The 115,343-nt window shown below is 65.7% G+C and carries 95 protein-coding genes (2 of these 95 cut by a window edge); 41 read left to right on the top strand and 54 right to left on the bottom strand.

Annotated features, from left to right (window positions below):
• On the bottom strand, positions 1-535 hold the 5' portion of the coding sequence (gene recO / locus AC3EDY_RS10660) for a DNA repair protein RecO (RefSeq protein WP_488572476.1). The gene continues 83 nt to the left of window position 1, outside the view; the window shows 535 of its 618 coding nt (coding positions 1-535); its start codon is at positions 533-535; the stop codon falls past the left edge of the window.
• A 101-nt stretch (positions 536-636) separates the two neighbouring features.
• On the opposite strand from recO, the gene apaG reads away from it, so the two are divergent.
• From apaG to AC3EDY_RS10645, 3 genes are all read left to right on the top strand, one after another.
• Positions 637-1,035: a Co2+/Mg2+ efflux protein ApaG gene (gene apaG, locus AC3EDY_RS10655; protein WP_488572475.1), complete on the top strand. Its 399-nt coding sequence runs from the start codon at positions 637-639 to the stop codon at positions 1,033-1,035.
• A 25-nt stretch (positions 1,036-1,060) separates the two neighbouring features.
• Entirely contained in the window at positions 1,061-1,885 is an 825-nt protein-coding gene (locus tag AC3EDY_RS10650) for a LysR family transcriptional regulator (RefSeq protein ID WP_488572474.1), read from the top strand.
• Positions 1,886-2,096: 211 nt separating this feature from the next.
• Positions 2,097-4,022: a putative bifunctional diguanylate cyclase/phosphodiesterase gene (locus AC3EDY_RS10645; RefSeq protein ID WP_488572473.1), complete on the top strand. Its 1,926-nt coding sequence runs from the start codon at positions 2,097-2,099 to the stop codon at positions 4,020-4,022.
• 34 nt (positions 4,023-4,056) lie between these two features.
• On the opposite strand, the gene AC3EDY_RS10640 is transcribed toward AC3EDY_RS10645, so the two are convergent.
• Positions 4,057-5,301, bottom strand: coding sequence for a multidrug effflux MFS transporter (locus AC3EDY_RS10640; RefSeq protein ID WP_488572472.1), 1,245 nt, complete (start codon positions 5,299-5,301; stop codon positions 4,057-4,059).
• Between the two features lie 127 nt (positions 5,302-5,428).
• Between AC3EDY_RS10640 and dinB the strand changes: the two genes are divergently transcribed.
• Positions 5,429-6,559 carry a DNA polymerase IV gene (gene dinB / locus AC3EDY_RS10635; RefSeq protein ID WP_488572471.1) on the top strand — a complete coding sequence of 377 codons (1,131 nt, stop codon included), beginning with the start codon at positions 5,429-5,431 and terminating at the stop codon, positions 6,557-6,559.
• Here dinB and AC3EDY_RS10630 read toward each other — a convergent pair.
• From AC3EDY_RS10630 to nhaA, 3 genes are all read right to left on the bottom strand, one after another.
• A complete protein-coding gene (locus AC3EDY_RS10630; protein ID WP_488572470.1) occupies positions 6,548-7,087 on the bottom strand; it encodes an NUDIX domain-containing protein in 540 nt (179 codons plus the stop codon). The genes dinB and AC3EDY_RS10630 overlap by 12 nt on opposite strands.
• A complete protein-coding gene (locus tag AC3EDY_RS10625) occupies positions 7,033-7,488 on the bottom strand; it encodes a Dps family protein (RefSeq protein WP_488572469.1) in 456 nt (151 codons plus the stop codon). The genes AC3EDY_RS10630 and AC3EDY_RS10625 overlap by 55 nt, the downstream gene beginning before the upstream one ends.
• Positions 7,489-7,616: 128 nt before the next feature.
• A complete protein-coding gene (gene nhaA / locus AC3EDY_RS10620; RefSeq protein ID WP_488572468.1) occupies positions 7,617-8,807 on the bottom strand; it encodes a Na+/H+ antiporter NhaA in 1,191 nt (396 codons plus the stop codon).
• Positions 8,808-8,912: 105 nt separating this feature from the next.
• Here nhaA and AC3EDY_RS10615 point away from each other — a divergent pair, with 105 nt between their 5' ends.
• Both AC3EDY_RS10615 and AC3EDY_RS10610 read left to right on the top strand, forming a co-directional pair.
• Complete coding sequence (locus tag AC3EDY_RS10615) at positions 8,913-10,364, top strand: glycosyl transferase family protein (protein ID WP_488572467.1); 1,452 nt, start codon at positions 8,913-8,915, stop codon at positions 10,362-10,364.
• Positions 10,361-10,564 carry a hypothetical protein gene (locus AC3EDY_RS10610; protein WP_488572466.1) on the top strand — a complete coding sequence of 68 codons (204 nt, stop codon included), beginning with the start codon at positions 10,361-10,363 and terminating at the stop codon, positions 10,562-10,564. Before AC3EDY_RS10615 ends, AC3EDY_RS10610 begins: the two co-directional genes overlap by 4 nt.
• A 66-nt stretch (positions 10,565-10,630) precedes the next feature.
• Here AC3EDY_RS10610 and AC3EDY_RS10605 read toward each other — a convergent pair whose 3' ends face one another.
• Positions 10,631-12,949, bottom strand: a complete 2,319-nt coding sequence (locus AC3EDY_RS10605) for a bifunctional diguanylate cyclase/phosphodiesterase (protein WP_488572465.1) — start codon at positions 12,947-12,949, stop codon at positions 10,631-10,633.
• 570 nt (positions 12,950-13,519) lie between these two features.
• Between AC3EDY_RS10605 and AC3EDY_RS10600 the strand changes: the two genes are divergently transcribed.
• The 3 genes from AC3EDY_RS10600 (at position 13,520) to AC3EDY_RS10590 (ending at position 17,032) form a co-directional block, all read left to right on the top strand.
• Positions 13,520-14,434, top strand: a complete 915-nt coding sequence (locus tag AC3EDY_RS10600; RefSeq protein WP_488572464.1) for a sulfite exporter TauE/SafE family protein — start codon at positions 13,520-13,522, stop codon at positions 14,432-14,434.
• Between the two features lie 14 nt (positions 14,435-14,448).
• The gene (locus AC3EDY_RS10595) at positions 14,449-15,204 is read left to right on the top strand and encodes a TIGR02186 family protein (protein WP_488572463.1); all 756 of its coding nucleotides are present in this window, start codon (positions 14,449-14,451) and stop codon (positions 15,202-15,204) included.
• 91 nt (positions 15,205-15,295) lie between these two features.
• Positions 15,296-17,032 carry an ATP-binding protein gene (locus AC3EDY_RS10590; RefSeq protein WP_488572462.1) on the top strand — a complete coding sequence of 579 codons (1,737 nt, stop codon included), beginning with the start codon at positions 15,296-15,298 and terminating at the stop codon, positions 17,030-17,032.
• Between the two features lie 2 nt (positions 17,033-17,034).
• Here the strand turns inward: AC3EDY_RS10590 and ygfZ are convergent, their stop codons facing one another.
• On the bottom strand, positions 17,035-17,796 hold the full coding sequence (ygfZ, locus tag AC3EDY_RS10585) for a CAF17-like 4Fe-4S cluster assembly/insertion protein YgfZ (RefSeq protein ID WP_488572461.1): 762 nt from the start codon (positions 17,794-17,796) through the stop codon (positions 17,035-17,037).
• A gap of 38 nt (positions 17,797-17,834) precedes the next feature.
• Here ygfZ and pyrC point away from each other — a divergent pair, with 38 nt between their 5' ends.
• The gene (gene pyrC / locus AC3EDY_RS10580) at positions 17,835-18,875 is read left to right on the top strand and encodes a dihydroorotase (RefSeq protein ID WP_488572460.1); all 1,041 of its coding nucleotides are present in this window, start codon (positions 17,835-17,837) and stop codon (positions 18,873-18,875) included.
• Positions 18,876-18,894: 19 nt separating this feature from the next.
• Here the strand turns inward: pyrC and rarD are convergent, their stop codons facing one another.
• Positions 18,895-19,812 (bottom strand): EamA family transporter RarD, encoded by a 918-nt coding sequence (rarD, locus tag AC3EDY_RS10575; protein ID WP_488572459.1) that lies wholly within the window; start codon positions 19,810-19,812, stop codon positions 18,895-18,897.
• 133 nt (positions 19,813-19,945) lie between these two features.
• On the opposite strand from rarD, the gene AC3EDY_RS10570 reads away from it, so the two are divergent.
• A complete protein-coding gene (locus AC3EDY_RS10570; RefSeq protein WP_488572458.1) occupies positions 19,946-20,179 on the top strand; it encodes a hypothetical protein in 234 nt (77 codons plus the stop codon).
• A gap of 3 nt (positions 20,180-20,182) precedes the next feature.
• On the opposite strand, the gene AC3EDY_RS10565 is transcribed toward AC3EDY_RS10570, so the two are convergent.
• Together AC3EDY_RS10565 and AC3EDY_RS10560 are read right to left on the bottom strand one after the other, a co-directional pair.
• Positions 20,183-21,595, bottom strand: a complete 1,413-nt coding sequence (locus AC3EDY_RS10565) for a succinylglutamate-semialdehyde dehydrogenase (RefSeq protein WP_488572457.1) — start codon at positions 21,593-21,595, stop codon at positions 20,183-20,185.
• Between the two features lie 118 nt (positions 21,596-21,713).
• Positions 21,714-23,147 carry a protein adenylyltransferase SelO family protein gene (locus tag AC3EDY_RS10560; protein WP_488572456.1) on the bottom strand — a complete coding sequence of 478 codons (1,434 nt, stop codon included), beginning with the start codon at positions 23,145-23,147 and terminating at the stop codon, positions 21,714-21,716.
• 80 nt (positions 23,148-23,227) lie between these two features.
• On the opposite strand from AC3EDY_RS10560, the gene AC3EDY_RS10555 reads away from it, so the two are divergent.
• From AC3EDY_RS10555 to AC3EDY_RS10535, 5 genes are all read left to right on the top strand, one after another.
• Positions 23,228-24,154, top strand: coding sequence for an alpha/beta fold hydrolase (locus tag AC3EDY_RS10555; protein WP_488572455.1), 927 nt, complete (start codon positions 23,228-23,230; stop codon positions 24,152-24,154).
• A gap of 22 nt (positions 24,155-24,176) precedes the next feature.
• Positions 24,177-25,334 carry a glycosyltransferase gene (locus AC3EDY_RS10550; protein ID WP_488572454.1) on the top strand — a complete coding sequence of 386 codons (1,158 nt, stop codon included), beginning with the start codon at positions 24,177-24,179 and terminating at the stop codon, positions 25,332-25,334.
• A 194-nt stretch (positions 25,335-25,528) separates the two neighbouring features.
• Positions 25,529-26,287 (top strand): tetratricopeptide repeat protein, encoded by a 759-nt coding sequence (locus tag AC3EDY_RS10545; RefSeq protein WP_488572453.1) that lies wholly within the window; start codon positions 25,529-25,531, stop codon positions 26,285-26,287.
• 87 nt (positions 26,288-26,374) lie between these two features.
• Positions 26,375-27,796, top strand: coding sequence for an outer membrane protein assembly factor BamB family protein (locus AC3EDY_RS10540; protein WP_488572452.1), 1,422 nt, complete (start codon positions 26,375-26,377; stop codon positions 27,794-27,796).
• A gap of 41 nt (positions 27,797-27,837) precedes the next feature.
• Entirely contained in the window at positions 27,838-29,238 is a 1,401-nt protein-coding gene (locus AC3EDY_RS10535) for a methyltransferase family protein (RefSeq protein WP_488572451.1), read from the top strand.
• A gap of 12 nt (positions 29,239-29,250) precedes the next feature.
• Here AC3EDY_RS10535 and rlmN read toward each other — a convergent pair whose 3' ends face one another.
• Together rlmN and AC3EDY_RS10525 are read right to left on the bottom strand one after the other, a co-directional pair.
• Positions 29,251-30,510, bottom strand: a complete 1,260-nt coding sequence (gene rlmN / locus AC3EDY_RS10530) for a dual-specificity RNA methyltransferase RlmN (RefSeq protein WP_488572450.1) — start codon at positions 30,508-30,510, stop codon at positions 29,251-29,253.
• 36 nt (positions 30,511-30,546) lie between these two features.
• Complete coding sequence (locus AC3EDY_RS10525) at positions 30,547-31,266, bottom strand: 2OG-Fe(II) oxygenase (RefSeq protein ID WP_488572449.1); 720 nt, start codon at positions 31,264-31,266, stop codon at positions 30,547-30,549.
• A gap of 185 nt (positions 31,267-31,451) precedes the next feature.
• On the opposite strand from AC3EDY_RS10525, the gene AC3EDY_RS10520 reads away from it, so the two are divergent.
• A complete protein-coding gene (locus AC3EDY_RS10520) occupies positions 31,452-32,132 on the top strand; it encodes an outer membrane protein (protein WP_488572448.1) in 681 nt (226 codons plus the stop codon).
• Positions 32,133-32,195: 63 nt separating this feature from the next.
• Here the strand turns inward: AC3EDY_RS10520 and AC3EDY_RS10515 are convergent, their stop codons facing one another.
• The 6 genes from AC3EDY_RS10515 to AC3EDY_RS10490 form a co-directional block, all read right to left on the bottom strand.
• Positions 32,196-32,696, bottom strand: coding sequence for a hypothetical protein (locus AC3EDY_RS10515; protein ID WP_488572447.1), 501 nt, complete (start codon positions 32,694-32,696; stop codon positions 32,196-32,198).
• Complete coding sequence (locus AC3EDY_RS10510) at positions 32,693-32,896, bottom strand: hypothetical protein (RefSeq protein ID WP_488572446.1); 204 nt, start codon at positions 32,894-32,896, stop codon at positions 32,693-32,695. The genes AC3EDY_RS10515 and AC3EDY_RS10510 overlap by 4 nt, the downstream gene beginning before the upstream one ends.
• The gene (locus AC3EDY_RS10505; RefSeq protein WP_488572445.1) at positions 32,896-33,081 is read right to left on the bottom strand and encodes a DUF4169 family protein; all 186 of its coding nucleotides are present in this window, start codon (positions 33,079-33,081) and stop codon (positions 32,896-32,898) included. The genes AC3EDY_RS10510 and AC3EDY_RS10505 overlap by 1 nt, the downstream gene beginning before the upstream one ends.
• Positions 33,081-33,275: a hypothetical protein gene (locus AC3EDY_RS10500; RefSeq protein WP_488572444.1), complete on the bottom strand. Its 195-nt coding sequence runs from the start codon at positions 33,273-33,275 to the stop codon at positions 33,081-33,083. The genes AC3EDY_RS10505 and AC3EDY_RS10500 overlap by 1 nt, the downstream gene beginning before the upstream one ends.
• Entirely contained in the window at positions 33,272-33,760 is a 489-nt protein-coding gene (locus AC3EDY_RS10495) for a GreA/GreB family elongation factor (RefSeq protein ID WP_488572443.1), read from the bottom strand. Before AC3EDY_RS10495 ends, AC3EDY_RS10500 begins: the two co-directional genes overlap by 4 nt.
• A gap of 93 nt (positions 33,761-33,853) precedes the next feature.
• Positions 33,854-35,890, bottom strand: coding sequence for a lytic transglycosylase domain-containing protein (locus tag AC3EDY_RS10490; RefSeq protein WP_488572442.1), 2,037 nt, complete (start codon positions 35,888-35,890; stop codon positions 33,854-33,856).
• Between the two features lie 143 nt (positions 35,891-36,033).
• Between AC3EDY_RS10490 and dapA the strand changes: the two genes are divergently transcribed.
• Complete coding sequence (gene dapA, locus AC3EDY_RS10485) at positions 36,034-36,915, top strand: 4-hydroxy-tetrahydrodipicolinate synthase (protein WP_488572441.1); 882 nt, start codon at positions 36,034-36,036, stop codon at positions 36,913-36,915.
• Positions 36,916-37,120: 205 nt separating this feature from the next.
• On the opposite strand, the gene radC is transcribed toward dapA, so the two are convergent.
• Positions 37,121-37,864 carry a RadC family protein gene (gene radC / locus AC3EDY_RS10480; protein ID WP_488572440.1) on the bottom strand — a complete coding sequence of 248 codons (744 nt, stop codon included), beginning with the start codon at positions 37,862-37,864 and terminating at the stop codon, positions 37,121-37,123.
• A gap of 138 nt (positions 37,865-38,002) precedes the next feature.
• On the opposite strand from radC, the gene AC3EDY_RS10475 reads away from it, so the two are divergent.
• The 8 genes from AC3EDY_RS10475 to AC3EDY_RS10440 all read left to right on the top strand — a co-directional run bounded on the left by AC3EDY_RS10475 (position 38,003) and on the right by AC3EDY_RS10440 (position 44,652).
• Positions 38,003-41,146, top strand: a complete 3,144-nt coding sequence (locus tag AC3EDY_RS10475; RefSeq protein ID WP_488572439.1) for an intermembrane phospholipid transport protein YdbH family protein — start codon at positions 38,003-38,005, stop codon at positions 41,144-41,146.
• 86 nt (positions 41,147-41,232) lie between these two features.
• Positions 41,233-41,421: a YnbE family lipoprotein gene (locus tag AC3EDY_RS10470; RefSeq protein ID WP_488572438.1), complete on the top strand. Its 189-nt coding sequence runs from the start codon at positions 41,233-41,235 to the stop codon at positions 41,419-41,421.
• 1 nt (position 41,422) lies between these two features.
• On the top strand, positions 41,423-41,815 hold the full coding sequence (locus tag AC3EDY_RS10465; RefSeq protein ID WP_488572437.1) for a YdbL family probable chaperone protein: 393 nt from the start codon (positions 41,423-41,425) through the stop codon (positions 41,813-41,815).
• A gap of 206 nt (positions 41,816-42,021) precedes the next feature.
• Entirely contained in the window at positions 42,022-42,339 is a 318-nt protein-coding gene (locus AC3EDY_RS10460) for an AtpZ/AtpI family protein (RefSeq protein WP_488572436.1), read from the top strand.
• Between the two features lie 88 nt (positions 42,340-42,427).
• Positions 42,428-43,210: a F0F1 ATP synthase subunit A gene (locus tag AC3EDY_RS10455; protein ID WP_488572435.1), complete on the top strand. Its 783-nt coding sequence runs from the start codon at positions 42,428-42,430 to the stop codon at positions 43,208-43,210.
• 60 nt (positions 43,211-43,270) lie between these two features.
• Positions 43,271-43,498: a F0F1 ATP synthase subunit C gene (locus tag AC3EDY_RS10450; RefSeq protein ID WP_022677864.1), complete on the top strand. Its 228-nt coding sequence runs from the start codon at positions 43,271-43,273 to the stop codon at positions 43,496-43,498.
• A gap of 115 nt (positions 43,499-43,613) precedes the next feature.
• Positions 43,614-44,108 (top strand): F0F1 ATP synthase subunit B family protein, encoded by a 495-nt coding sequence (locus AC3EDY_RS10445; protein ID WP_488572434.1) that lies wholly within the window; start codon positions 43,614-43,616, stop codon positions 44,106-44,108.
• Entirely contained in the window at positions 44,101-44,652 is a 552-nt protein-coding gene (locus tag AC3EDY_RS10440) for a F0F1 ATP synthase subunit B family protein (RefSeq protein WP_488572433.1), read from the top strand. The genes AC3EDY_RS10445 and AC3EDY_RS10440 overlap by 8 nt, the downstream gene beginning before the upstream one ends.
• Positions 44,653-44,770: 118 nt before the next feature.
• On the opposite strand, the gene AC3EDY_RS10435 is transcribed toward AC3EDY_RS10440, so the two are convergent.
• Positions 44,771-46,075 (bottom strand): outer membrane beta-barrel protein, encoded by a 1,305-nt coding sequence (locus tag AC3EDY_RS10435; RefSeq protein WP_488572432.1) that lies wholly within the window; start codon positions 46,073-46,075, stop codon positions 44,771-44,773.
• A gap of 308 nt (positions 46,076-46,383) precedes the next feature.
• Between AC3EDY_RS10435 and AC3EDY_RS10430 the strand changes: the two genes are divergently transcribed.
• A complete protein-coding gene (locus tag AC3EDY_RS10430) occupies positions 46,384-46,890 on the top strand; it encodes a hypothetical protein (RefSeq protein ID WP_488572431.1) in 507 nt (168 codons plus the stop codon).
• Here AC3EDY_RS10430 and AC3EDY_RS10425 read toward each other — a convergent pair.
• The 7 genes from AC3EDY_RS10425 to AC3EDY_RS10395 form a co-directional block, all read right to left on the bottom strand.
• On the bottom strand, positions 46,830-48,143 hold the full coding sequence (locus tag AC3EDY_RS10425; protein ID WP_488572430.1) for a glycosyltransferase family 4 protein: 1,314 nt from the start codon (positions 48,141-48,143) through the stop codon (positions 46,830-46,832). The two genes, AC3EDY_RS10430 and AC3EDY_RS10425, sit on opposite strands and share 61 nt — an antisense overlap.
• Complete coding sequence (locus tag AC3EDY_RS10420) at positions 48,143-49,516, bottom strand: polysaccharide pyruvyl transferase family protein (protein ID WP_488572429.1); 1,374 nt, start codon at positions 49,514-49,516, stop codon at positions 48,143-48,145. The genes AC3EDY_RS10425 and AC3EDY_RS10420 overlap by 1 nt, the downstream gene beginning before the upstream one ends.
• 139 nt (positions 49,517-49,655) lie before the next feature.
• A complete protein-coding gene (locus tag AC3EDY_RS10415; RefSeq protein ID WP_488572428.1) occupies positions 49,656-51,059 on the bottom strand; it encodes an efflux transporter outer membrane subunit in 1,404 nt (467 codons plus the stop codon).
• Positions 51,056-54,181 carry an efflux RND transporter permease subunit gene (locus AC3EDY_RS10410; RefSeq protein ID WP_488572427.1) on the bottom strand — a complete coding sequence of 1,042 codons (3,126 nt, stop codon included), beginning with the start codon at positions 54,179-54,181 and terminating at the stop codon, positions 51,056-51,058. The genes AC3EDY_RS10415 and AC3EDY_RS10410 overlap by 4 nt, the downstream gene beginning before the upstream one ends.
• A 6-nt stretch (positions 54,182-54,187) precedes the next feature.
• The gene (locus AC3EDY_RS10405; RefSeq protein WP_488572426.1) at positions 54,188-55,393 is read right to left on the bottom strand and encodes an efflux RND transporter periplasmic adaptor subunit; all 1,206 of its coding nucleotides are present in this window, start codon (positions 55,391-55,393) and stop codon (positions 54,188-54,190) included.
• 226 nt (positions 55,394-55,619) lie between these two features.
• Complete coding sequence (locus tag AC3EDY_RS10400) at positions 55,620-56,297, bottom strand: murein L,D-transpeptidase catalytic domain family protein (RefSeq protein ID WP_488572425.1); 678 nt, start codon at positions 56,295-56,297, stop codon at positions 55,620-55,622.
• A gap of 160 nt (positions 56,298-56,457) precedes the next feature.
• Positions 56,458-57,051, bottom strand: a complete 594-nt coding sequence (locus AC3EDY_RS10395; protein ID WP_488572424.1) for a nitroreductase family protein — start codon at positions 57,049-57,051, stop codon at positions 56,458-56,460.
• Positions 57,052-57,193: 142 nt separating this feature from the next.
• Between AC3EDY_RS10395 and AC3EDY_RS10390 the strand changes: the two genes are divergently transcribed.
• From AC3EDY_RS10390 to AC3EDY_RS10380, 3 genes are all read left to right on the top strand, one after another.
• Positions 57,194-58,108 carry a LysR family transcriptional regulator gene (locus AC3EDY_RS10390; RefSeq protein ID WP_488572423.1) on the top strand — a complete coding sequence of 305 codons (915 nt, stop codon included), beginning with the start codon at positions 57,194-57,196 and terminating at the stop codon, positions 58,106-58,108.
• Positions 58,109-58,240: 132 nt separating this feature from the next.
• Positions 58,241-60,601 (top strand): TonB-dependent receptor, encoded by a 2,361-nt coding sequence (locus tag AC3EDY_RS10385; RefSeq protein WP_488572422.1) that lies wholly within the window; start codon positions 58,241-58,243, stop codon positions 60,599-60,601.
• Positions 60,602-60,871: 270 nt separating this feature from the next.
• Positions 60,872-63,292, top strand: a complete 2,421-nt coding sequence (locus AC3EDY_RS10380; RefSeq protein WP_488572421.1) for a TonB-dependent receptor — start codon at positions 60,872-60,874, stop codon at positions 63,290-63,292.
• 72 nt (positions 63,293-63,364) lie between these two features.
• Here AC3EDY_RS10380 and AC3EDY_RS10375 read toward each other — a convergent pair whose 3' ends face one another.
• The 5 genes from AC3EDY_RS10375 to AC3EDY_RS10355 all read right to left on the bottom strand — a co-directional run bounded on the left by AC3EDY_RS10375 (position 63,365) and on the right by AC3EDY_RS10355 (position 68,005).
• On the bottom strand, positions 63,365-64,537 hold the full coding sequence (locus AC3EDY_RS10375; protein ID WP_488572420.1) for a glycosyltransferase: 1,173 nt from the start codon (positions 64,535-64,537) through the stop codon (positions 63,365-63,367).
• Positions 64,534-65,085 (bottom strand): DUF2141 domain-containing protein, encoded by a 552-nt coding sequence (locus AC3EDY_RS10370; protein WP_488572419.1) that lies wholly within the window; start codon positions 65,083-65,085, stop codon positions 64,534-64,536. Before AC3EDY_RS10370 ends, AC3EDY_RS10375 begins: the two co-directional genes overlap by 4 nt.
• Entirely contained in the window at positions 65,082-65,981 is a 900-nt protein-coding gene (locus AC3EDY_RS10365; RefSeq protein ID WP_488572418.1) for a hypothetical protein, read from the bottom strand. Before AC3EDY_RS10365 ends, AC3EDY_RS10370 begins: the two co-directional genes overlap by 4 nt.
• 108 nt (positions 65,982-66,089) lie before the next feature.
• Positions 66,090-67,229, bottom strand: a complete 1,140-nt coding sequence (locus tag AC3EDY_RS10360) for a glycosyltransferase (RefSeq protein WP_488572417.1) — start codon at positions 67,227-67,229, stop codon at positions 66,090-66,092.
• Positions 67,226-68,005 (bottom strand): DUF2334 domain-containing protein, encoded by a 780-nt coding sequence (locus AC3EDY_RS10355; protein WP_488572416.1) that lies wholly within the window; start codon positions 68,003-68,005, stop codon positions 67,226-67,228. Before AC3EDY_RS10355 ends, AC3EDY_RS10360 begins: the two co-directional genes overlap by 4 nt.
• Positions 68,006-68,237: 232 nt before the next feature.
• Between AC3EDY_RS10355 and AC3EDY_RS10350 the strand changes: the two genes are divergently transcribed.
• Complete coding sequence (locus AC3EDY_RS10350; protein ID WP_488572415.1) at positions 68,238-68,918, top strand: RBBP9/YdeN family alpha/beta hydrolase; 681 nt, start codon at positions 68,238-68,240, stop codon at positions 68,916-68,918.
• Between the two features lie 10 nt (positions 68,919-68,928).
• On the opposite strand, the gene glgX is transcribed toward AC3EDY_RS10350, so the two are convergent.
• From glgX to AC3EDY_RS10315, 7 genes are all read right to left on the bottom strand, one after another.
• A complete protein-coding gene (glgX, locus tag AC3EDY_RS10345) occupies positions 68,929-70,725 on the bottom strand; it encodes a glycogen debranching protein GlgX (protein ID WP_488572414.1) in 1,797 nt (598 codons plus the stop codon).
• On the bottom strand, positions 70,725-72,356 hold the full coding sequence (locus tag AC3EDY_RS10340) for an alpha-D-glucose phosphate-specific phosphoglucomutase (RefSeq protein WP_488572413.1): 1,632 nt from the start codon (positions 72,354-72,356) through the stop codon (positions 70,725-70,727). The genes glgX and AC3EDY_RS10340 overlap by 1 nt, the downstream gene beginning before the upstream one ends.
• Positions 72,353-73,801 carry a glycogen synthase GlgA gene (gene glgA / locus AC3EDY_RS10335; RefSeq protein WP_488572412.1) on the bottom strand — a complete coding sequence of 483 codons (1,449 nt, stop codon included), beginning with the start codon at positions 73,799-73,801 and terminating at the stop codon, positions 72,353-72,355. Before glgA ends, AC3EDY_RS10340 begins: the two co-directional genes overlap by 4 nt.
• Before the next feature lie 173 nt (positions 73,802-73,974).
• Complete coding sequence (glgC, locus tag AC3EDY_RS10330) at positions 73,975-75,234, bottom strand: glucose-1-phosphate adenylyltransferase (protein WP_488572411.1); 1,260 nt, start codon at positions 75,232-75,234, stop codon at positions 73,975-73,977.
• Between the two features lie 17 nt (positions 75,235-75,251).
• Positions 75,252-77,432, bottom strand: a complete 2,181-nt coding sequence (gene glgB, locus AC3EDY_RS10325) for a 1,4-alpha-glucan branching protein GlgB (protein ID WP_488572410.1) — start codon at positions 77,430-77,432, stop codon at positions 75,252-75,254.
• A gap of 10 nt (positions 77,433-77,442) precedes the next feature.
• Entirely contained in the window at positions 77,443-79,857 is a 2,415-nt protein-coding gene (locus AC3EDY_RS10320; RefSeq protein WP_488572409.1) for a glycogen/starch/alpha-glucan phosphorylase, read from the bottom strand.
• Between the two features lie 405 nt (positions 79,858-80,262).
• Complete coding sequence (locus tag AC3EDY_RS10315; protein ID WP_488572408.1) at positions 80,263-82,311, bottom strand: TonB-dependent receptor plug domain-containing protein; 2,049 nt, start codon at positions 82,309-82,311, stop codon at positions 80,263-80,265.
• 515 nt (positions 82,312-82,826) lie between these two features.
• Here AC3EDY_RS10315 and AC3EDY_RS10310 point away from each other — a divergent pair.
• On the top strand, positions 82,827-84,221 hold the full coding sequence (locus AC3EDY_RS10310; protein WP_488572407.1) for a M20/M25/M40 family metallo-hydrolase: 1,395 nt from the start codon (positions 82,827-82,829) through the stop codon (positions 84,219-84,221).
• On the opposite strand, the gene betI is transcribed toward AC3EDY_RS10310, so the two are convergent.
• Complete coding sequence (gene betI, locus AC3EDY_RS10305) at positions 84,202-84,876, bottom strand: transcriptional regulator BetI (protein ID WP_488572406.1); 675 nt, start codon at positions 84,874-84,876, stop codon at positions 84,202-84,204. The genes AC3EDY_RS10310 and betI overlap by 20 nt on opposite strands.
• 56 nt (positions 84,877-84,932) lie before the next feature.
• Between betI and AC3EDY_RS10300 the strand changes: the two genes are divergently transcribed.
• Together AC3EDY_RS10300 and AC3EDY_RS10295 are read left to right on the top strand one after the other, a co-directional pair.
• On the top strand, positions 84,933-86,195 hold the full coding sequence (locus AC3EDY_RS10300; RefSeq protein ID WP_488572405.1) for an aromatic ring-hydroxylating oxygenase subunit alpha: 1,263 nt from the start codon (positions 84,933-84,935) through the stop codon (positions 86,193-86,195).
• Positions 86,196-86,227: 32 nt separating this feature from the next.
• Positions 86,228-87,841: a phytoene desaturase family protein gene (locus tag AC3EDY_RS10295; RefSeq protein ID WP_488572404.1), complete on the top strand. Its 1,614-nt coding sequence runs from the start codon at positions 86,228-86,230 to the stop codon at positions 87,839-87,841.
• 60 nt (positions 87,842-87,901) lie between these two features.
• On the opposite strand, the gene AC3EDY_RS10290 is transcribed toward AC3EDY_RS10295, so the two are convergent.
• The gene (locus AC3EDY_RS10290; protein WP_488572403.1) at positions 87,902-89,194 is read right to left on the bottom strand and encodes an amino acid permease; all 1,293 of its coding nucleotides are present in this window, start codon (positions 89,192-89,194) and stop codon (positions 87,902-87,904) included.
• A gap of 91 nt (positions 89,195-89,285) precedes the next feature.
• Between AC3EDY_RS10290 and AC3EDY_RS10285 the strand changes: the two genes are divergently transcribed.
• Positions 89,286-90,887, top strand: coding sequence for a tetratricopeptide repeat-containing sulfotransferase family protein (locus AC3EDY_RS10285; protein ID WP_488572402.1), 1,602 nt, complete (start codon positions 89,286-89,288; stop codon positions 90,885-90,887).
• Positions 90,888-91,051: 164 nt separating this feature from the next.
• Complete coding sequence (locus AC3EDY_RS10280; RefSeq protein WP_488572401.1) at positions 91,052-93,553, top strand: TonB-dependent receptor; 2,502 nt, start codon at positions 91,052-91,054, stop codon at positions 93,551-93,553.
• Between the two features lie 72 nt (positions 93,554-93,625).
• Here AC3EDY_RS10280 and AC3EDY_RS10275 read toward each other — a convergent pair whose 3' ends face one another.
• Together AC3EDY_RS10275 and pobA are read right to left on the bottom strand one after the other, a co-directional pair.
• On the bottom strand, positions 93,626-94,297 hold the full coding sequence (locus AC3EDY_RS10275) for a response regulator transcription factor (protein ID WP_488572400.1): 672 nt from the start codon (positions 94,295-94,297) through the stop codon (positions 93,626-93,628).
• Between the two features lie 166 nt (positions 94,298-94,463).
• Positions 94,464-95,633 (bottom strand): 4-hydroxybenzoate 3-monooxygenase, encoded by a 1,170-nt coding sequence (gene pobA, locus AC3EDY_RS10270; RefSeq protein WP_488572399.1) that lies wholly within the window; start codon positions 95,631-95,633, stop codon positions 94,464-94,466.
• Positions 95,634-95,756: 123 nt separating this feature from the next.
• Between pobA and AC3EDY_RS10265 the strand changes: the two genes are divergently transcribed.
• Positions 95,757-96,599: a helix-turn-helix domain-containing protein gene (locus AC3EDY_RS10265; protein ID WP_488572398.1), complete on the top strand. Its 843-nt coding sequence runs from the start codon at positions 95,757-95,759 to the stop codon at positions 96,597-96,599.
• A gap of 13 nt (positions 96,600-96,612) precedes the next feature.
• Here AC3EDY_RS10265 and AC3EDY_RS10260 read toward each other — a convergent pair whose 3' ends face one another.
• The 9 genes from AC3EDY_RS10260 to fsa form a co-directional block, all read right to left on the bottom strand.
• On the bottom strand, positions 96,613-98,163 hold the full coding sequence (locus AC3EDY_RS10260) for an amidase (RefSeq protein ID WP_488572397.1): 1,551 nt from the start codon (positions 98,161-98,163) through the stop codon (positions 96,613-96,615).
• A gap of 80 nt (positions 98,164-98,243) precedes the next feature.
• Positions 98,244-98,498 (bottom strand): ATP synthase F1 subunit epsilon, encoded by a 255-nt coding sequence (locus AC3EDY_RS10255; protein ID WP_488572396.1) that lies wholly within the window; start codon positions 98,496-98,498, stop codon positions 98,244-98,246.
• A 160-nt stretch (positions 98,499-98,658) separates the two neighbouring features.
• Positions 98,659-100,110: a F0F1 ATP synthase subunit beta gene (atpD, locus tag AC3EDY_RS10250; RefSeq protein WP_488572395.1), complete on the bottom strand. Its 1,452-nt coding sequence runs from the start codon at positions 100,108-100,110 to the stop codon at positions 98,659-98,661.
• A gap of 30 nt (positions 100,111-100,140) precedes the next feature.
• Complete coding sequence (locus AC3EDY_RS10245) at positions 100,141-101,019, bottom strand: F0F1 ATP synthase subunit gamma (protein ID WP_488572394.1); 879 nt, start codon at positions 101,017-101,019, stop codon at positions 100,141-100,143.
• An 80-nt stretch (positions 101,020-101,099) separates the two neighbouring features.
• Positions 101,100-102,629, bottom strand: coding sequence for a F0F1 ATP synthase subunit alpha (gene atpA / locus AC3EDY_RS10240; RefSeq protein ID WP_488572393.1), 1,530 nt, complete (start codon positions 102,627-102,629; stop codon positions 101,100-101,102).
• Positions 102,630-102,660: 31 nt separating this feature from the next.
• On the bottom strand, positions 102,661-103,215 hold the full coding sequence (locus tag AC3EDY_RS10235; RefSeq protein WP_488572392.1) for a F0F1 ATP synthase subunit delta: 555 nt from the start codon (positions 103,213-103,215) through the stop codon (positions 102,661-102,663).
• 209 nt (positions 103,216-103,424) lie between these two features.
• Positions 103,425-104,993: a S1C family serine protease gene (locus AC3EDY_RS10230; protein WP_488572391.1), complete on the bottom strand. Its 1,569-nt coding sequence runs from the start codon at positions 104,991-104,993 to the stop codon at positions 103,425-103,427.
• 158 nt (positions 104,994-105,151) lie between these two features.
• Positions 105,152-106,972 (bottom strand): cobaltochelatase subunit CobT, encoded by a 1,821-nt coding sequence (cobT, locus tag AC3EDY_RS10225; protein WP_488572390.1) that lies wholly within the window; start codon positions 106,970-106,972, stop codon positions 105,152-105,154.
• A gap of 69 nt (positions 106,973-107,041) precedes the next feature.
• Positions 107,042-107,695: a fructose-6-phosphate aldolase gene (fsa, locus tag AC3EDY_RS10220; RefSeq protein WP_488572389.1), complete on the bottom strand. Its 654-nt coding sequence runs from the start codon at positions 107,693-107,695 to the stop codon at positions 107,042-107,044.
• A gap of 240 nt (positions 107,696-107,935) precedes the next feature.
• Here fsa and AC3EDY_RS10215 point away from each other — a divergent pair, with 240 nt between their 5' ends.
• The 3 genes from AC3EDY_RS10215 to cysS are packed head-to-tail and all read left to right on the top strand — an operon-like array spanning position 107,936 to position 113,217.
• Positions 107,936-110,128 carry a primosomal protein N' gene (locus AC3EDY_RS10215; RefSeq protein ID WP_488572388.1) on the top strand — a complete coding sequence of 731 codons (2,193 nt, stop codon included), beginning with the start codon at positions 107,936-107,938 and terminating at the stop codon, positions 110,126-110,128.
• Positions 110,129-110,133: 5 nt separating this feature from the next.
• Positions 110,134-111,711 (top strand): cryptochrome/photolyase family protein, encoded by a 1,578-nt coding sequence (locus AC3EDY_RS10210; protein ID WP_488572387.1) that lies wholly within the window; start codon positions 110,134-110,136, stop codon positions 111,709-111,711.
• Positions 111,712-111,744: 33 nt separating this feature from the next.
• Positions 111,745-113,217 (top strand): cysteine--tRNA ligase, encoded by a 1,473-nt coding sequence (cysS, locus tag AC3EDY_RS10205; protein WP_488572386.1) that lies wholly within the window; start codon positions 111,745-111,747, stop codon positions 113,215-113,217.
• A 35-nt stretch (positions 113,218-113,252) separates the two neighbouring features.
• Here the strand turns inward: cysS and AC3EDY_RS10200 are convergent, their stop codons facing one another.
• Together AC3EDY_RS10200 and AC3EDY_RS10195 are read right to left on the bottom strand one after the other, a co-directional pair.
• A complete protein-coding gene (locus AC3EDY_RS10200) occupies positions 113,253-113,984 on the bottom strand; it encodes a TonB-dependent receptor (protein WP_488572385.1) in 732 nt (243 codons plus the stop codon).
• A 57-nt stretch (positions 113,985-114,041) separates the two neighbouring features.
• On the bottom strand, positions 114,042-114,413 hold the full coding sequence (locus tag AC3EDY_RS10195; protein ID WP_488572384.1) for a hypothetical protein: 372 nt from the start codon (positions 114,411-114,413) through the stop codon (positions 114,042-114,044).
• Between the two features lie 254 nt (positions 114,414-114,667).
• Between AC3EDY_RS10195 and AC3EDY_RS10190 the strand changes: the two genes are divergently transcribed.
• Positions 114,668-115,343, top strand: the 5' portion of a protein-coding gene (locus AC3EDY_RS10190; RefSeq protein ID WP_488572383.1) for a S24 family peptidase. The gene runs 62 nt beyond the window's last position; only the first 676 of its 738 coding nucleotides appear in the window; it begins with the start codon at positions 114,668-114,670; the stop codon falls past the right edge of the window.

Here is a 115,343-nt window from a genome sequence, read left to right as displayed (position 1 = left end):
GGCTGGCAATGGCCGGGCCCTGCCGGTCCAGCTGGCGCAGAACGGCGGCCCAATCCTGTGCGGCGGGCGGGGCCGGCCCCAGGCCCTGGCCCGCCTCGCGCAGCAGCAAGGTTTCATAGGCGGCCAGTGCCCGTGCCCAGCCGCGCGCCGAGGGAGCCATGCAGATGGCATCGAGCAAGGCCGATAGCGCCGCGTGAATGGCGGGCAGGGGTAGCCCCTGGGGCAGGGCGGCCGCGCTCAGCGCGCAGGCCCAGGCGATGCCGGCGCTGGCCAGCGGCTCGCCCAGCCAGGGCCCACGGCTGGCCACCAGCTCCACGCGCACGGCGGGCAGGCGCGTTTCGCCCCGCCGCGTCAGATCGGCCGCCACCAGGTTTCCGGGTATCAGCACAGGGCGCAAGGCGCGCCCTCTTGCGCCGGCGACATAAGCCGCCATCAGACCCGTTTCCGCGCCTAACAGGCGCACGACGGCGCCCGTTTCGCCGTGGGGCAGCACGGCGCAGACGATGAAAGGGGGAAGGGGCTGTTCGGTAACCACCTGCCGGCTGTGCCGCGTGCCTGGCTCCGGGGCAAGCGCTGTGCGGGCAAAGTCCATTTCGGGCATTGGAACCACGGCGCAACTGCGTTATCCTAGCGCGGATGAAGCAGCTTTTTCAGCACGCCGCGATCACGCATGGGGTAACCGTCCGGGTGGCGGTCAACTTCCTGCCGGAACAATCGCGCGTGGCGGCCGGCAAGTGGTTCTGGGTCTATCACATCCGCATCGAGAACGATTCGAGCGAGGCGATCCAGCTGATCATGCGGCACTGGCGGATCACCGACGGGCAAGGCCAGGTCAGCTTCATCGATGGCGAAGGCGTGGTGGGCGAACAACCCCGGCTCGAATCCGGCCAGACGCATGATTACGTGTCCGGCTGCCCGCTGGGCACGCCCACCGGCAGCATGGAGGGGCATTATACCATGCGCCGCGACGACGGCAGCGTGTTCCAGGTGGCCATTCCGTTCTTTCCGCTGGCCGCCCCGGCCACGGCCAACTGATTATCAGGCAGGGGCAGAAACATCCATGAAGCGGACCCATCTCCCGCTCAACGGGCTGCGCGTGCTCGATGCCGCCGCCCGCCATCTCTCGTTCACCCGGGCGGCCGACGAACTGGCCGTGACCCCGGCGGCCGTGGGGCAGCAGATCCGCGCGCTGGAAGACTTGCTTGGCGTCGTGCTGTTCCGCCGCACGTCAAAGGGGCTGGAACTGACGGACGAGGCGGCTGCCGGGCTCGATGCCATCCGCGAGGGGTTCCTGCGTTTCGAAGAAGGCGTGCAGGCCATGCAGGCCGGCCAGTCCAGCCACGTCTATACCATCGCCTGCCCGCGCGATTTCTTCGCCGCCTGGTTCAGCCAGCGCCTGGCCGCGTTTCGCGCCGAGAACCCGGCCCTGCGCTTTTCGCTGGTCGGCGGGGACGGCGACATCGATTTTACCGAGGCCAATCTCGATCTGGCGGTGCGCTGGGCCGAAGGACCGGGTGATCTGGAAGGTATTCCGCTGGGGGCACCCGAGACGGTGATCGTGGCCGCGCCAGGCTTTACCGACATTACCCAGGACAACGGCGACGGTGCCTGGATCGGCTGGCCCGGCGATCCGTCACCGGCGGGCGAAGGGCGCGAAGTGGCTTTTTCGGTGGGCGATGCGGGCACCGCGATCAGCGCCGCCGCGGCGGGCCTCGGCAAAGCCCGCGTGCCGTATCTGCTGGCCGAATTCGCGCTGTCCACCGGCCGCGTCGTGGCGCTGGGCGAGGTCGAAAACGGGCGGCGTGGCTACTGGCTGGTAGCGCCGTTGCCCCAGTGGCGGCAAAAGAAAGTCAAAGCCCTGGTGGCGGCGCTGGCTGCATCCTGAAGCGCAGCGCGCGCTGCGGCGTGCATTCCTGTTGAAATTCCCTGCATGGCTGGCCGCATGCATACCACCTGTTAACTTGATTGGCCTTATCGCCATCGTCATGGATGGCCTCAGCATATTACCTCAGGCGCCAGAAAATGCTGGGAAAATCCCGGCAGATGGGCCGGACCGGTCTTCACGCCAGTGCACGCGTTCGGCCAGGCTGAAAGCGTTGGTCGGCTCGGTCGTCGGCGGCACGCGCTGGCGTGGCAATCGCGGCGAAACGATGGTAGCGTCCTATGCGCACAACCTGTCGCGCCGCCTGCCTTTCCTTTCCTTGCTGTCGGCGCTTGGCACGGCCCTGGTCATCCTGCGCTTCATGGGCACGGTGCCCTGGCCCAATCTGATGCCGGGCGTGGTAGTGGTGATCTTGTCATTCAAGCGGGCCTGGCATTGGTTGCCGGGCCAGGTCGCGCGCCGGCCACTGGCCATGCGCCGCGAGGATATCGTCAACCTGCCGACAAGCATCGCCATCGTTTCGCTTTTTGCGGTTTCATGGGCGCTCAACCTCTATTGCGTGGGCACCGAGGCGCAGCGCGCGCTGGTGCGCATGCTGCTGTCGGTCATCTCGATCGCAGGCGTGCTGGGGCTGGCCCATGCGCCGGCGGCGGCAGCCCGCCTGATGGTGATTTTCACCGCACCGGCCTGCGTCGTCTATCTGCTCGCGGATGGGCCGACCGTGTGGCCGGTCTTGGTTGTCCTGATCACCGCCAATATCATGGTTTTGCTGATGACCTTCGGCTTTCACGCCGATTTCGTGCGACTGGAACTTTCGCAGCAGCTGCTGGCCCGGCGCGAACGGATGGCGGCGCGGCTGGCGGAAAACAATTTCCAGCAGGCCACGCGCGATTCGCTGACCGGCGGCCTCAACCGCCGGGCGATTCTGGCGCGCCTTGGCCAGGAAGTGGCGCGGCAGGACGGGCCGCAGCCCTGGCTGGCGCTGCTCGATCTCGACGGGTTCAAGCATATCAACGATACCTATGGCCATGCCGCCGGCGACGATGTGCTGCGCGCCGTATCGACCCGGATCGGGGCTGTTGCCGGTGTCATCGCACACGGGCGCCTGGGCGGCGATGAATTCGCCATACTGTTCGATGGCGCTCTCGACCAGGCGGGCGTCGCCATGGCGGCCGGCGATCTGGCCCAGGCCGTGCGCGAACCGGTGGTGCACAACGGCGTCACGCTCAAGCTTCACGCTTCGACCGGCATTCATCGCCTGGTCGGCCAGGGCGTCACCGCGTGCCTGGAACGCGCCGACGCGGCGCTCTACAAGGCGAAGCGACGCGGCGAAGGCGCGATCGTGCTGTTCAGCGCCGACGACGAAGTCGCGCTGCAAAACCGCGCGGCCATGACCCGCCAATTCCACGGATGCCGGTTGGACGATCGGTTGCGGCTGCTGTATCAACCTTTCTACGACGTGGATACCAAGGCCATTGTCGGCTTCGAAGCCTTTGCCCGCTGGTCGCCCGACGGCCAGACCTGGCTGGCGCCGGGCGAATTCATGGCATTGGCCGCCGCCACCGGCCGTACCGGCGAACTGACCCGCGCGGTGCTGGCCCGTACGCTGGTCGAATGCGATGCGTGGCGCCATGGCCTGACCATCGCCATCAATCTCAGCCCGCGCGACGTGATCCGCGAAGGTGCGGTCGAATCGCTCGATCGGCTGGTGCGCGATGCTGGTGCCGATCCTGCCCGTTTCCTGCTGGAAATGAACGAGGCGGCGCTGCTGGCCGATCCACGCCGCGCCAGGGCCCAGCTCGATGCGTTCCGCGCGGCCGGGTTCCGCCTGGCGCTCGACGATTTCGGCGCCGGCTGGTCCAGCCTTTCCCAGTTGCGCGATCTGCCGCTCGACATGGTCAAGATCGACCGCGCGCTGACCGCCGCCCTGTCCAGCGATCCCGGCGCGCGCGCAACCGTGGGCACGATCGTGTCCTTTGCCTGGCAACTGGGCATCGAATGCATGATCGAGGGCGTGGAGGAGGAAATCCAGATGGAAACCGCCCGCGGGCTGGGCATTCGCCTGATGCAGGGATACCATTTCGCCCGCCCGGAACAGGCTGTCGTCGCCCTGGCCGGCATGCACCGCGCCGTCGCGTGATCGGGGCGGGGCGTTTCCTGGCCAAAGCTTGGTATCAGTGTGGGATATCCGCGAGGATGCGTTCGCCGCCCGGGGGGATAAGCCGGCGAAACAGGCGCCCGCGCTCGCTATAGAGCACCAGGCCCAGCGAAAGCAGACCCGAGATCAGGAAGGCCAGCGCCAGGGGCCGGGCGCTGCCGTCATAGGCTTGCCCGATGGCAATGCCGATCAGCGAGCCTATCAGCGTGCGCATGAACATCTGCATCGAGCTGGCGGCCCCGGCGGTACGGGCAAAAGGCTGCAGCGCGATCGAGCTGAAATTGGCGCCGATGAAGCCCAAGGCACAGATATTGGCCGCGATCACCGGCATGAACGTCAGCAGCGTCTGGTGCGGGCTGAACGCCAGATAGACTTGCAGCCCGCTCAGGCCGATACAGATAAGCAGGGCCGTCTGCGACACGCGCCTGGCACCAAAGCGCTCGACGATGCGCGCGTTGAAGAAGTTGGAAAACGATAGCGATAGCGCCGTCGCGCCGAACAGCAGCGGAAAATAGCGGCCGGCGCCAAAGTGTTCGGCAACGAGCTGCTGGGAAGAGCTGATATAGCCGAACATGGCCCCCATAACGAGTGCCGCGCCCACGACATAGCCGGCCGAGGAACGCTCGATCGCCGAGTGGATCATGTTGCGCGCGATCGTCGTCGGCTCGATCGCCTGGCGGTTTGCCGGATCGAGCGTCTCGGGCAGGCGCAGGAAGACCCAGACGCCCATGGCGGCCGAAAGCAAGGCCAGCACGCCGAAAATCCACCGCCATCCGGCAAACAGCAGCACGACCTGGCCGATACTGGGCGCGAGCATCGGCACGACCATGAACACGGTGGAAACCGTGGACAACGTGCGGGCCATCTGATCGCCGGCAAACCGATCGCGCACGATAGCGGCCGGCAGCACGGCCACGCCCGCGGTGGCTATCGCATGCAGCGCGCGCAGAACCAGCAGCGCATCGAAATCGGGCACCAGGGCGCAACCCAGCGCCAGCACGACATAGAACGTGATCGAAACCAGCAGTACCGGGCGGCGGCCATAACGATCAGCCAGCGCGCCGGGGATCAGCGAGCCGATCCCCACCGAAACCAGGAACACGCCCACCACCAGTTGCCGGCGATTGGGATCGCTGACCCCCAGATCATGGGCAATCTGCCCAAGGCCGGGGAGCATGGCGTCGATCGCCAGCGCCTGAAGCGCCATGAGCATGGCCATCATGGCGATGAATTCGCGGCCGCCCAACGTTCTGGTCGCCACAACGCTGATAGGGGGCCGCGCGGCTGGATGATCGGGTTGCATGGCGGGCCTATGGCAGGCGGGAAGCGGCAATCCAAGGTTTTGTTGCGGTTTTTCGGCGAGAAATATGGCATGAGGGCTGCGCGCCATGCCCGTGCCCCGATCCCCGTCCCCCGCCCTCGACGACAGTGCCGACAGCGCACCAGGCCTGCGCAAGATCATCCATGTCGATATGGATGCCTTCTATGCCAGCGTCGAACAGCGCGATGCGCCCGAATTGCGGGGCAGGCCGGTGGCGGTCGGCGGCAGCGCGGCGCGCGGCGTGGTGGCCGCGGCCAGTTACGAAGCGCGGGCCTTCGGCGTCCGTTCGGCCATGCCCTCGACCCGTGCCGTCCAGTTGTGCCCCGATCTGGTTTTCCGCCGGCCGCGGTTCGACGTCTATCGCCAGGTTTCACAGCAGATCCGCGCGATTTTCCTGGATTATACGCCCGATGTCGAACCGCTTTCGCTCGATGAGGCCTATCTTGACGTGACGCGTGATCGGCGCGGGATCGGTTCGGCCACGCGCATTGCCGAACTGATCCGCCAGCGCATCCGCGCCGAGACCGGGCTGACCGCCAGCGCCGGGGTTTCCTACAACAAGTTCCTGGCCAAGCTGGCAAGCGATCAGAACAAGCCCGATGGCCTGTGCGTGATCCGCCCGGGCGAAGGTGCGGCGTTCGTTGCGGGGCTGCCTGTGGCGCGGTTTCACGGCATCGGGCCGCGCGGCGCGGCGAAGATGGCGGCGCTGGGCATCGCCACGGGCGCCGATCTGCGCGCCATGGGCTTGGCGGCCCTGCGCCAGCACTTCGGCGTGCAGGCGGAATATCTCTATCGCGCGGCGCGGGGCATAGACCTGCGCGTCGTGAAAGCCGATCGCCCGCGCAAGTCGGTGGGCGCGGAACGCACGTTCGATCGCGATCTGTCCTCCGGCCCGGTTCTGCGCGAAACTCTCGAGACGATTGTCGATCTGGCCTGGGATCGGGTCGCGCGAGCCAAAGCGACAGGGCGCACGGTCACTCTGAAGCTGAAATTCAGCGATTTTTCGGTAATGAGCCGGGCACGTTCCATTTCCACCCCGATTGCCAGCCGCGAGGCCCTGGCCGATATCGCGCGCGGTCTGCTCGCCCAGGTGCTGCCGCTGCCGCAACCTGTGCGGCTGATGGGCGTGACGCTTTCGGCGCTTGACGAAAGCGGCCAGGCCGAACCGGCCCCGGGCCAGGCAGAGCTACCGTTCTGAAGGCGGTTGCGCCATTTGTCGCCACAGGTCGATCATCTCGCGCGTGGCGGGGTTGGTGGTGGCGGGCAGGGCTGCGACCGGAAAGAACGCTGCGGCAAGCAGTTCGCGTCCATCGGCGCGGGGCTGGCCATGCGCTGTCCCGGCCACCAGGGCGATCTGGTTGAGCCAGCCGCCGCGATCGCGAAGATGATCGGTGACGTGTATCGCGTCCGCCAGCCTGCAGCCGGTCTCTTCGGCCAATTCCCGGGCTGCGGCGGCAACCGCACTTTCCCCGCGTGCCAGCCCGCCGCCGGGCAGCATCCAGGCCGCGCTGTCGTAGTAGCTGTGCCGCACCAGCAGCACGTGCCCTGCCGCATTGCGTGCCACGATCATGCAGCCGGGCACCGGCACAGCGCGCCAGCGCCACCACGCCACGCGCAGGCGGTGGGCCAGGCGCAGCGCGGCGTGGAGCAGCGGGCGTGGAAAAGCGCGGCTCAGGCGAGGATCTGGCTGAGGAACCAGACGCGCTGCTGGGCCTGGTCGGTCCAATCGTCAGACGCGCCTTCGGTGGCATTGTCGCCCGCGGCGGTGGCGGCCGCCTTTACCTTGCGGATCGTTTCCACCAGGGCGGCGTTGTCGTCGCGCAGCGACCGGACCATGTCCAGCGCGCCGACGTTGTCGCGATCGTCATCCTCGACGGAGGTTTTGGCGGCGATGGAGCCGATCGAAGTGAGCGTGGTGCCGCCGTTCTTGCGCACGCGTTCGCCAACGATGTCGGTCAGCGCGAAGATTTCGGCGGCCTGCTCGTCAAACAGCAGGTGCAGATCGCGGAATTGCGGGCCGGCGACATGCCAGTGGTAATTCTTGGTCTTGAGGTAAAGCGCGAAGAAATCGGCGAGCAGCCCGTTGAGGCTGTCGATGAGTGCCTTGTTTGCATTGTCGCCCGGCATGGTGAAACCCCTTTTCCGTTGCTTGGCTGGGAACCTTCATACGCCATAGATACATGAAAGTTTCATGCAATTGCGGGTTTACAAAGATCGGCGGCGTCGATCACGCGGGCGCTGGCCGGGCGCGCCGATCATGCCGCCGCGCGGGGTGCGAGCCGCAGCACTGCCGCCCCGGCCAGGGCCGACAGCAGCGATCCACCAAGAATGCCCAGCTTGGCTTCCTCCGCAAGAGCGGGATGGGCTGGAAAAGCCAGGGCGGCAATGAACAGGCTCATCGTGAAGCCCACGCCACACAGCAGCGCCATGCCCCACAGGTGCAGGATGCCTGCACCGGCGGGGCGCGGTGCCAGACCCAGGCGTTCTGCCGCCAGAACTGCGCCCAGTATCCCCGCCTGCTTGCCCAGGAACAGCCCCCCGGCAATCGCCAGCGGCAAAGGCGCAAACAGGCCCGCGAGGCCCGTCTCACCCAGCTCCACCCCGGCGTTGGCAAGACCGAACAAAGGCACGACGAAAAAGCCGTTGACCGGCACCAACCGGTGTTCCAGCCGCAGCAGGGGACTATCGCCCCGCGCGTCGAGCCCGATCGGCACGGTCAGGGCAGCCAGCACCCCGGCCACCGTGGCGTGGACGCCCGATTGCAGGACGCACAGCCACAGCACCACGGCAAGGACGGCATAGGGCCGGATGCGGGTCACCCCCGCGCGGTTGACAAGGACCAGAATGGCAAAGACACCCGCGGCCGCGGCCAGCCAGGCCCAAAGCACCGTGCCGGTATAGAAAACCGCGATCACCATGACCGCGCCCAGATCGTCCACCACCGCCACCGTAAGCAGGAACAGACGGATCGATGGCGGCGCGCGGCGGCCGACCAGCGCAAGCACACCCATGGCAAAGGCGATATCGGTGGCCGCGGGAATTGCCCAGCCGCGATAGAGTTCCGGGTCGCCCCGGCTAAGCGCCAGGAAGACCACGGCCGGCAAGACCATCCCTGCAAGCGCGGCAAGCACCGGCAGGCGCCGCCGCCGCGCATCGGACAGCGCGCCGTTGATGACCTCGCGCTTGATTTCGAGCCCGACCACGAAAAAGAACAGAGCCATCAGCCCGTCGTCTATCCAGGCATGCACGCTGTCGAGCCTAGGCAGGAGCGCATGCGGCAGTGGCGCATGCAGCACCATATGAAACGCGTGATGCAGCGGCGAGTTGGCCAGAACGATCGCCAGGCCCGCACAGATCATCAGCAGGACGCCGGGCGCGGCTTCGTTGCGCATCATCCGGCGCAGTGCCGATTTGGGCCGCATGTCGGCATGCTGCGATCGTGCCATATTCGAATCATTCCTGAGAGTTGCCCACGTTGCCATGGGTCGCGCCGCGCCGTAGGTTGGCATTGGGGGTGCTTGCCGTCAAACGGGGGTAAGGGCAAATTGGGTATGCTATCGCTGTCCACGGCCTGGCTGTGGCTGGATGTGCTACAGCGCGAGCTTTTGCTTTTTGCTGCAGTCTGGCTGGCCATCGGCGCGTGCGAGGAGTGGGGGATCGACGCGCTGTGGGCCTGGCTGAAAATCACCGGCCGCGCTGGCACCAGGCATCTGCCGAGTGACCCTGTCGCGCCTGCGGGGCGGCAGGCGATGAATAGCGATGCGGCTGGGGATAGCGATGCGGCTGGGGATAGCGATGCGGCTGGCCTGCGCGGAACTGCTGCGGTCTTCGTGCCCGCCTGGGCCGAAGCGGCCGTGGTGGCCGCGATGATCGAACATTGCCTGGCGGTCTGGCCCCATGCCGGCCTGCGGCTTTATGTCGGCTGCTACCGCAACGATCCCGCAACGCTGGCGGCGATCATGCACAGTGCCCACGATCCGCGGTTGCGCATCGTGGTACACGATCGCCACGGGCCGACGACCAAAGCCGATTGCCTCAACCGTCTCTATGCGGCGCTGATGGCTGACGAAGCACGCAGCGGCGTCCGCGTGCGCAGCGTGATCGTGCAGGACGCAGCCGATATGGTGCACCCCCTGGCCCTGGACCTGCTCGACGCTGCGCTCGACGATGCGGATTGCGTGGTTCTGCCCGTGCGCCCGGAACCGCAGGCCGGATCGCGCTGGATCGCCGGGCACTATTGCGATGAGTTTGCCACCAGGCAGGCCCGCGTCATGGCCGTGCGCAACTGGCTGGGCGGGGGTGCGCCCATGATCGGCGCAAGCTGCGCGATCGCGCGGCCGGTGCTTGCCACCATGGCCAGGCTTGGCCAGGGGCACGGCCCGTTCGCAGCCGACAGCCTGACCGAACATTACGAATTCGGCCTGGCCCTTGCGGACATCGGCGGTGTCACGCGGGTTCTTCGGGTGCGTGACGCGCGCGGCCAGCTGATCGCCACCCGCAGGCTGTTCCCGACCTGCTTCGACACCGTGTTGCGCCAGAAAGCGCGCTGGATGCACGGCATCGCGTTGCAAGGATGGGATCGGATGGGCTGGCGCGCCAGCCTGCCCGACCTGTGGATGCGGCTGCGCGATCGGCGCGGGCCGATGGTGGCCATGGTGCTGCTGACCGTTTACGGCTGGTTCGCATTGTTGCCGATCGTGGCCCTGGGGCGGGCGAGAGGCCTGTTGCCGGCACCCGATCCGGACCCGGGAATGACCGGCCTGCTGGCGTTCGATGCCGTGGCGATCGTATGGCGCCTGATCCTGTGCGGGCTGCTCACCGGGCGCGAATACGGCTGGGGCGAGGGGCTGCGCGCGATCGTCCGCACGCCGTTGCGCCACGCCATCGTCATCCTGGCGGCGCGGCGGGCCGTGATCGCCTATCTTTCGACGCTCAGGACCGGCAGTGTGGCCTGGGAACATGAAGCCCATGTTCAACGGCGTTTGCGGATCGCAACCGCATGATCGACACCGGTGCCAAGCGGCGTGCCCGCCCGGCGCGGCGCGGACGGCCCCTGCGCACGCTGGGGCTGGTGCTTGGCGGCTGGGCCATGCTGCGGTTGACCCTGCTGCACTTTGTTCTGCCGGTGGTCGGCATTGCTCTGGTACCGCACAAGCCGGCCAGCGCCCCGATCCCGCTTTCGGCAGAGACGGCCGGAAACTGACGATCCTGCCACTGCAAATCCGGAGCCGGCGACCGCACTGTTCCTTGCCGCGCCCATTTCTTCGCCCTATTTCTTGCGCATCGCCGCATAACGCCGGATGTTGACCGGTTTTCCCGGGCTTGCGACGGGCAGCGCATCGACCGGGACCGGTCTGCCGAAGAAATATCCTTGCGCTTGCGAGCAGCCTTCTTCGGTGACCATCCGTCGCTGCGCTTCCGTTTCGACGCCTTCGGCCACCACGGGCAAGTCCAGACTGCGGCCAAGGCCGACGATCGCACGAATGATCGACCGCGCCGCGGCGTCATCGGACATCGCCGAAACGAAGCTGCGGTCGATCTTGATCTTGTCGAACGGGAAACTGCGCAGGTTGCTGAGCGACGAATAGCCAGTGCCGAAATCGTCCATCGCGATCCTGACACCAAGCGCCTTGATTTCATGCAGCATTTTGACAGTGGATCCCTTGTTTCGCAACAGCGCGCTTTCGGTGATCTCCAGCTCCAGGCGCGTAGGGTCGAGGCCCGTTTCGGCAAGCGCCGCCTGGACCACGCTGCCCAGGTTGGCGAGCTGGACCTGGATCGGCGAGACGTTCACCGCCAGCGTCACTTCGCTGGGCCAGCCTAGCGCGTCGCGGCAGGCTTTGCGCAGCACCCATTCGCCGATCTGCAGGATCAGGCCGATCTCTTCGGCAATGGGAATGAAGATTTCGGACGGCACGTCGCCGCGGACGGGATGCGTCCACCGCAGCAGCGCTTCATAGCCGACAATCGCGCCGTCGACGGTGTCGATCAGCGGCTGGTATGCCAGCGAGAACTGGTCGCGCACGAGCGCGTGGCGCAGGTCCTGTTCGAGTTCCCGTCGCTCGCGGATTTCAGCATCCATGCCCGCGTCGAAGAAACACGCCGTGCCGCGCTCTCTGCCCTTGGCCCGGTACAGCGCGACGTCGGCATTGCGGCGCAAAACCTCGGCACTGCTCGCGTCGTTGGGATAAAACGAAATGCCGATCGAAACGCCAACGGCTGTCGGATCGAGCGCGACGTTCATTTCCGCGGCAAAGGTGGCGAGAATGCGGTTGGCAAGGGCTTGGGCCGCTTGTGGTTGCGGCCCGTCGACCTGAAGGATCAGGAACTCGTCGCCGCCGATGCGCGCCACCACATCCCGGGGCCGGATGACGCTTTGCAGAATTTTGGCGACGCGCTGCAGAACTTCGTCGCCCACCGCGTGGCCGAAGATGTCATTGACCGCCTTGAACCGATCGAGATCGAGTGCCAGCAAAGCGCATTGACCAGGATGCGTGGCATCGGAGATCAATCGGAATATGCGGTTTTCGATCAGGGCACGATTGGGCAGCAGCGTCAAAGGATCATGCTGCGCCAGGAACTCGATCTCACGCAGCGCCTGCTTCTTTTCCGTCAGATCACGGACAGCCAGGACCTCGCAATCCCGTCCACGATACTCGATCGGGTGCGCTTCGACTTCGAACACCTGATCCGGCTGCGCAGCGATCGGTATCGATTCGACCGCCTTGCCGACCGGATATGCAAGCGGCTTTCCGTCCGGCCCCAGCAACCAGTCGCCGGGGGGAGAACCGGACAGAGCGGCTTCCGGCACGCCAAGCATCCGCTGCAACCGGGCGTTGCTGTAGACCACGACGCCGTCTTGCACGATCGCCAGGCCTTCCATCGTCGCATCGGCAAGGCCGCGCAGATCGGTCAGCAACCTGTCCAGCACGGCACCGATGGCAATCAGCAGCACGACCAGAACGGTCGCGGCAAGCGTCGCCGTGACCAGCCACTGCGAATTGGGCACGCCGCCCATCGTCAGGATCCGGGCGTCGGGAAGGAATCGCGTCGCCGTCATGGCCACGAAATGCAGGGCAAGGACGGCAGCCTGCGCGCATAGCGCCGGCACGACGAGCTGTCGCCAGCCCGACAAGCGGTTGAACGCCAGAAAGCCGAGCGCGAAACCGAGGCAACTGACCAGGAACCCGCCAGCCACCATGTTCCAGTCATAGACGATCCGTGCCGGCACGATGACCGCCGCCATGCCGGTGAAGTGCATGATGCCCACGCCCAGCGACGCGATGATGCCGGCGGCGATGGCCCGGCCCACACTGCTATTCCGGCCCAGTACCGTCAACGCGCTGACGAAAAAGGCGATGCACAGCAGGGTCGAAATTCCCGTGAGCGCAATGTCGAAGCTCATCGGCAAGACGCCGTCATAGGCCAGCATCGCCACGAAATGCGTTGTCCAGACGCTGATGCCGCCCGCCATGGCCGCAAGGGCCGACCATTGGCCGGCGCGATGACAGGAACATTCGCGCGAACGCTGCAGCAGAAAGAACAGGGCGAAACTGCCGATCACCCAGCATAGGGCGGCATGAATCACGGTCGTCAAATCGTGCTGACGCACAACACATTCATAAACCGCGAACATGCGCTGCTCCAATTTCTACGAAGCAGCGATACGGTGTTTTGATTAACATTAATTCGCGGCCGGTCTGTTGCGATTACAGCTACACCGACGGTGTGCGGGCACGCGCCGGTATTACCGTTTGGTCGGGACGAACGAACTGCAATATGACGGGATGGTGCAAATTACTGAAAAAAATTACCTTATATTGAAAAGATTGCGCCGACGAAAATGCCGCGCGTGAATGCATCGTGATTAATTTTGTGTGCAAAGGTTCCTCCGGCATTCTTTCATGGGTTTGAGTGGACAAACGCCTGCCATATTGGATGCAACGGCTGTCTGGATGGCAGGCGACTCATGGACGAACCAGCTGCGGCTTGCACGCAACGCCGGCGCGCCAAAGCAGGGCCGACCGGTGGCGCCCGGCCTGCCGGCGGCGCGCCCCCACAGTGCCATCCGGCCATCGTTAAGCAAACACGGTGAATTTCGTGGGATGAAGCCGGTGGCGGTTCCTTTGCGCGGTCGGCCGCGCTAGGAGGGCAGGCGATGGATGTCTACCTTCCCATCGCCAATCTGGCGGTCAACGGCCTGGTGATCGTCGGCCTTGGCGCGATCACCGGGCTGCTGTCTGGCATGTTCGGCGTGGGCGGCGGGTTTCTGACCACGCCGCTGCTGATCTTTTACGGCGTGCCGCCCACCGTGGCGGCGGCTTCGGCGGCCAGCCAGGTGACCGGGGCAAGCGTTTCGGGCGCCTTTGCCCATGCCCGGCGCGGCGGGATCGATTATCACATGGGCGCGGTGCTGGTGGCGGGCGGCGTGCTGGGCACGGGCATCGGCGCCGTGCTGTTCCGCCTGCTGCAGGCGCTGGGCCAGATCGATACGGTCATCAACATCCTTTACGTTCTGCTGCTGGGCGGTATCGGCGGATTGATGGCGCATGAAAGCGTCGCAGCCTTGCGCGCACAGCGGCGCGGGATGGCCCAGCCGGCGCGCCGGCGAAGGCACCATCCCCTGGTGGCCAGCCTGCCGCTGCGCTGGCGGTTCTATCGTTCGGGGCTGTACATCTCGCCCCTGGCGCCGCTCGTTCTGGGCATGGCCACGGGCATTCTCACCATGTTGATGGGCATCGGTGGCGGGTTCATCCTGGTTCCCGCGATGCTCTATATCCTGGGCATGAGCACAAACGTGGTCGTCGGTACGTCGCTGTTCCAGATCCTGTTCGTGACCATGGCCACCACGATGATGCACGCGCTGACTACGCGCGCCGTTGATATCGTCCTGGCCGGGCTTCTTCTCGTCGGTTCGGTTTCCGGGGCGCAGTTCGGCGCGCAGTTCGCGCAGAAGGCCAGGCCCGAGCAACTGCGCCTGATCCTGGCCCTGATCGTTCTGGCCGTGGCGCTGCGCATGGCGCTGGGCCTGGGCTATCGTCCGGACGAAATCTTTACCGTGGTGCCGTTGTGAGCGGAGCGCGGGCCATGGCGGCCATCCTGCTGGCGCTGCCGGCCTGGCTCGTGCTCGGCGGGGCACGCGCGCCGATCCTCGTGCCGGAGATTTCGCAACACCAGGTCGAAGTGCGCCAGGGCTTCACCGGGGCCGACCTTCTGCTCTTCGGCGCGATCCTCGATCCGGGAGGCACGCGCGCGGCGCAGGATTACGATATCGTCGTAGTGCTGAAAGGACCGGTCCAATCCATCGTGCTGCGCGAAAAGCGCAAGGTGGCGGGAATCTGGGTCAACGCGGCAAGCAGCGAGCTGCGCTCCGCCCCCAGTTTCTTTGCCCTGGCATCGTCGCGGCCGGTGCGCGAGATCGTCGATGACAAGACCGCAGCGATCTATGAACTGGGCCTCGACCGGTTGCAGCTTTCCCCGATCGGGGCGATCGATCCGGCGCGACAGCGGCATTTTGCCGATGGTCTGGTCGATCTGATGCGCCGGCAGGGCCTTTATCGCGAGGATGGCCACGGCGTGACGATCAGCGGCCAGGTGCTCTATCAGGCGCGCATCGCGCTGCCCTCGCAAGTGCGGACCGGGACCTACACTGCCGAAACGTTCGCTATCCGGCAGGGCCGCGTGATCACTTCGGCGGTCACGCGCGTCGAGGTGTCGAAGCAGGGTTTCGAGCGCTTCGTCGCCGATCAGGCGGAAGGAAACGGCCTGCTCTACGGCTTGTTTGCCGTGCTGGTTTCGGTGGGCATGGGCTGGATCGCCGGGCGCCTGTTCGCGCTGGTATGAGGCGCGGGGCGCGGGCTGCAATCGTGGCTTAGTCCAACGTTAACCTTCCGGACCCTAGGTTTCGCGCAGCAAAGGCTGGGCGAGTTTTCTTATGACCGATATGAGCAGGCAGGTTTTCGTTTCGGCAGACCCTGCCCCCCGGCCCGCAGAGCTGACCCTGGCCGGGGTCCTGGCCGATCCGGCATTCCCCGCCGCAGAGCCGCAGGATCCGCCGCCTTCGGAATGCGCGCTCAGCCCGATCGGGGTGGTGGTCGACGTGGCGGGATCGGGCAGCGCCATCGCTCTCGATCTGCATCGGCTGGAAGACTGCATGGACGACAGCGACCCGACGGTGGCGCTGGCCGGCCAGGTGGGCAGCCAGATCAAAGTGCGGGCGGGCAAGGGCTGGCTGCTCGGCTCCGTGCGCAACCAGCGGCGCGATGGAAAGGTTGAGGGCGGCGCTCTGGCGGCGCTCGATTTCCTGGGCGAAGGCGACGAAGATCCGGCGACCGGTCGGATGCGCGGTTTTCGCCGCGGGGTCACCCGGTTCCCCATCCCGGGCGCGCTGGTCTATCCGGCCACCAGCGCCGATCTGCGGCAGATCTATGCCAGCGACGGCCGCGCCAACGTGACTGTCGGCACGGTGTTCCCCACGCGCGACATTCGCGCCGGCCTCTATATCGACCCGCTGCTCGGAAAGCATTTCGCGCTGCTCGGTTCTACCGGCACCGGCAAATCGACCGCGGCCGCGCTGATCCTGCACCGCATCTGCGACATGGCGCCCGAAGGCCATATCGTGATGATCGATCCTCACGGCGAATATATGTCGGCCTTCCGCGAAACCGGCCAGTTGTTCGACGTGTCGAACCTGCAGATGCCCTACTGGCTGATGAACTTCGAGGAACATTGCGAAGTGTTCCTGACTGCCACCGGCGTCGACCGGCAGATCGACGCCGATATCCTGGGCAAGTGCCTGCTGATGGCCAGGCAGAAAAATCGGCTCGCCGAGCAGGCCGGGCGCATCACGCAGGATTCGCCCATTCCCTATCTGCTGTCGGACCTGTGCAACATCCTGCAGAACGAAATGGGCAAACTCGACAAGGGGCACAGCTCGGTCCCCTATATGCGGGTGAAAGGCAAGGTCGAGGAAATCCGCAACGATCCGCGTTATCAGTTCATGTTTTCGGGCATGCTGGTCAGCGATACCATGGCCGAATTCGTCGGGCGGCTGTTCCGCCTGCCGGCCAACGGCAAGCCGATTTCGATCATCGACGTTTCCGGTGTCCCGTCGGAAATCACCTCGACAGTGGTAGCCGTGCTCAGCCGCCTGGTGTTCGATTACGCGATCTGGTCACGCCGGGAAACCACGCGCCCGATCCTGCTGGTATGCGAGGAAGCGCACCGCTATGTGCCCAACGAGCGCAATTCCGACGGTTCATCGGTCGGCCGCATCCTTTCGCGCATCGCCAAGGAGGGGCGCAAATACGGCGTTTCGCTGGGCCTGATCACCCAGCGCCCCTCGGATCTTGCCGAAGGCGTGCTGTCGCAATGCGGCACGATCATCGCCATGCGTCTCAACAACGATCGCGACCAGCAGTTCGTGCGCGCGGCCATGCCCGAAGGCGCGCGCGGGTTCCTCGATGCCATTCCCGCGCTGCGCAACCGCGAATGCATCATCTGCGGCGAAGGCGTGGCGATCCCCATCCGGGTAGCGTTCGACGATCTTGATGCAACGCGTCGCCCCGCCTCGGCCGACCCCTCGTTCAGCGAGCTCTGGAGCCAGAGCGGCGGCGAAGCCGAAAGCGTGGCGCGCACCGTGAACCGCTGGCGGGCGCAGAGCCGGGCGTGACGTCAGCCCGGGTCGCCGGACAATGCCGCTTCCAGCCAGCGGGGCGGATGAGCGATGGCATCGACGCGCAGATGATCCACCGCCAGGCCGAGGTCAGGATAGGCAACGCGCTGGCGCACCGGGTCTGACTGGGCAAGGGGCACCACGGCGAGGCGCCGGTTGACCTTTTGCCGCCAGTTCATCCGGGCGGTGTTTTCCTGGCCGACATAGCAGCCCTTGGTAAAGCTGACGCCATGCAGTTCGGCCGCGTTGGCTTCCAGCCACAGCGTCTGGTCGCTGCCCAGTTCGGCCTGGCCCTCGGTGACGCCCAGTTTCAGGCGGTGTTCGCGCCATTGCCCGTCGACGGCGATATCGTCTTCGCTCACCGGTGCGATCCAGCGCTGGCCCAGGGCGGCCAGACGCGGATCGGCAGCGCCGCCATCGCCCGGGTGCCCTTGCCAGTAGACGCCGAGACCGTCCGCCACGGCGATGGTTATCTTGCGGCGCAGGCGATAAAGCGACAGGCGCCTTGCCAGGGCATCGGCAACCGCGGCCTCGCAATCGAGCAGCAGCGCATCCGTGCCATCGGGCCAGACCAGAAAATCGAACAGGGCCTTGCCCTGGGGCGTCAGCAGCCCGGCCCAGACGGGCAGCGGGCCTTGAATGTCGTTGGTGACGAGCCCTTGCAGGAAGGCGGCAACGTCTTCGCCGGGCGCGGCGGGGGCCACGCGCACAAGCGCGCGGTCGAACAGGCGGGGCTGGGCGGAGGGGCGCGGGTTGCTCATGCGTGACAGATAGGAACGCTTGCGATTAAGGGGAAGGCATGAGCACGCAAACGACTCTCACCATCCGCCGCCCCGACGATTGGCACGTTCACCTGCGCGACGGCGCGATGCTGCAGGGCGTGGCACCCTATACCGCGCGCCAGTTCGCCCGCGCCATCGTGATGCCCAACCTTTCGCCGCCGATGACCGACGTGGCCGGGGTTGCCGCCTATCGCGCGCGCATTCTTGCCGCTCTGCCCGCAGGCAGCGACTTCACCCCGCTGATGACCCTCTATCTGACGGACCATACCGATCCCGACGAAGTGGAACGCGGCCATGCCGGGGAGGTATTCACCGCGGCCAAGCTCTATCCCGCCCATGCCACCACCGGGTCTGCCCACGGCGTGACGAGCGTGGACAACATCTATCCGGTACTCGAACGCATGCAGAAGATCGGCATGCCGCTGCTGATCCATGGCGAAGTGACCGACAGCCACGTCGATATCTTTGACCGCGAGGCGGTGTTCATAGAACGGACGCTGGGCCGCCTGGTGAAAGATTTTCCCGCGCTCAGGATCGTGTTCGAGCACATCACAACCGAAGAAGCCGCGCAGTTCGTGGAAAGCGCGGGGGAAAACGTGGGCGCCACGATCACGCCGCAGCACCTGCACATCAACCGCAACGCCATGCTGGTTGGCGGCATGCGCCCGCACGCCTATTGCCTGCCCGTGGCCAAGCGCGAAAAGCACCGGCTGGCGCTGCGCAAGCTGGCGACGTCAGGCCATTCCCGCGTGTTCCTGGGCACCGATACGGCGCCGCATGCGCGGCACCTCAAGGAAAGCGCCTGCGGCTGCGCCGGCCTGTTCAACGCACCTTTTGCGCTGGAAAGCTATCTTGCGGTGTTCGACGAGGAAGGCGCGCTTGACAGGTTCGAAGCTTTTGCCAGCGAGAACGGGCCCCGGTTCTATCGCCTGCCGCTGAACGAAGGCACGGTGACGCTGGAAAAGAGCGGCGCGACCGTACCCGACGAGATCGAGGCGGGGGGCACTGTGCTGGTGCCGTTCCACGCGGGAGAGACACTCGCCTGGCGCCTGGTATAAGGTCCGCCGGGCGGAACGTTCATGCCCTGTGGCGGCGCACCAGATCCCACAGGAACAGCACGATCGCGCACCAGATCAGCACGAAGCAGGCCACGCGCGCGGGATCGAGCGGTTCGCCGAACAGCGTGACGCCGAGCACGAATATGATCGTAGGCGACAGGAACTGCACGAAACCGAAGGTCGAAAGATCGAGCTTGCGCGCGGCCACGGCAAACAGCATCAGCGGCGCGGCCGTGACCACGCCTGTTCCCGCGAGCAGCCAGGGCACCAGGCCCCCCTGCGCCAGAACGTAAACGCCCGATGTGGCGGCCGCATGGTGGACGATGGCGAGGGCCGGCAGGAACAGCGCCGTGGTTTCGACCGTCAAACCGACGACCGCAGGCACAGGCACGAACTTGCGGATCAGGCCGTAAAGGGAAAAGCTGACAGACATGGCCAGCGCCACGCCCAGCATCGAAAGCGCGCCCGCGGCCAGGACGACGATTCCCGCCACCGCGAACCCGACGGCCAGCCATTGCCGCGGGCTCAACCGCTCGTCGAGCAGGACGACGCCCATCATGACACTGAGCAGTGGCGTGATGTAGTAACCCAGGCTGGCCCCCAGCACCTGGTGGGTTTCGATCGCCAGCAGGTACATGAACCAGTTGAAGCCGATGGCGGCCGCGCTCAGCAGAAGGCGGACCAGCACCCTGGGCCTTGCCACCGCGTCGCGAAGCGCCGCACCCTGGCCCGTGGCGAAGACGATCGCCAGACATACCGGCAATGTGAAGATGATCCGCCAGCTCATCAGTTCGAGCGCGGGTATGCCGAGCAGCGGGTGGAAATAGATCGGGAAAAAGCCCCAAAGTACATAAGCCAGCAGCCCCGCCGCCAGGCCGCTCATGCCCTTCTGTCCGGTCCTGGTCGTTTGTCCGGTCTTGGTCGTTCGCTCGGTCATGGGCGGGGCTCTGGCAGGCGCCGTTGCCCAAGCCAAGCGCATTCTTGCGTGTCAGGCGCTTGGCGGCATGCCTGTCCCTTCGCCGGGCGGAGCCGTTAACATGGCGCTAACCACGGCTGACGCAGGGTAAGTCATGGTCGGACTTCCCGCATCCTGTGTCCTCACTCTTCTGGCCGGTCTCGCGCTGGCGGGCTGTTCCGGCGAGGATGCGCCGGCGGCTCGCGCCGATCGTGATCCGGCGATGAGCGCGGCGCTCGAAGGGCAATTGATGGTCGATCCCGATCTTTCGCAACAGAACATGCGCAATGCCGCCGTGGTGCCCGGCGGCCCACGCGATCCGGCAACGCCTTTGCCCGACGGCCCCTGATCGCTATTCGGCAAGGCCGATCCCGATCGAGGCGCGCGGCTGTTCCATTTCAACCGACGCCACGGGATAAGCGCAATAATCGGCGGCATAGAACGCGCCGGGCCGATAATTCCCCGAAAGACCTGCGCCGCCGAGCGGGGCGGCATGGGAAACGCCGTTGGTCGGCCGGTTCCAGTTGACCGCGCCGGCACGCACATTGGCCCAGAAGCGGTTGTAATCTTCGGGTGTCCCACCTATCAGCGCGGCACAAAGGCCGAACCGGGTGGCGTTCGCTTCGGCCAGGGCGGCATCGAAATCGTCGACGCGGATAACCTGCAGGATCGGCCCGAACAGTTCGACGTCGGGCCGCTGGGCCATGGCCGTCACGTCGATGATCGCCGGGGCCAGGAACGGCAGATCGCCGCGCGGCCGGGTCAGGTGGCGGATCGGGCGCCCGCCGCCCGAAAGCAGATAGACGAAACTTTCGGTCAGTCCGTCGGCGGCGGCATTGTCGATCACCGGCCCCAGGAACGGGGCGGGATCATCGAACGGGGCGCCCACGATCAGCCGGTCGGCAAGCGCTTTCACTTCGCCCACCACTGCATCGTAGAGACTGCTTTTGACGATCAACCGGCGCGCGGCGGTGGCGCGCTGGCCGGCGGTGGTGAACGCCGATTGCACGATCAGCGCGGCGGCATCGGTGATCTTGGGCGTGTCCCACACCACGATCGGGTTGTTGCCACCCAGATCCAGCGCCACGATCTTGCCCGGCTGGGCGGCCAGGCGGCGATTGAGCGCAAGGCCCACGTGGCTCGATCCGGTAAACAGCACGCCATCCACCCCTTCGTGGGCGGCCAGCGCCTTGCCCTCGTCGGCCGCCCCGACCAGCATCTGCACCAGCGCGGCCGGCACACCGGCGCGGTGCAGGCAGCGCACGATCGCTTCACCGGTGGCGAGCGCTTTTTCCGATGGCTTGAACACCACGGCGTTGCCGGCGATCAACGCCGGAACGATATGCCCGGCCGGGGCCTGTGCCGGCAGATTGAACGGGCCGATCACGGCCATTACGCCATGTGGCTTGTGGCGCAGCGCGGCGGTGCCTTGCAGCGCGCTGTCCAGCCGGCGCTGGGCCGTGCGTTCGGCATAGCTGCGCACGGCGATTTCCACTTTCGCCAGCACGGCGTCCACTTCGCCGCGCGCTTCCCACAGCGGCTTGCCGATTTCGCGGGCGATCAGGGCGGCAAGGTTATCGGCATCCTTGCGCACTTCGTTGGCAAAGCGGCGCAGCAGTTCGATGCGGGTCGAAAGCGGCTGTGCGGCCCACGCCGGCCAGACGCGCCGGGCACGCGCCACCGCGGCATCGACATCGCCCAGAGTGCCACGCCAGATTTCCGCGCCGGTGGCCGGCTCGATGGAAATGATTTCTCCTGCGGCCACGGGGCGGGCATCGATCCTTTTGACTGGGGCTTGATGTCACGGAGATGGATAGACCAAAAGCGTTACGATTGGGTCAGCGGCGGATGCGGGACCCTGTCCGATCACCGGCGCCGTGTCATCATGTTTGATGGGCATCGGGCACCGGCGGCGGGCCGAGCGCTTCGCCCAGGCGGCGGATAGCGGCGATCTTGGCGTGGAGCGCGCTCCAATCGTCATGCTCGGCAATCGGTGCCCAGATGCTCTCCACCTCTTCGATCAGCAGGCTGGGCGGCGCGTCTTCATGCCACAGCGGGTGGTCGGCGCCGGCCATCTCGTATCCGGCCATCTCGTATCCAGCCAGGGCGGGCAGGGCGCCGGCGCCGCGCCCGCCGCGATGGGCGTGGAAAAAGGCATCGGGGCCGATCCCCTGCGCGCGCATCGCCGCCTCGCACGCCTCGATCAGCGCGTGGTCGCACTCTGGCCCCTGCGGCACGATGCCCAGGCGCCAGCACCACCGCCGCGCCATCGCGGCCTGATAAAGGGAGCCGAAGCGTTCCAGCGCCGCAATCAGGGGCGGCGCGTCTTCCACCAGGCGCAGTGCCACGGCAAGCTGGCCGCAGTTCCACCCGATCACTTCGGGCTGGCGGCCAAAGGCATAGCGGCCTGCCTCGTCGAAATAGGCCGCGACGAAGCGCGCGTCCCACCGCGGCAGCCAGCGCCAGGGGCCATAGTCGAAACTTTCGCCAGTCACGTTCATGTTGTCGGTGTTGAGCACGCCATGCACGAAGCCCGCGACCATATAGCTGGCCGCCATATCGGCCATGCGCGCCACCACCTGATGCAGCAACCTGGCCGCCGGGCTGGCATCCGGCGGCGCGACGTCGTCGGGGCCGGGGAACTGCGCCAGACAATAGGCGATCAACGCGTGCATCTCTTCGGGCCTGTCGAGCGCGAGCAAGCGCTGGAACGTGCCGATGCGGATGTGCCCATGGCTGAGGCGCACCAGCACGGCCGACCGCGTGGGCGAGGGTTCGTCGCCCCGCCACAGGCTTTCGCCGGTTTCGATTACCGAGAACGTGCGGCTGGTGTTGACGCCCAGCGCTTCGAGCATTTCGGTGGCAAGGATTTCCCGCACGGCGCCTTTCAGCGTCAGCCGGCCATCGCCCCGGCGGCTCCACGGTGTCTGTCCCGAACCTTTGGTGCCCAGGTCCATCAACCGGCCAGCGCCATCGCGCATCTGGGCAAAGGTGAAGCCGCGCCCGTCTCCCAGCTCCGGATTGTAGACCCCGAACTGATGCCCGTGATAGCGCAGCGCCAACGGGCCGGGCAGATTGCCGGGCAAGGGCACGAAGCGGCCGAAATGGGCAATCCATTCGTCATCGGTCAACCCGGAAAGCCCGACCCGGGCAGCGGCGCGATCGTTGCGCCAGCGCAGCACGGTTTGCGGAAAATCGGCAGCGGCAACAGGATCGCCCAGCCAGGGCGCCAGGGCCGCGAGTTGCGGATCGGGGTGATAGGGGGCGGCACCGCCGGCAAGCGGGCGATCCGACACGGCTTGCGGGACAGGCTCCATTCTTTCATTAGTGGGGTGATTGCCAGCCGCAGGCAAGGCGCCTTGTCGTGCCACTTTACACAGGATACGGGAAAACGCCCATGACCAGCGCCGCATTCGACATTCGCAGCTGGACCAGCGCCGATGGCCTGCGCCTGGCCTATCGCGCCTATGCCGGAGCCGATGCCGGGGGCGGGGCGCGCCTGCCGGTGATCTGCCTGCCGGGGTTGACCCGCAACGGCCGCGATTTCGAGGATCTGGCCGCCCATATCGCCGCAGGCGGCCGCCGCGTGCTGTGCCCCGATCTGCGCGGGCGGGGGGAAAGCGATTATGCCCGCGATCCGATGACTTATCAGCCGCAGGTCTATGTCCAGGATCTGAGTGGCTTGCTGGCAGCCGAAAGCATCAGCCGGTTCATCGCCGTGGGCACGTCGCTGGGCGGCATCCTGACCATGATGATGGGCGCCGGTTTTCCGCGCCTGATCGCCGGGGCCGTGCTCAACGACATCGGCCCGGTGATCGAGCCTGCGGGGCTTGCCCGGATCGCCACCTATGTGGGCCAGGGACGCAGTTATCTGACTTGGATGCATGCAGCCCGGGGGTTGCGCGAGACCATGGGCGAAATCTATCCCGATTTCTCCGTCGAGGATTGGCTGCGCCTGGCCAAGCGCCTGATGGCCCTGGGCACCGGCGGGCGCATCGCGTTCGACTATGACATGAATATCGCCGTGCCGATCGAGGCGGCCGAAGAAGCGCGCGAACAGGCCGAGGCCGCCGCGCGGGAGGAAGGCCGCGATCCAGCGCCGGCGGCCGACATGTGGCCGCTGTTCCTGATGCTGACCGGCGTGCCGATCGTGGTGGTGCATGGCGGCACGTCGGATATTCTTTCGGCGCAGACCGCTGCCGCCATGGCGGCGCGCCATCCCGATTGCCGGCTGGTAACGCTGCCGCGCGTGGGCCATGCCCCCACGCTGGACGAGCCCGAGGCCCGCGCGGCTATCGATGCTCTCCTGGCGCGGCTCGATTGACCGGGATCGGCAAGCGTCTGCCATGAACTCCTATGCCGGCCCGGCCCGCCCGCTTCACGTGCTGCACCTGCATTCGACATTCGACGCAGGCGGCAAGGAGCGGCGCAGCGTGGCGCTGATGAACCGTTTCGGCAAGGCGCTGAGTCATTCGGTGGTTTCGGCGCAGCCCGGCGCAATGGGCGCGCGCAGCCTGCTGGCGCACGGGCTGTCGGTCCATTTCCCGCTCGGCTTCCCGCCGCTTGCCGGCAAGCTGGGCGTGCGCCGCTTGCAGACTCTGGCGCGCGGCATGCACGGGTTCGATCTCATCTGCACGTACAACTGGGGCGCGATGGATGCGGTCATGGCCCATGCCCTGTTCGCGCCGCTCTATGGCCTGGGGCCGCTGGTTCATCATGAAGACGGGTTCAACCATGACGAGGCCGAGCGACTCAACCCGCGGCGCAACTGGTTTCGCCGCATTGCGCTTGCCCGCGCGAGCGCGCTGATCGTGCCGTCGCGCCGGCTGGAGCGCGTGGCGCTCGACGTATGGCACCAGCCGGCGGCCAAAGTGCATCGCATTCCCAACGGCATCGATACCGCCCGCTATGCCCGCCGGCCCCGCCCCGATGCCTTGCCGCGGGTGATCAAGCGTCCGGGCGAAAACTGGGTGGGAACGCTGGCGGGCCTGCGCGCGGTCAAGAATCTGCCCCGCCTGGTGCGCGCTTTCCGCGTTCTTCCCGAAACCTGGCATCTGGTGATTTTGGGCGAAGGGCCGGAACGCGAAGCGATCCTCGATCAGGCCATGGCGCTGGACATCGGCCATCGCGTGCATCTGCCGGGGGCGGTACCCGATCCGGCGCTGGCCGTTGGCCTGTTCGATTTCTTTGCCCTGTCGAGCGACAGCGAGCAGTTCCCGCTATCGGTGGTGGAAGCGATGGCCGCGGGCCTTGCCGTGGCCAGCCCGGCCGTGGGCGATGTGGCCGACATCGTTTCGGCCGAGAACGCGCGCTTCATCACTTCGCCCGGCGATGAAGCGGCCCTGGGCGCCGCCATGCTCGAGCTGGCGCGGGACGAACTCGCCCGCCGCCGCGCGGGGGCCGCCAACCGCGTCATCGCCACGCGCGAGTACGAGGAAAGCGTGATGGCCGGCCGCTATGCCCGGATCTATGCCGATGCCCTGCGGCGGGAGCAGTTCCCTTAGGCGTTGCGGCGTATGTTGCGCTGCCCGGCAACGGTTTGTTCCGCAACATCGCCCGCGATTGCGTGCTTCACCGCTGGTTCAGCGGGGGACTGGCACTATCATAGGCGTTGAAAAGGTAGCCCCATCCGCTAAACACCGCGCCAATCCGTGCAGCATCTGCCCGTTACTTGCCCTTAACCGCCGAAAGCGCAGCCTTGGCCTTGAGACCGAACCGCCCGCAAAACCCGTCTAACCCGCTTGCCGCCGCGCGTGCCGCGCAAAGCGACGTTTTCGCGCGCGAGGTTGACGATGCCCTGCGCCAGGACGAGGCGCTCGATGCGCTGCGTCGGTGGGGCAAGCTGGTCGGCGCGGCGCTGGTGATCGGCCTTGCCGCGCTTGGCGGGTGGCTGTGGTACGACAATCACCGGCAGACCCTGCGAGGGGAGCAGGGCGAGCAGATGACCCAGGCGCTCGACTACCTCGAAGCGAACAACGCCAAGGCCGCGCAGCCCCTGCTCGACAAGCTGGCCAGGGACGGCACGCCGGGGAACCGCACGGCCGCGCAACTGTTGCTTGCCGGCAAGGCGCAGGATCAGGGCAAGGTCGATGAAGCGGCCAGGACCTTTTCCGCAATCGCCGCGGACAGCGCCGCGCCGCAGGCCTATCGTGACGCCGCCACGCTGCGCGCGGTGGCACTCGGGTTCGACAAGATGCCGCCCCAGCAGGTGATCGACCGGCTGAAGCCCTTGGCCGTGCCGGGCAATCCCTGGTTCGGCAGCGCGGGCGAACTGGTGGGCATGGCTTACCTCAAGCAGGGACGTGGCGATCTGGCAGGGCCGCTGTTTGCCGCGATGGCCAAGGACAAGGACGTACCCGATTCGATCAAGCGTCGGGCACGGCAGGTGGCGGGCGGTCTCGGCGTGGATGCAGTGGACGATGTGTCCGCCGTGCTGGGCCAGGCCCAGGGCCAGTAAGGTCGGCCCGGCATCACCCCCGGACGGCCAGAGCAATTGCGCCCCGCCCCGTTGGCGGCCGGGCATGACAGAACAAGGAAAGAAGGCATGATCCGCATCCCCCGCGAGGGCCACATGGCCAGCCGACCGGTTTCCGGCTCCGCCAGCCGATCGCCTTCCGGCCCCGCGATCGGGCCTGTCGGCCGCCGCCGGAACGTGGCGCTGGCGCCGCTCGCCGTGATCGGCCTGGCCCTCGCGCTTGGCGGTTGCGGCAACAAGTCCAAGCTCAAGGCAACGCCCACGTTTGGCGAGCGCGTTCCCGTGCTTTCGCGAATCGAGGCCGGGACCAAGATAGACCCCACGCTGGCCAGCATGGATGTCGTCATACCCGCACCCGTGGTCAACACCGAATGGGCGCAGGGCGGCGGCACGGCAAGCAAGGCCGCCGGGCACATGGCGTTGGCCGATGCGCCGCAAAAGCTGTGGCACGTGCGCATTCCGGGTTCGTCGCCTCAGCACCGGCTTGCCGCTTCGCCGGTGGTCGGCGCGGGCATGCTGTTCGTGATGGATACCGAAGGGCTGGTACGCGCGCTGGACGACAACAACGGCCGCGAGAAGTGGAAGCAGGGCTTCCGCGTGCCGGACAAGAACAGCTCGATCTTCGGTGGCGGGGTAAGCTTCGACGAGGGCAGCCTCTACGTGACGACCGGCCTTGGCGAAGTGGCCGCGCTCGATGCCGCGACGGGTAATATCAAGTGGCGGGTAAAGCCCGCCGGGCCGCTGCGCGGCGCTCCTACCGTGGCCTATGGCGCGGTCTATGTGATGACGCAGGACAACCAGATCTTCGCGCTCAGCACCGCCGATGGCACCAACCTGTGGAACCAGTCCGCCTCGGTCACGCAAAGCGGCGTGTTCGGGGTGGCCGCGCCGGCGGCCGGGCAGGGCACGGTCATCGCCGGCTACAGCTCGGGCGAACTGGTGGCTTACCGGTACGAAAACGGGCGCCAGCTTTGGTCCGACGCGCTGGCGCGCACGTCGATCGCCACCAGTGTTTCGACACTGACCGATATCGATGCCGATCCGATCATCGATCGCGGCCGGGTCTATGCACTGGGGCAGGGTGGGCGCATGGCCGCCTATGAACTGGTCAGCGGCCAGCGTATCTGGGAACTGAGCCTCGCAGGCATTTCAACCCCGGCGGTGGCGGGCGAATGGATTTTCACTCTTACCGACGAAGACAAGCTGCTGTGCATTGCCAAGAGCACCGGCAAAGTGCGCTGGATCACCCAGCTGCAGCGTTACCGTAAGCCGAAGAAGAAAGAGGCGCCGATTTTCTGGACAGGGCCGGTGCTGGCCGGCAACAAACTGTGGGTGGCCAATTCGCGCGGCGAGATTTCCACCGTGACGGTGGGCGACGGCACCGTGGCCCTCGTGACGAAAGTGTCCGCGCCGGTGACGCTGCCCCCGGTGGTTGCCGACAAGACGCTGTTCGTGCTGGATGACAGTGGCGACATTACCGCCTGGCGTTAACCTTCATCGAATTTCCACTTCTCCGGGTATAAGCGGGCAGCATGATCCAGACGCCTGCCCGCCAGATTCCGCCCCGGCCGCCCAGCGATGTTTCCGTCTGGGTCGGGCTGGTGGGTCTTGCCGGCCTGCTGGCGTGGGTGGCGGTGTGCCGGGCCTGGCCGCAGATTGCGCAGGCCCTGGCCCTGCCCGGCCCGCGCGAGCGGCTTTCGGGATCGAGCGCGGCGATCGTGGCGCTGGTCTTTTCCGGTTTGCCGATGGTGGCCTGGTCGCTGCTGGTGGACAAGGTGCATCGCCGGCCGTCGACCGGGATAGACTGGTCTTCCCCCCGGCCATTGCGCGCGGTGATCGATGTTTCGATTACCAAGCTGGCAGGTCTTTGGGCCACCTGGGCGCTGATCGCGTTCGTCTATTGCCTGGGCCGCTGGTATTGGCGCGGCCCCTATCTCTTCGCCATGGACCTGCTGGAGCAGGCCGCGCCGTTCCTGTTCCTGGGCGCCATTCCTTATGTCCTGTGGCTCGATCGCGTGCAGGTGAACCCGCGCGACGGCGCGTGGCATTTCGGTGCCATGCTGATCGGGCGAGAGGCTTATGACCGCGTGCAGGTCTGGCATCATCTGCGTGCGTGGGCGGTGAAGGGCTTTTTCTGCGCGTTCATGATTTCCATCCTGCCCGGCGGCTTTGCCGCCGTGGTCGAGGCGGACTGGACCGGCCTCTGGGCCGATCCTGTGCGCTGGTCGAATACCGCCATCACCGCGATGTTCCTGATCGACGTGCAGATCGCCATGGTCGGCTATCTCCTGACGATGAAGCCGCTCGACGCGCAGATCCGCACGGCCAACCCCTATCTGGCGGGTTGGGTGGCCGCGCTGATGTGCTATCCCCCGTTCGTGCTGATGGGCGGTGGCGGCGTGCTCGACTATCATCAGAACGCCGGCGAATGGGCGATGTGGTTCGACGGCATGCCCGTGATGCTGTGGATCTGGGGCGTGGCGCAGGTCTTGCTGACGGCAGCCTATGCCTGGGCGACGATCGCGTTCGGCCTGCGCTTTTCCAACCTGACCTATCGCGGGGTGCTGACCAACGGGCCCTATGCCTTTACCCGGCATCCGGCCTATCTGGCCAAGAACCTGTTCTGGTGGCTGGAGACGCTGCCGTTTCTGGCGACGACCCATTCGACGGTCGATGCGGTGCGCAATACGGCGACGCTGGCCCTGGTCAGCGCCGTCTATTACTGGCGCGCCAGGACGGAGGAGCGGCATCTGCTGGCCGAAGATGCCAAATACCGCGCCTATCACACCTGGATGAGCGACCACGGGCCGATCACGGCGCCGCTGGCCCGGCTGGGCCGGCTGCTTGCGGGTCGCCGTCGGGCGGGGCCGGTCGACAACCAAGCAGCGCCCACGGTGCCTGCCCTCCCGGACGAGCAGCAGCAGCGCGCCTGAGCCGGCGGCGCTTCAGCCCAGCGCGGCCTGCTTCTCGCTCGCTAGGCGGTCCATCTCCGCCCGGCTGCGGCGTTCGGCGGCGGTCTTGAGCTGGCCGCAGGCGGCATCGATATCGCGCCCGCGCGGCGTGCGTACCGGGGCGGAAATCCCGGCTTCGAACACGATTTCGGCAAAGCGCTTGACCCGTTCCGGGCTGGAGCATTCATAGGGCGCGCCGGGCCAGGGATTGAACGGGATGAGGTTGACCTTGGCCGGCAGCTTGTAGTGCCGCAGCAGGCGAACGAGCTCGCGGGCGTCCTCGTCGCTGTCGTTGCGGTCCTTGAGCATCACATATTCGAACGTGATGCGCCGCGCGTTGCTGGCGCCGGGATAATCGGCGCAGGCCTGCAACAACTGTTCCAGGCCGAACTTGCGGTTGATCGGCACGATCTCGTCGCGCAGGTCCTTGGTCACGGCGTGGAGCGATACGGCCAGGTTCACGCCGATCTCTTCGCCCGCGCGGGCCATCATCGGCACGACGCCTGCCGTGGACAAGGTGATACGCCGCTTTGAAAGCGCCAGGCCATCGCCGTCCATCACCAGCTTGAGCGCATCGCGCACGTTGTCGAAATTGTAGAGCGGCTCGCCCATGCCCATCATCACGATGTTGGTGAGCACGCGCCCGTCCGCGGTATAGCTGCCTTCCTCTTCATCGGCATCGAGGCCAGCCATCGATCCCTTGGGCCATTCGCCCAGCGCATCGCGCGCCAGCATGACCTGGCCGACGATTTCGCCCGGCGTCAGATTGCGCACCAGCTTCATCGTGCCGGTATGGCAGAACCGGCAATTGAGCGTGCAGCCAACCTGGCTCGAAACGCACAGCGTCCCGCGATCGGCATCGGGAATGAACACCATCTCGAAATCGTGCCCGTCGGCTGTGCGCAGCAGCCACTTGCGCGTGCCGTCGGTCGACACTTGCGCTTCCATCACGTCGGGACGGCCGATGACGAAGCGTTCGGCCAGCCAGGGACGCATCGTCCTGGCAATGTCGGTCATCGCGTCGAATTCGGTCACGCCGCGGTGATAAAGCCAGTGGAACACCTGCTTGGCGCGCAGCTTGGCGGCCTTGGCATCGAGCCCGGCTTCCTGAAACAGCGCGACGATCTGCGGCCGGGCCAGGCCGATGAGATCGATCCGCCCATCGTCACGCGGTGTCACGCCGCGAGGAACAGGCACGGGATCGACATGGCCGGGAATCGGCATGGAAACGGGAAGCGAGGCTGGGGCGTTCATGCCCGCCATATACGCATCTCTGCGAAAATCGCCACCCTAGCGGCGCAACCAGCCGGTGATCGCCAGGCGAGGTGCGCCGGCAAACGGCGCGACCAGCGAAACGGAGTGGGGCTGCGGCACGCGGAAGAGGTGCAGCGCATTGTGCCGGGGTGCCAGGGCGCGGCGTACATCGCCGGCATCGTCGTGAAACATCAGCAGTCCGCCCCATTCGATGCGCCATTGCGGGGTGAGATTGAGAACATAGGCTGCCACCCGGTTCTTCCCCGCCACGTGATCGTCATGCCCGGTCAGGAAATGTCCGGGCAGATAGCGCGTGGCCTGTCCATCGACCATCCGGATCGACGCGTCGCCGGTGATCGTACGAAACAGCGCGAGCCAGGGCGGCGTATTGAACGCAGACACCAGCCGATCGACCAGCCACCCGCGGGCATCACGTTCGGTCTGTTCGTCGGACACGCGCAGCGAATCGTAGAGGAACTGGAACCCATGGCGCGCCTGCCCATGGACCGCTTCGACAAGCGCGGCCTGACGCGCCTCGTCCAGCGCGGCGCGTGCTTCGCGGTCAAGATCCCAGACCTTGTCACCCTGGTTCAGCACGCGTGAAAACGGTGCCTCGTTTTCCAGCCAGCGGTGCAGGGCATCGGCGGTGTCGGCGGGCAGCAAGGGGGCCAGGCGCACGTGGCCATCCGCAGCAAAGGAAGCGGCGGCAGCCGTGCACGCAGCAGGGGTAAGGGCGGAACGGAACGGCTCGATCATTACCCTTATCTAGCGGTCGGATGATTGTGGCGCAAATACCACAGTCATTTCGTTGTGCTGTGTTCATGAAACCCGCAGGCCCCTCGCACCGTTCGTTGCAGGTCTGTCAGGTCGCAGCAAGAATGCCAATTTGGAACAAGGCAGCTTGTCGACAGAAAAGAACAATTCGCATGGAGTTGAACGACATGAAAGCTATCTTTGCCAGCGTTATCGCCGTTTCGGCACTTGCCGCAGCGGCGCCCGCCATCGCTCAGGACATGGCCGGAACGCCCGAGGCGCCGAACCGCACCTTTTCCGGCCCCCGCGTTGCCGGGATTCTCGGTTATGACCGCAGCCGCTCGGGCAGCTCGGTGGACGACGATACGGCGTCAGATCAGAGCCAGTCGATCGATGGCCTGCTCTATGGCGGCGAAGTCGGTTTCGATCTGCCGGTGGGCAGCAACCTGGTGGTCGGCGTCGATGGTGAGGCGACCGGCAGCACGGCGCGGTGGAACGACACTTTCAGTGCAAACACGTTCAGCCTGGGCCGGGTCAGCGCAGGGCGCGATCTCTACATCGGTGCGCGGGTAGGCTATGCCGTGTCGCCCAAGGCGCTGATCTATGCGAAGGGCGGCTATACCAACGCCCATTACAATATCCAGGCCAGCGATGGCACCACGTCAGACGACTATCGCATCACGGCCGATGGCTATCGTGTCGGTGCGGGCCTGGAATATGCATTCAGCCCCAAGACCTTTGGCCGGATCGAGTATCGCTATTCGAACTATAGCCGCGCCAATTTCAACTTCGACGGCGACACCAGCAACCGGTTCGATATCGATACCGATCGCCACCAGGTCGTTGCCGCCTATGGGCTGCGCTTCTGATCGGGCCTGCAGCCTGGTATGATTGCAAAGAGCGGGCCGGGCTGATCCCCGGCCCGCTTTGCGTCAAAGCCCGGCACAGCCGATCGTGGCGGCATCCATCGCCGATGCCGCGCCGCCCAGGCGGTAGCTGTCGCGGAAAGTGCGCCCGTCGCGCGACCGGCCGGTGACCGATAGGCTCCCGGCCGAGCGCAGCCGCGCCACGATGGCCGCATCCATGCGCCGATCCTGTGCCCAGGCGGCTGCCTCGCCCGCAACCAGCGCAAAGGTTTCGCCCCCGATCGCCAAAGTCACTTTGCTGCCTGGTGCGATCCTGCGCGAAAGGCGCCAGTGCACTTCGCCGCGCGCCTGGCGATGCGGCCAGGTGCCGATCGTCATATAGGGCACGAAGGCGCGTTCGCCGCCACTGGTGGTGGCCATGGCAATGGCATAGCACCGGGGCACGGCGGGATCGCGAAACGCGGCCCAGCCATCCCAGACACCCAATGCGTCGCGCGCCACGGCGGGGGGCGCCGCGGCGATGAGGGCGGCCGCGAGCGGGGCCGCCACTATCAGGGGGCGGGTCAACCCTCTGCCAGATCGAGCCATGCGATCACATCGTTGTCGGTGGCGATGAACAGATCGGCCTGAATGGCCTCGCTCTGCTGGGCGGCAAGGACCATGGCCTGATCCAGCGGGCCATAGAACAGGGTTTGCGCCGCGCCGCCTTCCGGCCCGTCAGCCAGGTGGTAAAGTCGCACGGTGGCGCTTTCGTAGGTCGTTCGCATCAGGTTTCGCTTTCATCCAGCCGGTGGGCATCGAGGTGGTGGCGGGCCTGTTCCCGTTGCGCCCGGTCGGCCGCCTTCTCCGCCTTGGTGCGGCCGAAGCGCGTGCGATTTGCCGCGGCCTGCGCCTCGGCCTCTTTGCGGGCGCGGGCCTTGCGCGCCTGGCGCAGGTTGATCACATCGGCCATCAGGCGCACGCCGTGTCGCGGAGCGCGGCCAAGAATATCCGCTCCCGCCCGTGTTCGGACCCCTGGCGCGTCAACGGCGTATGCATGGCATTGGATAGCAGCCGCTGTGCGGCATTGAACACGGTTTGGCCATGACGCAGCACAAAGGAGCGGCCGGGCAAGGGGGTGCCTTGCGGCAGGGCAGGGCCGCTCATGCTGGCACCGGATAGCTGATGGTCACGATTTCCCATTCCTTTTCGCCGCCGGGCAGGCGCACCACGCGCAGATCGCCCACGCGAGCGCCGCGCAGGGCGCGCGCGATCGGCGCGCTCCAACCGACAAGACCCTCGCTCGCGTCCTGCTCGTCGTCGCCCACCAAGGTCAGTGTCCGGCGGTTGTCGTCCGCGTCCGCCAGTTCCACCGCGGCGCCGAACAGCACGCGGCTCTGGTCCTCCTGCCGTGCCGGATCGACAACCCGCGCCGCTTTCATCCGCCGGGCCAGATGCGCCAGTTCACGGTCGATCTCGCGCATGCGCTTACGGCCATAGAGATAGTCGCCGTTCTCGGACCGATCCCCGTTGCCGGCGGCCCAGCTGACGATCTCGACGATCGCCGGGCGTTCCGTGCCGAGAAGATGATCGTAACGTGCGCGCAAAGCGGCAAGGCCGGCGGGCGTGATCGGGTTGCCATCGGGTTTCATCGCACCCCTGCCTTTAGCGTTCGCGGTGGCCTTCGACCACCCCCGGCGCCGTGTGGCAGGACCTGGCCGCGCACCGGGCATGGAACCGCCTGTTCAGCCCGGGGTCGGCTTGCCCAGGATGTGGCTCATCGGATTGGGTCCGCGCCATTCCGCTTTGTCGGGGTTCATGGCATCATAGACGACGGCGTTTTCCAGAACGCGCTGCACGTAGTTGCGCGTTTCGGAAAAGGGGATGCGTTCGATCCAGTCGATCCAGTCCACCGCCCCGGTACGCGGATCGCCGTTGGCGCGCAGCCACTTGTTCACATTGCCCGGCCCGGCGTTGTAGGCCGCGACCGCCAGCGGTGTGGAGCCACCATAGATATCCATCAGGCGGCCGAAGAAAGCGCTGCCCAGCCGCATGTTGAACCCGGCATCATCGGTCAGCGCCTGAATGGAAAAACCCAGGCCCAGCTTACCCGCCTGTTCGTTGGCGGTGGACGGCATCAGCTGCATCAGGCCGCGGGCGCCGGCATGGCTCATGGCGTTCTGGGCGAACTGGCTTTCCTGGCGGGTGATCGCATGGATCATCGTCCAGGATTGTTCGGCGCCCGGCGGCACCGGCATCACCGGAAAGGCGATATGCTGGAAATCGAGATAACCGCGCGCGGCGGCGGCCTGCCCCGCGATGACGCCCAGATCCCGCCGCCCCACCTCGCGCGCCAGTTCGGCCACCAACATGTGCTGGCTTTCGGTCTGTTGCTGATCGGCGATTTCCTTGAAGAACCGCACGGTGGTGCGCCACTGGCCGGTGCGGGCCACTTCGCGCACGGCCTGCGTCAGCGGGCTCGCATTGAAGCGGGCGCGTTCTTCGGGCGTGGGTACGGCGCGGGAATCGTAAGCGAAGTCGGGCACCGGCCGGCCCAGCCGTTCCAGCGCGAGCAGGCCGTAGAACTGATCGGCATAGCGCGCGGCCATGGCGAAATAGCGTTGCGCGTCGCCCGAGAGGCCAGCCCGCGCGGCAGCGCGCCCCGCCCAGTAAAACCCCTTGGCCCGCGTGCCGGGCGTCCGCGCGGCATTGCCATAGCGCCAGAACAACGGCGCCGCGCCGGCCGCGTCGCCCATCGACCAGAGCGCCTGGGTACCGCCCAGCCAGACGAGCGAGGTGTAGTCGTCGCGCAGGTCATAGGCCATCTGGCTGATGTCTTCGCCGGGATCGAACGCGTCGTCCACGCCCCGTGCGATCGCCACCGCGCCGCGCGCATTGCCGGCGGCAGCCGCGCCTTGCGCATTGATGAGCAGTTCATCGATCCATCTGCCGCGCAGCAGCGGCCGGGCGCGCAGGGGCGGTCGGCTGGCGAGCAACTGCTGGGCCATGACACCCAGGCCCTGCTTGCGCAGCTGGCGCGCGCGGGCATAGAGGAAACCGGGATCGGCGTTGAGCACGTCTGGCGGCGTACCGGCCGCGGCGGCATAGGGATCGAGCCCCTGCAGAGCCATCAGGCGCGCGCCATCCACACCCCGGCGCAGCGGGGAAACCATAACGAAAGCCCGGTTGGCCTGATCGGTCGCCCCGGCCCACAGCAGGGCATCCATCCGTGCATCGGCGTCGTCTGGCGTGAAAGTGCCGCCCCAGATGCCCTGGATCGCGGCTTCGTCGGCATCGCTCATCGGCCCGCCGCGCCAGGCCGCGCGCGCCATGGCATCGGCATCGGGGCGGCCCAGCGCCCGCAGCGCGAGAGCATAGCGCGCTCGTCCGGGGTTGGTCAGCGGCGGCTGCCGATCGAAATAGGCGACAGTGGCGCGCACGTCGGCTCCGCCGCCGGTCCCGGCTTCCCGATCGAGCGCGGCCTCGGCATAGCGGCGCAGACGTTCCTCTTCCGGAAAACCGGGATAGGACAAGAGGAAGCCGGCATAATCGGCAAAGCCGAAGCGGCCCGAAGAGGAAAGCAGTTCCCAGCGGGCAATGGCCATCGCCATCGGCCCCTGCTGCCCGGCGATCAATTGCGCGCGGGCGCGGTCCCAGGCGCTGCCATCGGCATCAGGGCCGGCGTTGCTGGCGCGCGTGGGCATCGAAAGCACCGCCAGCGCGGCGAGCCCGCACAGGGCGTTGCGCAGGGAACGGGAAACGGGAATCCGGGGCATGTCCATGCTGGACATCGTCTATGCCGCCTCCTTATCAGGCGCTGAATGTGCTTTGCAGTGGCAAACCCGGGTTTGACGCAGTAAGCGCCGCACCGCAACCATGCCGACGACCATAGCCCCACTGTGCGTCAAGACGAAGGATAAAGTCCATGTTTTCCGGCTCCATTCCGGCTCTGGTGACCCCGTTTCGCGACGGCGCCTTTGACGAGAAAGCGTTCCGCCGCCTGGTGGACTGGCAGATCGAGAACGGATCGTCGGCCCTGGTCCCGTGCGGAACCACGGGAGAGGCGTCGACCCTGTCGAATGCCGAGCATCACCGCGTGATCGAAGTCTGCGTCGAGCAAGCCGCCGGCCACGTGCCGGTGATTGCCGGGTGCGGCAGCAACGATACGATGAACGCCCTGCTGCATATGAATTTTTCGAGGAAGTGCGGTGCCCAGGCGGCGCTGTGCGTGGCGCCCTATTACAACCGCCCCAGCCAGGAAGGGCTGATAGCGCATTTCAGCTATCTGGCTGAACACAACGAACTGCCGATCATCCTTTATAACGTGCCGGGCCGTACGGTGACCGACATCCTGCCCGAAACCGTTTGCGAACTGGCCAAGCGCTATCCCGACAAGATCGTCGGCATCAAGGATGCCAGCGGCGATCTCTCGCGCGTGACCGACCATCGCATGGGCATCGGCAAGCATTTCTGCCAGCTTTCCGGCGATGACGAACTGGCACTGCCGGCCAACGCCGCCGGCGCGGTGGGCTGCATTTCGGTGACAGCGAATGTGGCGCCCCGGCTCTGCGCCGAATTCCAGGCGGCCTGCGCGGCCAACGACCTGGCCTTGGCGCGCGAACTGAACGACCGGCTCTATCCGCTGCACTACGCCATGTTCGAAGATGCCTCGCCCGGCCCGGTGAAGTATGCGCTCTCGCGCGTGCACGACTGGATCGAGGACGAACTGCGCCTGCCCCTGGTGCCGTGCAACGACGATGCCCGCCGCGCCGTCGATGCCGCGCTGGAGCATGCCGGGCTGGTCTAAAGCATCGCCTTGTTCGGCCTCTGCCCGATCCGGACCATATCGCCCGATCCGGACCATATCGATCGTCACGCCGGACTTGATCCAGGGTTCCGCCATCGCCCTTCTGCCAGACAGAGCGGAACCCTGGATCAAGTCTGGGGTGGCGGCATTCCAGAGTGACGGCATTCCAGAGTGACGGCATGGGGCGAGGGAGGCGACGAAAGACCTAGATCAGCCCCTTGGCTTTCAACGAAGTGTGCCCTTCGCGGCCGATGATGACGTGATCGTGGACGGTAACGCCCAGCAGGCGCGCCGCCTCGATGATCTTGTGGGTGATCTGGATATCGGCGCGGCTGGGCTGGGTACTGCCCGAGGGGTGGTTATGCACCAGGATAAGCGACGCCGCGCCGATCGCCAGCGCCTTGGCGATGATTTCGCGCGTGTAGATCGCGCTTTCGTCCAGCGTGCCGTCGCTCACGATCTGGTCCAGCAGCAGGCGATTCTGGGTGTTGAGATAGAGCACGCGCACGCGTTCGTGGTTAAGGTGCGCCATATCGATCGTGAGATAGTCGATCAGCGCCTGCCAGCTCGACAGCACGGGCATTTCCTGCATCTGGGTGCGGGCCAGACGCCGGGCGGCAACGCCGGCAATGCGCAGCGCGGCGGCAGCGGCTTCCTTGATGCCGGGCACGGCCTGCAGCGCACGCGGATCGGCGTTGAACACTCCTGGCAGCGAGCCGAAGCGTTGCAGCAGCATCCGCGCCAGCGGTTTGACGTCCATCCTGGGGATCGCGGTCATCAACAGCGCCTCGATCACTTCGTGATCGGCCAACGCGTCGTCGCTGCCGGTCAACAGACGGCGGCGCAGGCGGGCACGGTGCCCTGACGGATCGTGCGCCGCTTCCCGCACACGGTCCGGCACCGGATCGGATGATGTTTTTTCGGGAAAGAGACTGGGCGTTTCCGGCATGACCTCTGTCAGCGTGGATTTTGGTGGGATTTTGCATTGCCCAAGCGCGGGCCATGCGCAAGAAGGGGATGAATGGCGGATACGACCGATTTGGTGGAACCTGTTGATCCTGCGCCCCGAAAATGGCGCAGGTGGCACATGGCCTTGCTGGGCGCGGGCGCGATGGCGACCGTGGCGGGCAGCGGGCTGTGGATGGCGCGCAACCGTATCGCCGATCGCGCCATCGCGCGGCAACTGGCCACGCTGGGCCTGCCCGCGCGCTATACCATCGTTTCGATCGGGCCGGGGCAGGAAGTGCTGGCGAATATCGCGGTAGGCGATCCGCGCCGGCCGGATCTGACGATCGAGCGGGCCGAACTGAACCTGGCGTGGAGCCTGACCGGCCCGCGCATCGGCGAAGTGAAGCTGATCCGCCCGCGCCTGTTCGGCACTTATCGTGGCGGACGGGCCAGTTTCGGCACGCTCGACAAGGTGATCCAGGCGCAGCCGGCCGACAAGGCGCCGTTCCGCCTGCCCGACTGGCGCCTGACGATCGTCGATGGGCGCGGGCTGATCGATGCCGATCAGGGACGCGTGGCATTCAAGGCCGATGGCGCCGGGCGCCTGCGTGATGGCTTTGCCGGAACCCTGGCCGTGGTGACCCCGCGCCTTGCCCTTGGCGCTTGTACCACGGCCCGGACGACGGCCTTTGGCCAGGTGACGATCCGCAATGAACAGCCACGGTTTTCCGGGCCGGTGCGCGTGGCGACCCTGGCCTGCGGGAATGGCGGACTGGCTGTCGGCGGTGCCGATTTCCTGCTCGATGCCGCGATGGATCGCGATCTGGCGGGGGTGAGTGTCAAGGGCCGGGTGCGATCGGGCGCGTTTCGCGCCGGCGCCTTTTCCGGGCGGACGCTGGGTCTCGACACGGCGCTGGCGTGGCGCGCCGGCGCGCTGGGCGGCCGGGTGGCTGCCACCATCGGTGGCATGCGCACGCCGCAAGGCGCGGTGGGGCTGCTCGAAATGGACGGGCTCGTGAGAGTGCGTGCCGGCGAGGGCCGCGCAAAGCCGGGGGCAGCGGGAACGTATGACGCCGAATTTCGCGGCATGGTGGAGGCCGGCGGCCTGCGGCGCGGCCCGGCGCTCGATGCGGCCCTGGCTTCGGCGCAGACCGCCACGGCCGGAACGCTCGCCGCGCCGATGGTGGCGCAAGTGCGCCGCCGCCTGGGCGAAGAGGAGCGCGGCAGCCGCTTTTCCGCCGATCTGACGCTGCGCCGCGATCATGACGGCGCATGGGATCTGGTCGTGCCCCGGGGCACGCTGCGCGGAGGCAGCGGGCAGGCGCTGCTGAACCTTGGCAAAGTGCGCATTTCGGGAAGCGGTACGACAGTGCCGCGGCTGGCCGGCGATTTCAGCACCGGTGGCAATGGCCTGCCCCGCCTTGCGGGCACGATGGAGCGCAATGGCCGCGCCGGTGCGCAGTTCCATCTCGCCATGGCCGACTATGCCGTGGGTGACGGGCATCTGGCGGTGCCGGAACTGGTCGTGGTCCAGATGCCCGATGGTGCGCTCGGCTTTTCGGGCATGACCCGGCTTTCAGGAGCGATTCCGGGCGGTCGAGTCGAAAATCTGCGCCTGCCTGTCAGTGGTGCCTATGGCCGCGGGGGCGCGCTGGCGCTGTGGCGCCGATGCACCACGCCGCAATTCGATTCGCTCAGTCTGGGGCAGATGACGTTCGATGGCCAGACGTTGACCTTGTGCCCGGCTGACGGGCAGGCGATCGTCACTGCCGGCAACGCGCCGTTGCATGTGGCGCTGGGCACCTCGGCACTGCGCATGGCGGGGCGGATGGGCGATACCCCGCTGCGTCTCGAGACAGCCGCCGTGGGCCTGGCCTGGCCAGGAACGCTGACCGCGCGCGGCGTCAACCTGGCGCTGGGTCCAGAAGCCAGCGCCACGCGACTATCGCTTTCCGACGTAACCGCGCAGCTCGGGACCGATTTCACCGGCACCTTTGCCGGCGTGGAAGCGCGCATGGCCGCAGTGCCGCTGGATCTGGGCGATGCCAGCGGCATCTGGCGCTATGCCGATGGCTCGCTTACCCTTTCGGGCACGCGCTTCACCCTGGCCGACCGTGCCAGTCCCGCCCGGTTCGAGCCGCTGACCGCGCAGGATGCCACGCTGACGCTGTCGGGCGGGCGGATCGCGGCGCAGGCCCTGCTGCGCGAGGCGCGCAGCGGCCGGCCGGTGACGCGTGTGGAACTGGCGCACGATCTGGGCGGCAGCCGCGGCCATGCCGATCTTGTAGTGGATAGCCTGGTTTTCGATCCGGGCCTACAGCCTGGGCAACTCACCAGCCTGGCGCGGGGCCTGATTGCCAATGCCAGTGGCACCGTAGCCGGCCATGGACGGATCGATTGGCACGGCGACCGCGTCACCTCGTCAGGCGCTTTCGGCAGCCGGGGCCTCGACTTTGCGGCGGCGTTCGGCCCGGTAAAGGGCCTTTCGGGCACGGTACAGTTCACCGATCTGCTGGTGCTGGAAACCGCCCCGCACCAGATTTTGAACATTGCCTCGATAAATCCCGGGGTGGAAGTCACCGATGGCCGGGTCGATCTGCAGCTCAAGCCCGGCATGGTGGCAGTGGTCAACGGCGCGCAGTGGCCGTTCATGGGCGGACGCCTGACGCTAGAACCCACGACACTGCGTTTCGCCGAGGCCGAGCCGCGCCATTTCACGCTGTCGATCGACGGGCTCGATGCCGCCCAGTTCGTCGCCCACATGGAAATGGCCAACGTTTCCGCCACGGGCGTGTTCGACGGGCGCCTGCCGGTGGTGTTCGACGCCAGCGGCGGGCACATCGTCGGCGGCACGCTGGCCTCACGCGGGGGCGGCAACGTGTCCTATGTCGGCGCGCTGACGTACAAGGACCTCTCGTTCATGGCCAACTACGCGTTCGCGGCGCTGCGTTCGCTCGATTACCAGCGGATGAAGATCGGCCTGCAGGGCGATATCGCCGGCGATTTCGTTACCACGGTGCAGTTCGGCGGCGTAAGCCAGGGCAAGAGCGCCAGCCGCAATTTCCTGACCCGGCAGGTCGAACGGTTGCCCATCCAGTTCGACGTCAACGTGCGCGCGCCGTTCTACAGCCTGCTGGGCACCTACAAATCGATGTACGATCCCTCGGTCGTGGCCGATCCGCGCGCGGTGGGGCTGCTCGATGCCAAAGGCCGGGTCTTATCGCGCCCGCAAGCGACCGCCACCCCCGCCATTCAGCCTGCAGCAAGTGGAAACATGCCATGAGCCCATCAAAGCGACGCCCTGTCTTGACCGTGTGCAACGGCACTGCAACGATTGCCCGCAGCATGGGACGGGATGGGGTAAGGGACGTGAAGCGCAGGGTTCTGGCAGCAGGCATGGTGGCGGGTATCGCCGTTTCGCTGGCGGGATGCATTTCTGTGAAGGCGCCCGACAAGCCGATCGTGATCGAATTGAATATCAATATCAAGCAGGAAGTCGTCTATCGCCTGGCCGGAGATGCCAGCCAGACGATCGACAAGAACAAGGACATCTTCTGAGATGGCACGCAACACCGCTTTTTCCGCCTTGATCGCCGCGGCCGTGGCGCTGCCGCTGGCAGCAGCCCCGGTTTCAGCGCTGGCGCAGCGCGATCCCGCCTATGCCGCGGCGCGCGCGGCCGGCGCGGTGGGCGAAAAGATGGACGGCTATCTCGGCTATGTCACGCCGCCCGGTGCGGCGCTCAAGGCCGTGGTGGACGACATCAATCTCAAACGACGCGCGGTCTATACCGAAAAGGCGCAGGCGCAGAAAGCGACGGTGGAGGAATATGCCTTTACCTCGGGCTGCCTGCTGATTGCACAGACCCAGCCGGGCGAAAAGTACCAGGCTCCCAACGGTACCTGGCAGACACGCACCAGCGCGCCGCCGCAGCGCGATTCGCGCTGTCTCTAAGCATCGGTTGCCGGTCGCAAGCGCCGTCCCGGGCGTGCGATCACCGCAAACGTATGCGCGCAACCTCGGCCAGTTGAGCGCACGGCGGTTGACTCGCGAAAACCCCCCGCCTAAGGGGCAGGCGCCCTCGGCGGGATGCCGTTGCGCATGACATGTTCCGTTGGGCGGATGGAAACCGCGCGTTCGATCCATCGACGGAGTATGCCATGCACGACGAACAACCCGACGCAGAGCCTATCGGTGAGGATGCACGCCTTTCCAGCCTGAACGCGCGGCTCGACGCCGCCCGCCAGAAGGAGGAGGCGCGCAAGCCCGCGCCAGACCGGGAAAAGTCCGATGCGAGCTATCGCATGGGCAACCGTGTTCTGGCCGAACTGATCGGCGGGCTTGCGGGCGGCGCGTTCATCGGCTGGGTCATCGATCAGTTTGCCGGTACGCGACCATGGGGGCTTCTGGTGATGCTGTTTGTGGGGATGGGCGTGGCCTTCCGCAATATCATCAGGATCTCGAACGGGCGTTCCTGACCGGGTTCCGATCCGGTCGATCGCCGGCCGGAACCACGGCCGGGGCGGGAATGCCATAGTGTTTTTGCGCGTAACGGGGACAGGCACTGTGGCCGAAGGAAAGGTCGATCCGGTACACCAGTTTACGATCGAGCCGCTGTTCGGCACCGATCAATGGTCGATTGCCGGGCACAACATTGCTTTCACCAATTCGGCGTTGTGGATGGTCATCACCACACTGGTGCTGATCGTTTTCGTGGGCGGCGGCGCCCGGAAAGCGCAAGTGCCGGGCCGCTGGCAGATGGCCGTGGAAAGCCTCACCGGCTTTGTCGATACCCTGCTGCAATCCAACGTGGGCGATGCCGGGCGCAAGTACCTGCCTTACGTCTTTTCGCTGTTCACGTTCATTCTCTTCGCCAACCTGCTCGGTCTTCTGCCGCTGGCGCTGGTCGGCATTCATCCGTTCACCGCGACGAGCCATTTCACCGTTACCGGGGTTCTGGCGGTGATGAGCTTCGCGATCGTGCTGATTGTCGGCTTTGCCAGGCATGGCCTGCATTTCTTCTCGCTGTTCGTGCCGCACGGCACGCCGCTGCCGATGGTGCCGGTGATTTTCCCGATCGAGCTGATCTCGTTCCTGGTGCGCCCGTTCTCGCTTGGCCTGCGTCTGTTCGTGGCCATGATGGCGGGACACGTGCTGCTCGAAGTGCTGTCGGGCTTCGTCATCGCGGGCACCAACGCGGGCGTCGGCACTTTCTTTCTGGCAGGGGCACCCAGTTTCCTGCTGATGATCGGCATTTCGGCGCTGGAATTGCTGGTCGCCGGCATTCAGGCCTATGTCTTTGCCCTGCTTACCTGCGTCTATCTGAACGACGCCGAAAACCTTCACTGACCGTCACCACCACCACCTGAGACCGCTTCATACCGGTTCTAGAACAAGGGAGTTTTTATCATGGACGCACAGAGCGCAAAGCTTCTCGGCGCTGGTCTCGCTGCTATCGGCGCCGGTCTGGCCTCGCTGGGCGTGGGCAACGTCTTCGCCAAGTTCCTCGAAGGCGCGCTGCGCAATCCGGGCGCTGCCGATGGCCAGCAGGGCCGTCTGTTCATCGGCTTTGCCGCGGCCGAACTTCTGGGCCTGCTCTCGTTCGTCGTCGCGATGATCCTGATCTTCGTTGCCTGAAGGCACGAAGCGGACCTTTGATCGACGGCCGGCCGGGGTAACGCCCGGCCGGCCGGAACGATAGCCTAGCACGACAGACAGCCTGAACGACAGACAGGAAGCGCGGACCAACGCGATGCCCCAGATAGCCCAACTCGCCGATACTTATGCCAGCCAGATCTTCTGGCTGCTGGTGTGCTTTGGCGTGGTCTTCTTCGTCATCGGCCGGGGCATGCTCCCGGGCGTTGTGCAGACCATCGACCGGCGCAACCAGCAGATCGCCGATGATCTTGGCGCGGCCGAAGCCGCCCGTGCCGCCGCCGACGCCGAGGAACAGACCTGGCGGATCGCCGAAGGCAAGCAGCGCGCCCAGGCACACGCGATGATTGCCGCTGCCAAGGCTGACGCTGCGCGCAAGACGCAGGCTGCGCTCGAAGCGGCAGCGGCGCGGATCGAGGAAACCACCGTTGCTGCCGAGGCGCGGATCGCCGCCGCACGCGCCGCCGCCCAGGGCGACGTGCAGGATGTGGCCGCGCAGGCCGCGCAAGACATCGTAAGCCGCCTTGCCGGCCTTGCGATTTCTGCCGAGGACGCGCGCGGCGCGGTGCAGGGAGTGCTTGCCCATGGCTGACGCGACGCAAACCACCGCCAGCCTCGAGCATCATGCCGGTGGCCACGAGGCAACCGAGCCGACGATCAATGGCATCGGCGCGGGTGCCATCGTTGCGGCGGCAATGCTGACTTTCCTGCTGATCCTGGTGTGGAAGAAAGTGCCGGGAACGGTCACCAGGGGGCTCGATACCCAGATCGCCGCGATCCGCCGCGAGCTGGACGATGCCAAGGCCCTGCGTGCCGAGGCCGAGGCCCTGCGCGCCGAATATGCCGCCCGCATCGCCGGCGCGGAAAAGGACGCCGCGGCCATGCTCGACCATGCGCGCAGCGAATCCGCCGCTATCGTCGCCAAGGCCGAGGCGGATACCCGCGACATCATCGCGCGCCGCGAGAAGATGGCGGCCGACAGGATCGCGGCGGCAGAACGCGCCGCAGTTGACGATCTGCGCGCAACCGCCGCAGCCGCAGCGGCGATGGCAGCGGGCCAGATCATCGCCGCCCGCCATGGCGCCGATGCCGACAAGGCCCTGGTCGACAGCACGATCGCCAACCTGGCGCACTGAGGTTTCCCGATCTTCTGAAGCTTGAGGCCCTGCCGGGAAACCGGCGGGGCCTTTTTCTTGGCAATCACAAGGTATTGACGGGCCGGATCGCTGTGCCTGGCAGATCATCACGGCGCACTTAGAGCACATACTTGAGCGTCACCGTCGCGCGGTTCTGATTGTATTCGCGCTGCTTGGCGATCTCGGCATTGGTACGGCCCAGGGCGTGGCGCAGCGAGCTTTCGATCTGGAGATGGGGCGCGGCTTGCCAAGTGGCAGAGAGGCCGCCGGTGGCGTAGCGATCCACGCGCGCCGTGGTGCGAAAGCGATCGACGGTATAGCTGGCATTGGGCCGCAGGATCAGCCTGCGGAGCAGCTCGTGCGCCAGGCCCAGGCTGAACTGCTGCTGTTCGATCCCGGCGACGTTCGCGATGGGCGAGCGCTGTATGGTCTTGTTCGCAACTAACGAAACGGTGGTCAGCGGCGTGGCGTGCCACCGCAGCGCTGCCGTATAGGCAAGGCCGGCGATGGTGGGATAGACGGGACTGGCAAAGCGCTGGCGCAGATAGCCCAGTGCGAGTTCGCCTTCCAGCAGCCGGTTTTCGCCAAACGCCAGCCCGCCCATCACCGCATAGCCGTGCGAGCGGCGCGTGGCTTCTGCCGGATCTTCATCAGGATAATGGGCATTGTTAAGGCGCAGCGTCAACAGGATGGCGACAGCCGACGAGAGTGGCTGAACGACTTTGACGCCACCCGCCACCGTCTGGAAATCGCGCTGGGTGAGGACGATGATGGCATTGCCGTTCTGGCGGTTGAAATAATGAAAGCGGTCGAAACGCAAGTCGAACGCCAGCCGTGTCGGCCCTATCGCTCGTTCGACGTTGCCGGCAAGGCTCACCTGGCGGAAAGCGATCGGCCTGATGCCGAACAGCGTATCGCCCGTAGTACCGCGCGGCTCGATCCGCCGGTCGATCGCGCCATCGAGACTGATCCGCGTGCTGCGGCCCATATCGATTCGCGCCGCCGCGCCAGCGCCATATCGGTCGGTCCCTTCCGCGCCGCCGCGGGCATAGCGTTCGAACAACCCGTCGGCGCGCAAGGTGAAGGAATGGCGGCTCCATTGCGACTGCACGGCAAGTGCGGGCGCCAGGTTCGTCCCGACATCCGCTACACGCGGGGCGCGGCGGGCATAGAGATCGTCTGTCGCGACAAGCCCGACGGCAAGACTGGGCGTGATCCGCAACGATCCTGCCTGGAAACCTGTGCCCTCCATCCCTGGGCGCACGCGGTTTTCCACCGTTTCCGGCCCTGCGCGCCGATCGGGTGCGGTCTGTCCTGCCGCCTGCAACGGCCAGAACAACGGGCCGGCAAGCAAGCCCGCTCGCAGTGCTGCAAGCTGCCAGCGCCACTGCCGTTGCACGTGATATTCCGCCGCTGTTGCCATGGGCAGGTGGTATCATCGCCGCCGCGCGCAAACTGGGGCAATTGGCGCCATTGCCGAGGCAGTTCGCTGCGTGGATGCCGGCCCGGTTATCGGCGAACGGCGGCAGGATCGTGCCGTCCGCCCGGCACAAAGCGGTTGCAACAGGCAAAAGGCTGCCGCTGTAAAGGTTTATCGTCAATAGTTGGCAAGATGTCGCATTGCCGCCGATTTCGGCGCGTTTCCGCTCTTTTCGGGGCGCATGGCTTTTGCCGCGGCGTTAACGATCACGCGCAAGCATTCGTTGACGGCTATCGTGCCACCCATAAGGCGTGATACCCGCGCCCGCCCGATATGCCCCTGTACAGGCCGTTCGCCTGGGACGCGTTCTGGCGTTGGCGACGGCCATTGCCATGATGGTGAGCTATGCCACCGGAATGGCTACGGCGGAAAGTACGGCGGCGGCGGCCTATCTTCTAGGGCTGCTGATCCTGGTATCCGTGCCCGAACGGCGCAGTTCGCAACTTCTGGGCGCGCAGGCGCTATGGATGACCGTGGCCGAATTTCTTGTGGCGGCCGAGAGCGGGCAGGTGCTGGTGTGGCGCTGGGCGGTGTCGATGGCCGCACTCGCGATGGTGATCCTGCCGGTCAAGATCCAGCACTTGCGCGGCCGGGCGCGGAGCCACCGCCATGTGCCGCTACGCAATCCGGAAAAGCGCGTGCCGGCGGCCGACGCGGTGCTGAACGGTCGCGCGCGCATGGTGCGGGCGGGTCGCGATCAGGCGGCGACACGCGACGCCGCCTCTGCCGAAAGCAGGCCGGCTTCGTCCGTGCGCTGACCAGGCGGGCAGGCGGGGGCGGCGGCTGCCGCCAGGCGCGCGGCATAGCAATCGAGCAGCCGCGCAATCCATTCTTCGGGCGCCAGGGCGAGATCGGCCGGCAGCGCGAAAGCGGCCTCGCTCATCGTGCGTACGCGCGCGTCGTCCTGCGCGAGCGCGGCCAGGTGATCGGCGAAGGCAGGCGTATCACGCGGATCGATCGCAAGCCCGGCGCCATGGCGCACCAGATCACCCGCCAACAGCGCGGTGGTGGGCAGGATCACCGGAATGCCGGCGCGCGCGGCCTCCATCGCCACCAGGCCATAGGGTTCGGGATAGCGGCTGGGCATGACCAGCAAGCGGGCGGCGCGGGCTATCTGGGCGATCTCTGCAGGCGCAAGGCGGCCGCTGAATCGCGCCTCGGGATAGCGGGCGCGCAATGCCGCTTCCATGCTGCCGCTGCCGATCAGCCGCAAGGGCACGCCGGCCACGCGGGCTGCGGCGGCAGCAAGATCGGGGCCTTTGGTTTCTTCCAGGCGTCCGACGAACAGCACCTCGTGGTTGGTTTCCGCGGCGATGCGGGTGGAAGACCAGGGCTCGACCGGATTGGGCAGCGTGCGGATCGCGGACGCCGGGATGCCGGCGCGCGCCAGCTGCGGTGCCATTGCGCCGTGAATAGCCAGGATCGGCGGTGCCTGTGCCGGATCGAACAGGTGCGTCTGAATGGCGTGGCGCACCACGCGCAACAGCTTGTGCGCGCGGCTCTGCCGATCGCAATCCGCCATCAGACATCGCGCCGACAGGGGCGTGCGCCCGCAGGGCTCGCCTGTCTTGAGATCGGCAAAAGCGCCGTTGGGGCATGCCAGAAAGAAATCGTGGGCCGAGATAACCAGCCGGCTGCGGACCGGGGCAAGGACATGAAAGACCGCTGGTGAAAGGATCTGCAACCAGCCGTGCAGGTGATAGATAGTGCGCGGCGTATCGTGCCTGGCAATCCAGCCGGCGATCATGCGCGCCGCCCGCCGGTTCCACAAGGCGGCCAGTGCCCCTTCCACCCGGGGGCGGGCAAGCAGACGGTCCTGCCCCAGCGCGACGCAGGCAAGGCCCGCGGCGGCCAGTGAGCCATCGTCCCCGGCATCGCCGGCGAGCAGCGTTACGGCGTGGCCCAGCCTGCGCAATGCGACGGCGGAAAACAGGGCCAGCGCGCTGGCGCCGCCCATCGGCCGCGCAAGATCGTTGATCACGACGATGCGGTCGATCGGCCCGCCCGGCATCACGCGAGCGCCGCCAGGCTTGCTGCCGGCTCTGGCTGAAGGGAAGCCGATGCGGAAAGGGGCAGCGCCGGGGCAGCGGCCAGAGCAAGGCGCGTGGCAAGCGTGGCGACATCGGCGCGGGTTTGCGCGATCAGTGCCGCAAGAGCCGCGCGGTCCACCCCTTCGGCCATGGCCGCATGGGCCAGTTCGACCAAGGCGGCGGGCGTTAGCGACAAGGCCTCCACGGCATAGCGGGCGCGGCCGGCCAATGCGAAGAAACCAGCCAGCTTGTCATCCCACGTCAGCCCGATAGTGGGAACGGCAAAGGCGTGGGCGGCAATGCAGGCGTGCATGCGATGGGCGATCACCAGATCACACCCGGCCACGAACCGCGCGAGGTCGCCGGGGGTGGCAAAGGCCGCCGCCACGCTCACCCGCCCGTGCTGCCCGCGCGCCGGGCCATCGTGCCAGGCGCTGGCCGGCTCCCCGGCAAGCCATTCCGGCGCGTGGCGGGCAAGACAGGCCCGGTCTTCCGGGCTGCCGTTGGTGAACAGGATCACGTGCAGGCCTTGCCGGGCCAGGGCCTGCGCCGCAATGCCGTACCATGCCAGCATGTCGCGATCGTTCCGGTGGCCGTGCAAGCCGGCTGTTCCGCCGCCCCGATGCTGACTGCCCTGATGCTGACCCACGTGATAGCGCAGCGCCAGCGGCGCGGTGATGCAAAGGCCCACGCGGCGTTCCCCGCCGCGGCCGGGAATGCCTGGTGCGTGGGGATAATGCAGGCAAGCCAAAAGGCCCGGATCGCGCGCGAGATCGGCCGGGATAGCGCCCCGCGTCGTGAGCAGCGAAGCCCAGGCCTGCCGGCTGCGTTCATCCCGGACAGAGGCGTGGGCCAGCCGTCGGCTGGTGAGCGCGCGGGCAAAGAGCGCGTGTCCGCGCCGCGACCATTGCGCGCTGGCACCGACGGCATGCACCGCCAGCGGCAGGCGACGCCTGGCCACTTCGCGCGCGGCGCCGGCAAGCTTGACCGGAAAGTTCAGATCCGCGTCGGTCAACAGGTTGCCGCCGCCGATCACTGCCGCATCGCATCCGGTGAGCCGGGCCCGCACGTGGCGGCGCAGCCAGAGTCGGCTCATTGCCGCAAGCGCCACCATCGCCAGCAACCGGCGCAGCGGGGGTGGCGCGGCTTCCAGCAGGGCGAGTGCATGGCGCCGACGCGGGGCCGCATCATTGCGCCAGCCCTTGCGCCCGGCGATATCGATCGAGAACACATGTGCGCCGCCCAGCGCCTGTGCCAGTTCGCGTTCAAGGCATTCCGCCAGCAATCCGTCGCCCAGATTGGGGCTGTATTTCACGTTGAGCAGCGCAACCTGCAACGGGGGCTCTGGTGGCACGGGCGGCATCGCGGCAACGATCCTTGGCGGATAACAGCAGCGCACAGTCTCCCCGCCGCGCGGCGACGCGGCAAGCAGCGATGCAGCCGGAACCCCACCGTTATGGAGCGAACTGCCGGCGGGAAGCCGGGCAGGCCCGTCAGGGCGTCAGGCCGCCGCCCAGCACCTGATACAATGTCACCATGTTGGTGGCGCGGGTCAGCCGTGCGATGACCAGCGCCTGGCGCGCGGTATAGGCCGTACGATCGGCATCGAGCGGCTCGAGGAACGTGGCGACGCCGTTCCGGTAGCGCAGTTCGGTGATCCGGGTCGCCCGCTCGGCACTTTCCACATAGCTTTCCTGCGCGGCCACTTTTTCATCGATCGTGCCGCGCCGCGCCAAGGCATCCGCCACTTCGCGGAACGCGGTCTGGATCGCCCGCTCATACGCCGCCACGGCCGCATCGCGGGCGGCCTTGGCAAAGGCCAAGTTGCCCGCGTTGGCCCCGCCGTCGAACAGGGTCTGGCTGGCGTTGCCGCTGGCGCTCCAGACGAAGTCGCGACCCCTGAATACTTCCGTGAGGCTGCCGCTGGCGATGCCCAGCAGCCCGGTCAGCGAGATGGACGGAAAGAATGCCGCGCGCGCCGCCCCGATGCGCGCGTTGGCCGCTTTCAGCGTATGCTCTGCCTGAAGCACATCGGGCCGGCGCAGCAGCACTTCGGACGAGAGCCCGGCGGGCAGGCTGGCGAGGGTCTGGCGCCCTTCGCCCAAGGTCTGGGGCAGCAGCGCATCGGGCACGGGAGCGCCTACCAGCAGTTCCAGCGCGTTGCGATCCTGCGCCACGAACGTGGTGTAATCGGCCACGTCGGCGCGCGCGATTTCCAGCGCGGTCTGCGCCTGGGCAACGGCCAGTTTCGTGCCCACGCCGTTGGCTTCCAGCTGGCGGGTCAATTCCAGCGTCTTTTGCCGCGAGGCGAGCGTTTCCTGGGCGATCGCCAGCGCGTCGCGGTCTGCCGCCATGCTGAGCCAGGCCGTGGCCGTCTCCGCTATGACGCTGATCTGCGTGGCCTTACGGCCTTCGTCGCTGGCAAGATAGGTTTCGAACGCGGCCCTGCTGGTGTTGCGCAGCCGACCGAACAGATCGATCTGATAAGACGAGAAACCGCCGCTCAGTTCGTAGTTTTCGAACGGTATCCCCCCGTTGCGGGTTTCCGAAGCCTGCGGGCCGGCAGTGACCGTGGGCACCAGCGCGGCGCGGTTCACTTTGTAGGTGCCACGCGCCTGGGCGACGGCAGCGACCGCGCTGCGCAGGCTGCGGTTGGCGGAAAGCGCCATGGCGATGGTATCGCGCAGCCGGGGATCGGTGAAAAAGGCCTGCCAGCCGATGCTGTCGACCCCGTTCGCTTCTTGCGCCAGCGTGGGATAGGCATCCCCTTGCGGCAGGGTGGGCGCCACGGGAAGAGCGGGGCGGGCGTATCGCGGCGCCAGGTTGCAAGCCGAAAGCGCCAGCAGAGCACCGCCGGCAAGCGCGGCACGAATGGGGATCAGGGCACGCGCGGTCATGCCGGCACTTCCGCGTCTGGCGCTTTGGCGCGGCCGTGGAAAACCCGTTTCACCAGCACGAAGAACAGCGGAACCAGGAAAATTGCCAGGATGGTGGCCGAAAGCATGCCGCCGAGCACGCCGGTGCCGATGGCGCGGCGGCCGTTGGCGCCGGCGCCACTCGCCAGCACCAGCGGAACGACGCCGGCGATGAACGCTACCGAGGTCATGATGATCGGGCGAAAGCGCAGCCGCGCGGCTTCCAGTGCGGCATCGACCGGCGTAAGCCCGCGATGCAGCGCCGCTTCGGCAAATTCCACGATCAGGATCGCGTTCTTGGCCGAAAGCCCGATCGTCGTCAGCAGCGCCACCTGGAAATAGATGTCGTTGTTGAACCCGCGCACCGTGACGGCCAGCACGGCGCCGATCACCCCCAGGGGAATCACCAGCAGCACTGAAACCGGGACCGACCAGCTTTCATAAAGTGCAGCAAGGCACAGGAAGATGAAAAAGATCGAAGCGCCGTAGAGCAGGCCGGTCTGGCTGCTGGCGGCGCGTTCCTGATACGACAGCCCCGCCCAGGCGACAGTGTAGCCGCCGTTCAGCCTGCCTGCCAGATCTTCCATCGTCTGCATGGCCTGACCCGAACTGATGCCCGGCGCGGGGTTGCCGACCACTTCCTGCGCGGCAATGCCGTTGAAGCGCGGCAGGATCGGCGCGCCCACGGTCCATCTGGGTTGGGCAAAGGCAGCGAAAGGCGCCATCTGGCCGCCCGCGCTGCGCACGTACCATTGGTCCAGATCCTGCGGTGCGCTGCGAAACGGCGCATCGCCTTGGACGAAGACCCGCTTGACCCGTCCGCGATCGACGAAATCATTGACGTAAGTGCCGCCCCATGCGGTGGAAAGGGTGGAATTCACGTCGGCCGGGGCAATCTGGAATGCGGTGATCGCCTGATCGTTGAGCTGGATGTTGAGCTGCGGCGTATCCTCTAGGCCCTGGAGGCGGGGCTGCGCCACGTTGCCGCTGGCCGTGGCATCTTCCACAAGCTGCTTGCGCGCGACGGTCAAGGCCGCCCGGCCCTGGCCCTGGGCATCCTGCAGAAACATGTCGAAGCCGGCGGAATTGCCCAGCCCGCGAATGGCCGGGGGCGACAGCACGAAGGCCTGCGCCTGCGCGCCCAGCTTTGCGGCCAGCAGCTTGTTGAGGCGCTGCGCGATCGCCGCGGCGCTGTTGGCCGCGCCCGGGCGATCGCTCCATTCCTTGAGCAGGATGAAGCCCTGGCCGGTATTCTGGCCGATCCCGCCCTGGCCGCGCCCGGCAACGGTGAACACGGCGCGTATGTTCCGCTTTTCCGTTTTCTGTATCTGATCCCGCACCTGGGCCGCGACGGCCTGGGTCTGCTCGATCGTGGAGCCGACCGGCAGGGTGTAGCTGAGCTGAAGCTGGCCCTGATCCTCTTCGGGCAGAAAGCTGGTGGGGAGGCGGCTATAGAGCACCACCATCGCGCCGATGATCGCCACGAATGCCAGCATCCAGGGCACCGGACGGCGCACCACCTGGCGCAGACGGTTGAAGTACCCGCTCTGCAGCCGGTCATAGCGCGTGTTGAACGTGTCGAAAAACCGGCCGCGCGGCTTTTCGCCCGGCTTGAGCAGGGTGGCACAGAGGGCCGGCGTCAGGATCAGCGCCACGGCCACGGACAGCACCATGGCCGCAACGATGGTGACCGAGAACTGGCGATAGATCACCCCGGTCGATCCGCCGAAAAACGCCATCGGGATGAACACGGCCGTCAGCACCAGCGTGATGCCGATCAGCGCAGAGGTGATCTCTTCCATCGATTTGATCGTGGCATCGAGCGGTGACAGATGCTGTTCGTGCATCACGCGCTCGACGTTTTCGACCACGACAATGGCATCGTCGACCAGAAGGCCGATCGCCAGCACCAGGCCGAACATGGTTAGGGTGTTGATCGTGTAGCCGAACAGCGCGAGGATGCCGAACGTGCCCAGCAGCACCACCGGCACTGCGATCGCCGGGATCAGGGTGGCGCGCCAGTTCTGCAGGAACACGAACATCACCACCACGACCAGGATGATGGCCTCGAACAGGGCCTTGACCACCTCTTCGATCGAAATCTTGACGAAGGTGCTGGAATCGCGGGGATAAGCAAATTGATAGCCTTCGGGCATGGTCTTGGAAAGTTCGGCCACTTTGGCCTTGACCAGTTGCGCCGTGCGCATCGCGTTGGCGCCCGATGCCAGGCTAACGAAAATGCCGGTCGAGACGTTGCCGTTCAGCGTATTGATCGAAGCATAGCTTTCCTGGCCCATTTCGACCCGGGCCACGTCCGACAGCGACACTTCGCCGCCGTCGGGATTGGTCTTGACGATCACTTTCTTGAAGTCGTCGACCGTCTGCAGCCGCGACCGCGCGGTCACGGTGGCATTCAGCCGTTGCCTTGGTGGTGCGGGCAGGCCCCCCAGTTCACCGGCCGCCACCTGCGTATTCTGGGCCGTGAGCGCGCTGGTTATGTCGGACGGCATCAGGTTCACAGCCGCCAGCTTTGCAGGGTCGAGCCAGATGCGCATGGCATAGGGCGAACCGAAGACATCGGCCGAACCCACGCCCGGCACGCGGGACAGCGGGTCCTGGATATTGGTGGCGAGGTAATCGGCGATGTCGGCGTTCGTGCTGCGTCCGCTGGTATCGTAAAGTGCGGCGACCAGCAGAATGTCGTTCTGTGCCTTGGTGACGTTGATGCCCTGCTGCTGCACCACGGCCGGCAGGCGGCTGGTTGCGCGCGAAATGGCATTCTGCACCTGGACCTGCGCCGTATCGGGGCTGGTGCCCTTGTCGAACGTGACGGTGATATTGGCCGCGCCGTTGGAACTGGTCGATGTGAAATAGAGCATCCCGTCGATGCCCTTGAGCTGTTGTTCCAGCACCTGGGTAACGCTGTTTTCCACCGTCGAAGCATCGGCACCGGTATAGGTCGCGCTGACCGAAACGGTCGGCGGCGCAACGTCAGGATATTGTTCCACCCCCATGGTGGTGATCGAAAAGGCGCCCGCGACCATCACCACGATGGCGATGACCCAGGCAAAGATCGGGCGGCGGGCGAAAAAGCTGGACAGCATCAGGCGTTACCGCTCTCCCGGCGCTGTCGGGATCGGGATCGGGGTCGCAGCCGGGGCCGCTTTCACTTTGGCGCCCGGTTTCACCTTGATCAGCCCTTCGGTAATCACCTTGTCGCCGGCTGTGAGGCCGCCGGTCACCAGCCAGTTGCTGCCTACAGGCGTATCGGCAACGACATCGCGGGTTTCCGCCTGGCCTTTGGCATTGACCACCAGCACGGTGGCGGAACCGCGCGGGGTGCGGCTGACAGCCGCCTGCGGAACCAGAATGCCGTTAGGCACGATGCCCTGGACAAGCCGCGCATTGACGAACAGGCCCGGCAGCAGGTCTCCCTTTGGATTGGGCACGGTCACGCGCAGGATCACGGTGCCGGTCTGGCTGTTCACGTCCACATCGGCAAAGTTGAGCCGCCCTTCCACCGGCCATTGCGTGCCATCGGCCAGGATCACTTTGACCGGGGCCGACCCATCGGCCGCCAGCTTGCCCGATTGTAGCGCCCGGCGCAGCGCCATGTAATCGTTGCTCGATTGCTGGATGTTGACCCACATCGGATCAAGCTTTTGGATCTTGGCCAGGGCAGCGGTCTGGCTGGTCGTGACCAGCGCGCCCTTGGTCACGCTGGAAACGCCGATGCGCCCGCTGATCGGGGCGGCGATCCGCGTGAACCCCAGGCTGACCTTGGCGGCCTGAAGCGCACCCTGAAAAGCGAGCACCTGGCCGCGCGCCTGGTTGTAGGCGGCCATGGCATCGGCAGCATCCTGGCGGGAAACGCCGCCCTGGTCTGCCAGCACCTTGTAACGCTCAGCCTTGAGGCGCAGCGATTCCACGGTGGCCTGCGTCGCGAGCAGATTGCCTGCAGCCTGGTTGGCGGTGGCGGCGTAACTGCGTGCGTCGATCTGATACAGCGGTTGGCCGGCGCGGACCATGCTGCCTTCGGTAAACAGTCGTTCGGTGATGATGCCGGTTACTTGGGGGCGCACTTCAGCCACTTCGCTGGCGACGGTACGGCCCGAAAGCTCGGTGGTGACCGGCACGGACGTGGGCGTTGCCACGATATAGCCGACCGCGACATCCTGCGGCGGGGGTGCGGGGGGGCTGCTGCCGCATCCACTCAGCACGAGCAAGGCAAGCGCCACGGGCGCAATGGCGATCGTTTCGAAAAGGCGAGGAGTGGAAAACCGGGTGGGGGCAGCAACCGGAAAACGATGCGACATTCTTTCACCGACTTGTGATTCGCGTCGCCGATTAGCACACAAGGGTGGCTACGGCTGGTGCGAAAGCCCATGCCTAGCCCGCTGCGACACTTTGTGACAAGTGCCGGCATGCCTGCAAAACAGGCCTGTCGGCATTATTTTCGCAAGTGCAAAAAGCGCCGGCGGTGCACTGCGGAAAAAAGCGCGACCTGATCGGCGTTGACGCCCCCCGCCCGCGAGGACGCTATCACCGCGCCGCGTAAAGCATGCGTCCGGGGCCAAGCAGGCGCAGCACATGGTCGATATCGGCGCCCGATACGGCAAAGCAGCCCTGGCTGCGGCCCACGCGGCCCTGCATGCTGGCGATGTCCGGCCCGACATAGCTTGCCGCGTGGATCACGATCCCGCGCACCTGGGCAAGATTGTTTTCGGGATCGAGCCCGATGAGCCGGCGCGAACGGCCATGCCGGCCATAATAAGCATCCCCGGTCAGGAAGCTGCCGCTGCACGACGCTTCGGACCCGTATTCGTTGGAAAGCCGTTCGACCCAGCCCTTGTTCGCCGGATCGGACCCGCGGCCGTGCGCGACCAGGTGGGACGACAGGATGCGACCCGTGGCCACGTCGACCAACTGCATCCGTGCCTCACGCGAAGGAGCGGAAAAATCGACGATACCGATCACGTCACGCGCAATCACATGATTGCCATGATCGCGCAGCGCCGCCAGAGCACGGGTCAGAAGGTTCGGGCTGTTGCCGGCCACGGGCGGGGGCAGGGTGGCCGCGCCCGAACCGAGGCCGGGTGCCCAGGTGGCACCATTCGATCCCTCAACAGGCGCAATCGCTTCTGCCGCCGTGCGCGGAAACAGCGCCGAGGCCGCCGACCCGGCAAGCGCGCCAAGAAACTGGCGCCTGCCAAAATACATGATTGCGAGACCCCGAATGAAACGAAGAATTTGTCTTTTCGCGTTTCAAGGTGGCCTCGGTTGCGTTTTCTGCCAAGGCCAAGTGGCTGTCAATGCGACGAGTTGTGCCGGACATGCCACTGGCCGTTGTGCAATGCGGGAACCGTTTCCGTTTATCGCATCAGACGGGCAGATCGGCGAATGTGCCAGCGACGGCAATGGCCGTCACCGGTTTGCGGCCGCTGGGCACTTCGCGATCCCTCAGGCCGTCGGGCAGCTTGTCGGGGCTGTCTTTCCGGCCGATGGCCGCTGCCGCTTCAATACGCCAGCCTTCGGGCACGCCAAGCACGTCGTGCGCCCTGGCATAATCCACGCCGGCCATGCCGTGCGCATGATAGCCCAGCGCCGTTGCCTGCAATGCCAGCAATGCCCACGCCGCTCCGGCATCGAAACTGTGGCTGCGATTGGGATTGGCGGTGCCATCGTCCTTGCGCGCCGCTTCATCCGAAATGATGAATACCAGCGCGCCTGCGTTCTTGGCCCAGCCCTGGTTGAACGGGAGCAGGAGATCGAGAAACGCGGCCCAGTTCGCATCGCCCGGCACCGCATAGAGAAAACGCCACGGCTGATAATTGAACGCCGAGGGCGCCAGGCCGGCCGCTTCGAAAATGACGGCAAGATCCGGCGCCGGGACGGCCGTGCCATCGAAAGAGCGGGGCGACCAGCGGTCCACGATCACGGGCAGGACGCGGGCATCGGCAGTGCGGTTGGTCATGGAGTCAAGTCCTCGTTGGTCATGCAAGCAAAACGATTCGCCGGAATCGCAGATGGTCAGGATCTCTGGCCGGTTTTGCGCTTTGAGAAAATCGCATTCTTCTTGATAGGAATGTTCAGTTTTGTTGAATGGAGCTTTTTGCATGGACGTGGGCCAGCCCAGCATCGATCAGATACGCATTTTTCTGGCCGTTGTGGACGAAGGCACGTTCAACGGCGCGGCGCGGCGGCTGGGGCGGGCGATTTCGGTAATCAGTTACGGCATTTCCAATCTCGAAGCGCAATTGGGCGTGCCTCTGTTCGATCGCGAAGGCTCGCGCCGGCCGCAGCTTACCGATGCCGGGCGCGCGGTGCTGGCCAGCGCCCGCGCGATTGCCGACGACGTCGATGCGCTGATGGCCCGGGTGCGTGGTCACAACCAGGGGCTGGAAGCCGAACTCACGCTTGCGGTCGATGTCATGTTTCCGACTGCGGCGCTGGCCCGGTTGCTTCAGGATTTTCGGGCTGCCTTTCCGACGGTGGACTTGCGCCTGCACGTCGAAGCGCTGGGCGCGGTGGTGGCGCAGTTGCTCGATGGGCAGGCGGATCTGGCCATTACCGGCGCAGTGCTGGTCGAAGATGCGGTGCTTGATCGCGTTGCCATTGGCGCGGTCGAACTGGTCCCGGTGGCCGCGCCCGGGCATCCGCTGGCGCGGATGACGCCGGTGCAGCCGGGGCTGGGCCGGCAATATCTGCAACTGGTGCTGACCGACCGCTCGATCCTGACGCAAGGCCGCGATTTTTCGGTTCTGGCGGCGCGCACCTGGCGGCTGGGCGATCTGGGTGCGAAGCATGCCCTGCTGTTGCAGGGAATCGGCTGGGGGAACATGCCGCAACACGCGGTGGCCGATGATCTTGCCGCCGGGCGGCTGGTTCATCTGGCCATGCCCGAGGCGCCCAGCATCACGTATCCGATTCACGCGCAATGGCGGCGGGACAGCCCCGCCGGCCCGGCGCGAAGCTGGCTGTTGCAACGCTTGCTGGCGGCAGGCTGCGAGAACGCCGACGGGGCGGAGTGACCATCTGGCAAGGCCAAAAGCCAGCATGTGCAGCCAAACTGTCATAAAACCGGCATCAATCTGCAACCGGCAAGGTCTAGGCGCCGCGGAAACCTCCGATGGTTCGGAGGGCAATAGCCATGAGGGATGTCTATGCGTCGCGTTTCTGCCTTGCTTGCCGGCTGCGCCATGGTTTTCGCTTGTCCCGCGCTGGCGGCTCCGGCGCCGCAATCCGCCACCGCACCCGATGCGGCCGCTGATGCTCCCGGCGAAAGCGGGCCGGAAATCATCGTGCTGGGTTCGGGACAAACCCGCCAGACCCAACAGCTCAGCCCTGCCGATCTGGCCATCCTGCCGTCGGGCACCAGCCCGCTCAAGGCGATCGAAAAGCTGCCCAGCGTCAATTTCCAGTCTGCCGACGCATTCGGCAACTATGAATGGTCTACCCGCGTGACGATCCGCGGTTTCAACCAGAACCAGCTCGGCTTTACGCTCGACGGCATCCCGCTCGGCAACATGAGCTATGGCAACAACAACGGCCTGCATGTCAGCCGCGCGATCAGCCCGGAGAACATCGGCGTCACCACGGTCAGCCAGGGCTCGGGCGCGATCAATACGCAGTCGACCAGCAACCTGGGCGGTACGCTTGAATTCCAGTCGATCGACCCGGCCAGCCTGCTGCGCGATCATCCCTTCGCGATCGATGCCAGCGGGTCTTACGGTTCGGCCGAAACCTGGCGCGGCTTTGGCCGTGTGGCCGTCGGCACGCCCGATGGCGTGCGCGGCTTTGCCTCGCTGCATTACCAGAACGGCAACAAGTGGAAAGGCGATGGCCAGCAGCGCACGCTGATGACCAACGTCAAGTTCATCGCACCGGCCGGCGCGATCAACCTCGAAGGCTGGTACAGCTATTCCGATCGCGTGGAGCAGGACTATCAGGACATGTCGCTCGAGATGATCGGGCGCCTGGGCTACCAGTGGGATAACTTCGGCCCGGGGCAATATGCCACCGCCATCAACGTTGCCGACATTGCCAACAACATCGACAATTTCAACAATACCACCGGCGCGCCGGGTGCCGATGGTCTTTCGGACCAGACCGGATTGGCGCCCAGCCGCCCGGCGGCGGGCACCACGTTCCCCGGCAAGATCAAATCGGTGGACGACGCCTATTACGACGCTTCCGGCCTGCGCCGCGACTGGGTCTATTCGTTCGGGGCCAGCGGCCCGCTGGGCGACAAGATCGCGTTCGCGCTCAAGAGCTATTACCACCACAACCGCGGTCAAGGCCTGTGGGGCACGCCCTATGTTCCAAGCCCGAACGGCGTGCCGATGTCGGTTCGCACCACTGAGTACGACATCAAGCGCGTAGGCGTGTTCGGCAATGTCGCGGTCGATCTCGGCATGAACAAGATTACCGTCGGCGGATGGGCGGAGAATAACGACTTCAATCAGGCTAGGCGCTTCTACGCGTTCACCAGCCGCACCACCCCCGGGATCGATTTCCAGCATTTCCTGACCAATCCGTTCTTCACGCAGTGGGCCATGGCCTATAACACCACCACGGTGCAGTATTACGTGACGGACGATATCGATCTGGGCGCGCTCAAGGTTAATGTGGGGTGGAAGGGCTTCGATGTCGTCAATCGCGCGTCGAAGCTGGCCACGCAAAGCAATCTTGGCACGGGCCGTCTGCAGGCGCGCGACTGGTTCCAGCCGCACGCGGGCGTGACCTATAAACTGGGTGGGGGCGCCGAAGTGTTTGCCGGCTTTACTCAGGTAACGCGGGCGTTCACGGCTGACGGCACGTCCAGCCCGTTCTCCACCACGCAAGAGGCATTTGACGCGATCAAGGGCAATCTCAAGCCGGAAGAGTCCGATACCTATGAAGGAGGACTGCGTTTTGCCAGCGGTGCCTTCAATGGCGTGCTGGGTGGCTATCTGGTCAATTTCCGCAACCGCTTGCTCACCGTACCCACTTCGCTTACCGGCATCGTCGGAACGCCCAACCTCGTCCAGAACGTCGGCAATGTGCGCTCCTATGGTCTGGAAGCGGTCGCCAACTACAAGCTGCCTTATGGCTTTGCCCTGTTTGCGTCGTACAGCTACAATGACTCGACCTATCGCGATGACGTGACCACGGCTTCGGGTGTGCGGTTGACGGCCGGCAAGACCGTGGTCGACACGCCCAAGCACCTCGCCCGCGGCGAAATTTCCTATGACAGCACCAAACTGTTCGGGCGCGTTGCGGTCAATTACATGTCCAAGCGCTATTTCACCTATCTCAACGACCAGTCGGTGCCCGGCCGGGCGCTGGTCGATGCAACGCTCGGCTATCGCATCGACGTTGGCCAGCGCATCCCGCTGGAACTGCAGGTCAATGGCACGAACCTGTTCGACAAGAGCTATATCGCCACGATCGGCTCGAACGGCTTCGGCTTCAGCGGCGACAACCAGACTTTGCTCGCTGGTGCGCCGCGTCAGGTCTTCGTGACGCTCAAGGCCGGCTTCTGATCTGCGAACACGCGCTGGCGGTGCAGTACCGCCATGCGATTCGCTCGTTTTTGCGCCCCGCTTCGCTTGTCGGAGCGGGGCATTTTTTTGGGAAACGGTCTTGCTCCGCTGGCGGCAGAAACACGTGGTATTCTGCGAGAAACCGTCGGAACATGTCAGAAATCGGTCAAATGTGACAATCACTGACACGCAGGCGTCACAAAAGTGCAGCCAAGCGCACCTAGGGGGGAGCGCGAAGGGGCCACGGGCCTCATCAATGAGGGACAACCGATGTTGAAGAATTCTGTTCGTGCCGGCCTGCTGGCCGGGGCGGGCGCGTTCGCGCTGAACGCCGCGCCGGCTTTTGCCGCTGCTCCTGCCGCCGAACCACAGGCTGAAACGCCAGCGCCCGCCGCCGAAAGCGAAGCGGGCGACAAGGGTCTGACCGAGATCGTGGTTACCGCAACCAAACGCGAGACCAATCTTCAGAAGACGCCTATTTCGATCAGCGTGGTCACTGCCGAAACGATCAAGGATCGTCATATCCAGAGCTTGCTCGATCTGGCCGATGGCGCCATTCCCAGCCTTCGCATCGCCACGTTCGAAGCGCGCCAGACAGCGCTGACGATCGGCATCCGCGGCATCGTGCCGCTCGACGCCAACCAGCCGGCGCGCGAACAGGGCGTGGGCGTTTACATCGACGGTGTCTACATGGGCCGCCAGCATGGCCTCAACGCCGCGCTGTTCGATCTGGAGCGCGTCGAAGTGCTCAAGGGGCCGCAGGGCACCCTGTTCGGCCGCAACACCGAAGGCGGCGCGCTCAGCCTGGTTTCCAAGGCGCCCTCTGGCGTGTTCGGCGGCCGGGTCAGCGGTGGCGTTGGCAACTACGGCGCGTACCACGGGGATATTCACCTCGACCTGCCCGAGTTCTATAATTTCTCGGTCAAGCTTGACGGCGTGTTGCAGTACCAGGGTCCGACGGTCAAGAACCCGCTGGCCGGCCAGACGGGCTGGAACTATTTCGACCGCCGCAGCGGTCGCGTTGCCGTGCGCTGGAAGCCGACGACCAACATCACCAACGACTTTGCCTATGACAACGGCTGGGACAGCAACTCGCCGTTCTACAGCCAGCTGTTGAACTACAATCCCAACAACTGCAGTGCCGGCGCGGTAACGGCTGCCTGCAACACGCCGGGCACCAACTTCACTTCGCTGTCGGGCACGGTTCGCGCGCTGCCCAGCCAGGTGGTGGTCAACGGCAAGACGCGCATGACGGAAGCCGATATCGGCGTGCCGCAGCAGCCCAGCGTTGATCGCACCCATGGCTTCACCAACTCCTTCAGCTGGAAAGTCTCGCCCGAACTGGAAGTCCGCTCGATCACCGCATGGCGCGGCGTAAGCAGCGCGCAGTGGGATAACTCGGGCGGTGCGCACCGACCGCCGGTCTATTCGCCCAACGGCGCGTTCAGCCGTTATTCGCTGGCCAATCTGTGGCAGCACCAGTTCAGCCAGGAACTCCAGGCGGTCGGGTCTCTCGGCATGTTCGATTACGTTGCCGGGCTGTTTTACTTCAACGAAAACGCGCGTGACAATGCCGCCACGCCGAACTCGAACACCTGGACAACCGACGCCAACGGCAACGTGACGGGTTACACCATCAACACCGCGGCGCTGCAGAATCCGTTCGCTTCGATCGACCGTGCTTCGGTGGTCAACTCCAAGAGCTACGCCGCTTACACCCAGGTTACGGCGAATTTCACCGACGCCCTCCACCTGACTCTCGGCGGCCGTTATACCCGTGACGACAAGAAGGGCACGCTGACCACGTTCCGCAACACGCCCAACGGCAATACGCTGGACAAGAGCTGGGAGAAGTTCACGCCCATGGCCACGCTGGCCTATGACGTGAACCCTGACCTGCATGTCTACGCCAAGTACGCCACCGGCTATCGCGCCGGCGGTGCATCCTCGCGCTCGCCCACGTATCGCGGGTTCGACCCTGAAACGGTCGACTCGTATGAAGTGGGCCTCAAGTCGGACTTCTGGGGCCGCCGCGCGCGCTTCAACATCACCGGCTATATTATGGACCGCAAGAACAGCCAGGTGGACTTCAACGCCATCTACTTCACCGGCTCGTCCAACGTGAACGTGCTGGAAACGGTTAACGTGCCGGGGATCACCAAGATCCGGGGTATCGAAGCCGACCTGACGGTAAAGCCGCTCGAAGGCCTGACACTGAACGCGGCCTATGCCTATACCTACACCAAGCTGCCCCGCGTGACGAACCCGTTCACTGGCATCCAGCAGGATGTGTATATCGTCTTCACTCCGCGCAACGCCGCCAGCGGCTCGATCGACTACGCTTATCCGTTCGGCACCAACGGCACCGAAGTGCGGTTGCACCTCGATGGCAACTATTCGCAGGCAACGCAGACCTTCGACCAGTATGCCACCAAGAACGATGCCTCGTTGGTGTTCAACGGGCGCCTGGCGCTGGCCGATATCCCGGTCTCTGGCACGGGCCAGAAGATGACGGTGGCGGTATGGGGCCGCAACCTGCTCAACACCGCGTTCGTCTATCGCCGCGATCCGTCGAACTCCATCCCGGCGTTTTCCACCTCTTCCACCGGCAGTATCAACAGTGTGCTGGGCGACTACGGCAACTTCAACCCGCCGCGCACCTATGGCATCGAGGCCACGATCAACTTCTGATCGATCGCTGCGCAATTCGAACGGACGAGGGCGGCGGGGAAACCCGTCGCCCTTTTCTTTCTGCCTGCAGGATCAAGCGGCTTGGCGCGTTCCGGCGAGGACTGCCTCGTAGCTGGCGAACAGATCGCGGAAGTGATCGTCCATCGTGCGTGGCGGGGGGAGATCGGCGCGGGGGCCATCGAGGCCGCTTTCGCGCGCGAGGCAGTATTGCGCGACTGCTTCGGTCGCGGCGGCAGCGTTGGCGGATTCATAGATCCAGCCACCCGAAGCACGGGCCTGATCACTGGCGCCGCCCTGATCGGGGGCGATCAGCGGAAGGCCGCTGGCACGCGCTTCGGCCGCGACCATGCAGAACGTTTCCGCTTCGCAACCATGCAGCAGTGCATCGGCGCTGGCCATGACCCGGGCCAGTTCGTGCCGCTTGGTAATCGGGGCCAGCACGCGGATATGCGGGTTGCCGCCGATGCGCCGCTCGATCGCCTTGCGTTCGCGCCCCTGCCCGGCCAGCACCAGGCCAACCGGGCGGCGGCTGCCGGCGGCGGTGACGGCATCGACCAGCATCGGCCAGCGTTTCTCCGGGGCAAAGCGGCCGACGCCCAGCAGTAGCGTGGCGTTTTCAGGCAATTCGCACAGCTCAAGCATGCCTTTGCGCAGTGCCGCGTCACGGAACGCGGGGGAAAAGATGCCCGGGTCCACGCCCATCGGGTTGGTGACCACATGGGCCAGCCCGCCCGCAGTCAGCCGTTCCGACAGGCTGGCGCTGGCCGAAACGATCATGTCATAGCGCTCGTCAAGCCGGCGCAGATGCCGCCAGTATCGTTCGAAGGCCTTGTCGATCGTGGGACGTGTCGCCACCGGATCGAACCAGCGATAGGCATAGGCCGACAAGGGATCGGCATGCATGATCAGCGCCCGGGGGGCGCGGCCGGGCCAGTCGGCAATCACGCTGGCGCTGCGCCAGGGTGACGATGCCTCGACGAAATCGGGCGCTTCCTCGTCCAGCGCGGCATAAAGGGCGGGAATGTCGGAAAACCAGCGGTAGTTGAAATCGAGCGGAAACAACTGGCTTTTCAGCCAGCGTACGCGCGCGTGCGCGCCGCGTGCCTCCACATGATCGCGCTGCCCGGGTGCGATGACCGTTATGTCATGGCCCAGGGCCGCGGCGGCCTTCAACTTGCGATCGACATATGTGCGCACTCCGCCGCCCTTGGGCGCATAGAATGCGCTGACATCGACAAGCTTCATCGCGCGCCCTTGATTGGCCCCACCGACATCAATCCATTACGATAATTCATCACGATCCGCAACGTGACAGGGCCGTTTCCACCGGCCACGGCCACATTGGCGGCGCGCGGCTTGGACCAGCCCAGGCGCGGATTGTTGGAAAAGCCGATGCCATCGCGCTGCCAGTTGAACTTGCGGTTGTTGTCGCGATCATGCAGCACGGTGACGGCATACTGCCCCGGCCCGGGCAGGCGCACGCAAAGCCGCGGCGTGGGTTCCGGGGGCGTGGCCACTTCCACGCGGCGGAACGTTTTCCCCGCGCCGACCAGCACATTGTCGTCGGCAAGGAAATCGGTGTCATTGGCCGGATAGACTTCCAGCTTGAGCCGGCCGGTGCGATCCTTCAAACCCAGGATATCGACCATGAACGAAGGGCCCTGTTCGCCCGGGCGGCACTGCCCCTCGGCCTTGCCGAGATCCGGCGTGGAGCGGGGGAGGGGCGTGGCGGCGCCCAGCAGCAGCGCGGCGGGGATCAACGTCAACGGGGCTAGCGGGGCCAGCTTCTTCACGCGTTCTTCTCCTTTTGCACAAGATCCAGCAGCAAAAGCCCGATGAACAGGATCACGTGGGTGGCAACGATCAGCATCGATATCATCGCGATCATGACATCAGTCTGAACTCCCCGGCCCACGATCAACGGCGTGATGCCGGCAAACGCGATGTCCTTGTTGGGAATGAACGGAAGGCGCGCCACCAGCAGGCGAATGGTGGAAAAGAGCAGCCAGGTTCCGATCGAGACCTCGGGCAGGATCAAGTGCCAGGACAGCGCGGTAAACGCCATGCCCGCGGCGATGCGCAGGCAGTGGACCAGAAAGACGAACCACAACGCACGCCCGGAAAGGCTGAAAATGCCTTTGCGCAGGAACGTGATGATCAGCGAGGTAGCCAGGGCAAACGCGATCGCCGCCAGGATCAGCCAGGTGTTCTGCCCGAAATTCACCTGCCCGCTGACCAGCCAGGTGGTGCCCATCATGGCGATGGTGATGATATTGCCGGCAAGCGCGGACAGGATCGCCACATCTTTCACCGCGCCGAACGGGGACCCGTCCATTTTCACATGGCGCCGCGCCCAATCGTAGAAATAGACTTCGCCCACATAGCCGAGCAGCAGCTCGTTGCCGACCAGCTTCTTGACCAGCGGCGCCAGGCCCGAAAACGGAATGCCCCACAGCTTGCGGAAAATGACCCAGTCCGCCAGCGGTCCGGCAAAATAGCTGGCGGCCAGCAGCAGCCATATGAGCGGCGAGCGCGGGATGATCGCCACGACCATCAGCCAGTTGAGCTGGCGCAACTGCCACAGCACGGCGCCCAGGATAGCCACCGAAACGGCCGGGCCAAGATAGGCGCTCCATCTGCGCAGGCCGCTTGCCTGAGGCGCGGTCTCGGGAATCGCGGGTGTCGTCATCGTATCTCGTTCAGCCCGGGGGGCGTTACCCCGAACGCGGGCGCTGCGCCATCCGCTTTATGCGGTGTCGACGCCGCGCCCGGCTCGATGGCGGCGCGTGCAAGAAGATCAGCCATGAGCCAGCCGTTGCATTTCAACGACGTAACTTTGTGCTGCAATTTCCACTGTGAACCGGCGTGCCTGCGCGCGCGCCGCGGCTGCGTCAAACGGCAGGGTGGTGACGCGATCCATCGCCCCGGCCAGCGCGTTGGCATCGCGCACCGGCACCAGCAGGCCAAAGCGCCCTTGGCCAAGAAGATCGCCCATGCTGACGCTGCACGCCGTGGCGACCACCGGCAGCCCGGCAGCCAGCGCTTCGGGCACCACCGCCGGCACGCCTTCGTAATCGGATGACAAGATCAGCGCATCGGCCGCGAGCAGCGCATCGGAAACGGGATTGACATGGCCGGGCAGGCTGACCTTGTCGGCAATGCCCAGGCTGCGTGCCAGGCTTTCCAGGCCACGGCGGGCGGCACCTTCGCCCAGGATCGTCAGCCGGTCTGAATCCCGCGCGATCATGGCAAAGGCGCGCAGCAGCAGCGGAAAGTTCTTCTGCGCGGCCAGGCGGCCGATCGCCAGGAACCGACGCCCCGCCGCAGGATCGCGGGGCGGGCGGGGCAGGGTTTCGAGATGGGCGATCTGCGCTTCGTCAAGGGCGGGATCATCGATGATCGCCACCCGCCCCGGGGGCACGCGCATCATCTGTTCCAGTTCGGCGCGCATGGGCTGGGCCATGCCCACCAGCCGGTGCAGCATCCGCCCCTGGATGCGCAGCCACAGCCGGTAGAACGGGCGGGCGGGGGCGGGCAGATCGGCGCGGGCGAGGTCGTTGCTGATCTTGGCCAGGATCGGCGGGCAGCGCCTGCCCAGGACGAGGCGCATCGCCACGGCGACGATCGTGTAGGAATTGCCGGCGCAGAACAGCACATCGGGCCGATGACGGCGAATGGCGCCCGGCAGGCACAGTATCATCCACAGCGTTTCCCACGCGGCGGTGGGAATGCCGCGGCTGTCAGGCACGTCTGCCGCAAGGCCGGGCCATTCGCGGCGCATCGCGCCCTGCGTTCGCCCCAGCACCAGCCGCGCGTCGAGCCCTTGCGCCAGCCAGGCGCGATGCAGGCGCAGGGCGACGCGTTCCACCCCGCCCGGCTCGAAGCTGTGCAGGAACGTCAGGATGCGCAGGGGATGCGGCGGCGGCGCGACGGTCAAAACAGGCTCGCCGCGCCGTCGAGACTGGCATAGCGCGCGGGAACGTGGCTTCGGGCAAAGCGCGCCAGAGTTGCGTCGATCGAACGCAGCAGGGCCGGCACGGTGGTATCCCCGGGATGCACGGCCACGCGCACGGTGCGGGTCAACGGCAGGGCCTGGCGTGCCAGTGCCGAAAACCACAGCGACGAGCGGATGCGCGCCTTGCTGCGGCTGGCCCAGGTAATCACCGGTCCTTTGGCCAGCACCTGCCCGGTCTGCGGGCGCCACACTTTCATGTGGTCTTCGGCCAAGGCAAAGCCAAGTTCCGCCATGGCCTGGTGCGCGCCTGCGCCATAGAGCCAGGCGGGGGCGATAAAGCCGGCAACGGGGCGCCCCAGAACGTCTTCCAGCAGCGCCTTGCCCTCGCGCATGCGGACCAGGGCCTGGTCATGCGGCAAATTGAGAAATTCGCCTTCCCCGGCTGTCATGTGCTTGCCCTTGAAGCTGGCCATGCCTTGCGCGGCCGGGGTTTCGTCCTTGTGACACCACCCGTGCAGGAACATTTCGATGCCCAGGTCCGCCCATTGCCGCAACCGGGCCTGGAACGCGGCATTGCCGGCCAGTGGCGCGCCGCGCCAGTGATCGGGTATCACCAGCATGGCGAAGCGCCCGGTGCCCAGATGGCGCGAAAGCCGTTCTGCCAGCGCGTCCACCTCCGCCTCGAACCGCGGGCTCACATCGTGGATGGAGGCAAGCAACCGCCGGCGCGGGGCATCGTGGATCGCTGGTGCAGTCATGCCGGAAATGCTCGTGATCCCTTCGTCGCGGCCTACGAACCCCTTATGCCGCCACGCGGGCCTGTGGCAACTGGCGGCAAAATGCAACGGTATTCGCCGGCCCGTTGCTGCCCGACGCAAACCGTTGTCGCTCTATCGTCCGGGCATTGTCTAGCATCAAGATTGAGTTATCTCGTATTCATGTCGGGACGTAAGCCGAGTCGACCGGCCTCTTTCTGGTGGGAGAGCTTGTATGGCCCATGAACACGATTTTTCGCGCAATGCCGATCCGATCATCCTGATGGTCCCGGGGCTTGACAATTCCGGCCCCGACCATTGGCAAACCCTGTGGGAACAGACGCTTCCCGATTGTCACCGGGTCGATCTGGGAATGTGGGACGATCCCCATCGCAACACCTGGGTCAACAAGCTGGCCCTTGCCATCCAGCGCGCGCACGAAGGCGCCGGCCGCCCCGTGCTGGTCGTGGCGCACAGCCTGGGCTGCCTGGCCCTGGCCTGGTGGGCGGAATACGAACGCTTGGGGAGTGGTCCGCGCGTGCAGCCGGTGATCGGGGCGCTGCTGGTGGCGCCGCCCGATGTGGAAGATGGGGTGAAGGATCGCCGGCTCACCCGCTTTGCCCCTGTTCCGGAAACGGAACTGCCGTTTCCGGCGATCGTGGTGGGAAGCCGCGACGATCCTTATGCCAGCATCGGGACCACGCGGCGCCTGGCGCAGCGGTGGGGTGCGCGCTTTGCCGATGCAGGCGCCGTCGGGCATATCAACGCGCAATCGGGCGTCGGCGAATGGGCGTTCGGGCAGCTCTTGCTCAACCGCCTGCTGCCCCGGCCGCTTTCGCTTGACGATGGCCAGGCCAGCTATGCTTCGGCGCCGCGCCGCTTCATCGATCCCGCGCTGCGGCGATTGGGGGCGTGATCGCGCCCCGTCAATAGAGCACGGTTCCTTCGGCCCGGCTGACGCGGAAGCTGGGCCGCTTTCCCCCCGGTGCTTGCCAGGCAACGCCAGCGGTGGCCGGATCTTCCCAGCGCGGGCCGTCCATTGCGGTACCGTCGAGCGCCAGCCACTGCCCGCCTTCGGGAAAGTGGGCCATGTCCCTGCCGGCCCGCGCCGCGGAAAGATCAGCCACGAACCGTTCCAGATCGCGGTTGCGCCCTTGCCAGTCGATCCAGGTCAGGGGGTTGTCCTGGGCATAGGCATTGTTGTTGCCCTGCTGGCTGCGGCCGAACTCGTCGCCCGCCGTCAGCATGATCGTGCCGGTCGAGGCGAACAGCGTGCCCAGCAGGGCACGCAGCGCCGCCTCGCGCCGGGCCAGCACCGCGGGATCCGTGGTCGGCCCTTCCGCGCCGCAGTTCCATGAGAAGTTCTCGTCGTGGCCGTCGCGGTTGTCCTCGCCATTGGCGTGGTTGTGCTTGTGGGCATAGGCCACGCAATCCGCGAGCGTGAAACCATCGTGAGCGGCCAGAAAGTTCACGCTGCGGCAGGTTTTGCGGTCGCAAGGTCCGAAAATGTCGGCCGATCCCGCCAGCCGCGTCGCCAGTTCGCCGAGCCCGCCATCGCCGCGCCAGAAACGGCGCACGTCGTCGCGGAAGCGGTCGTTCCATTCCAGCCAGTTTTCGGGAAAACGGCCCAGTTGATAGCCGCCCGGGCCGATATCCCACGGTTCGGCAATCAGCACCCGGTCTGCCAGCACGGGATCGCCGGCAATCTCGGCAAAGATCGGCGCATCGGCGGCAAAGCCCGGCCCACGCGCCAGAACCGACGCAAGATCGAAGCGGAACCCGTCGACCCCGGCATGCATCACGAAGTGGCGCAGGGCATCCATCGTGAGGCGGCGCACGTGCGGACTGGCGAAATCCAGCGTGTTGCCACAACCCGTGTCGTTGATCAGCCGGCCTTCGGCATCGTGTGCATAGGCGGCATTGTCGAGCCCGCGCAGGCTGACGATCGGGCCGGCCAGATCGCTTTCGCCAGTGTGGTTGAACACCAGATCAAGAATCGTGCCGATGCCGTGGGAACGCAGGGCCGCCACCGTCTCGCGCAGTTCTGCCACGCCGCCCGGGCACAGGCCGGGATCGAGTGCCATGAAAGCCACCGGATTATAGCCCCAGGCGTTGGACAGGCCCAGTGGTGGCAGGTGGCGCTCGTCGATCCAGGCGACGATGGGCATGAGTTCCACCGCGTTGACGCCCAGCCTGGCGAGATGGGAGATCACGGCGGGATGCGCCAGTGCCGCCACCGTGCCGCGCAGATGCTCTGGCACATCGGGGTGCAGCATGGTCATCTGGCGCACGTTGACTTCATAGATCAAGCCGCCGGCCGCAAAGATCGGCGGGGCGGACGGCACCTGCGGCAGGAGGCCGGGCACCACGGCCTTGGGCACCAGACCGGCCGTATCCACCCCTTGCGCGCCAAGGGCAGGATCATAGGCAAAGCGGCGGTCAAGTTCCACCGCGCAAGGATCGACAAGCAGCTTGGCGGGGTCGAACCAGCGGCCGCGTGTCGGTGCCCATTCTCCCTGCGCACGATAGCCATAGCGCGCGCCCGCATGATCGGCAGGCAATATCAGGCTCCAATCGTCCCCCTCGCGCAGCATCGCATGGCGGGTTTCACGCCCATCTTCGAACAGGCACAGCCACACCGCCTGCGCTTGCGGCGCGCGCACCCGCCAGCAGGTGCCGGTGGAGCCGGTATCGGTAGGGCCGGTATGGGCGCCGTAAGGCATCAGGTGATCACATCGGGCGCGGTGCGGCCGGTATGGGCCGCGATCCCGGCTATGGCATCGGCTGCCGCCACCAGATCGGCCAGCATCGCCCCGGTCTCGCGGTCGAGATCGCCGTCCGCCGGCTCGTAGCGTTCGAGATAGACCCGCAATGTCGCGCCTTCCGTGCCGGTGCCCGAAAGGCGGAAGACGATGCGCGATCCGCCATGGAACAGCACGCGCAGGCCCTGGTTGGCGCTGGTCGAACCGTCGACCGTATCGAGATAGGAAAAGCTGTCGGCGCTCGCCGCCGTGAGCGGGCCGAATTCCTGTCCCGGCAGGCTGTCCAGCCTGGCTCGCAACGCGGCCATGAGCGCATCGGCCCGGTCTGTCGGCAGGCCCTCGTAATCGTGCCGCGCGTAATAGTTGCGGCCATAGGTTGCCCAGTGTTCGCGCGCCAGCTCGTCGACGCTGATCTTGCGCACGGCCAGAATGTTGAGCCACAGCAGCACCGCCCAGAGGCCGTCCTTCTCGCGCACGTGGTCCGATCCGGTGCCGGCGCTTTCCTCGCCGCAGATGGTTGCCTTGCCGGCGTCGAGCAGGTTGCCGAAGAACTTCCACCCGGTGGGCGTTTCGAAGGCGGGAATGCCCAGTGCCTGGGCCACCCGGTCTGCCGCGGCGCTGGTCGGCATCGAACGGGCCACGCCGGCAAGGCCCCTGGCATAGCCGGGCGCCAGATGGGCATTGGCCGCCAGCATCGCCAGGCTGTCCGACGGGGTGATGAAACGCCCGCGCCCGAGAATCAGGTTACGGTCTCCGTCGCCATCCGATGCCGCGCCGAAATCGGGCGCTTCGGTGCCCAACATCGTATCGAACAGGGCCTTGGCGTGAACCATGTTGGGATCGGGATGGTGCCCGCCGAAATCCTCCAGCGGTACGCCGTTGCGCACCGTGCCCGGGGCAAAGCCCAGCCGCTTTTCCAGGATCTCGATGGCATAGGGGCCGGTTACCGCATGCATCGCATCGAAAGCCATGGTCAACCCGCCGGCGACGGCGGTGCGGATCGCGGCGAAATCGAACAGCGTCTCCATCAGATCGGCATAGTCGGCCACCGGGTCGATCACCGAGACCCGGCACCCGCCCACGTCCGTGCTGCCGCAGGCGTCGAGATCGATGTCCGGCGCTTCCACGCCCAGCCAGCGGTCTATCTGCTGGGTGCGGGCATAGATCGCCTCGGTCACGCTTTCCGGTGCCGGGCCGCCGTTGGCGATGTTGTACTTGATGCCGAAATCTTCATCGGGGCCACCAGGGTTGTGACTTGCCGAAAGGATCAGCCCGCCGCTGGCCGTGTACTGGCGAATGACGTTGCTGGCGGCCGGCGTCGATAGAATGCCGCCCTGGCCCACGAGGACGTGGCCATAGCCGTTGGCGGCCGCCATGCGGATCGCCTGCTGGATCACCGCGCGGTTGTGATAGCGCCCGTCGCCACCGATCACCAGGGTGCTGCCGGGTTCGGGACTTACCACGTCGAACACCGCCTGGATGAAATTTTCGGCATAGCCGGGCTGCTGGAACACGCGCACTTTCTTGCGCAGCCCCGACGTGCCTGGTTTCTGCCCGGCATAGGGCGTGGTTTCATGCGTGATAATCGTCATTGTGCCCCCGCGATCTGGCGATAGAGCGCCGCATAGGCCGCGCCGCTGCGTTTCCATGAAAAGTCCGTCTTCATGCCCGCCCGCTGCATCTGCGTCCAGACCTCGCGCTGTCCGTAAAGCGCCATGGCGCGCGTGATCGCCTCGGCGAACGAGGCATAGGTAACCCCATGAAAGACAACGCCGGTTGCGGCCTGGGCGGCGATCGCGGCAAGATTGGCATCAACCACCGTATCGGCCAGGCCCCCGGTATGCGCGACCACCGGCACGCAGCCATAGGCCAAGCCGTAAAGCTGCGTCAGCCCGCAGGGTTCGAACCGGCTGGGCACCAGAATGGCATCGCCGCCGCCCTGCATCCGGTGAGACAGCGCTTCGTCATAACCGATGCGCAAGGCCACGCGGCCGGGATGGCGCACGGCGGCGGCGTGCAGCCCGGCTTCCAGCGCGGCGTCGCCCGATCCCAGCAGGGCCAGCCGCCCGCCCAGGCCCGCCAGATGGTCGATCACTTCCAGCAGGACGTCGATCCCTTTCTGCCAGGTCAGCCGGGTGATGCACACGAACAGCGGTCCATCGCTTTCGTCCAGATGGAACGCCCGCTCCAGCGCCCGCTTGTTGGCTTGTCGCCGGGCCAGCGAACGCCAGGAATAGGTTTGTGGCAGATGGTGATCGGTTTCCGGGTTCCACAGGGCCGGATCAATGCCGTTGACGATGCCGTGCACGCGCTCTGCCCGGGCCGCGATCAGCCCTTCAAGCCCCATGCCGAACGCCGGTGCACGGATTTCGCGGGCATAGGTGGGGCTCACCGTGGTGATCAGGCTGGCGCTTTCCAGCCCCGCTTTCAGGAAACCCACGCCGCCATGATATTCCACGCCATCGATCGCCCAGGCCCAGGCGGGCAGGCCCAGCTGGGAAAAGACATGGGCGCCATAGTGTCCCTGGAAGGCCATGTTGTGGATCGTGACGATCGTGGACACGGGCTGACCGGCAGGGGCAAAGCGCAGATAGGCGGGCGTCATGGCCGCCTGCCAGTCGTGCGCATGGGCAACGTCGAACGTCAGGCCTTTCACCGCGCCGCCGGCCACATCGGCGGCCGCGCGGGCAAAGGCGGCAAAGCGGCGCCAGTTGTCGGCCCAGTCGCGTCCTGCCGCATCGGCATAGGGGCCGCCTTCGCGCGCGAAAAGATCCGGGCAGTCGAGCACCAGCAAGGGATGGTTGCCGAGCCGGCCCGACAGCAGGCGCGCCGGCGCGCCCAGCAGACCGTCCCAGCGGTGGACGGCTCTGGCCTTGCCCAGGGCCTTGAGAACGACGGGATAGCCAGGCAGCATCGTCGTCATCGCCACGCCATGCGGCGCCACCGCATCGGGCAGGGCGCCGACGACGTCGGCCAGGCCGCCGGTCTTGATCAGCGGCACCGCTTCGGAGGCGATGGAAAGAACCTTGAGCGTCATGCCATTCTCCCGCGCCACGGGCCGCGAAGCATAGCTTCGACGACGAAGCAGATCGTCCCCCGGGACTTGATCCGGGGTCTAGGCCGCCTAGCTTGCGGCCTCCCCGGCGGGTTGTCAAAAGAAGCGGGGCCTTGGATCAAGTCCGGTTGACGGCTCGGGCCACCGCGCTCGCTTCATTCCAACCTGTCGATCATTGCCTGCGTGATCAGGCAGACCCCGCTTTCGGTGCGACGGAAGCGCCGCCCGTCGCGTTCGGGGTCTTCGCCCACGACCAGGCCTTCGGGAATGCGCACGCCCGAATCCAGGATCACGCGCTTGAGCCGCGCGCCCCGGCCGATATTGCAATAGGGCAGGATCACGGCCTCTTCGGCGCTGGAAAACGAACCCATCTTCACGCCGGTGAACAGCAGGCTGCGCTTGGCCAGGGCGCCCGAGACGATGCACCCCTGGCTGATCAGCGAGGAAATCGCCATGCCACGCCGCCCGTCCTGGTCGTGCACGAACTTGGCCGGGGCGGCGATGATCTGGTCGGTCCAGATCGGCCATTCGCGATCGTACATGTTGAGCTTGGGGACAGTGTCGGTCAGATCGAGATTGGCCTCGAAATAAGCGTCGAGCGTGCCCACGTCGCGCCAGTATTCCTCGATCTCCTCGGCAGCGCGGATGCAGCTGTCGGTAAAGCGGTGGGCCACGGCCTTGCCGTGCCTGACGATGTAAGGGATGATGTCGCCGCCAAAATCGCGGCTCGATCCCGGTGTCATCGCATCGCGGCGCAGCTGTTCGAACAGGAACTGCGTTTCGAACACATAGATGCCCATCGAGGCCAGGGCATGATCGGGGTCGCCGGGAATGGTCGGCGGATCGGCCGGCTTTTCGACGAAGCTGGTGATCACGCTGCTTTCGTCCACCGCCATCACGCCAAAGCCGGTCGCCTCGGCCTTGGGCACCACCAGGCAGCCCACGGTCACGTCTGCGCCTGAATCGACGTGCTGCTGCAGCATCAATTCATAGTCCATCTTGTAGATGTGGTCGCCAGCCAGGATGACCATGTGCCTGGGCGCGTGGGCCTGGATGATGTCGATGTTCTGATAGACCGCGTCGGCCGTCCCTTCGTACCACAGCAATTCCGAAATGCGCTGCGAAGCGGGCAGGATGTCGAAGCTTTCGTTGCGTTCGGGCCGCATGAAATTCCATGCCCGGTTCATGTGGCGGATCAGCGAGTGCGCCTTGTACTGCGTGGCCACGCCGATGCGCCGGATGCCCGAATTGATCGCGTTGGACAGGGCGAAATCGATGATCCGGCTGACCCCGCCGAAATAGACTGCCGGCTTGGCGCGATTGTCGGTCAGTTCCTTCAACCGGCTGCCGCGTCCACCGGCCAGGACATAGGCCATGGCATCGCGTGCCAGCGGCTGGCCATAGGTTCTCTGCATCCGTTCCTCCTGACCGGCTATCCGGGTTCCACCTGCAATTCGAACATCAACGTGCAAAGTGGCGGCAGGATGACGAATGCCGCGCCATCTTTCGCCACGATCGCGCCCGCGTTGCCCTGGCCGCTGCCGCCATAGACCGCGGCATCGGAATTGAGCACTTCGCGCCACTGCCCGTCAGCCGGTGTCGGCAGGCGATAGTGATCGTGGCAGGCGGGCGTCATGTTGCACACCACCATGACCGGCGCATGGCCGGGCGCGCGGCGCACCCAGGCAAAGACGCTGGCCAGCGCATCGTCCACCACCAGCCATGCGAACCCTTCGCTTTCGCAATCGCGCGCGTGCAGGGCGGGAAGGGCGGCATAGGCGCGATTGAGATCGCGCACCCAGGCCTGCATGCCCTGGTGCGGCGCATGCTGCAGCAGGTCCCAATCCAGCGCGCGCGCCTCACTCCATTCGCGCCGTTGCGCAAATTCCTGGCCCATGAACAGCAGCTTCTTGCCGGGATAGCCCCACATCAACCCGTAATAGGCGCGCAGCGAAGCGAATTTCTGCCAATCGTCGCCGGCCATTTTGGCAAGCAGGCTGCCCTTGCCGTGAACCACCTCGTCATGGCTTAACGGCAGCACGAAGTTTTCGGCAAAGGCGTACATCAGGCCGAACGTGATTTCGTCATGATGATAGCGGCGATGCACCGGCTCACGGCTCATGTACATGAGAGTGTCGTGCATGAAGCCCATGTTCCACTTGAAGCCGAAACCCAGGCTGCTCGGGCGTTCGCCTTCGTCCACCGCGGGCTGGGTCACGCCGGGCCAGCTCGTCGATTCCTCGGCCACGGTAATGACCCCGGGGCAGGTGCCATAGACCGCCTGGTTCATCGCCCGCAGGAAATCGACCGCTTCCCAGTTCTCCCGCCCGCCCTGCGCGTTGGGTATCCATTCGCCGCTCTTGCGCGAATAGTCGCGGTACAGCATCGACGCGACGGCATCGACGCGCAGCCCGTCGACATGATAACGCTCCGCCCAGAACAGCGCATTGTTGATCAGGAAATCCCGCACTTCGCGCCGGCCGAAGTTATAGATCGCGGTGTTCCAATCCGGGTGAAAGCCCTGGCGCGGGTCTTCGTGTTCGTAAAGCGCGGTGCCATCGAACCGCGCCAGGCCATGGGCATCGGTGGGAAAATGGGCCGGTACCCAATCTATCAGCACGCCAAGGCCGGCCCGGTGAGCCCCGTCGACGAACCGCGCAAAACCCATGGTATCGCCAAAGCGCGCGCTGGGCGCATAGAGCCCGGTGGTCTGGTAGCCCCAGCTCGGGTCATAGGGGTGCTCGGAAACGGGCAGGAATTCGATATGGGTAAAGCCCATGTCGACCGCGTAGGGAATGAGCTGCGCAGCCAGTTCGTCCCAATGCAGGAATTCGCGCCCGTCGCCCGGCTTGCGCCACGATCCGGGATGCACTTCGTAAATCGAGATCGGCTGGCGGCGCGGATCGGCACTGGCCCAGAATGCGCGGTGGGCGTCGTCACCCCAGGCGTGTGCCGGCGCCTCCAGCGTGATCGAGGCGGTGTGCGGGCGCAGTTCGGCAGCAAAGGCAAAGGGATCGGCCTTGTAGGGCTGAACCGTGCCGTCATGGCCCACGATGCGGTACTTGTAAGGCCGCCCGCCGCCGATATCGGGGAGGAACAGTTCCCAGATGCCGGTGTCGGCGCGGCGGCGCATCGGGTGGCGCGCGCCGTCCCAGTCGTTGAAATCGCCCACCACGCTCACCAGCCGGGCATTGGGCGCCCAGACGGCAAAATGCACGCCGCGCACGCCTTCGTGATCGATCACGTGCGCACCCAGCTTGTCGAACAGGCGGTGGTGCGTGCCTTGCCCGATCAGGTAATCGTCTACCGGACCCAGCACCGGGCCAAACGAATAGGGATCGGTAACCTGCCAGGCATATTGCCCGGCCTGGCAGGCATAGCGCACCGGCTGGCGGGCGCCGGCCACCGGCCCTTCGAACAATCCGCGTGCATCGATCCGGGTCAGGACGCCCAGCGGCGTGCCATCAAGCGCAAAGGCTTCGGCACGCTCGGCCCCGGGCAGAATCGCGCGGGCGAAGGCTCCGTGCGGGCCGGGATGCACCCCCAGCAGCGAGAACGGATCGGCATGGATGCCGTCCAGCAGCGCGGCGATCGCCTCGGGCGGGGGTTGCATCGTCAGGATGTCAGACCCCCCAGATGTCGCGCGCGTATTCGCCGATCGTGCGGTCCGAAGAGAACCAGCCGACATTGGCGATATTGCGGATCGCGCTGGCGCGCCAGGCCGCCTGGTTTTCCCACCGCGTGTCCACCCCGCGCTGCGCCGCGTGATAGGCATCGAAATCGGCTGCGACCAGGAACCAGTCGCTGTCATAGAGACCGCCCATCAGCCCGGCATAGCGCTGTGGATCGTCGGGCGAGAAAACCCCGCTGGCAATGGCGGAAATCGCCTGGCGCAACTCGCGGCTGCCCTCGATGATCGCGCGCGGGTTGTAGCCATCGGCACGGGTTTGGGCCACTTCGTCGGCGGTGAGGCCGAATATCACGATATTTTCGTCGCCGACGTGGTCCTTGATCTCGATATTCGCGCCGTCGAGCGTGCCGATGGTCAGCGCGCCGTTCAGGGCAAACTTCATGTTGCCGGTGCCCGAGGCTTCCATGCCGGCGGTGGAAATCTGTTCCGAAAGATCGGCTGCCGGAATGATGCGCTCGGCCAGAGTAACGTTGTAATTGGGCACGAACACCACCTTGAGCAGGCCACCGACCGAAGGATCGGAATTGACGCGGCGGGCAATGTCGTTGGCCAGTTTGATGATCAGCTTGGCATTGTGATAGCTGGGGGCCGCCTTGCCGCCGAAGATCTTTACGCGCGGGGTCCAGTCGCGTTCCGGGTGGCTGCGGATCTGATCGTAAAGCGCCACGGTTTCGACAAGATTGAGCAACTGGCGCTTGTATTCGTGGATGCGCTTGATCTGCACGTCGAACAGTGCATCAGGATCGAGGCGGATGCCGGTCAATTGCTTGATATGCCCGGCCAGCGCCACTTTGTTGGCCCGCTTGACCTCGGCAATCCGTTCTCCCAGCTGCGTATCGTCGGCAAGGGCGTTGAGGTCTGAAAGCTTTTCCGCATCGTCGAGGAACGCGTCGCCGATCGCCTCCTTGATCACTCCGACCAGGCGCGGGTTGCACTGCTGCAGCCAGCGGCGCGGCGTCACGCCGTTGGTCTTGTTGTTGATCCGCGTGGGATAAAGCGCGTGAAGATCGGCAAAGACCGTGCTTTTCATCAGCTCGGTATGCAGTGCGGCCACGCCGTTGATCGAATGCGCCCCGACGAAAGCCAGGTTGGCCATGCGCACGCGGCGTTCGCCGGCCTCATCGATCAGGCTGATCGCGGCGATGGCGCGATCGTCCAAACCGGCCTTGCGCGCCTCGCGCAGCACGCGGCTGTTGATCGCATAGATGATCTGCATGTGCCGTGGCAGCAGCCGTTCGAACAGCGGCAATGGCCAGCTTTCCAGCGCTTCTGGCAGCAATGTGTGATTGGTGTAGCCGATCGTGCGCCTGGTAACGTCCCATGCCTCGACAAAATCCAGTCCGTGTATGTCGACAAGCAGGCGCATCAGTTCGGCGACCGCCACCGACGGGTGCGTGTCGTTGAGCTGGATCGCCGCTTTGTCGGGCAGAGTGCGCACGTCGCCATGATACTGCGCGTGGCGGCGCACGATGTCCTGGATGGAGGCGGCGGTGAAGAAATATTCCTGCCGCAGCCGCAGTTCCTGCCCGGCCGGCGTGCTGTCGGCAGGATAGAGCACGCGCACCAGGGCATCGGCGCGCACCTGTTCGGCCAGAGCGCCGGCATGGTCTCCGGCGTTGAACGCGTCGAGGCGGATCGGATCGAGCGCGTTGGCCGTCCACAGGCGCAGCGTGTTGACCCGCTTGCCCTTGTAGCCGACCACAGGGGTATCGACAGCGCTGGCTTCGACCTTTTCGTGCGGGTGCCATTCCACCCCGCCATCGCCATCGTCGATCACTTCGCCGCCAAAGCCGATGATATAGGCGCTTTCGCGGCGGTCGAATTCCCAGGGATTGCCATGCGAGAGCCACGTTTCGGGCAGTTCCACCTGCCAGCCGTCGTCGATGCGCTGGCGGAACATGCCGTTCACATAGCGGATCCCATAGCCGTAGGCCGGAATATCGAGACTGGCGAGACTCTCCATGAAGCAGGCGGCAAGGCGGCCCAGGCCGCCGTTGCCCAGCGCCGCATCGGGCTCCTGCTCTTCCAGCGCGGCAAGATCGAAACCATGGCTGGCCAGGGCCTTTTCCATTTCGCGCGTCAGGCCCAGATTCGACAGGGCATCGCGCAGCAAGCGGCCGATCAGGAATTCCAGGCTCAGATAATAGACCCGCTTCCCGCCCTGGTCATAGGTCTTGCGGGTGGATTCCATCCAGCGGTCGATGATCGCATCGCGCAGGGCGAGGCACGTGGCGGTATACCAATCGTGCGGCTTCGCGGCGCGTTCGTCCTTGCCCACGCGGTGGCGCAGCACGTCGAGAATATGGGCGTCGATTTCGGCAACCTTGGACGTGATTTCGAGGCTCATGGCTAGTGGCTCCACCTGCATTGGACCTTGCCATGCCGCGCGCAACCAAAGGCGCGCCATGGATCGGGCCGGTTATCCCGGCCTTCCTGTGGCTCCCGCCGCCATGCCCTCGCGGCCAGATCCCGCACTCTTGCAGCACATGGCACGATGCCGGCAGTTTTCTGCCGCAGCCCGGCTTGCACCAGCTGCGGCCTCCCGTCCCAAGGGGTAGGCCAGGCCGGGGGCTGCCGACAAGCGCTTGTTGTCAAATCTGCCGGATTTTGCCCGATCCCGCGCACGGCCCCTCCCGCTGTTTTGTCCCGACGCTAGGCCGATCGTGGCCGCCTGTCGCCCGGCAGCGACGATGAATACGATTGCAGCACCGCACGACATTTCAAAACCGGGCGCGAATGCGCCGCAGCGCGGCTATTTCAACCCGATGCGCAACCCCGCCCACAGCGTGCGGGGAGTGCCGGTATCGATCGTGCCGCCTGAATTGCGGGTCACGATGGTTTCATCAAGCAGATTCTCGCCACGCAGGACCAGGCGGCAACAAGCGGTCAGCGGCAGCTCTGCAAAGGCGTCCAGCGTCGTCGCTGCGGGCAAAGGCGCGGTCTGCAGATCGTCTTCATAGGCAAGGCCCGAGTGGCGCAGCGTCAACGCCCCGGTCCAGCGCGGGGCCGGGCGCCAGGCGACCGTAGCGCTGCCGGCAATCCGGGGCGTCTGGGCCGGGCGTCTGCCGTCAAGCGCAGTGCCGGGCGCTTCCACCTTGGCATCGGTGAGCGCCAGGCTGCCGTTCAGGGAAACCTTGCCCGCCGTGATCTCCACCCCGAATTCCAGCCCGAGGGCGTGAACGGCTGCAATGTTCTCTCGCTGGCGCACGGTGGTGTTGCCGGTGGTCGACAACGTGACATTGGCAATCGCGTCTTTCACCCTGTTATCGAAAGCCGTCATCGACAGGCTTACGCCCCGCGCCGGGTTCAGGTCCACGCCCGCTTCGAAGCCGGTCAGCCGCTCGTTCCGCAGCCTCGGATTGCGCTGCGTAATGGTAAGCGAAACGCCTCCGCCGCCGTTGGGGGCGGCCAGGGTGAACGAACGATAAAGTTCATTGAGCGTCGGCAGTCGCAGCCCGGTATAGGCAGCGCCGCGAAGCAAGGCCCAGCGGGCCAGGTGCAGCACTGCCCCGCCACGCCAGCTATCCTGCCACCCCGCGCGCGGCGCAGCGGCCGGATCCCGGGCCGATGTGCTGGTGACGAGTCCGGCCGCGTCGCGTTCCTCGTAACGCCCGTCGGTAATGCTCCAGCGGTCGGCCCGCCCGCCCGCCGTCAGCACCAACGGCCCCAGCGTCCAGTCGCCTTCGACGAAGAAACCCAGGTCTTCGGTCCGGCCCCCGGCGCGGCGCCGCGCGGTGACGAGGCCCGTTGCGGCAGACAGCGCGTTTTCCCGGGTTTCGCCGCTCGCCCGGCGCCAGTCAGCCCCCAGCTTGAGCACATGGCCCCCGCCGATCGGCGGGCGCAGCTCCAGCTTGCCGCCAAGGCCGGTGGAAGGCGTGCCGTACTGGTCCAGCGTTTTCCGGAAGCTGGTGGAGCTTACCGTCACCGCATGAAAATCGCGCGCCTGAACATAGGCCAGCGCATCGAACTGCCAGGCGCCGCGCCCCACCAGGCGCAGGCTGCCGTCCTGCCCGCTGATGCCGTTGTCGGCGCCGGCAAAGCGCAGCGTGCGTTCATCCTGAAAGGCCGCCACGCGGGCCTGCACTTCCACGTCGGATGCCAAGGGTGCCACCGCGCGTATGCCGGCAGACCAGCTTTCGTAGCGGGCCTTGGCGCTGGCGCTCACCCGCTGGCTTTCCGGCGTTGTCCAAAAGCCCTGGCCGCGGTCCCACCGCCCGGTCACCACGGCAAAGCCTTGGCCCAGCCGCGGTGCCAGCGCGCCCGAAAGCGTGGTCTCGCCGCGATCGTTGGCCAGGGCCTGCGCGTTGAACCGGCCGAGTCCGGCGGCGCCTGCGCTGGCCATGTCCACAGTGCCAGCCACCGCGCCCGCGCCGAAAGCGCCGGATCCGCCGCCGCGCTGCACCCGCACGCGGGCCAGCCGCTCGGGATCGATCGCGCTCAGCGGAATATAGCCGAAGAACGGATCGGCCATGGGCACGCCATCGAGCAGCACCAGCGTGCGGCTGGTGGCGTTGCCGCCCAGCGCGCGCAGCGTGATGCCCTGCGCCGAAGGGTTTGACGCGCGACTGTCTGAGCGGCGGAACTGCTGGACACCGGCGGCCGAAAGCAAAGCATCGTCAAGGCGTCCCGATGCCGTTGCGTTGAGCTGCGCCGCCGAAATCGTCTGCGTGTTGTAGGCAGGGCTCGCCGGCGTCGCTTCCAGGCCCACGCCGCTGACCACGATCGGCTGCGCCTCTCGCTCGGTCTGGGCCGGCGCACTGGCCAGGGCCGGCGCGGGCCAGAAAATGGCGGGCGGACCCATGGTCAGCAAAGCCCGCAGGCCTGACCGCGACGTCGCTTTCGGTCTAAACACGCAACTGATCCTCTCCGGCACATCTCCCGGTTCAGGTGCCTTATGGATTGAAGGTTCCGTTCCGTCACGCAGGTTGCGCGCGGGATGGCCTCCGGCCTATGGTGGCTTGCCGCCACGCAGCACCGCCCGGCAAGCCGAAAAAAAGGCCGCACCAGATGGAGCGGCCTTGAAAAGTTTGGGAGAGGATGCCTGAAAGGCCCGACCCTTTTGTATGCCGCAGTGCACCTTTGCAAGTGCGAAAACCAAAGTTTATATTGCAATTAATGCAACTGTCCCTGTCTATTATATGCAGCTTTCACGGCCGGGCTTTGCAGAATTGCATCATATCACTGATTAATATACAGAAAAATTATTGAAATGCTTTGCAATCCCGCGGTGCGATGGCAATTATGCGAATTGCCCGCCTGGCGCGGCTACCCACTTTTTGTGTGCCAAACCTGTTTCATGTCGTTCTGGAGCGTCAGATGAAGCCCACTTTGCCCGCGCTTGTGCTTGCCCTTCTCACCCTTACGGCCGTGCCTGCGAGGGCGGCGGCTCATTCGGGAGCGGAAGCGCAGGCTCTGGACCTGGCGAAGCAGACCATGGCCATGCGGTCGGTCCAGGGGCCGGGCAACGAAACGCCCAAAGTGGCCGCGCTCTATCGTGACACGCTGATCAAGGCCGGCTGGGTACCAGCCGATATTGAAATCGTGCCGGTTAATGACACCGCCTATCTGCTGGCGACCTGGAAAGGCAGCGATCCCGGGCTCAAGCCGCTGGTCGTTTCGGGCCATATCGATGTGGTCGAGGCAAAGCGTGCGGATTGGCAGCGCGATCCGTTCGTGCCGGTGGTGGAAAACGGCTATCTTTTCGGGCGCGGCGCGCTCGACATGAAACTGAAAGCCGCGCTCGCCGTGTCCACGCTGATCGAGATGCGTCAACGGGGCTACAAGCCGCAGCGAACGATCGTGATCGCTTTCTCGGGCGATGAAGAGACAGAGATGAAGACCAGCCGCCTGCTGGCCGAACGCCTGAAAGGCGCCGACCTGGTCATCAATCTCGATGGTGGCGGCGGCCTGCTGGCCGAAGACACCGGCAAGCCGCAGGTCTGGAGTTGGGACGGCGCCGAGAAAAGCTATGCCGATTTCCGGCTGGAAGTGACCAATCCGGGCGGCCACAGTTCCAAACCGCACAAAGACAATGCGATTGTCCAGCTTTCCCAGGCGCTGGTCAATATCGGCGCCTATCACTTCACCCCCGAACAGAACCCGCTGACCAAAGCGTTTTTCCAGGGCGTGGCCGGAACCATGCCCGATCCCCGGGTTGCCGGGGCCATGCGCACCTTTGCCGCCGATGCCACCGACGCCGAGGCGATCGCCACCTTGCGGGGCCTGCCGATATTCATCGGTTACGTCGAAACGACTTGCGTGCCGACGATGGTCAATGGCGGGCACGCGCTCAACGCGCTGCCGCAACGCGCCACCGCCAATATCAACTGCCGGATCTTTCCCGGGCACCAGCGCGACGAGATCATGGCCGAACTGGTCCGCGTGGCTAACGCCCCGGCCGTCCGGTTTGCCGATGTGACCCAGGGTTCGACCACGTCCCCCGCCAGCCCGATGCGCCCGGATTTCGTCAATGCGGCCAACAAGGCCATCGGCCTTGCCTATCCTGGCATCGTGGTCATCCCCGGCCAGGCATCGGGGGCGTCGGACTCGATGTGGTATCGCGCCAACGGGGTGGACGCCTATGGCGCCGGCCCGGTATTTATCAAGCAGAGCGAGCAGTTTGCGCACGGCCTCGACGAGCGCGTGCCGCTGTCCAACATCGGCCCGGGGATTGTTTATCTGACCAGCCTGTTCACCGATCTGTCCCGCTAGACTCCGGGGCACAAAGGCTCCGCAGGAAACGCCGGGCGATCGTGCCTGCCTCTTTGCCGGACAGGCCACGTGGCGACAGGCACAGCTCGAGCCACAGTCCGTCGACCAGCGCCGTCACCGCGATTGCCGCCTGGGCGAGCCGCGCCTGCGCCACGCCTGCTTCCAGCAGCAGACGTTCCAGCCGTTCCCGATGGCCGGCATATTGCGCGTCACGCTGGCGGGCGATCTGCGGCTGGTTGGGCACCAGGCTCCAGAACGCGATCCAGGTGGCGAGCAGAGCCGGCTCGGCGACCGGCGGGGCAAAGCTTGCGGTGACGAAGGCTTCCAGCCGGGCTTCGGGCAAGGGGGGCGCGGCTGCGACAGCGGCGTCGAGTGCCCGGGTCACCATGGCATCCACGTGGCCATAGGTTTCGGCAATCAGCGCGTCGATCCCGGTGAAGTAATGGCCGACGAGCCCGGGCGAGACGCCGGCTTCCTGGGCGATCGCGCGCAAGCTCGCACCGTTGGCACCGGCGCGGGCCAGCACGCGCATCGCCGCCTCGATCAGGCTTTGCCGCCGGGCGTCGGGTTCTGCCCGGCGCCCCAGCGGTTGCCGCGACCGGCGTGGGGCAGGGGGGCGGGGCGGGCCGTCGTCGTGAGCATCGGCACCTGGCATCTTGCACTTCCCAAGTGTTGTTGTACATTTGTACAATAGGAGGATTCGTTCAACCCATGGCCGATCTTGTTCCCGGTGAACACCGTCATTCGCTGATAGCGCAATGCGCCGGTCAAACGGGAGCCGCCGATCCCGACGCGGATCGGGGCCTTCCCGGCTGGGTTTACCACGATCCCGAATTTGCCGCGCTCGAAATGGACCGTATCATCCGGCCGTCCTGGCAGATCGTTTGCCATGACAGCGATCTGGCCCGGCCGGGGGACTGGCGCAACCTGGCCTATTGCGGGGAAAACGTCATTGTCGTGCGCGGCGAAGACGGCGCTTTGCGTGCGTTTCTCAACGTGTGCCGCCACCGCGCCATGCGCCTGGTGGAAGGGGCTGCGGGGTCTGTGCGCAAGTTCGTGTGCCCTTATCACGCCTGGACCTATGAAACCGACGGGCGGTTGACCGGGGTGCCGATGCGGCACGATTATCCCGCGCTCGATCCTGCCGAAAACGGTCTGGTGCCGGTCGATCTCGAAGTCTGGCACGGCTTCGTCTTCGTGCGGCTGGAAAACCATGGCTTTCCCGGCGTCGCCGAAATGATGGCGCCTTACGAAGCGGAAGTGGCCCCCTATCGCCTGGCCGCGTTGCGCCGCATCGGCGACGTGCGCGAGCGCCCGCGCGCGGTGAACTGGAAGAACGTGGGCGACAACTATTCCGACAATCTGCACATTCCCGTGGCGCATGACGGCCTTTCGCGCCTGTTCGGCAAGTCTTACGAAATTTCCGCCGCACCATGGGCCGATCGCATGAAAGGCGATCTGGTCGACGCGCCGAGCCGCCATTTCTGGGAGCGATTCTATCAGGCCCACCTGCCGCGCGTGCCGCACCTGCCCGATGCGGCACAGCGACGCTGGCTCTATTACAAGCTCTGGCCCAACATGGCGTTCGATATCTATGCCGACCAGGTCGATTTCATGCAGTGGCTGCCGACATCGCCCACCACCTGCACGCTACGCGAAATGGTGTTCGCCCTGCCCGACAGCGCAACCCCGCCCGGGCAGCAGCGGACGATGAAACTGGTGCGCTATGCCAACTGGCGGATCAACCGCGTGGTCAACCGGGAAGACACCTGGCTTATCGAGCGCGTGCAGCAGGGCATGGGCTCGCCCGGCTATGGCGCCGGCCCGATCGGCCGGAGCGAAGTGTGCCTGCGCAGCTTTGCCCGCAAGATCCGCGCGCTCATTCCCGAAGCGCGCCTGCATCGCCAGCCGCCGCCGGGCTGGAGCCGGCCCATGTCATCACGCGATGCGGGGTGGCAGGAAACGACCCCATAGATCCAGCTAACCCCCTCAAAGGACACGACACGATGAGCAACCGTTACGACGCCCTGATCATCGGCGGTGGCCACAATGGCCTGGTCTGCGCCTTCTACCTGGCCAAGGCCGGCATGAAAGTGCGTGTGCTCGAACGCCGCGACATCGTGGGCGGCGCCTGCGTGACCGAGGAATTCCATCCCGGCTTTCGCAATTCCACCGCCAGCTATACCGTCAGCCTGTTGCGGCCCAAGGTGATCGCCGACATGAAGCTGGCCGATCACGGCTACCGCGTGCTCGAACGCCAGATCAGCAACTTCTTTCCGTTTGCCGATACCTATCTGAAGCTCGGCGGCGGCGCGGCGCGGACACAGGCAGAATTCGCCCGCTTCTCGCAGAAGGATGCCGATGCCTATCCGCGCTATGACGCGGCGCTGGAACGGGTGGCGCAGGTCTTGCGCGATCTGGCCCTTCAGTGCCCGCCCAACGTGGGTGGCGGGTTGCATGCCCTTGCGGCCGCCGCGCGGCAGGGCTGGCCGTTGGCCCGGATGGACCTGGCCGCGCAGCGCGATCTGCTGGAAATCTTCACCCGGTCCGCGCGGGAGTTTCTGGATGGCTGGTTCGAAGACGATCACGTCAAATCCGCATTCGGCTTCGATGCAGTGGTCGGCAATTTCGCCGGGGTTTCCACGCCGGGTTCGGCCTATGTGCTGCTGCACCACGTTTTTGGCGAAGTGAACGGCAAGCTGGGCGCCTGGGGCCATGCGGTGGGCGGCATGGGCGCGATAACCCAGGCCATGGCCAGGGCCTGCGTGCTGGCCGGGGTGGACATCAGCCTGGAGAGCCCGGTTGCCAAAGTACTCGTCGACAAGGGCAAGGCCGCCGGGGTCAAGCTCGTGGGCGGGGAGGAACTCTATGCCCCGATCGTGGCTGCCAACGTTGGCCCTGCATTGCTCTATCGCCAGCTTGTCGAGCGCGCCGATCTCGATCCCGATTTCGCGCGCGCCATTGATGGCTACAAGACCGGATCGGGCACCTTCCGCATGAACGTCGCTCTTTCCGAACTGCCGGATTTCACCGTGCTTCCGGGCAAGAGCCAGGCCGAACACCATACCGCCGGCATCATCATTGCCCCGGGCATGGATTACATGGACCAGGCTTATGACGATGCGCGCGTTCACGGCTGGTCGAAAAAGCCGATCGTCGAAATCAAGATACCCAGCACGGTGGACAAGACCCTTGCCCCGGAAGGCGCCCATGTCGCCAGCCTGTTCTGTCAGCAGTTCAGCCCCGAGTTGCCCGACGGGCGCAGTTGGGACGATGTGCGCGAGCACGTGGCCGATCAGGTGATCGACACGATTACCGAACATGCGCCCAACTTCAGGAATGCCGTCATTGCCCGCCAGATCCATTCGCCGCTGGATCTCGAGCGCAAGTTCGGCCTGATCGGGGGAGACATCTTCCATGGCCGCATGAGCCTGGAGCAGCTTTGGGCCGCGCGCCCGGTGCTGGGCCACGGCGATTATCACGCCCCGATCAAGGGCCTTTACATGTGCGGTTCGGGAACGCACCCGGGCGGTGGCGTGACCGGCGCGCCAGGCCACAACGCCGCGGCGGAAATCATCCGCGACCGCTCGCTCCTGTGGAAAATGCTGCACCGGCAATGATGCAGCAAAAGCCCCGTTCCCGCGCAGGCCAAAGCGGGGCGGGGCAACGCTGTCCTTTGATCAGGCCATTGAACCGAGACGTTTCCATCGCACTGCGAGATAGACCGGCAGACCCAGCGCCACCAGCCCCAGGCCATAGCCGATCGCCTCGTATCCCAGGCCCCACAGCGCCCAGGCATTGAACGATGCGGCAAGAACCGCCAGGATCACGATCACCGGCTCGTCGCGCAGCAGGCGCATGGCGGCGGCCATTGTCGCGACATACGTCAGCAACCCGGCCGCCAGGCTTATCGACGCAATGAACGTGAACAGGTTTCCCATGTCGCGGCCATAGTTCAGCAGCGTGATCACGGTCAGCAGGGCAGACGAAACGAGATGCGCGTTGATCGGCGTGCCGGCCCTGGTTTCCTTGCCGAACCAGGCGGGAAACAAGCCGTCGCGCGCCATGGCCCAGGGTACTTCGGCCTGCACCAGGATAAAGCCGTTGAGTGTCCCGAACGCGCTGATCGCGGCGAAGGCCGCCACGATCCCCGAAATGTCGCCGCCCAGCCGCCGCCCCAGGAATTCGGCCACGGGGGAAGGGGATGCAGCCGCCAGGCTTTGGGGCATATAGGCCTGAAACGCCAGGGCAATACCCAGATAGACCAGGCCCGCCAGCCCGACGCCGATAAGCGTGGCGCGCGGCACGACCCGGGCGGCGTTTTCCACCTTCCCGGCCGGGACTGTCGCGGATTCAAGCCCGAGGAAACCCCAGAACGTGAGCCCCGCCGCGCTGGCCACCAGCGTGGACGAAAGCGCCACCGGTGGCTGGACCTCGCGCGGGGCGCCCGTGGCCAGCAGCCACAGTGCCAGGGCGATAACCCCCACCAGCGGCACCAGCTTGAGAACGGTTGTCACCATCTGCACGTCGCCCGCGCCGCGCACCCCGCGGATGTTGATCGCGGTCAGCAGCCATACCGCCGCCACGGCGACTCCCGCCGGGGCGCCCGGCGTGTGGCCCAGCCAGGGAACCAGCAGGCTGAGATTGGAAACCACTGCCACGGCCACCGCGCCGTTGCCGGCCCATGTCATGGTCCAATAGGCCCAGGCCGCGGCAAAGCCGGCACCGGGGCCGAATTGCTGCATGACATAGGCAAACGGTCCGCCCGGCAGCGGTTGGCGTGCCGCGAGTCGGGCAAAGACCATGGCCATGCACAGCGAGCCGGCAATCGTCACCATCCAGCCCGCGAGCTGGTTGATCCCGAGCGGTGCCAGCGTCGCAGGCAGAAGATAGATGCCCGAGCCGATCAGGTTGCCCACGACCAAAGCCAGCGTCATCCAGAAACCCAGGCCCCGCTTCGCTCTGTCTGCCACGCCGTTTTTCCCCCGCGCGCGCCGTGCCCGGCCGGCTTTGACAAGACTAACGCTTGATCGCGCGGCGTCACCATGTTTGTTGTCGCCTGCGATGACCGATGTGACCCTAGCTCCACGCCCCGCTTATGATCCGCGCCTCGTTGCGGCGGCAGCGGCCTTGAATGCGAACGATCTGCCGCGTGCCGAACCTTTGCTGCGTGCGCTTCTCAAGGAAGACCCGTTCGATGTGCGCGCCATCCGCCTGTTCGCGGAACTGGCGGGCCGGATCGGCCGCTATGGCGATGCCGAAAACCTGTTGCGCCGCGCGATCGAGCTCGATCCCGCATTTACCCCGGCGCGCGCCAATCTCGCTCTGGTGCTCTATCGCACCAATCGCGCTGCAGAGGCGTTGGAACAGCTTGCCCAGGTCACGGTCGAGGACCCGGAGAATCTCGGTCATGCCAATCTGGCCGCTGCCGCCAAAGGGCGCATCGGCGCTTTCGACGAGGCTCTGGCCCTTTACGAAAGAGTGCTGGCGCAAGCGCCGGACCAGCCGCGCGTGTGGATGAGCTATGGCCACATGCTCAAAACCGTGGGCCGCCAGGCCGACGGCATCGCCGCCTATCGACGGGCCATTGCCTTGATGCCCGGGCTGGGCGAAGCGTGGTGGAGCCTCGCCAATCTCAAGACCGTGCGCTTTGCCGAGGAAGACCTGGCCGCGATGCAGCAGGCCCTGGCCGATCCGGCGCTGGCCGCCGAAGACCGCTGGCATCTCGATTTCGCGCTGGGCAAGGCGTTCGAAGACCGCCGCGAAGCGCAGGCGGCCTTTGCCCACTATGCCGCAGGCAATGCGCTGCGCCGTCGCCGCATACCGTACAAAGCCGAAGAAACCACGCAGACGGTCGATGCCATGATTGCCACCGCCACGCCGGCTCTGTTCGCCGCGCGGCAGGGGGCCGGGCACGATGCGCGCGATCCGATCTTCGTCCTGGGCATGCCGCGCGCCGGCTCTACGCTGGTCGAACAGATTCTTGCCAGTCATTCCCGGGTGGAAGGCACCAGCGAATTGCCCGATATCGCGCAACTGGCGCGCAGCATACCCGATTATCCCGCGGGGCTTGCCGCGCTCGACCCGGCCGGATTGCGCAGGCTGGGCGAAAGCTATCTGCATACCACCCGCATTCAGCGCCATACCGACCGTCCGCTGTTCATCGACAAGATGCCCAACAACTGGGTACACGTGCCGCTGATCCGGCTGATCCTGCCGCATGCGCGGATCATCGATGCGCGGCGCCATCCGCTGGGCTGCTGCTTTTCCAATTTCAAGCAGCACTTCGCCCGGGGGCAGGGCTTCAGCTATGATCTCAGTGACATGGGTCGCTACTATGCCGATTACGTGCGGCTGATGGCCCATGTCGATGCGGTGCAGCCGGGCACGGTGCATCGCGTGATCTACGAGCGCATGGTGGAAGACACCGAAGCGGAAGTGCGCGCCCTGCTTGCCGCCTGCGGCCTGCCGTTCGAGCCGGACTGCCTCAGCTTTTACCGCACCGAAAGAGCGGTTCGCACCGCCAGTTCCGAACAGGTGCGGCAGCCCATCTTTCGCGAAGGGACGGAAGGCTGGAAAGCGTTCGAGCCCTGGCTCGATCCGCTCAAGGCGGCGCTCGGGCCGGTGCTCGATGCTTATCCGGAAGCACCGCAACAGTTTGCGTGACTGCCAGGCCCGTTGCAAAACTGTCACTGTGATCTAAGAACATGTGGTTGAGATTGTAACTGCTTGACGCAGGTTCCCATTGCGGCGCACATCGCGGGCACGATAAACGTTCAGGGTGGGTTGGCATGCGTACTGCGACGGCGGGATTCTCGCGCTTTCTTTTAATGACGAGTACCGCTTTGATGGCGCCCGCCAGCATTGCCATGGCGCAGGATGCTGCACCCCAGGCTCAGGCCGATACGGGCGAAAGCAACGAAATCGTCGTGACCGCGCAAAAGCGTTCGGAAAATCTTCAGAACGTCCCGATTTCGATCCAGGCGCTCGGCACGCAAAAGCTCAGCCAGCTCAACGTTTCGAACTTCAACGGCTATACCCAGCAACTGCCCTCGGTCATCTCTCAGGGAACGGGCACGCCGGGCGTCAATATCATCTACATGCGTGGCGTCGCCTCGGGCGGGGACGGCAACCATTCCGGCCCGCTGCCGTCGGTGGGCGTCTATCTCGATGAGCAGCCGGTCACCACGGTCGGCGGCAATCTCGACATTCACGTTTACGACATCGCCCGGATCGAAAGCCTCGCCGGCCCGCAAGGCACGCTCTATGGCGCTTCTTCGCAGGCCGGCACGATCCGCATCATCACCAACAAGCCCGATACCTCGGGCACATATGGCACGATGAATGTCGAGGTGAACCAGGTGCACAAGGGCGGCACCGGCGGCTCGGTGGAAGGAATGCTCAATTTCCCGTTGTCGGAAAAAGCCGCGCTGCGCGTGGTCGGGTATTACCAGAAAGACGCGGGTTTCATCGACAACGTGGCCGGCACGCGCAGCTTCCAGCCGCAGCCGGGCGGCATCACCATCAACAACAGTCAATTCGTCAAGAAAAACTACAACGACACCGACATAGCCGGCGGTCGTGCCCTGCTGAAAGTCGATCTCGACGGTGGTTGGACTGTCACGCCGGGGATCATGTACCAGGATACGCGCAGCCACGGCAACTATGGTTTCGACACGAGGCTTGGCGATTTGCAGGTGCAACACTTCCTGCCGGAATATCGCCGCGATATCTTTGCCCAGGCGTCGCTGACAATCGAAGGCAAGATCGGCAACTGGGATCTGACATATGCCGGGGCCTATCTTGATCGCAAAACATTCTCGTCCAGCGACTACACCGATTATGCCGAAGCTTATGACTCGCTTTATGCCAGCGTCGGCGGCCTTGCCGGATATTTCTATTACAAGGATAATGCGGGCAACCAGGTCAAACCGATCCAGCAGGTTTTCGGCCAGGATCATTTCAAGAAGATGAGCCACGAACTGCGCGTCGCCTCACCGGCCGGCGAACAGGCGCGCTTTGTCGGTGGATTGTTCTATCAGTTCCAGTCGAACGATATTCACCAGGATTACCAGGTGCAGGGCCTGGCTGACGATCTGTCCGTCAACGGCAAGCCGGGCACGCTCTGGCTCACGCAACAATACCGCGTCGACAGGGACTATGCTGCGTTCGGCGAAGTAAGTTATGATTTCACGCCCACGATAACCGCCACGGCGGGTGGCCGCTATTTCCGATATGACAATACGTTGATCGGGTTTGCCGGCTTTGGCCGAAATCCTGATTATTATCAGGGCGCCGACGACAATCCCCCGCCCAACGCCGCCGGTTCATCGCGAACCGGGGTGGCGGCTTGCTATACCACCAGTGGCCTTACACTGCGCGAAGCGCAACTGGCCGGCCAGACCAATATCACGCTCCTGCCTGCCGCGGTCAATGGCGGTCCATGCACCAACGTGGGTGAATATTCCAACGGAAGCGTCGTGCCCAAACGTGCCAAGGGCGATGGCGCCACCTATCGTTTCAACCTGACATGGAAACCGGAAGCCAATGTGACGGCTTATCTCACCGTCTCGCGTGGCTTCCGCCCCGGCGGGTTCAACCGCCGCGCCGGCCAGGGCCCTTACCAGCCAGACTATCTTACGAACTTCGAGGCAGGGTTGAAGACAACCTTGTTCGGTGGGCTTCTGCGGCTCAACACTGCCGTATATCTTCAGAACTGGAAGAACTTCCAGTTCGCTTTCCTCGGTGCCAACAGCTTGACCGAAATCAGCAACGGCCCCAATGCGCGCATTCGCGGCGTGGAGTTCGATGCCACAGTTGCCAAGGGTGGCTTGTCGTTCAACTTGAGCGGCTCTTACACCGATGCTCGTACGACGAAGAACCTTTGTGCCTCGGAAGATCTGTCCTATTCCTGTTCCGGCAGCGGCAATTACGTTTCCGCGCCGGCCAACACCCGCTTGCCGATCACGCCGAAGTGGAAGTTGGCCAGCACGCTGCGTTATACCGTTCCGCTTGGCCTTGCGAAGGTTTATGGACAGATCAACGCGACTTACCAAAGCTCTGCCGCGTCTGATGTGCGCACCAGACTGTTGCAGGCCGGCACTTTCATCAATCCGGCGGATCTGCTTGGGCGCCTCCCGGCGTTTACACAGGTAAATCTGGCATTCGGCAGCGAATGGGACAAGTATTCGCTTGAATTGTTCGCCACCAATGCTTTCGATGAACGTGGCCAGCTTGCACGGTATATCGCCTGTGGCGTATGCTATAACCGGGTCTATGTGGTGCCCAACCAGCCCCGCACGGTCGGCATTCGCGGCGGCATGAAATTCTGAACGGCACCCAGCCCATCTTCTTGTCTTCAAGAAAGGAGGTCGGGCTGGGCCAAGCGTCAAGCGTCGCCAGTGTCAAGGCTTATCCAGCACATAGCCCAGCGCGCGTACGGTGCGTAGCGGGTATCCGGCGCCGGCATCGCGTAGTGCGCGGCGCAGGCGGCTGACCCAGGCATCGACCGTGCGTTCGTCGATCGGCTGGCCCTGCTTACCCAGGGCGGCGATCAGCTGCTGGCGGGAAAAGACCTGGCCCGGCTGTTCCATCAGATAGCGCAGCAGGCGCAGTTCGTTCGGCATCAGGGCAATCGCCTTGTCCTTCCACCGCGCTTGCAAGGCCGTCAGGTCGAGGCTCAGATCGCCGAGGCGCAGCGTGCGGGTTACCGCTTCGCGTTCCGGCAATTGCACCGAGAGCACGCGATCCAGCACCGTGCCGCGATCGATCGGGCCGACGATGTAATCGTCTGCCCCGGCGCGCAGCGCGCGGCGCTTGGCCTCGGCGTCGTCCTCTTCCAGCACCATGGTCACATGTGCTGTTTCGGTCTGTGTGTCGCAGCGCAGGCGGCGGCACAGTTCCAGGCCGGAAAGCTCGGGCAGCAGCCAGTCGACGAAAGCCCAGGGCCGCCCGTCGAGCAAGGGCAGCGGCCCGGCGCCGTGCCAGGGGTGGAAGATCACCTTGAGGTCGCCATGGGCAAAGGCGTCGTGCCCGCCCTCGAGCGGATTGGTCAACAAGATATCGATTTGACGCATGAGCCCGCCTGCTGGGAAAGCAATAGCGGCTTCTTGTGGTTTTTTTGTGACCGCGCCATGACGAGGTCTGGTAATCTGTCACATTCCGGGGAAAATGGGCGCGCGCACCGTCAAACGGCGGTTGCAATTGCGTGCGGCCATGGCTGGTGCGCGCGCCACCAGATAGTCACACCGGCAAGCCGACATAGTTTTCGGCAATGCTGGTCTGCGCGGCGCGGCTGGTGGAGATATAGTCCAGTTCGGCAACCTGCATGGCCCGTTCGAACGGCCCGTCTTCGGGAAAACGATGCATCAGCTTGGTCAGCGACCAGCTGAAGCGCTCCGATTTCCACACGCGCGCCAGGGCCTTGGCCGAATATCCGGCGATCGCGTCAGGATCGTTGCCCTTGAAAAACGCCGTCAGCGCCTGCGCCGCATAATGCACGTCGCTTGCCGCCAGGTTGAGGCCCTTGGCGCCGGTGGGCGGGACGATATGCGCCGCATCGCCGCACAGCAGCAGGCTGCCGTGCCGCATCGGCTCGAACACATAGGACCGCAGCGGCGCTATCGATTTTTCGATCGAGGGGCCGCGCGTCATCTGCGCCGCGGCATCGGGACCTAGGCGGATCGCCAGTTCGTCCCATATGCGCGCGTCGCTCCAGTCCTCGATCTTTTCGGTCAGGGGCACGTCGACGTAGTAACGGCTGCGGGTATGGCTGCGCATGGAGGCCAGGGCAAAGCCGCGCTCGTGGTTGGCATAGATCAATTCATCGTTGCACGGCGGCACATCGGCCAGAATGCCCAGCCAGCCGAACGGATAGACGCGCTCGTATTCGCGTACCACGCCAGCGGGAATGGCTTTGCGCGATGGGCCGTGAAACCCGTCGCATCCCACGATGAAACGCGCGTCCAGTCGCTGCTCGCGTCCGTCGTGGATGAAGGTGAGCCACGGTGCATCGCTTTCGATTGCATGCAGGGCCACGTCGGCCGCGTCGTAAAGGACCTGGAGGCCGCGTTCGGGTGCCGCGTCCATCAGGTCGCGGGTCACTTCGGTCTGGCCATAGACCGTCACCGTCTTGCCTGTCAGATCGGCCACGTCGATGCGTATCAGCCGCTCGCCATCGGCCAGGTTGAATCCTTCCTCCACCAGCCCTTCGGCTTTGAGCCGGGCATCCAGGCCAAGGCGCTCCATCAGCCCGACCGTGATCGATTCCAGCACCCCGGCGCGGATGCGACCCAGCACGTAATCGCCGGTCTGGCGTTCCACGATCACGCAATCGATACCTTCGGCACGCAGCAGGTGGCCGAGCAGCAGGCCGGCGGGGCCGGCGCCAACGATGGCAACTTGGGTTTTCATCGCTCGTTTCTCTCCCTCGGGCAGCACATCGATCACTGCACCTCATGCCCCGATCTTGACATTCCCGGAGCCTTGCAGGAATGCATGCAGCCGACATAAGTTGGCACTTTCAGGACATATGAGATGGTGCAACCGGCCATTCCAAGCTATGCCCTCTATGGCGAGGAACAGGGCGATGTTGCGGCTGGTTTTGCCCATATCGAAACGATTGCTGCGCGATCTGCGCTGCATGACTGGGAGATACGGCCGCATCGCCACGCTCACTTCGTGCAATTGCTGCTGGTGCACACAGGACAGGCCCTTATCACGTTCGATGGGGTAGAGCAGGTGCTCGCAGGGCCGCTTGCCGTGATGGTGCCCGCCGGCGTCGTGCATGGCTTCCGCTTTGCCGCCGGCGTGGCGGGCCATGTCGTGACACTCGATGCCGATTTCACCGGTCGTGCCCCGGCCGCCGCCGATCCGTTGCGGCGAGCGCTGGTTCAGGGGCAGATCGAGGCGCTCGATCCCCAGCCGGCCCGCCGCGCAGCCTGGTTGGCAGCCGAAATGCTGATGCTGCAAGCCGAACGTGCAAGCACGGATCCGTTGCTGCTGGCGCTGGCCGAGACGCTGGCACGCTGTGTGGCCATGCCGTTGCCTGCTTCCAGCCTGCCGCGCGACACGCGCCTCGACCGCTTTGCGCAGCTTGTCGAGGTGCATTTTCGCAGCCACCGCGAACTGGCGTTCTATGCTGCCGCCCTTGGCACCACGCCGCGCACGCTTTCGCGGCTCACGGCAGCCAGGCTGGGGTGCAGCCCGATGGACGTGGTGCATCGGCGCCTTGCGCGCGAAGCCCAGCGCATGCTGCGCTATACCAACGCAACGGCCGCGCAAGTCGCCGCCGAACTCGGTTTCGAAGATCCGTCCTACTTTTCCCGGTTTTATCTGCGGCTTACCGGACGCCGTCCGGCGCAGGACAGGGGCGGATAGATTTTCACAGCCGTCAGGGCAGGGGTGGTGGCGCACGGCGCGCCTGGCCAGCCTGTTCGAAGGCATAGCCATAGGCCAGTATGCGGCCATCGTCCCAGGCGGTGCCGATGAACGATATCCCCACGGGGAGCCCGGCAACCAGCCCCATCGGCACCGTCAGGTGGGGGTAACCGGCCACCGCCGCCAACCCGCCGGCGCCACCGCCGACATAGTGATCTTTCAATACCGGATCGATCAGCCAGGCCGGGCCCATGGTCGGCGCGACCAGCGCCGTCACGCGATGGTCGGCCAGCATGCGATCGATCCCGTCCGGGCCGGCGGCCTGTCGCGCTTCGGCGGCTGCCTTGAGATAGACAGGATCGGTCAAGCCCTTGGTCTTCTCGGCGTTTTCGAAAAATTCCTGCCCGAACAGGGCAAGCTCGCGGGCGGCATGGGCGTTGTTGAAGGCGACAAGGTCCGCCAGCGTGCGTGTCGGCACGCTGATGGGGTCGGTCGAGGCCAGATAGCGTGCCATGTCTGCCTTGAGTTCGCTGGAAAGCACCTGCTCTTCCCGTTCGCCCAGCCCGGCGGTGGCGGGGGGCCTGGCCGTGATATCGACCAGCACGGCACCGGCGGCGCGCAAGGTGGCCAGCGCCTGCTCAAACACGGCATCGGTTTCCGGGTGGAACCCGGCGGCAAAGCGCATGACCCCTAGCCGCACGCCCTTGAGCGCGTCGGGCGACAACCGGGCGGCAATGGCGCGATCCTGGCGATCGGCGCGTTCGGTGGCCGGATCGGCCGGATCGCTGCCTGCCATGGCATCGAGCAGCAGCGCGGCGTCGCGCACGCTGCGCGCCATCGGGCCAGCGGTATCCTGGCTGTGGCTGATCGGCACGATATGGGTGCGGGAAACCAGGCCGACGGTCGGCTTGAACCCGACCAGGCCGTTCACCGCGGCGGGGCAGGTGATCGAGCCATCGGTTTCGGTGCCCACGGCCACGGCGGCAAGGCTGGCGGCGGCGGCCACCGCCGAGCCGGCGCTCGATCCGCAGGGCGTGCGCCGCAGGTCATAAGGGTTGCGCGTCTGGCCACCCATGGCGCTCCAGCCGCTGATCGAATGGTCGGAGCGGATGTTGGCCCATTCGGAAAGGTTGGTCTTGCCCAGAACGATCGCGCCCGCCGCGCGCAGGCGGGCCACCAGCGGGGCGTCACGACCGGTCACGTTGCCGGCGAGCGCCAGGCTGCCCGCGGTCGTCGCCACCGGGTCGGCCGTTTCGATATTGTCCTTGACCAGAACGGGAATGCCATCGAGCGGCCGGCGCATAGGCCGCGCGCGTCGGGCGGCATCGGCAGCGCGGGCCTGGTCGGCCGCGCGAGGGTTGAGCGCGATAACGGCATGGAGCGAGGGATCGAGGCGGGCGATCCGGGCCTCGTAAGCGGCGACGAGTTCGGCCGAGGTCACTCGTCCGGCGTCGAGATCGGCACGCAGCGTCTCCAGCGATTTTTCAGCAACGTCATAGGCATGGACCGTGGTCCCCGCGATCAGGGCCAGCGGCGCGGCGGCAGGAAGTAGCGGCAAGCGCATGACGAACCCCGTTGGCAGCGATTGGCCGCGCAGCGTGGCACAGCGCGGCAAAGTCTGCCAGCGGTGCTTGCGGCTTTTCGTCAGCCTTCGACGTGTTCGGCCAGAACGGTAAGCCCTTTGGAAGATACTTCGGCAAAGCCGCCTTGCACCTGGATTTCTTCAGGCTGGCTGCCTTGCGTGCGATAGATCTTGAGCGTGCCGTCCTTGATGGTCGACATGAACGGCGCGTGGCCTTCGAGGACGCCGAATTCACCTTCGGTGCCGGGAACGACCACCTGCCATACCGCTTCGGAGCGGACGAGGCGGGCCGGGGTGACGAGTTCAAACTGGAGCATGTCACAAATCCCCGCGCGTCGGCTACGGGGCCTCTTGGCTCCCCTCCCGCGGGCGGGACGGGCGTGGGGAAGGGGCGGCGGGGATCCCATCTTGGGTGAAGGGCGCCCCTACAAGCCCTCCACCGCCCCCTCCCGCAGGCGGGAGGGGTACTATCGTGCTTCAGGCTTCGGCCGCCAGCTTCTTGGCCTTTTCCACCGCTTCGTCGATACCGCCGACCATGTAGAACGCGGCTTCGGGCAGGTGGTCATATTCGCCATCGACCACCGCCTTGAACGAGCGGACGGTATCTTCAAGCTGGACGAACTTGCCGGGGATGCCGGTGAACACTTCGGCCACGTGGAACGGCTGCGAAAGGAAGCGCTGGATCTTGCGCGCGCGGGCGACGGTCAGCTTGTCCTCTTCCGACAGCTCGTCCATGCCCAGAATGGCGATGATGTCCTGCAGTGACTTGTACTTCTGCAGCGTTTCCTGAACGCGGCGAGCCGTTTCGTAATGCTCGACGCCGACGATGCGCGGCTCCAGCACGCGGCTGGTCGAATCCAGCGGGTCCACCGCCGGATAGATGCCCAGCTCCGAAATGGCGCGGGAAAGCGTGGTGGTCGCATCGAGGTGCGCGAACGAGGTGGCCGGCGCCGGGTCGGTCAGGTCGTCGGCCGGCACGTAGATCGCCTGGACCGAGGTGATCGAACCTTTCGTGGTCGAGGTGATGCGTTCCTGCAGCGCGCCCATGTCGGTCGAAAGCGTGGGCTGGTAACCCACGGCCGACGGAATGCGGCCGAGCAGCGCCGACACTTCCGAGCCGGCCTGGGTGAAGCGGAAGATGTTGTCCACGAAGAACAGCACGTCCTGGCCTTCCTGGTCGCGGAAGTATTCGGCCATGGTCAGGCCCGAAAGCGCGACGCGCGCGCGGGCGCCCGGCGGTTCGTTCATCTGGCCGAACACGAGCGCAACCTTCGAACCTTCCGAGGTGGCGTTGCCGTTGGCATCCTTGGCAATGACGCCGGCATCGAGGAATTCGTGATAAAGGTCGTTGCCCTCGCGGGTACGCTCGCCCACGCCGGCGAACACCGACACGCCGCCGTGGCCCTTGGCGATATTGTTGATCAGTTCCTGGATCAGCACGGTCTTGCCGACGCCAGCCCCGCCGAACAGGCCGATCTTGCCGCCCTTGGCATAAGGGGCAAGCAGGTCGATCACCTTGATGCCCGTGACCAGGATCGCCGCTTCGGTCGACTGGTCGACGAATTCGGGGGCCTTTGCATGGATCGGCGCGAACTGGTCGGCGCCCACCGGGCCGTTGTCGTCGATCGGATCGCCCACGACATTGAGAATACGGCCCAGGGTCTTGGGGCCGACCGGCACCGAGATCTGCGCGCCCGTGCTGCTGACCGGCTGACCGCGCGTGAGGCCGTCGGTCGAGTCCATCGCGATGGTGCGCACGGTGTTTTCGCCCAGGTGCTGCGCCACTTCGAGAACCAGGCGGTTGCCGTTGTTGCTGGTCTCGAGCGCCGAGAGGATCGCCGGGAGTTCGCCGTCGAACGTGACGTCGACGACGGCGCCGATGACCTGGCTGATCTTGCCGGTCGAATTGATGACAGGTGCGGTTGCCATTCTAGTCTTTCCTTGCCTGCTTGGTCGTCGTCAGAGCGCTTCGGCGCCGGCGATGATTTCGACGAGTTCCGTGGTGATCGCGGCCTGGCGGCTGCGGTTGTACTGGATAGTCAGCTTCTTGATCAGTTCGCCGGCATTCCGCGTGGCATTGTCCATCGCGGTCATCGACGCGCCCTGTTCGCTCGCCATGTTTTCGAGCAGCGCGCCGAACAACTGTACCCGCAGGAAGCGCGGCAGCAGATCGGCGAGGATCGCCTCCTCGTCGGGTTCGTAATCGACGACGGCGCCGCCATCGTTGACTTCCGCGGCGGCAGGGGCCGGTACGGGAATGATCTGCCGGCAGGTGGGCACCTGGGCCAGCGCGCTGCGAAATTGCGAATAGAACAGGTGGGCAACGTCGAACTGCCCCGCCTCGTACATCGCCAGCAGTTCGGCCGAAACCCGTTCCGCCTCGGCAAAGCCGGCCTCGCGCACGGCGGTGGTGTCGAACCCGCCGGCGATGGCATCGGGAAAATCACGCCGGATCGGGGCGCGGCCCTTGCGGCCGATCAGGTAGAACTTCACGGTCTTGCCCTGGGTGGCGAGTTCCTGCGCCTTGGCCTTGGCGGCCTTGACGATGTTGGCGTTGAACGCACCGCAGAGCCCGCGATCGGAATTGGCGACGACAAGGAGATGAACCTGGTCCTTGCCGGTGCCGGCGAGCAGCTTCGGACTGCCTTCGCCCACCTGCACCTTGCTGGCAAGGCCGGCCATCACGTGGGCCAGGCGGCTGGCATAGGGGCGTGCAGCCTCGGCGGCGGTCTGCGCCTTGCGCAGCTTGGCCGCGGCGACCATCTGCTTGGCCTTGGTGATCTTCTGGGTCGATTTGACCGAGTTGATCCGCAGCTTGAGTTCCTTGAGCGAGGCCACTCGTCTATCTCCATTTCATCGCCCCGGCCGGCCCGGAAAGGGCAGGCGCGGGAGATGAACCTGTTTGCATTCGGGCGTTATCAGGCGAACTGCTTGGCAAAGGCGTCCAGCGCTTCCTTGAGCTTGGCCCTGGCGCCATCGCCCAGATCCTTGCTGTCACGGATTTCGGCAAGCAGATCGGCTTTCTGCGAGCGCAGGAAGCTGAGAAGCTCGGCTTCGTATTCCGTGACCTGATCGACGGGGATGGCGTCGAGATAGCCTTGCGTGCCGGCAAAGATCACCGCCGTCTGCTCCTCGAAGCCGAGCGGCGAGAACTGTGGCTGCTTGAGCAGTTCGGTCAGCCGCGCGCCGCGGTTCAGAAGCTTCTGCGTCGAAGCGTCGAGATCGGAACCGAACTGCGCGAACGCCGCCATTTCGCGGTATTGCGCCAGCTCCAGCTTGATCGACCCGGCAACCTTCTTCATCGCCTTGGTCTGGGCCGAGGAACCGACGCGCGACACCGAAAGGCCGACGTTGATCGCCGGGCGGATGCCCTGATAGAACAGCCCGGTTTCCAGGAAGATCTGACCGTCGGTGATCGAAATCACGTTGGTCGGAATGTAGGCCGAAACGTCGCCGGCCTGGGTTTCGATGATCGGCAGGGCGGTAAGCGAGCCCGCGCCGTTGTCATCGTTCATCTTGGCGGCGCGTTCGAGCAGGCGGCTGTGCAGATAGAACACATCGCCCGGATAGGCTTCGCGGCCCGGCGGACGGCGCAGCAGCAGCGACATCTGGCGATAGGCCACCGCCTGCTTGGAAAGATCGTCGTACACGATCACCGCATGCATGCCGTTGTCGCGGAAAAACTCGCCCATGGTGCAGCCGGTATAGGGCGCCAGGTATTGCAGCGGGGCCGGTTCCGAAGCGGTGGCGGCCACGACGATCGAATATTCCATCGCGCCGTTTTCTTCGAGCTGGCGCACGATCTGCGCCACCGTCGAACGCTTCTGGCCCACAGCGACATAGATGCAGTAGAGCTTCTTGCTTTCATCGGAGCCGGCGTTGGCCGCCTTCTGGTTGATGAACGTGTCGATCGCCACGGCCGTCTTGCCGGTCTGGCGATCGCCGATGATCAGCTCGCGCTGGCCACGGCCCACGGGCACGAGCGCGTCGATCGCCTTCAGGCCGGTCTGCACGGGTTCGTGCACCGACTTGCGCGGGATGATGCCCGGCGCCTTGACTTCCACGCGGCGGCGTTCGGTATATTCGATCGGGCCCTTGCCATCGATCGGATTGCCAAGCGCGTCGACCACGCGGCCGAGCAGGCCCTTGCCGATCGGCACGTCGACGATCGTGCCGGTACGCTTGACGGTATCGCCTTCCTTGATCTCGGAGTCCGAGCCGAAAATCACGACGCCGACGTTATCGGCTTCCAGGTTGAGGGCCATGCCCTTGACGCCATTGGCGAATTCCACCATCTCGCCGGCCTGGACCTGATCCAGCCCATGAATGCGGGCAATACCGTCGCCCACCGAGAGCACGGAGCCGACTTCCGAGACCTGAGCCTCGGTGCCGAAGCTGGCGATCTGGTCCCTGATGACCTTCGAAATTTCAGCGGCGCGGATTTCCATCGTTCAGCCTTTCGTGCAAACTTTTTTGGCTTCAGCCCTTCATGGCCTGGGCGAGCGAATTGAGACGGGTGCGGATCGAGCTGTCGATCATCTGGCTGCCGAGCCTGACGACCAGACCGCCGAGAATTTCGGGATCGACCGCGGTCTTGAGCTTGACCGCCTTGCCGATGCGCGCGGCCAGCTTTTCGGCCAGGGTGGCCAGCTGTGCCTGATCGAGCGGATGCGCGCTGGTGACTTGCGCGGTCACCTCGTTGCGCGCGGCTGCCGCGATCGCGGCGAAAGCACGCACCACGTCGGGCAGAGCGGACAGGCGGCGATTGCCCGCCAGCACGCCGAGGAAATTGGCGGTGAGCGAAGATATGCCGAGCAGCTCGCCGACCGCGGCCAGAGCGCGTGCCGCCTCGTTCCGGCCTACCTGGGGATTGCGAACCAGCGCGACAAAATCGGGCGATTCGCGCAGGGCATCGGCCAGACGCTCAAGATCGCCTTCCACGGCCGCCACCTGGCCGTGTTCTTTCGCCAGCTCGTACAGCGCAGACGCATAACGCCCGGCAAGGCTGGCGGTGATGCCGCTGGAATTCTCCACGCGCCTCAGTCCCCTTCGTCCAAGGATTGCAAGCAAGGCCGATGACGCGCAACAAATGCACGTGACGGCCCGCAGTCCCGGCGCGCCTAGCAACGTCACCGCCATATGACAAGCCACCAGTTGGCAGGCCATGCCGATCCAGATGCAAACGTATGCGTAAATCGATCGCCAGGCGTTGTCGGCAGCGCGGCGCCGGCACGATCCGATGATCAGGGGGCAGGCTGGCAGTTATAGCGCATCCGCTCGTTGGGTTCGGGTGGCAGGAGAGCGCGGATCGCCTGTTGCGCGTCGCCAAAGCGGCGTGCTTCGGTTTCACCGGCGCCGCAGGCCGGGGCGATGATCTTCTGCCGCGCGGCGCGGGCCTGGGTCATGGCATCAAGGCCCATCAGGAACCGTTCCACCGTATATGTCCTGTTGCCGGGGTCGAAGCGGGTTACGGCGATCGCATCCTCGCCATTGGGCACGACGACGCGTGACCAGCCGTCGCTCGCCAGCCCGTACTGGCTGCGCCCGTTCATGCAGCCATCCGCGCTCCAGGTGATCGGCACGTCGGTCATGTCGGACACGGTCACGCGGCTGCGCCGGGGATCGATCACGCAGATGAAGTTGCCTGCCACCGCGGCCTTGTCCGGCGTGGCGCTGGCCTGGGCATCGGGCGCTTCGCTGGCCGCAACCAGATCTTCGGCGCGGGAGTCGATCGATTGCAGGCTGGGACGCAAGGCCCAGGCCGCAACGGTGGCCAGCAGCATCGCCAGCGCAGCGCCGCCCGCAAGGCGCGTGGCGCGCGGGTTGTCGCGCTGGGCATAGATGAACGCGGCGCCACCCGCGCCGAGCGTCGCCACCAGCAGCAGCACCGCGATGGCCATGCCGTTGTCACGTTGGGTCAGCACCTCGATTTCGGCCTGGCGGCGCGCCAGTTCCAGCGCGCGGGCTCGCGCCGCCTGCCGCGCTTCGGCTTGGGCCGCCTGGCGGGCCTGGTCGCTGGCGGCCCGTTCGCTTTCGGCGCGATCGAGATCGGCAATCGACGTGCAAGGCAGATCGCTGGCATGGGCCTGCACCCCGGCCCGCTGCAGAAATCGCGAAAGCTCCCGCATCGAAATGGCGAAATAGAACGCCGAGTCGGTGCCGTTGTCGCTGACCGTCCCGAACGAGTTGACCCCGACGACCCGCCCGCAGGCATCGAGCAGCGGCCCGCCGGAATTGCCCGAGCCGATGGGCGCCGTGTGCAGGATCGTATCGAATTCGCGCGAACTGCGCCCCGCGGAAACATAGCCCCGGGTCTTTACCGCCGCCTGCGGGCTGACCAGGTCGGACAGCGAAAGACCCTGCGCCAGATCGACATTGCCGGGATAGCCCACGGCACTGACATCGGCACCGTCGGCCACCTGGCCGGCATAAAGCGAAAGCGGGGCAAGGTGCCCGGCGCCCAGTATCCTGAGCAAGGCCAGGTCGTTGCGTGGGGAGTAAGCAACGACGCGGGCTTCGAAGCCGCCGCGCCCTTCCGGCGGAACGACGCCGGCAATCAGCGTATCGTCCTGCCGCAGGGCTTCCACCACATGGGCATTGGTCACGACATATTCGGGCGTCACGGCAAAGCCGCTGCCGTGGCCGATCAGCGTGGAATTGCGCCCTTCGCTCTGCACGATGACCACGCGCACCACGCCGCGGCTGGCCGCCGCGATATCGGCGGGATCGGCCAGGGCCGGCGCGGCGGAGATCCACAGAACCATGGCGGACAGGACCGGAGCGGACAGGGAGGCGATCACACGGCGCAGCATGCGCCGGTCATTGCCGGGATTTGCGTCGACCGCAAGGCGCGGGATGCGCCACGGCGGCAACGATCGGATCGGCAACGGCATCAACAGCATTGCACGATCCGCTCCCGCGATCGGCGCCTGCGGCCGGGTGGCGACAGGCGGACGAGCGCCGCCCGCGCTCAATCCACTTCGAAAAGGTCGGCCAGTTGTTCCACGATCGTGCCGCCAAGCTGCTCCACGTCCATGATCGTCACCGCGCGACGATAATAGCGCGTCACGTCATGGCCGATGCCGATGGCGACCAGTTGCACCGGGCTCTGCTTTTCGATCCAGTCGATCACGCGGCGCAGATGCTGTTCCAGGTATCCGGCATTGTTGACCGACAGCGTACTGTCGTCCACCGGCGCGCCATCGGAGATGACCATCAGGATGCGGCGGTCCTCGGGTCGCGCCAGCAGCCTGGTATGTGCCCATAGCAGCGCCTCGCCATCGATGTTTTCCTTGAGCAGCCCTTCGCGCATCATCAAACCCAGGTTCTTGCGCGCCCGGCGCCAGGGTTCGTCGGCTTTCTTGTAGACGATGTGGCGCAAATCGTTCAGCCGCCCTGGGTTGGCCGGCTTGCCCCCGGCCAGCCAGGCCTCGCGCGATTGGCCGCCTTTCCAGGCGCGCGTGGTGAAGCCCAGCACCTCGGTCTTCACCCCGCAGCGTTCGAGCGTGCGCGCCAGGATATCCGCGCTGATCGCCGCGATCGAGATCGGCCGGCCGCGCATCGAGCCGGAATTGTCGATCAACAGCGTCACGACGGTGTCCTTGAACTCCACGTCGCGCTCGATCTTGTAGGATAGCGACTGGCCAGGCGAAATGACCACGCGGGCCAGCCGCGCGGCATCGAGCAGGCCTTCTTCCTGGTCGAAATCCCAGCTGCGGTTCTGTGCGGCCATCAACCGGCGCTGCAGCCGGTTGGCCAGCCGCGTCACCACGCTTTGCAGCCCTTTCATCTGGTTGTCGAGATAGGCGCGCAGGCGCGTCAGCTCCTCCTCGTCGCACAGATCTGCCGCCGCGATCACCTCGTCGAACCGGGTGGTATAGGTCATGTAGTCGAAATCTTCGGGCAGATCGGTCCACGGCCGGTTGGGCCTGGTCGGCAGCATGCCATCTTCGCCCTCGTCGGCGAGATCGGCCTCTGCGGAATCGTCGGGCTGGTCCACTTCGTCTTGGTCCTCGCCGTCGCCATCGCCTTCGGTGGTATCGCCCGCCTGCTCGATCGGCTGCTGCTCGTCGGCGCTCGATTCACTCTCTTCCGGCTTTTCGGCGCCGTCGTCTTCCTCGTCCTCGTTGTCGTTGTCTTGGTCGTCGTCCTGTTCCGGGGTGGGCGTCTGAGTCAGATCGAGGTGGCCCAGCATCGACAGCGCCAGCTTCTGGAAGGCTTTCTGGTCTTCCAGGTGTTCGGCCAGACCGGTCATGTCGTGGCCGGCCTTGGCTTCGATCCAGCTGCGCACCATGTCCGTGCCAAGCTTGGCCAGCGGCGGTATGGGCGCGCCGGTCAGCTTTTCGCGCAGGAGAAGCGACAAAGCGGTGGGCAGCGGCACGTCTTCGGGCTTGGTGGCACGGCTGATCGGATCGGCGGCGACGCGCAGGGCCGCCACCGCTTCGAGATTGCCGCGCATTCCCGCGTACCCGGCAGAGCCGAGCACTTCATATCGCACCCGCTCCACCGCGTCATAGCAAGCGCGGGCCAGCGCTTCAGCCGGCGCGCCGGCATTGTGGACGCTTTCGCTGTGCAGGCGCAGGCGCAGCGCCATGGAATCGGCAGCGCCACGCGCCTGGGCCACCTGGTCTGCGGGCAGGGCGCGTCCCGGCATGGGCACGCGCATCAGCTTGCCCGTGTGGCTTGCCTGGTCCGACGTCCAGGCCACTTCGACGTCGGGTTGGTCGGCCAGCGCCCGGGACGTGCCGGTCAGGACCGAACGGAAAGTATCGAGCGGGGATTCGGCAGCCAAGGTCAGTCCAGTGTGCAATGTTCGATGCCGGGAACGGCGGGCGGCGCCGCCCCAGGCCTTTTCGCGCGGTCAGCCGATAGATTGGCCGGTCTTTGCCCAATCCGCAAGGAACCCCTCGATGCCCTTCTCGGTCAATACATGCTTGAACAGGCCCTTGATCACGGCCGGTGGCGCGGTAATCACGTCGGCGCCGATCTTTGCGCTTTCCAGAACATGGATGCCATGGCGTATGGACGCGACGAGGATTTCGGTCTCGAAGGCATAATTGTCATAGATCAGGCGGATGTCGCGGATCAGATCCATGCCGTCGAAGCCATTGTCGTCGTGCCTGCCGACGAACGGCGAAATGAACGTGGCGCCGGCCTTGGCCGCCAGCAGCGCCTGGTTGGCCGAAAAGCACAGGGTGACGTTCACCATGGTGCCATCGGCGGTCAGCTTCTTGCAGGTCTTGAGGCCGTCGATCGTCAGTGGCACCTTGATGCACACGTTGTCGGCAATCTTGCGCAGCACTTCGGCCTCGCGCATCATCGTTTCGTGATCGAGCGCGACGACTTCGGCCGAAACCGGGCCATGCGTCAGATGGCAGATTTCCTTGACCACTTCCAGGAAATCGCGGCCGGCCTTGGCCACCAGGCTGGGATTGGTGGTCACCCCGTCGAGCAGACCGGTTGCGGCAAGATCGGCGATTTCGGCGGTGTCGGCCGTGTCGACAAAGAACTTCATAGGGGCGGTTTCCTGCGCAAGGTTTGGAACGGATGACGACGAGTCTGGCGCGCTATAGGACAGCGGCGCCGCCGTGTCAGGCCGGTTTGACGGTAGTGCCACATCCGGGCCGGTTGTTGCAAAAGCGCCTGGCCGGCCCAAGGGCAAAAGGCGGGATCGACTGGTTCTGCTGTTCAACGACACCGCGCCGGGCGTGTTCCCTGTTTGCCCCTTGTGCACCCGTTCCTATATGCAGGGGGCATGACCCAGCCTCCGCCGCGTTCTCGATCCACCCGCATTCGTTGCGTGGTCTTCAACGCCGCGCTCGGGCCGCTGGATTACAAGGTGCCGGCCCATCTCGATGCCGCGCCGGGGCAGGTGGTGGTCTGCCCGCTGGGGCCGCGTCAGATCCTGGGCGTGGTGTGGGAGGCGGAACGCCTGCCGAGCGCAGAGGTGCCCGAACACAAGCTGCGCCCGATCCTGGGCGTGGTGCCCGTGCCGCCGCTCGGCGCGCCGCTGCGCCGCCTGATCGAATGGTGCGCAGACTATTACATGGCGCCGCTGGCCGCGGTGGCCCGCATGGCGCTGTCGAGCACGGCCGCGCTCCAGGGCGGCAGCACCGTCACCGAATATCGCCTCTCGGGCAGGGAGCCGGGCCGGCTCACGCCCCAGCGCGCCCAGGCAATGGACCTGCTCGTGGATCAGCAGGCGACGATCCGCGAACTGGCCGAAATTGCGGAGGTTTCCGACGGCGTGTTGCGCGGCATGGTCAATGCCGGGCTGCTCGAACCGGTTTCGGTGGACGCCGATCGGCCCTATCCCGCCGCCGATCCGCGCCACGCCGTGCCCGAACTGACGCCAGCCCAGGCCGCGGTTGCCGGCCGCCTGGTGGCGGCGGTGACCGCGCGGCGCTATGCCACGTTCCTGCTCGATGGCGTGACCGGCTCGGGCAAGACCGAGACCTATGCCGAAGCCATTGCGGCCGCGATGGAGCAGGGGCGGCAAGTGCTGGTCCTCCTGCCCGAGATCGCGCTGACGCAAAGTTTCCTGGCGCGCTTCGAGCAGCGCTTCGGCGCAGCGCCCGTCACCTGGCATTCCTCTCTTAAGTCATCGGAACGGCGCCGCGCCTGGCGTGCCGTTGCCCAGGGCCGCGCGCAAGTGGTGGTGGGCGCCCGTTCCGCCCTGTTCCTGCCTTTTGCGTCGCTGGGCCTGATCGTGGTGGACGAAGCGCACGAGATTTCGTTCAAGCAGGACGATGGCGTTCGCTACAATGCGCGCGATGTGGCGGTGATGCGCGGCCATTTCGAAAACGTACCGGTGGTGCTGGCCAGTGCCACCCCCGCGCTGGAAAGCCTGCACATGGCGCAGAGCGGGCGTTACGAGCGGCTGGTGCTGCCGGCGCGATTCGGCGGCGCGGGCCTGCCCGGCATCGGCATTGTCGATCTGCGCGAGCAGGCGCCCGAGCGGGGACACTGGCTTGCCCCGCCGCTGGTGGCGGCGCTGCGCGACCGGCTGGCCAAGGGCGAACAGAGCCTGCTGTTCCTCAACCGGCGCGGTTATGCGCCGCTGACGCTGTGCCGCACCTGCGGCTATCGCTTTCAATGCCCCAATTGCTCGGCCTGGCTGGTGGAACACCGCCTGTCACGGCGCCTGGCCTGCCACCACTGCGGCCACGAAGTGCCCACACCCCGCGCCTGCCCCGAATGTGGCGAGCCCGATTGCCTGGTCGCCTGCGGCCCTGGCGTGGAACGCATTGCCGACGAAGTGGCCACCATCCTGCCCGAGGCACGCGTCGCGCTTGTCACTTCGGACACGTTGACCAGCACTGCCAAGGCAGCCGAATTCGTCGCGCAGGCGGAAAGCAAGGCCATCGACGTGATCGTGGGAACGCAGCTGGTAACCAAGGGCTATCACTTTCCCGATCTGACGCTGGTAGGCGTGGTCGATGCCGACATGGGCCTGGAAGGCGGGGACCTGCGCGCGGCGGAGCGCACCTATCAGCAGGTGGCGCAAGTCGCGGGCCGTGCCGGACGCGGGGAAAAGCCCGGAGAAGTGCTGATCCAGACGCGCCATCCCGAGGCCCCGGTCATTGCCGCCCTGGCCAGCGGCGATCGCGATGCGTTCTACGCCGCCGAAACGCAGGCCCGACGCGAAGCCCATGCCCCGCCGTTCGGCCGCTGGGCGGCGATCATCGTATCGAGCGAGGATGAGGCCGAAGCGCGCGACGCCGCCCGCGCCATCGGCGGCACCGCGCCGCGGCTGGACGACGTGATGATCCTTGGTCCCGCGCCGGCGCCCCTGTCCCTGCTGCGCGGGCGCTATCGCTATCGCCTGCTGGTCAACGCCCGCCGGTCGAGCGAAGTGCAGAAGGTGATCCGGCAGTGGCTGCAACCGCTTCGCCTGCCCCAAGGGGTAAGGGTGGCGGTGGATATCGATCCTTACAGTTTCGTTTGATGGGCATGGCAGACGGACCCGTCCTCGTTCCCGTGCTGGGCGATCAGCTAAGCCATTCGCTGTCCAGCCTGGCCGATCGCCCCCCCGGCGATACCGTGGTGCTGATGATGGAAGTGTGGGACGAGACGCAATACGTGCGCCACCACAAGGCCAAGATCGCGCTGATCTTTGCCGCCATGCGCCATTTTGCCGAGGAACTGCGCGGCCGGGGCTTCACGGTCGATTACGTAACGCTCGGCGCGCCCGGCAACACCGGCAGTTTCACCGGCGAAGTTGCCCGGGCGGTGACGCGGCACGGCGCGCGCGGCGTGCAGGTGACGGAGCCGGGCGAGTGGCGCGTGCGCGAGGCGATCGAAGGCTGGCGCAACGCGTTCGGCGCAAGAGTGCACGTGCTGCCCGACACGCGCTTCGTCTGTCCGCTGCCCGATTTCTTTCAATGGGCAGCAGGTCGCAAGCAATGGCGGATGGAGTTCTTCTATCGCGAGATGCGCCGCAAGACCGGGCTCTTGATGGATGGGGAAAAGCCCGCCGGCGGCAGATGGAACTTCGACGCGGAAAACCGCGGTGGCCCGGATGCTGATTGCCGCCCGCCGGCCCCGGCCCGCTTTCCGCCCGATGCGATCACGCGGGAGGTGCTCGATCTGGTGGCGCGGCGGTTTCCCGATCATTTCGGCAGCCTCGATCACTTCGCCTGGCCGGTGACCGCCGAAGAGGCCGAACGCGCGTTCGCCCGGTTTCTGGAAATGCGCCTGCCGCTGTTCGGTCGCTATCAGGATGCGATGCAGGCGGGCGTGGACACGATGTATCACGCGGTGATCAGCCCGGCACTCAACATCGGGCTGCTCGATCCGGTGGAGATGTGCCGCCGTGCCGAAACCGAATGGCGCGAAGGGCGCGCCCCGATCGAGGCGGTGGAAGGCTTCATCCGCCAGGTGATCGGCTGGCGCGAATATGTGCGCGGCATCTATTGGCTGACCATGCCCGATCTGGCCAAGGCCAACGAGCTTGGGGCGACGCGCCCCTTGCCCGACTTCTGGTGGACCGGCGAGACGGACATGGCCTGCATCGCCGATTGCGTGCGGGCCACGCACAGGAATGCCTATGCCCACCATATCCAGCGCCTGATGGTCATGGGCAATTTCGCGCTGCTCGCCGGCCTTTCGCCCCAGGACGTCGCCGATTGGTTCCTGGTGGTCTATGCCGATGCGTTCGAATGGGTGGAACTGCCCAATGTGGCCGGGATGGCGCTCTTTGCCGATGGCGGCAAGCTGGGATCGAAGCCCTACGCCGCCAGCGGCGCCTATATCGACCGGATGAGCGACTACTGCGGCAACTGCGCCTATGACGTGAAGCGCAAGGTGGGCGAAAAAGCCTGTCCGTTCAACGCGCTGTACTGGGATTTCATGGCGCGCAACGAACGGCGCCTGGCCGGCAACCCGCGCCTTGCCAATCCCTATGCCACCTGGCGCCGGATGAGTGCGGAAAAGCAGGCAGAATATCGCGCCAGCGCCGCCGCCTTCCTCGACAGCCTGCAACCCGCGCGGGCAGGCTGGGCATGGCAGGGGCCGGACGCTTCACCTTGACCTTGCGCCCCGATGCGGGGCAAGGCGCGGGGCATGACTGCCGCTTCCGCTCCGCTCGTCCTGTTCAACAGCCTGACCCGCCAGCCCGAGCCTTTCGTGCCGGTTCATCCCGGCGAGGCGCGCGTCTATACCTGCGGGCCGACCGTCTATAACTATCCCCATATCGGCAACATGCGTGCCTACGTCTTTGCCGACGTGCTGGGCCGTACCCTCTCGTGGAAAGGCTATGCGCTGACCCACGTGATCAACATCACCGACGTGGGCCATCTTACCGACGATGCCGATGCCGGCGAGGACAAGCTGGAAAGGGCCGCGCGCGCCAACGCGCAATCGATCTGGGATATCGCGCGGCATTATACGCAGGCCTATTGGGCTGATGTCGCCGCGCTCAACATTCGCCAGCCCGCGCACTGGTCCATTGCCACCGACTATGTGCCGGCAATGATCGAATTTGCCAAGAGCATTGCCGGGAAACACTGCTACGAGCTGCCTGGCGGCCTCTATTTCGACATTTCGACCGTGGCCGACTATGGCCGCCTGGCCCGCTTCACGACCGAGGAAGGGGAAGGGCGGATCGAGCAGGTCGAAGGCAAGCGGCATCCGGCCGATTTCGCCATCTGGCGCAAGACGCCGCCGGGCGAAACCCGGCAGATGGAATGGGACAGCCCCTGGGGCCGGGGCGCACCGGGCTGGCATCTCGAATGCTCGGTCATGTCCGGGCGGTTGCTTGGTTTCCCGTTCGACATCCACACTGGCGGGATCGACCATCGCGAAATCCACCATCCCAACGAAATCGCCCAGAACCAGGCGTTCTGCTGTGCCGGCGGCTTGTCGGACCCGGCCAATTCCGGCGCGCGCATGTGGATGCACAACAATTTTCTGGTCGAACGCTTGGGCAAGATGAGCAAGTCCTCGGGCGAGTTCCTGCGGCTGCAGCTCCTCATCGACAAGGGCTATCACCCGCTGGCCTATCGCCTCCTGTGCCTCCAGGCCCATTATCGCAGCGAGTTGGAATTTTCCTGGGAGGGCCTTGGCGCCGCGCTCACCCGGCTGAAGCGCATGGTCATGGCCGTGGCGCAGATCAGGGACGGCGCAGAGCCCGGCGTCGATGCTTCGGGCTGGCGGGACCATGCCAGGCTGGCGCCGCTGGCCGAACGCTTCGACGCAGCGATCAGCGACGATCTCAACACGGCCGTGGCATTGACGGTGATGGACGAGGCACTTGCGCTCAGGAAGATCGATCCGGCGCTGAAACTGGCGGCCATCGCCGCATTCGACAGCGTACTCGGCCTCGATCTGCCGGTCCTGCAACGGGCCGATCTGCGCTTGCGGCCGACATCGGCCACGATTACCGAAGCGGAAATCGCCGATGTCATCGCCGCCCGCCAGGAAGCCCGCGCGGCCAGGGACTTTGCCCGAAGCGACGCCCTGCGCGACGATCTTGCCGCACGAGGCGTGGAAGCGATGGACGGCGATCCGCTCGGTTGGGACTGGCGGCTGGGGTAACTGATTGAAAGCGGACAAGCCTTGCGGCAGGCATGTCAATCCTTGGGCAGGACCGTCAGTTTATAGGGAATATACAGCATCACCCCCGTCAGCCCGTCCCGCGCCCATTCCACTGGCCGGTTAAGCCCTTCGACCGTGACGGCATAGTCTGACCCGAACGCCGCGCTCATCGCATGGGCGTCGGCGGCAACGGCACGCGCGATGGCCGGACGATACTGATCCGGGGCGACGACAGAAAGTGTCAGGTTGCCGTCTTCTTCCATCAGCGCACGCCCCACGGGTTTCACGGCCTTGATGAAGGCGGCTATCCTGGCCTCGGCGGCGCGCGCGTCGACCTTGTCGGAAAGGGGCACCTTGATCAGTATGCCAAGGGACTGGCTATCTGGCCGATCGGATTTCCTGAGCGTAAGGCCGCGATAATTGGCAGTTGTGACGGGTTCCACCACGGCTTTGCCATATGCCAGGCTTATGCCCGCCCCTTCGGCAGCGGCAATCGCGTTTCTCAGCATGGCATAAATCTCATCGGCACGTTGTGCCGCATCACGCGTGTCGCCGGTAATCGTGACCGGCATGAGGGCAAAATCGGCCCTTCGACGCAGGCCAACGGCAGGGCGATCTGCCGAATAATCGTCCGTTGCGCGTCGCTGCGCCGTAACGATCACTTCCATGCCGCTGTCCTGCATACCGCTGTCCTGGCCCAAGGCGGGCGCCGCAATGCCGATCGCCAGAGCCAGTCGCAACGCACAGATAGATAACGCCCGATGCATGCCATAACTCCCTTTCCGGAAACGGTTGCAGGGCCAATGCACGGGCGTCAAGCGCCATCAGCCCTGATCCAGCAGCAACAGTTCCAGTTCCACTTCCAGCGTGCGCTCGGGCAGCACGGCTTCGTCGGTGCGCACCACGGTCACGTCGGCCACCAGCGCGCCGGGGATCGTGAATTCGTGATCGGGCAGGGCGGCGATCAGCGCCTCGCCGTCGTCACAGGCTTCCCAGCCGTTGTAGCGCAAGACAACGCTGTGGCGCGCACCGGAAAACGTGACGCTGGCCCAGGGCCGCTCGCGATGATCGACAAGTTGCGCGCTGCGCCCGGCCAGCGTCAGGACGCTGCGCACCACGCGCGGCGCAAGGCTGCTGCCGATTCGGCGCGAACCGGATGAAATGGCGTGGCCGTGATAATCGTGATCGTGGCGCATACGAGGTCCCCTGCCTGTTTCAATGTTTGCCTGTTTCAATGTTTGCCTGTTTCAATGTTCACTAAATGTTCCGATACTGTCGGGCCATGAGCGTGGCGATGCCGGCTGACTTCGATGGTTAAGCCCATGATTTGAATCGAAACATGAAATTTCCTCGATTTCCGGGCAGTCTTATGGACAAGTCCCGATAAAAATCCTATAAGCATGGCATAGGACTAGATGTCTAGGAAAAATCCTTCGAGTTTGGACGTGTCATGGCAAAGCTTTTGAAAACCGTCGAACCCACCGGGCTGGCTGACGCAGGCAGCTCTGAAACGCTCGATCCGGCACGGGCGCGACTGGTCGAACTGGCCGCTGCGCGGGGGGTTTCGCTGGCCGCCTTGTCGGGCCTGATCGGGCGCAATGCCAGCTATCTGCAGCAGTTCGTGCGCAAGGGTTCGCCACGCAAGCTGGAAGAAAGCGACCGGCACATGCTGGCGCGATTTTTCGATGTGGACGAGGCCGAACTGGGCGCGCCCGATCGGGATGCGGTCATGGCCGCGCCCTTTCGTGCCGAAGCCGGGGCCTTGGCAGCGCCGCGCGCGCTGCCCGAATGGGCAGACATCCCCCGTCTGGCGCTGGGCGCGTCGGCCGGGCCGGGCGCGATGACTAATGACGAAGTGCCCGTCGGTCGGCTGCGCTTTTCCAGTCGCTGGCTCAAGGCGCAGGGTCTCGATCCCGCCATGCTCAGCGTGATCGAGGTGGAAGGCGATTCGATGGAGCCGACGCTGCGCGACAGCGACGAAATCCTGGTCGATCGCACGCCCCGCCCGCTGCGCGCCGGCATTCACGTGATCCGGGTGGACGATGTGCTGCTGGTCAAGCGGCTAGAGGCGGGCGCAGCTGGAATGATCCGCGTGATCAGTGACAATCCAGCCTATCCGCGCATGG

Source organism: Novosphingobium sp. DS6-6 (assembly GCF_057784975.1).
This window is presented reverse-complemented; position numbering and strand designations above follow the sequence as displayed.

Excerpts from the sequence above, each read along its gene's own strand:
- AC3EDY_RS10440 (WP_488572433.1), top strand. The coding sequence starts at position 44,101 with ATGGCTGACGCGACGCAAACCACCGCCAGCCTCGAGCATCATGCCGGT.
- AC3EDY_RS10300 (WP_488572405.1), top strand. The coding sequence starts at position 84,933 with ATGGCCGATCTTGTTCCCGGTGAACACCGTCATTCGCTGATAGCGCAA.
- fsa (WP_488572389.1), bottom strand. The coding sequence starts at position 107,695 with ATGAAGTTCTTTGTCGACACGGCCGACACCGCCGAAATCGCCGATCTT.
- AC3EDY_RS10315 (WP_488572408.1), bottom strand. The coding sequence starts at position 82,311 with ATGGGTCCGCCCGCCATTTTCTGGCCCGCGCCGGCCCTGGCCAGTGCG.
- apaG (WP_488572475.1), top strand. The coding sequence starts at position 637 with ATGAAGCAGCTTTTTCAGCACGCCGCGATCACGCATGGGGTAACCGTC.
- AC3EDY_RS10385 (WP_488572422.1), top strand. The coding sequence starts at position 58,241 with ATGCGTCGCGTTTCTGCCTTGCTTGCCGGCTGCGCCATGGTTTTCGCT.
- AC3EDY_RS10210 (WP_488572387.1), top strand. The coding sequence starts at position 110,134 with ATGGCAGACGGACCCGTCCTCGTTCCCGTGCTGGGCGATCAGCTAAGC.
- AC3EDY_RS10435 (WP_488572432.1), bottom strand. The coding sequence starts at position 46,075 with ATGGCAACAGCGGCGGAATATCACGTGCAACGGCAGTGGCGCTGGCAG.
- AC3EDY_RS10350 (WP_488572415.1), top strand. The coding sequence starts at position 68,238 with ATGGCCCATGAACACGATTTTTCGCGCAATGCCGATCCGATCATCCTG.
- AC3EDY_RS10280 (WP_488572401.1), top strand. The coding sequence starts at position 91,052 with ATGACGAGTACCGCTTTGATGGCGCCCGCCAGCATTGCCATGGCGCAG.
- dapA (WP_488572441.1), top strand. The coding sequence starts at position 36,034 with ATGTTTTCCGGCTCCATTCCGGCTCTGGTGACCCCGTTTCGCGACGGC.
- AC3EDY_RS10465 (WP_488572437.1), top strand. The coding sequence starts at position 41,423 with ATGGCACGCAACACCGCTTTTTCCGCCTTGATCGCCGCGGCCGTGGCG.
- AC3EDY_RS10395 (WP_488572424.1), bottom strand. The coding sequence starts at position 57,051 with ATGACCAACCGCACTGCCGATGCCCGCGTCCTGCCCGTGATCGTGGAC.
- ygfZ (WP_488572461.1), bottom strand. The coding sequence starts at position 17,796 with ATGAGCAACCCGCGCCCCTCCGCCCAGCCCCGCCTGTTCGACCGCGCG.
- glgA (WP_488572412.1), bottom strand. The coding sequence starts at position 73,801 with ATGACGCTCAAGGTTCTTTCCATCGCCTCCGAAGCGGTGCCGCTGATC.
- glgB (WP_488572410.1), bottom strand. The coding sequence starts at position 77,432 with ATGCAACCCCCGCCCGAGGCGATCGCCGCGCTGCTGGACGGCATCCAT.
- AC3EDY_RS10355 (WP_488572416.1), bottom strand. The coding sequence starts at position 68,005 with ATGACTGCACCAGCGATCCACGATGCCCCGCGCCGGCGGTTGCTTGCC.
- AC3EDY_RS10400 (WP_488572425.1), bottom strand. The coding sequence starts at position 56,297 with ATGTATTTTGGCAGGCGCCAGTTTCTTGGCGCGCTTGCCGGGTCGGCG.
- AC3EDY_RS10535 (WP_488572451.1), top strand. The coding sequence starts at position 27,838 with ATGATCCAGACGCCTGCCCGCCAGATTCCGCCCCGGCCGCCCAGCGAT.
- AC3EDY_RS10215 (WP_488572388.1), top strand. The coding sequence starts at position 107,936 with ATGACCCAGCCTCCGCCGCGTTCTCGATCCACCCGCATTCGTTGCGTG.
- AC3EDY_RS10520 (WP_488572448.1), top strand. The coding sequence starts at position 31,452 with ATGAAAGCTATCTTTGCCAGCGTTATCGCCGTTTCGGCACTTGCCGCA.
- AC3EDY_RS10320 (WP_488572409.1), bottom strand. The coding sequence starts at position 79,857 with ATGAGCCTCGAAATCACGTCCAAGGTTGCCGAAATCGACGCCCATATT.
- AC3EDY_RS10275 (WP_488572400.1), bottom strand. The coding sequence starts at position 94,297 with ATGCGTCAAATCGATATCTTGTTGACCAATCCGCTCGAGGGCGGGCAC.
- AC3EDY_RS10380 (WP_488572421.1), top strand. The coding sequence starts at position 60,872 with ATGTTGAAGAATTCTGTTCGTGCCGGCCTGCTGGCCGGGGCGGGCGCG.
- AC3EDY_RS10490 (WP_488572442.1), bottom strand. The coding sequence starts at position 35,890 with ATGGACATGCCCCGGATTCCCGTTTCCCGTTCCCTGCGCAACGCCCTG.
- AC3EDY_RS10610 (WP_488572466.1), top strand. The coding sequence starts at position 10,361 with ATGATCGACACCGGTGCCAAGCGGCGTGCCCGCCCGGCGCGGCGCGGA.
- nhaA (WP_488572468.1), bottom strand. The coding sequence starts at position 8,807 with ATGGCACGATCGCAGCATGCCGACATGCGGCCCAAATCGGCACTGCGC.
- AC3EDY_RS10460 (WP_488572436.1), top strand. The coding sequence starts at position 42,022 with ATGCACGACGAACAACCCGACGCAGAGCCTATCGGTGAGGATGCACGC.
- AC3EDY_RS10295 (WP_488572404.1), top strand. The coding sequence starts at position 86,228 with ATGAGCAACCGTTACGACGCCCTGATCATCGGCGGTGGCCACAATGGC.
- AC3EDY_RS10500 (WP_488572444.1), bottom strand. The coding sequence starts at position 33,275 with ATGAGCGGCCCTGCCCTGCCGCAAGGCACCCCCTTGCCCGGCCGCTCC.
- betI (WP_488572406.1), bottom strand. The coding sequence starts at position 84,876 with ATGCCAGGTGCCGATGCTCACGACGACGGCCCGCCCCGCCCCCCTGCC.
- AC3EDY_RS10285 (WP_488572402.1), top strand. The coding sequence starts at position 89,286 with ATGACCGATGTGACCCTAGCTCCACGCCCCGCTTATGATCCGCGCCTC.
- AC3EDY_RS10560 (WP_488572456.1), bottom strand. The coding sequence starts at position 23,147 with ATGGAGCCTGTCCCGCAAGCCGTGTCGGATCGCCCGCTTGCCGGCGGT.
- dinB (WP_488572471.1), top strand. The coding sequence starts at position 5,429 with ATGCCCGTGCCCCGATCCCCGTCCCCCGCCCTCGACGACAGTGCCGAC.
- AC3EDY_RS10260 (WP_488572397.1), bottom strand. The coding sequence starts at position 98,163 with ATGCGCTTGCCGCTACTTCCTGCCGCCGCGCCGCTGGCCCTGATCGCG.
- atpD (WP_488572395.1), bottom strand. The coding sequence starts at position 100,110 with ATGGCAACCGCACCTGTCATCAATTCGACCGGCAAGATCAGCCAGGTC.
- AC3EDY_RS10405 (WP_488572426.1), bottom strand. The coding sequence starts at position 55,393 with ATGTCGCATCGTTTTCCGGTTGCTGCCCCCACCCGGTTTTCCACTCCT.
- pyrC (WP_488572460.1), top strand. The coding sequence starts at position 17,835 with ATGAGCACGCAAACGACTCTCACCATCCGCCGCCCCGACGATTGGCAC.
- AC3EDY_RS10410 (WP_488572427.1), bottom strand. The coding sequence starts at position 54,181 with ATGCTGTCCAGCTTTTTCGCCCGCCGCCCGATCTTTGCCTGGGTCATC.
- AC3EDY_RS10650 (WP_488572474.1), top strand. The coding sequence starts at position 1,061 with ATGAAGCGGACCCATCTCCCGCTCAACGGGCTGCGCGTGCTCGATGCC.
- AC3EDY_RS10450 (WP_022677864.1), top strand. The coding sequence starts at position 43,271 with ATGGACGCACAGAGCGCAAAGCTTCTCGGCGCTGGTCTCGCTGCTATC.
- AC3EDY_RS10195 (WP_488572384.1), bottom strand. The coding sequence starts at position 114,413 with ATGCGCCACGATCACGATTATCACGGCCACGCCATTTCATCCGGTTCG.
- AC3EDY_RS10365 (WP_488572418.1), bottom strand. The coding sequence starts at position 65,981 with ATGACGACACCCGCGATTCCCGAGACCGCGCCTCAGGCAAGCGGCCTG.
- AC3EDY_RS10265 (WP_488572398.1), top strand. The coding sequence starts at position 95,757 with ATGGTGCAACCGGCCATTCCAAGCTATGCCCTCTATGGCGAGGAACAG.
- AC3EDY_RS10445 (WP_488572434.1), top strand. The coding sequence starts at position 43,614 with ATGCCCCAGATAGCCCAACTCGCCGATACTTATGCCAGCCAGATCTTC.
- AC3EDY_RS10590 (WP_488572462.1), top strand. The coding sequence starts at position 15,296 with ATGACCGATATGAGCAGGCAGGTTTTCGTTTCGGCAGACCCTGCCCCC.
- AC3EDY_RS10375 (WP_488572420.1), bottom strand. The coding sequence starts at position 64,537 with ATGAAGCTTGTCGATGTCAGCGCATTCTATGCGCCCAAGGGCGGCGGA.
- cysS (WP_488572386.1), top strand. The coding sequence starts at position 111,745 with ATGACTGCCGCTTCCGCTCCGCTCGTCCTGTTCAACAGCCTGACCCGC.
- AC3EDY_RS10340 (WP_488572413.1), bottom strand. The coding sequence starts at position 72,356 with ATGACGATTATCACGCATGAAACCACGCCCTATGCCGGGCAGAAACCA.
- AC3EDY_RS10570 (WP_488572458.1), top strand. The coding sequence starts at position 19,946 with ATGGTCGGACTTCCCGCATCCTGTGTCCTCACTCTTCTGGCCGGTCTC.
- radC (WP_488572440.1), bottom strand. The coding sequence starts at position 37,864 with ATGCCGGAAACGCCCAGTCTCTTTCCCGAAAAAACATCATCCGATCCG.
- AC3EDY_RS10425 (WP_488572430.1), bottom strand. The coding sequence starts at position 48,143 with ATGCCGGGCGGGCCGATCGACCGCATCGTCGTGATCAACGATCTTGCG.
- AC3EDY_RS10230 (WP_488572391.1), bottom strand. The coding sequence starts at position 104,993 with ATGCTGCGCCGTGTGATCGCCTCCCTGTCCGCTCCGGTCCTGTCCGCC.
- AC3EDY_RS10505 (WP_488572445.1), bottom strand. The coding sequence starts at position 33,081 with ATGGCCGATGTGATCAACCTGCGCCAGGCGCGCAAGGCCCGCGCCCGC.
- AC3EDY_RS10595 (WP_488572463.1), top strand. The coding sequence starts at position 14,449 with ATGGCGGCCATCCTGCTGGCGCTGCCGGCCTGGCTCGTGCTCGGCGGG.
- AC3EDY_RS10390 (WP_488572423.1), top strand. The coding sequence starts at position 57,194 with ATGGACGTGGGCCAGCCCAGCATCGATCAGATACGCATTTTTCTGGCC.
- AC3EDY_RS10510 (WP_488572446.1), bottom strand. The coding sequence starts at position 32,896 with ATGCGAACGACCTACGAAAGCGCCACCGTGCGACTTTACCACCTGGCT.
- pobA (WP_488572399.1), bottom strand. The coding sequence starts at position 95,633 with ATGAAAACCCAAGTTGCCATCGTTGGCGCCGGCCCCGCCGGCCTGCTG.
- rlmN (WP_488572450.1), bottom strand. The coding sequence starts at position 30,510 with ATGAACGCCCCAGCCTCGCTTCCCGTTTCCATGCCGATTCCCGGCCAT.
- AC3EDY_RS10495 (WP_488572443.1), bottom strand. The coding sequence starts at position 33,760 with ATGAAACCCGATGGCAACCCGATCACGCCCGCCGGCCTTGCCGCTTTG.
- glgC (WP_488572411.1), bottom strand. The coding sequence starts at position 75,234 with ATGCAGAGAACCTATGGCCAGCCGCTGGCACGCGATGCCATGGCCTAT.
- AC3EDY_RS10600 (WP_488572464.1), top strand. The coding sequence starts at position 13,520 with ATGGATGTCTACCTTCCCATCGCCAATCTGGCGGTCAACGGCCTGGTG.
- AC3EDY_RS10200 (WP_488572385.1), bottom strand. The coding sequence starts at position 113,984 with ATGCATCGGGCGTTATCTATCTGTGCGTTGCGACTGGCTCTGGCGATC.
- AC3EDY_RS10310 (WP_488572407.1), top strand. The coding sequence starts at position 82,827 with ATGAAGCCCACTTTGCCCGCGCTTGTGCTTGCCCTTCTCACCCTTACG.
- AC3EDY_RS10540 (WP_488572452.1), top strand. The coding sequence starts at position 26,375 with ATGATCCGCATCCCCCGCGAGGGCCACATGGCCAGCCGACCGGTTTCC.
- rarD (WP_488572459.1), bottom strand. The coding sequence starts at position 19,812 with ATGACCGAGCGAACGACCAAGACCGGACAAACGACCAGGACCGGACAG.
- AC3EDY_RS10525 (WP_488572449.1), bottom strand. The coding sequence starts at position 31,266 with ATGATCGAGCCGTTCCGTTCCGCCCTTACCCCTGCTGCGTGCACGGCT.
- AC3EDY_RS10255 (WP_488572396.1), bottom strand. The coding sequence starts at position 98,498 with ATGCTCCAGTTTGAACTCGTCACCCCGGCCCGCCTCGTCCGCTCCGAA.
- AC3EDY_RS10475 (WP_488572439.1), top strand. The coding sequence starts at position 38,003 with ATGGCCTTGCTGGGCGCGGGCGCGATGGCGACCGTGGCGGGCAGCGGG.
- AC3EDY_RS10415 (WP_488572428.1), bottom strand. The coding sequence starts at position 51,059 with ATGACCGCGCGTGCCCTGATCCCCATTCGTGCCGCGCTTGCCGGCGGT.
- AC3EDY_RS10615 (WP_488572467.1), top strand. The coding sequence starts at position 8,913 with ATGCTATCGCTGTCCACGGCCTGGCTGTGGCTGGATGTGCTACAGCGC.
- AC3EDY_RS10555 (WP_488572455.1), top strand. The coding sequence starts at position 23,228 with ATGACCAGCGCCGCATTCGACATTCGCAGCTGGACCAGCGCCGATGGC.
- AC3EDY_RS10550 (WP_488572454.1), top strand. The coding sequence starts at position 24,177 with ATGAACTCCTATGCCGGCCCGGCCCGCCCGCTTCACGTGCTGCACCTG.
- glgX (WP_488572414.1), bottom strand. The coding sequence starts at position 70,725 with ATGCCTTACGGCGCCCATACCGGCCCTACCGATACCGGCTCCACCGGC.
- atpA (WP_488572393.1), bottom strand. The coding sequence starts at position 102,629 with ATGGAAATCCGCGCCGCTGAAATTTCGAAGGTCATCAGGGACCAGATC.
- AC3EDY_RS10625 (WP_488572469.1), bottom strand. The coding sequence starts at position 7,488 with ATGCCGGGCGACAATGCAAACAAGGCACTCATCGACAGCCTCAACGGG.